Annotated in this window: 95 protein-coding genes, 2 pseudogenes and 1 CRISPR repeat array; of the genes and pseudogenes, 38 read left to right on the top strand and 59 right to left on the bottom strand. The window is 70.6% G+C overall.

Features of this window, described 5'->3' with window-relative positions; translation table 11 throughout:
- Positions 1–607: 607 nt before the first annotated feature.
- The 4 genes from ACZ6SD_RS21120 to ACZ6SD_RS21105 are packed head-to-tail and all read right to left on the bottom strand — an operon-like array spanning position 608 to position 3,482.
- Positions 608–985, bottom strand: coding sequence for a sterol carrier family protein (locus ACZ6SD_RS21120; RefSeq protein WP_465318661.1), 378 nt, complete (start codon positions 983–985; stop codon positions 608–610).
- A complete protein-coding gene (locus tag ACZ6SD_RS21115) occupies positions 982–1,779 on the bottom strand; it encodes an ESX secretion-associated protein EspG (RefSeq protein ID WP_465318660.1) in 798 nt (265 codons plus the stop codon). Before ACZ6SD_RS21115 ends, ACZ6SD_RS21120 begins: the two co-directional genes overlap by 4 nt.
- On the bottom strand, positions 1,779–3,107 hold the full coding sequence (locus tag ACZ6SD_RS21110) for a PPE domain-containing protein (RefSeq protein WP_465318659.1): 1,329 nt from the start codon (positions 3,105–3,107) through the stop codon (positions 1,779–1,781). The genes ACZ6SD_RS21115 and ACZ6SD_RS21110 overlap by 1 nt, the downstream gene beginning before the upstream one ends.
- A 30-nt stretch (positions 3,108–3,137) precedes the next feature.
- The gene (locus tag ACZ6SD_RS21105) at positions 3,138–3,482 is read right to left on the bottom strand and encodes a hypothetical protein (protein ID WP_465318658.1); all 345 of its coding nucleotides are present in this window, start codon (positions 3,480–3,482) and stop codon (positions 3,138–3,140) included.
- Between the two features lie 245 nt (positions 3,483–3,727).
- Between ACZ6SD_RS21105 and ACZ6SD_RS21100 the strand changes: the two genes are divergently transcribed.
- A complete protein-coding gene (locus tag ACZ6SD_RS21100) occupies positions 3,728–4,285 on the top strand; it encodes a type VII secretion system-associated protein (protein WP_465318657.1) in 558 nt (185 codons plus the stop codon).
- A gap of 80 nt (positions 4,286–4,365) precedes the next feature.
- Here ACZ6SD_RS21100 and ACZ6SD_RS21095 read toward each other — a convergent pair whose 3' ends face one another.
- Positions 4,366–6,462 carry a putative bifunctional diguanylate cyclase/phosphodiesterase gene (locus ACZ6SD_RS21095; RefSeq protein ID WP_465318656.1) on the bottom strand — a complete coding sequence of 699 codons (2,097 nt, stop codon included), beginning with the start codon at positions 6,460–6,462 and terminating at the stop codon, positions 4,366–4,368.
- Between the two features lie 316 nt (positions 6,463–6,778).
- On the opposite strand from ACZ6SD_RS21095, the gene ACZ6SD_RS21090 reads away from it, so the two are divergent.
- From ACZ6SD_RS21090 to ACZ6SD_RS21065, 6 genes are read left to right on the top strand one after another with little or no spacing between them, the layout of a single operon-like run.
- A complete protein-coding gene (locus ACZ6SD_RS21090; protein ID WP_465318655.1) occupies positions 6,779–7,618 on the top strand; it encodes a lysozyme in 840 nt (279 codons plus the stop codon).
- A 50-nt stretch (positions 7,619–7,668) separates the two neighbouring features.
- Complete coding sequence (locus ACZ6SD_RS21085) at positions 7,669–8,616, top strand: pentapeptide repeat-containing protein (RefSeq protein WP_465318654.1); 948 nt, start codon at positions 7,669–7,671, stop codon at positions 8,614–8,616.
- 37 nt (positions 8,617–8,653) lie between these two features.
- The gene (locus tag ACZ6SD_RS21080) at positions 8,654–9,172 is read left to right on the top strand and encodes a WXG100 family type VII secretion target (RefSeq protein WP_465318653.1); all 519 of its coding nucleotides are present in this window, start codon (positions 8,654–8,656) and stop codon (positions 9,170–9,172) included.
- Positions 9,172–9,981, top strand: coding sequence for a hypothetical protein (locus ACZ6SD_RS21075; protein ID WP_465318652.1), 810 nt, complete (start codon positions 9,172–9,174; stop codon positions 9,979–9,981). Before ACZ6SD_RS21080 ends, ACZ6SD_RS21075 begins: the two co-directional genes overlap by 1 nt.
- Positions 9,978–11,303 (top strand): lipase family protein, encoded by a 1,326-nt coding sequence (locus ACZ6SD_RS21070; protein WP_465318651.1) that lies wholly within the window; start codon positions 9,978–9,980, stop codon positions 11,301–11,303. Before ACZ6SD_RS21075 ends, ACZ6SD_RS21070 begins: the two co-directional genes overlap by 4 nt.
- Positions 11,300–12,145, top strand: coding sequence for a hypothetical protein (locus ACZ6SD_RS21065; RefSeq protein ID WP_465318650.1), 846 nt, complete (start codon positions 11,300–11,302; stop codon positions 12,143–12,145). The genes ACZ6SD_RS21070 and ACZ6SD_RS21065 overlap by 4 nt, the downstream gene beginning before the upstream one ends.
- Positions 12,146–12,169: 24 nt before the next feature.
- Here ACZ6SD_RS21065 and purL read toward each other — a convergent pair whose 3' ends face one another.
- From purL to purS, 3 genes are read right to left on the bottom strand one after another with little or no spacing between them, the layout of a single operon-like run.
- On the bottom strand, positions 12,170–14,443 hold the full coding sequence (gene purL, locus ACZ6SD_RS21060; RefSeq protein ID WP_465318649.1) for a phosphoribosylformylglycinamidine synthase subunit PurL: 2,274 nt from the start codon (positions 14,441–14,443) through the stop codon (positions 12,170–12,172).
- The gene (purQ, locus tag ACZ6SD_RS21055) at positions 14,440–15,111 is read right to left on the bottom strand and encodes a phosphoribosylformylglycinamidine synthase subunit PurQ (RefSeq protein WP_465318648.1); all 672 of its coding nucleotides are present in this window, start codon (positions 15,109–15,111) and stop codon (positions 14,440–14,442) included. Before purQ ends, purL begins: the two co-directional genes overlap by 4 nt.
- Entirely contained in the window at positions 15,108–15,347 is a 240-nt protein-coding gene (gene purS, locus ACZ6SD_RS21050; protein ID WP_465318647.1) for a phosphoribosylformylglycinamidine synthase subunit PurS, read from the bottom strand. The genes purQ and purS overlap by 4 nt, the downstream gene beginning before the upstream one ends.
- Positions 15,348–15,912: 565 nt before the next feature.
- Here purS and ACZ6SD_RS21045 point away from each other — a divergent pair.
- Entirely contained in the window at positions 15,913–16,905 is a 993-nt protein-coding gene (locus tag ACZ6SD_RS21045) for an NAD-dependent epimerase/dehydratase family protein (protein WP_465318646.1), read from the top strand.
- Positions 16,906–16,955: 50 nt separating this feature from the next.
- Entirely contained in the window at positions 16,956–18,524 is a 1,569-nt protein-coding gene (locus ACZ6SD_RS21040) for a GMC family oxidoreductase (RefSeq protein WP_465318645.1), read from the top strand.
- A 1-nt stretch (position 18,525) separates the two neighbouring features.
- Here ACZ6SD_RS21040 and ACZ6SD_RS21035 read toward each other — a convergent pair whose 3' ends face one another.
- The 3 genes from ACZ6SD_RS21035 to ACZ6SD_RS21025 form a co-directional block, all read right to left on the bottom strand.
- Positions 18,526–19,884, bottom strand: coding sequence for a caspase family protein (locus tag ACZ6SD_RS21035; RefSeq protein WP_465318644.1), 1,359 nt, complete (start codon positions 19,882–19,884; stop codon positions 18,526–18,528).
- A complete protein-coding gene (locus ACZ6SD_RS21030; protein WP_465318643.1) occupies positions 19,885–20,244 on the bottom strand; it encodes an effector-associated constant component EACC1 in 360 nt (119 codons plus the stop codon).
- A 141-nt stretch (positions 20,245–20,385) separates the two neighbouring features.
- The gene (locus tag ACZ6SD_RS21025) at positions 20,386–21,873 is read right to left on the bottom strand and encodes an aldehyde dehydrogenase family protein (RefSeq protein WP_465318642.1); all 1,488 of its coding nucleotides are present in this window, start codon (positions 21,871–21,873) and stop codon (positions 20,386–20,388) included.
- 49 nt (positions 21,874–21,922) lie between these two features.
- Between ACZ6SD_RS21025 and ACZ6SD_RS21020 the strand changes: the two genes are divergently transcribed.
- Together ACZ6SD_RS21020 and ACZ6SD_RS21015 are read left to right on the top strand one after the other, a co-directional pair.
- Positions 21,923–22,567: an MBL fold metallo-hydrolase gene (locus ACZ6SD_RS21020; RefSeq protein WP_465318641.1), complete on the top strand. Its 645-nt coding sequence runs from the start codon at positions 21,923–21,925 to the stop codon at positions 22,565–22,567.
- 122 nt (positions 22,568–22,689) lie between these two features.
- Positions 22,690–24,054 carry a S8 family peptidase gene (locus ACZ6SD_RS21015; RefSeq protein ID WP_465318640.1) on the top strand — a complete coding sequence of 455 codons (1,365 nt, stop codon included), beginning with the start codon at positions 22,690–22,692 and terminating at the stop codon, positions 24,052–24,054.
- Here ACZ6SD_RS21015 and ACZ6SD_RS21010 read toward each other — a convergent pair.
- Together ACZ6SD_RS21010 and ACZ6SD_RS21005 are read right to left on the bottom strand one after the other, a co-directional pair.
- Entirely contained in the window at positions 24,042–24,740 is a 699-nt protein-coding gene (locus tag ACZ6SD_RS21010) for a DUF2334 domain-containing protein (RefSeq protein ID WP_465318639.1), read from the bottom strand. The genes ACZ6SD_RS21015 and ACZ6SD_RS21010 overlap by 13 nt on opposite strands.
- Before the next feature lie 51 nt (positions 24,741–24,791).
- Complete coding sequence (locus tag ACZ6SD_RS21005; RefSeq protein WP_465318638.1) at positions 24,792–25,673, bottom strand: phosphoribosylaminoimidazolesuccinocarboxamide synthase; 882 nt, start codon at positions 25,671–25,673, stop codon at positions 24,792–24,794.
- Positions 25,674–25,760: 87 nt separating this feature from the next.
- On the opposite strand from ACZ6SD_RS21005, the gene ACZ6SD_RS21000 reads away from it, so the two are divergent.
- On the top strand, positions 25,761–26,564 hold the full coding sequence (locus tag ACZ6SD_RS21000; protein WP_465318637.1) for an SAM hydrolase/SAM-dependent halogenase family protein: 804 nt from the start codon (positions 25,761–25,763) through the stop codon (positions 26,562–26,564).
- Here ACZ6SD_RS21000 and ACZ6SD_RS20995 read toward each other — a convergent pair.
- The 5 genes from ACZ6SD_RS20995 to ACZ6SD_RS20975 are packed head-to-tail and all read right to left on the bottom strand — an operon-like array spanning position 26,542 to position 30,817.
- Positions 26,542–27,363: an MOSC domain-containing protein gene (locus ACZ6SD_RS20995; protein WP_465318636.1), complete on the bottom strand. Its 822-nt coding sequence runs from the start codon at positions 27,361–27,363 to the stop codon at positions 26,542–26,544. The two genes, ACZ6SD_RS21000 and ACZ6SD_RS20995, sit on opposite strands and share 23 nt — an antisense overlap.
- 29 nt (positions 27,364–27,392) lie before the next feature.
- A complete protein-coding gene (purB, locus tag ACZ6SD_RS20990; protein WP_465318635.1) occupies positions 27,393–28,832 on the bottom strand; it encodes an adenylosuccinate lyase in 1,440 nt (479 codons plus the stop codon).
- Positions 28,833–28,843: 11 nt separating this feature from the next.
- Entirely contained in the window at positions 28,844–29,434 is a 591-nt protein-coding gene (locus ACZ6SD_RS20985) for a TetR/AcrR family transcriptional regulator (protein WP_465318634.1), read from the bottom strand.
- 55 nt (positions 29,435–29,489) lie between these two features.
- Entirely contained in the window at positions 29,490–30,254 is a 765-nt protein-coding gene (locus ACZ6SD_RS20980) for an energy transducer TonB (RefSeq protein ID WP_465318633.1), read from the bottom strand.
- Positions 30,255–30,298: 44 nt separating this feature from the next.
- On the bottom strand, positions 30,299–30,817 hold the full coding sequence (locus ACZ6SD_RS20975) for a SigE family RNA polymerase sigma factor (protein WP_465318632.1): 519 nt from the start codon (positions 30,815–30,817) through the stop codon (positions 30,299–30,301).
- Positions 30,818–30,962: 145 nt separating this feature from the next.
- On the opposite strand from ACZ6SD_RS20975, the gene ACZ6SD_RS20970 reads away from it, so the two are divergent.
- Positions 30,963–32,024 carry a threonine aldolase family protein gene (locus ACZ6SD_RS20970; RefSeq protein ID WP_465318631.1) on the top strand — a complete coding sequence of 354 codons (1,062 nt, stop codon included), beginning with the start codon at positions 30,963–30,965 and terminating at the stop codon, positions 32,022–32,024.
- On the opposite strand, the gene ACZ6SD_RS20965 is transcribed toward ACZ6SD_RS20970, so the two are convergent.
- The 12 genes from ACZ6SD_RS20965 to ACZ6SD_RS20910 form a co-directional block, all read right to left on the bottom strand.
- Positions 31,969–32,772 carry a potassium channel family protein gene (locus tag ACZ6SD_RS20965; RefSeq protein ID WP_465318630.1) on the bottom strand — a complete coding sequence of 268 codons (804 nt, stop codon included), beginning with the start codon at positions 32,770–32,772 and terminating at the stop codon, positions 31,969–31,971. The genes ACZ6SD_RS20970 and ACZ6SD_RS20965 overlap by 56 nt on opposite strands.
- A 42-nt stretch (positions 32,773–32,814) precedes the next feature.
- The gene (locus tag ACZ6SD_RS20960) at positions 32,815–32,988 is read right to left on the bottom strand and encodes a hypothetical protein (protein ID WP_465318629.1); all 174 of its coding nucleotides are present in this window, start codon (positions 32,986–32,988) and stop codon (positions 32,815–32,817) included.
- Between the two features lie 118 nt (positions 32,989–33,106).
- On the bottom strand, positions 33,107–34,273 hold the full coding sequence (locus ACZ6SD_RS20955; RefSeq protein WP_465318628.1) for an aminotransferase class I/II-fold pyridoxal phosphate-dependent enzyme: 1,167 nt from the start codon (positions 34,271–34,273) through the stop codon (positions 33,107–33,109).
- A gap of 43 nt (positions 34,274–34,316) precedes the next feature.
- A complete protein-coding gene (locus ACZ6SD_RS20950) occupies positions 34,317–35,465 on the bottom strand; it encodes a transglycosylase SLT domain-containing protein (protein WP_465318627.1) in 1,149 nt (382 codons plus the stop codon).
- 10 nt (positions 35,466–35,475) lie between these two features.
- Positions 35,476–35,778, bottom strand: coding sequence for a hypothetical protein (locus ACZ6SD_RS20945; protein WP_465318626.1), 303 nt, complete (start codon positions 35,776–35,778; stop codon positions 35,476–35,478).
- A gap of 61 nt (positions 35,779–35,839) precedes the next feature.
- A complete protein-coding gene (locus ACZ6SD_RS20940) occupies positions 35,840–36,616 on the bottom strand; it encodes an ESX secretion-associated protein EspG (protein ID WP_465318667.1) in 777 nt (258 codons plus the stop codon).
- Positions 36,613–37,908, bottom strand: a complete 1,296-nt coding sequence (locus ACZ6SD_RS20935; protein WP_465318625.1) for a PPE domain-containing protein — start codon at positions 37,906–37,908, stop codon at positions 36,613–36,615. The genes ACZ6SD_RS20940 and ACZ6SD_RS20935 overlap by 4 nt, the downstream gene beginning before the upstream one ends.
- Before the next feature lie 9 nt (positions 37,909–37,917).
- A complete protein-coding gene (locus tag ACZ6SD_RS20930; protein WP_465318624.1) occupies positions 37,918–38,577 on the bottom strand; it encodes a DUF3558 domain-containing protein in 660 nt (219 codons plus the stop codon).
- Positions 38,570–38,995, bottom strand: coding sequence for a PE domain-containing protein (locus ACZ6SD_RS20925; RefSeq protein WP_465318623.1), 426 nt, complete (start codon positions 38,993–38,995; stop codon positions 38,570–38,572). Before ACZ6SD_RS20925 ends, ACZ6SD_RS20930 begins: the two co-directional genes overlap by 8 nt.
- A gap of 111 nt (positions 38,996–39,106) precedes the next feature.
- Positions 39,107–40,375, bottom strand: a complete 1,269-nt coding sequence (gene purD / locus ACZ6SD_RS20920; RefSeq protein ID WP_465318622.1) for a phosphoribosylamine--glycine ligase — start codon at positions 40,373–40,375, stop codon at positions 39,107–39,109.
- Positions 40,376–40,414: 39 nt separating this feature from the next.
- Positions 40,415–41,392, bottom strand: coding sequence for a TAXI family TRAP transporter solute-binding subunit (locus ACZ6SD_RS20915; RefSeq protein ID WP_465318621.1), 978 nt, complete (start codon positions 41,390–41,392; stop codon positions 40,415–40,417).
- Entirely contained in the window at positions 41,385–43,430 is a 2,046-nt protein-coding gene (locus ACZ6SD_RS20910; RefSeq protein WP_465318620.1) for a TRAP transporter permease, read from the bottom strand. Before ACZ6SD_RS20910 ends, ACZ6SD_RS20915 begins: the two co-directional genes overlap by 8 nt.
- A gap of 310 nt (positions 43,431–43,740) precedes the next feature.
- Here ACZ6SD_RS20910 and ACZ6SD_RS20905 point away from each other — a divergent pair, with 310 nt between their 5' ends.
- Positions 43,741–44,805, top strand: a complete 1,065-nt coding sequence (locus ACZ6SD_RS20905) for a glycerophosphodiester phosphodiesterase (protein ID WP_465318666.1) — start codon at positions 43,741–43,743, stop codon at positions 44,803–44,805.
- 60 nt (positions 44,806–44,865) lie between these two features.
- Here ACZ6SD_RS20905 and ACZ6SD_RS20900 read toward each other — a convergent pair whose 3' ends face one another.
- Complete coding sequence (locus ACZ6SD_RS20900; RefSeq protein WP_465318619.1) at positions 44,866–45,126, bottom strand: UBP-type zinc finger domain-containing protein; 261 nt, start codon at positions 45,124–45,126, stop codon at positions 44,866–44,868.
- A gap of 69 nt (positions 45,127–45,195) precedes the next feature.
- On the opposite strand from ACZ6SD_RS20900, the gene ACZ6SD_RS20895 reads away from it, so the two are divergent.
- The gene (locus ACZ6SD_RS20895) at positions 45,196–46,734 is read left to right on the top strand and encodes a Na+/H+ antiporter (RefSeq protein WP_465318618.1); all 1,539 of its coding nucleotides are present in this window, start codon (positions 45,196–45,198) and stop codon (positions 46,732–46,734) included.
- Between the two features lie 25 nt (positions 46,735–46,759).
- Here the strand turns inward: ACZ6SD_RS20895 and ACZ6SD_RS20890 are convergent, their stop codons facing one another.
- Positions 46,760–48,046 (bottom strand): adenylosuccinate synthase, encoded by a 1,287-nt coding sequence (locus tag ACZ6SD_RS20890; protein ID WP_465318617.1) that lies wholly within the window; start codon positions 48,044–48,046, stop codon positions 46,760–46,762.
- 101 nt (positions 48,047–48,147) lie between these two features.
- Here ACZ6SD_RS20890 and ACZ6SD_RS20885 point away from each other — a divergent pair, with 101 nt between their 5' ends.
- From ACZ6SD_RS20885 to ACZ6SD_RS20875, 3 genes are all read left to right on the top strand, one after another.
- Positions 48,148–48,822, top strand: coding sequence for a hypothetical protein (locus tag ACZ6SD_RS20885; protein ID WP_465318616.1), 675 nt, complete (start codon positions 48,148–48,150; stop codon positions 48,820–48,822).
- A 107-nt stretch (positions 48,823–48,929) separates the two neighbouring features.
- Positions 48,930–49,260: direct repeats of the CRISPR family, unit length 28 nt; unit sequence GTCTTCCCCGCGCACGCGGGGCTGTTCC.
- A gap of 453 nt (positions 49,261–49,713) precedes the next feature.
- Positions 49,714–50,343: a GmrSD restriction endonuclease domain-containing protein gene (locus ACZ6SD_RS20880; RefSeq protein ID WP_465318615.1), complete on the top strand. Its 630-nt coding sequence runs from the start codon at positions 49,714–49,716 to the stop codon at positions 50,341–50,343.
- A 95-nt stretch (positions 50,344–50,438) separates the two neighbouring features.
- A complete protein-coding gene (locus ACZ6SD_RS20875) occupies positions 50,439–50,687 on the top strand; it encodes a hypothetical protein (protein ID WP_465318614.1) in 249 nt (82 codons plus the stop codon).
- On the opposite strand, the gene ACZ6SD_RS20870 is transcribed toward ACZ6SD_RS20875, so the two are convergent.
- On the bottom strand, positions 50,688–51,098 hold the full coding sequence (locus ACZ6SD_RS20870) for a DUF3151 domain-containing protein (protein ID WP_465318613.1): 411 nt from the start codon (positions 51,096–51,098) through the stop codon (positions 50,688–50,690).
- Between the two features lie 157 nt (positions 51,099–51,255).
- Between ACZ6SD_RS20870 and ACZ6SD_RS20865 the strand changes: the two genes are divergently transcribed.
- Complete coding sequence (locus ACZ6SD_RS20865) at positions 51,256–52,431, top strand: hypothetical protein (RefSeq protein ID WP_465318612.1); 1,176 nt, start codon at positions 51,256–51,258, stop codon at positions 52,429–52,431.
- A gap of 320 nt (positions 52,432–52,751) precedes the next feature.
- On the opposite strand, the gene fbaA is transcribed toward ACZ6SD_RS20865, so the two are convergent.
- Positions 52,752–53,786: a class II fructose-bisphosphate aldolase gene (gene fbaA, locus ACZ6SD_RS20860; protein WP_465318611.1), complete on the bottom strand. Its 1,035-nt coding sequence runs from the start codon at positions 53,784–53,786 to the stop codon at positions 52,752–52,754.
- Positions 53,787–53,871: 85 nt separating this feature from the next.
- Between fbaA and ACZ6SD_RS20855 the strand changes: the two genes are divergently transcribed.
- Positions 53,872–54,156, top strand: coding sequence for a DUF427 domain-containing protein (locus tag ACZ6SD_RS20855; protein WP_465318610.1), 285 nt, complete (start codon positions 53,872–53,874; stop codon positions 54,154–54,156).
- A gap of 3 nt (positions 54,157–54,159) precedes the next feature.
- On the opposite strand, the gene ACZ6SD_RS20850 is transcribed toward ACZ6SD_RS20855, so the two are convergent.
- Positions 54,160–54,996 carry an LLM class F420-dependent oxidoreductase gene (locus ACZ6SD_RS20850; protein ID WP_465318609.1) on the bottom strand — a complete coding sequence of 279 codons (837 nt, stop codon included), beginning with the start codon at positions 54,994–54,996 and terminating at the stop codon, positions 54,160–54,162.
- Between the two features lie 172 nt (positions 54,997–55,168).
- Here ACZ6SD_RS20850 and ACZ6SD_RS20845 point away from each other — a divergent pair, with 172 nt between their 5' ends.
- Together ACZ6SD_RS20845 and ACZ6SD_RS20840 are read left to right on the top strand one after the other, a co-directional pair.
- Entirely contained in the window at positions 55,169–56,104 is a 936-nt protein-coding gene (locus ACZ6SD_RS20845; RefSeq protein ID WP_465318608.1) for an SDR family oxidoreductase, read from the top strand.
- Positions 56,105–56,121: 17 nt separating this feature from the next.
- Positions 56,122–56,586 carry a pyridoxamine 5'-phosphate oxidase family protein gene (locus ACZ6SD_RS20840; RefSeq protein ID WP_465318607.1) on the top strand — a complete coding sequence of 155 codons (465 nt, stop codon included), beginning with the start codon at positions 56,122–56,124 and terminating at the stop codon, positions 56,584–56,586.
- Here ACZ6SD_RS20840 and ACZ6SD_RS20835 read toward each other — a convergent pair.
- Both ACZ6SD_RS20835 and ACZ6SD_RS20830 read right to left on the bottom strand, forming a co-directional pair.
- Positions 56,583–57,179, bottom strand: a complete 597-nt coding sequence (locus ACZ6SD_RS20835) for a hypothetical protein (RefSeq protein WP_465318606.1) — start codon at positions 57,177–57,179, stop codon at positions 56,583–56,585. The genes ACZ6SD_RS20840 and ACZ6SD_RS20835 overlap by 4 nt on opposite strands.
- Positions 57,176–57,568: a hypothetical protein gene (locus tag ACZ6SD_RS20830; RefSeq protein ID WP_465318605.1), complete on the bottom strand. Its 393-nt coding sequence runs from the start codon at positions 57,566–57,568 to the stop codon at positions 57,176–57,178. Before ACZ6SD_RS20830 ends, ACZ6SD_RS20835 begins: the two co-directional genes overlap by 4 nt.
- A 188-nt stretch (positions 57,569–57,756) precedes the next feature.
- Between ACZ6SD_RS20830 and ACZ6SD_RS20825 the strand changes: the two genes are divergently transcribed.
- On the top strand, positions 57,757–59,058 hold the full coding sequence (locus tag ACZ6SD_RS20825; RefSeq protein WP_465318604.1) for a helix-turn-helix transcriptional regulator: 1,302 nt from the start codon (positions 57,757–57,759) through the stop codon (positions 59,056–59,058).
- 4 nt (positions 59,059–59,062) lie between these two features.
- Here ACZ6SD_RS20825 and ACZ6SD_RS20820 read toward each other — a convergent pair whose 3' ends face one another.
- A complete protein-coding gene (locus ACZ6SD_RS20820) occupies positions 59,063–59,344 on the bottom strand; it encodes a YciI family protein (RefSeq protein WP_465318603.1) in 282 nt (93 codons plus the stop codon).
- A gap of 90 nt (positions 59,345–59,434) precedes the next feature.
- Between ACZ6SD_RS20820 and ACZ6SD_RS20815 the strand changes: the two genes are divergently transcribed.
- From ACZ6SD_RS20815 to ACZ6SD_RS20800, 4 genes are all read left to right on the top strand, one after another.
- Complete coding sequence (locus ACZ6SD_RS20815; RefSeq protein ID WP_465318665.1) at positions 59,435–60,064, top strand: SigE family RNA polymerase sigma factor; 630 nt, start codon at positions 59,435–59,437, stop codon at positions 60,062–60,064.
- An 88-nt stretch (positions 60,065–60,152) separates the two neighbouring features.
- Positions 60,153–61,301, top strand: coding sequence for an N-acetylglucosamine-6-phosphate deacetylase (gene nagA, locus ACZ6SD_RS20810; protein ID WP_465318602.1), 1,149 nt, complete (start codon positions 60,153–60,155; stop codon positions 61,299–61,301).
- Positions 61,298–61,549 carry a hypothetical protein gene (locus ACZ6SD_RS20805; RefSeq protein WP_465318601.1) on the top strand — a complete coding sequence of 84 codons (252 nt, stop codon included), beginning with the start codon at positions 61,298–61,300 and terminating at the stop codon, positions 61,547–61,549. The genes nagA and ACZ6SD_RS20805 overlap by 4 nt, the downstream gene beginning before the upstream one ends.
- 411 nt (positions 61,550–61,960) lie before the next feature.
- Positions 61,961–62,632, top strand: a complete 672-nt coding sequence (locus ACZ6SD_RS20800) for a VTT domain-containing protein (protein WP_465318600.1) — start codon at positions 61,961–61,963, stop codon at positions 62,630–62,632.
- On the opposite strand, the gene ACZ6SD_RS20795 is transcribed toward ACZ6SD_RS20800, so the two are convergent.
- Entirely contained in the window at positions 62,629–63,216 is a 588-nt protein-coding gene (locus ACZ6SD_RS20795) for a hypothetical protein (RefSeq protein WP_465318599.1), read from the bottom strand. The two genes, ACZ6SD_RS20800 and ACZ6SD_RS20795, sit on opposite strands and share 4 nt — an antisense overlap.
- 69 nt (positions 63,217–63,285) lie before the next feature.
- Positions 63,286–64,677 (bottom strand): FAD-binding oxidoreductase, encoded by a 1,392-nt coding sequence (locus ACZ6SD_RS20790; RefSeq protein WP_465318598.1) that lies wholly within the window; start codon positions 64,675–64,677, stop codon positions 63,286–63,288.
- A gap of 122 nt (positions 64,678–64,799) precedes the next feature.
- Between ACZ6SD_RS20790 and ACZ6SD_RS20785 the strand changes: the two genes are divergently transcribed.
- The 3 genes from ACZ6SD_RS20785 to ACZ6SD_RS20775 all read left to right on the top strand — a co-directional run bounded on the left by ACZ6SD_RS20785 (position 64,800) and on the right by ACZ6SD_RS20775 (position 68,859).
- A complete protein-coding gene (locus ACZ6SD_RS20785) occupies positions 64,800–65,756 on the top strand; it encodes an alpha/beta hydrolase (RefSeq protein WP_465318597.1) in 957 nt (318 codons plus the stop codon).
- A 95-nt stretch (positions 65,757–65,851) separates the two neighbouring features.
- Positions 65,852–66,337, top strand: coding sequence for a MarR family winged helix-turn-helix transcriptional regulator (locus ACZ6SD_RS20780; protein ID WP_465318596.1), 486 nt, complete (start codon positions 65,852–65,854; stop codon positions 66,335–66,337).
- Positions 66,334–68,859 carry an MFS transporter gene (locus ACZ6SD_RS20775; protein WP_465318595.1) on the top strand — a complete coding sequence of 842 codons (2,526 nt, stop codon included), beginning with the start codon at positions 66,334–66,336 and terminating at the stop codon, positions 68,857–68,859. Before ACZ6SD_RS20780 ends, ACZ6SD_RS20775 begins: the two co-directional genes overlap by 4 nt.
- 12 nt (positions 68,860–68,871) lie before the next feature.
- Here ACZ6SD_RS20775 and ACZ6SD_RS20770 read toward each other — a convergent pair whose 3' ends face one another.
- A complete protein-coding gene (locus ACZ6SD_RS20770; RefSeq protein ID WP_465318594.1) occupies positions 68,872–70,455 on the bottom strand; it encodes a hypothetical protein in 1,584 nt (527 codons plus the stop codon).
- The gene (locus ACZ6SD_RS20765) at positions 70,452–71,627 is read right to left on the bottom strand and encodes a TRAFAC clade GTPase domain-containing protein (RefSeq protein WP_465318593.1); all 1,176 of its coding nucleotides are present in this window, start codon (positions 71,625–71,627) and stop codon (positions 70,452–70,454) included. Before ACZ6SD_RS20765 ends, ACZ6SD_RS20770 begins: the two co-directional genes overlap by 4 nt.
- Before the next feature lie 164 nt (positions 71,628–71,791).
- On the opposite strand from ACZ6SD_RS20765, the gene ACZ6SD_RS20760 reads away from it, so the two are divergent.
- Positions 71,792–72,874 (top strand): helix-turn-helix transcriptional regulator, encoded by a 1,083-nt coding sequence (locus ACZ6SD_RS20760; RefSeq protein ID WP_465318592.1) that lies wholly within the window; start codon positions 71,792–71,794, stop codon positions 72,872–72,874.
- On the opposite strand, the gene ACZ6SD_RS20755 is transcribed toward ACZ6SD_RS20760, so the two are convergent.
- Both ACZ6SD_RS20755 and ACZ6SD_RS20750 read right to left on the bottom strand, forming a co-directional pair.
- On the bottom strand, positions 72,871–74,028 hold the full coding sequence (locus ACZ6SD_RS20755; protein WP_465318591.1) for a hypothetical protein: 1,158 nt from the start codon (positions 74,026–74,028) through the stop codon (positions 72,871–72,873). The genes ACZ6SD_RS20760 and ACZ6SD_RS20755 overlap by 4 nt on opposite strands.
- Positions 74,025–74,588 (bottom strand): ABC transporter ATP-binding protein, encoded by a 564-nt coding sequence (locus ACZ6SD_RS20750; RefSeq protein WP_465318590.1) that lies wholly within the window; start codon positions 74,586–74,588, stop codon positions 74,025–74,027. Before ACZ6SD_RS20750 ends, ACZ6SD_RS20755 begins: the two co-directional genes overlap by 4 nt.
- Positions 74,589–74,994: 406 nt before the next feature.
- On the opposite strand from ACZ6SD_RS20750, the gene ACZ6SD_RS20745 reads away from it, so the two are divergent.
- Positions 74,995–75,636, top strand: coding sequence for a DedA family protein (locus ACZ6SD_RS20745; RefSeq protein WP_465318589.1), 642 nt, complete (start codon positions 74,995–74,997; stop codon positions 75,634–75,636).
- Positions 75,637–75,642: 6 nt separating this feature from the next.
- Here the strand turns inward: ACZ6SD_RS20745 and ACZ6SD_RS20740 are convergent, their stop codons facing one another.
- Entirely contained in the window at positions 75,643–76,053 is a 411-nt protein-coding gene (locus tag ACZ6SD_RS20740; protein ID WP_465318588.1) for a VOC family protein, read from the bottom strand.
- Between the two features lie 91 nt (positions 76,054–76,144).
- Complete coding sequence (locus ACZ6SD_RS20735; protein ID WP_465318587.1) at positions 76,145–76,762, bottom strand: nucleoside/nucleotide kinase family protein; 618 nt, start codon at positions 76,760–76,762, stop codon at positions 76,145–76,147.
- 69 nt (positions 76,763–76,831) lie between these two features.
- Here ACZ6SD_RS20735 and ACZ6SD_RS20730 point away from each other — a divergent pair, with 69 nt between their 5' ends.
- A complete protein-coding gene (locus tag ACZ6SD_RS20730; protein ID WP_465318664.1) occupies positions 76,832–77,821 on the top strand; it encodes a LacI family DNA-binding transcriptional regulator in 990 nt (329 codons plus the stop codon).
- A gap of 112 nt (positions 77,822–77,933) precedes the next feature.
- Here ACZ6SD_RS20730 and ACZ6SD_RS20725 read toward each other — a convergent pair whose 3' ends face one another.
- Together ACZ6SD_RS20725 and ACZ6SD_RS20720 are read right to left on the bottom strand one after the other, a co-directional pair.
- The gene (locus ACZ6SD_RS20725; RefSeq protein WP_465318586.1) at positions 77,934–78,440 is read right to left on the bottom strand and encodes an SRPBCC family protein; all 507 of its coding nucleotides are present in this window, start codon (positions 78,438–78,440) and stop codon (positions 77,934–77,936) included.
- A gap of 67 nt (positions 78,441–78,507) precedes the next feature.
- Entirely contained in the window at positions 78,508–78,672 is a 165-nt protein-coding gene (locus ACZ6SD_RS20720; RefSeq protein ID WP_465318585.1) for a hypothetical protein, read from the bottom strand.
- Between the two features lie 98 nt (positions 78,673–78,770).
- On the opposite strand from ACZ6SD_RS20720, the gene ACZ6SD_RS20715 reads away from it, so the two are divergent.
- The 3 genes and pseudogenes from ACZ6SD_RS20715 to ACZ6SD_RS20705 all read left to right on the top strand — a co-directional run bounded on the left by ACZ6SD_RS20715 (position 78,771) and on the right by ACZ6SD_RS20705 (position 79,700).
- On the top strand, positions 78,771–79,172 hold the full coding sequence (locus tag ACZ6SD_RS20715) for an ATP-binding protein (RefSeq protein WP_465318584.1): 402 nt from the start codon (positions 78,771–78,773) through the stop codon (positions 79,170–79,172).
- A 67-nt stretch (positions 79,173–79,239) separates the two neighbouring features.
- A pseudogene (locus ACZ6SD_RS20710) lies at positions 79,240–79,383 on the top strand (NADP-dependent oxidoreductase); the annotation flags it as partial.
- A gap of 17 nt (positions 79,384–79,400) precedes the next feature.
- A complete protein-coding gene (locus ACZ6SD_RS20705; protein ID WP_465318668.1) occupies positions 79,401–79,700 on the top strand; it encodes a hypothetical protein in 300 nt (99 codons plus the stop codon).
- On the opposite strand, the gene ACZ6SD_RS20700 is transcribed toward ACZ6SD_RS20705, so the two are convergent.
- Both ACZ6SD_RS20700 and ACZ6SD_RS20695 read right to left on the bottom strand, forming a co-directional pair.
- Positions 79,697–80,428, bottom strand: a complete 732-nt coding sequence (locus tag ACZ6SD_RS20700) for an SDR family oxidoreductase (RefSeq protein ID WP_465318583.1) — start codon at positions 80,426–80,428, stop codon at positions 79,697–79,699. The two genes, ACZ6SD_RS20705 and ACZ6SD_RS20700, sit on opposite strands and share 4 nt — an antisense overlap.
- Before the next feature lie 70 nt (positions 80,429–80,498).
- Entirely contained in the window at positions 80,499–81,608 is a 1,110-nt protein-coding gene (locus tag ACZ6SD_RS20695) for a glycoside hydrolase family 76 protein (RefSeq protein ID WP_465318582.1), read from the bottom strand.
- 109 nt (positions 81,609–81,717) lie between these two features.
- Between ACZ6SD_RS20695 and ACZ6SD_RS20690 the strand changes: the two are divergent.
- A pseudogene (locus ACZ6SD_RS20690) lies at positions 81,718–83,855 on the top strand (molybdopterin-dependent oxidoreductase).
- Between the two features lie 33 nt (positions 83,856–83,888).
- On the opposite strand, the gene ACZ6SD_RS20685 reads toward ACZ6SD_RS20690, so the two are convergent.
- The 9 genes from ACZ6SD_RS20685 to ACZ6SD_RS20645 all read right to left on the bottom strand — a co-directional run bounded on the left by ACZ6SD_RS20685 (position 83,889) and on the right by ACZ6SD_RS20645 (position 93,141).
- The gene (locus ACZ6SD_RS20685) at positions 83,889–84,542 is read right to left on the bottom strand and encodes a TrmH family RNA methyltransferase (RefSeq protein ID WP_465318581.1); all 654 of its coding nucleotides are present in this window, start codon (positions 84,540–84,542) and stop codon (positions 83,889–83,891) included.
- Positions 84,539–84,928 carry a DUF2784 domain-containing protein gene (locus tag ACZ6SD_RS20680; protein ID WP_465318580.1) on the bottom strand — a complete coding sequence of 130 codons (390 nt, stop codon included), beginning with the start codon at positions 84,926–84,928 and terminating at the stop codon, positions 84,539–84,541. Before ACZ6SD_RS20680 ends, ACZ6SD_RS20685 begins: the two co-directional genes overlap by 4 nt.
- Positions 84,929–85,013: 85 nt before the next feature.
- Entirely contained in the window at positions 85,014–85,607 is a 594-nt protein-coding gene (gene pyrE, locus ACZ6SD_RS20675; protein WP_465318579.1) for an orotate phosphoribosyltransferase, read from the bottom strand.
- A gap of 10 nt (positions 85,608–85,617) precedes the next feature.
- The gene (locus ACZ6SD_RS20670) at positions 85,618–86,436 is read right to left on the bottom strand and encodes an LURP-one-related family protein (RefSeq protein WP_465318578.1); all 819 of its coding nucleotides are present in this window, start codon (positions 86,434–86,436) and stop codon (positions 85,618–85,620) included.
- A gap of 10 nt (positions 86,437–86,446) precedes the next feature.
- The gene (locus ACZ6SD_RS20665) at positions 86,447–87,226 is read right to left on the bottom strand and encodes an SDR family NAD(P)-dependent oxidoreductase (RefSeq protein WP_465318577.1); all 780 of its coding nucleotides are present in this window, start codon (positions 87,224–87,226) and stop codon (positions 86,447–86,449) included.
- Between the two features lie 949 nt (positions 87,227–88,175).
- The gene (locus ACZ6SD_RS20660; RefSeq protein WP_465318576.1) at positions 88,176–88,865 is read right to left on the bottom strand and encodes a type III secretion system chaperone family protein; all 690 of its coding nucleotides are present in this window, start codon (positions 88,863–88,865) and stop codon (positions 88,176–88,178) included.
- Positions 88,866–88,966: 101 nt separating this feature from the next.
- Positions 88,967–91,561 (bottom strand): ATP-dependent chaperone ClpB, encoded by a 2,595-nt coding sequence (clpB, locus tag ACZ6SD_RS20655; protein ID WP_465318663.1) that lies wholly within the window; start codon positions 91,559–91,561, stop codon positions 88,967–88,969.
- A 322-nt stretch (positions 91,562–91,883) separates the two neighbouring features.
- On the bottom strand, positions 91,884–92,333 hold the full coding sequence (locus ACZ6SD_RS20650; protein WP_465318575.1) for a MarR family winged helix-turn-helix transcriptional regulator: 450 nt from the start codon (positions 92,331–92,333) through the stop codon (positions 91,884–91,886).
- A 73-nt stretch (positions 92,334–92,406) separates the two neighbouring features.
- The gene (locus ACZ6SD_RS20645; RefSeq protein ID WP_465318574.1) at positions 92,407–93,141 is read right to left on the bottom strand and encodes a pyridoxamine 5'-phosphate oxidase family protein; all 735 of its coding nucleotides are present in this window, start codon (positions 93,139–93,141) and stop codon (positions 92,407–92,409) included.
- 324 nt (positions 93,142–93,465) lie between these two features.
- On the opposite strand from ACZ6SD_RS20645, the gene ACZ6SD_RS20640 reads away from it, so the two are divergent.
- Positions 93,466–94,569: a globin domain-containing protein gene (locus tag ACZ6SD_RS20640; RefSeq protein ID WP_465318662.1), complete on the top strand. Its 1,104-nt coding sequence runs from the start codon at positions 93,466–93,468 to the stop codon at positions 94,567–94,569.
- The last annotated feature ends 298 nt before the right edge of the window (positions 94,570–94,867 follow it).

Here is a 94,867-nt window from a genome sequence, read left to right as displayed (position 1 = left end):
CCTTCGGCCCCACGACCACGGCAAGTTTAGGGATCTTCCTTCTCCCCCAAAGAAACCACTCCACCCCATCGAGCACCTGGCAGGGTTCGTGCGGCCTGGCAGGGAGGTGGTTAGGTCCGGGGGCGGCTTCGTTGAGGGTGGGTTCGCTGCTCGTTCCGCACCATTGAGCCCCTGGCGAGTCCGGGTTCAGCCTGGCGGGGGTGGGTTCGCTGCTCCACTCATCGAGCACCTGGCGAGCGTAGGTTCAACCTGGCAGAAACGCGGGTGGCAGGAACGCGGGGCCAGCAGAGGGCCGGTCCAACAGAAGGGCGGCCTGGCAGCAACAGGGCGACTGACAGGAAGGTCGGGCTGGCAGGCTGGCCCCCACAAAGGCCACTCAACCACCGCCCCAACCACATCCGCGACAGCTCTTGTTTTGCCTCTTGTTTTGCCGCCCCACAGCCCCACAACAAAGCCCCACCCACCCTGGGGGCTGACCCCGCTCCAGTCTATCGGACCAGGCCGACAAAACAGGCGAGAACGATCTTGCCTGTGGATAACTTGGCCACGGGGTGCCTGCTGCCAATTTGCGCAGGTCGGCGGACGAAAAGTGGCTTCGAGGGGTGGATCAGGGAAGCCGCAGCAGTGGGAGGAGGGGGGACAGGTCCGCCCGGGCTCCTGAAGCGTTGACCTGGCCGTTTTCCACCGCGTCGGTCCAGGTGAGTCTGCCTGTTGCCAGTTCCAGCCAGGTTCGTGGGTCGGTTTCCACGACGTTGGGTGGGGTGCCTCGGGTGTGGCGAGGGCCTGCCACGCACTGCACGGCCGCGAAGGGGGGCACGCGTACCTCGACCGTGTGGCCGGGGGCGTCTTGTTCCAGGGTGCGCAGGGTGAGGCGGACAGCTGCCGCCAGGTCGGTGCGGGGTGGTTGGTCGCCGCCGTTGAGCCAGGGGAGGACTGCGGTGACCGAGGCGCGCAGGGCGGTGGGGTCTATGGGTTTGCGGCTCACGGGGTGACGTCGGTCAGGACCTCGTCCACGTGGTGGGTGAGGCGGCGGTGGTCCGCGGGGGAGATGGTGGTCCACAGGGTGCCGTCGGGGGCTGCTCTGCGGATTTGGAGGTAGCGGCCCTGGTCGGTGTCGAAGTAGGAGACCACCCGGTCGGCGCGTTGTCTGCGGCCGAGGCGGTCGCGGGCGGCGGCGCCGAAGTTGCCGGTGCCGTGCACGTCGGTGATCATCTCGGTGAGGGCGGTGGCGTCGTCCGGACGGACGCCGCGGGACAGTAGGGCGGCTTCGAAGGCTTTTTGGGTGCCTTGGGCGGCGTTGGCGGCGGCCTCGAAATCCTCGGTGCGCAGGGTCACCGACTGGCCGGGTCCGGCTTGCAGCGCGGGCAGTTCGCCGACCGCGGCCGAGGCCAGGCTGGAAGGGGACGTGCGCCGCAGGGTGATCGTGTCGCCGGTCAGGACGGTCAAGGCACCGTCATTGTCGCCCAGGGAGCAGGCGAGCAGCCGCACCGCGTGGCCGGTCCACAGCCTGCCGTCGACCTCGCGGTCGGGGCGGGCGAGCAGGGTGAACAGGTGCTCGATCTCGGGGTGGATGTCGACCTTGCGGCCGAGGCCGCGCGCGTCCAGGCCCGCCCAGACGCGTTCTTCCAGCGCGGCCCGTTCCTCGTAGGTCTTTCCGGGCGAGGGCACCTTGACCACCAGCGGCATCGTCCCCGGCCCCAGGTGCTCCCACAGCACGTCGAATTCGAGGGCGGAGAGCGAGATCGGCTCGCTCTCCACCTCGACCGCTCCGAACGGCATCACGTGTCGCTACCGCCGAGGACGGCCTGCGAGACAGTGCGGTCGTCGCCGTAGAGGTCCTCGGTTTCGACCAGGTAGGTGGCGGACTCGTAGTTGTCGTCGTCCTCGTCGGCCGCGCCGCGCCCGCCAGCGCCCAAGGGGCCGCCGATCCCGCCTCGGCCCGGTTGCGCGCCAGCGGCGTTGCGGCCGCCGAGGGTGGTTTCGCCGCCAGCGCCGCCGAACGCGCCAGCGCCCGCCATGCCGCCGCGGCCGATCTGCGAGCCCTGCCGGGTGCTGTCCGCGCCCAGCCCGCCCGCGGCGCCCGCGCCGGACCCGACGCCGCCCTTGGCGCCGCTGCCTGCGCCGCCGCTGAGACCTTGCGCGCTGTTGACACCGCCGACCGGCACGCCGCCCGGGGTGAACTGGCCGCCGGACCCCGTCGGCAGCGCCGGGTTAAACGATGTGTTGAACATCGCGACCGTCGGCCGCGACGGTTGCGCGCCGCCGCTCGGCTGGGTGAACCCGGCGGGCATGGTCGCCGACGACGGCGGCACGTACCCGGACGGGGTCGTGGTCGAGCCCGAGATCGACGGCGGCGTGAACGAGCCGTGCTGTCCGTTCGCGACCAGCGGGGTGAACTGCGCGCCACCCGAGGGCGGCGCGGCCTGGGCGGGCGCGAACGCCGCGGCGGACGTGCCGGACCCGGTGCTCGGGTTCGTGAAGTCGGCGCCGAACGTGCCGACGGCGTAGCCGGTGCCGCCGGAGGGGGCCGGGGTGGCGATCACGACGTCCGGCGGCGGGACGAAGGTGCCGAGCGTGTTGGTGTTGAACTGGCTGCTCGACTGGTAGGACTCCATGGTGTCCACGGCCTTCTGAGAGGCCGCGTCCTGCTGGGCCTCCTGCGCCTCGTGGTCCTGGGCCTGCCCGGCGACCGCGGCGGCCGGGCCCGCGTCCCCGGTGAGCAGCGCGGCGCCCGCGGTGATCATCTGCCAGCCGGACGGCTTGGGCGTGGTCACCTCGACCGGCTCGGGCATCTCGGCGCGCGCCCGGGCGATCATGTCCGCCTGGTATTCGGTGGAGGCGCGCATGCCGGTGGCTCCGGACTGCGCGTCGCTGGCCCACGCCTGCAACGGGGTGAGACCGGCGTGGGCCTGGTCGGCCGCGCCGCCTTCCCAGGTGGCCTGCATGGTGCTGAGCTTGGTGTTGAGGTCGGCGTCGATCTCGGCCAGTTCGGCGGCGAGCGCCTCCCAGTACGCGGTCTGCGGGGTCGACGCGGCCGGGCCGGGACCACCGTTGATCATCGCGTGCAGTGTCGGGTGGTCATACCCGCGCCACCGGTGCATTGCCATTCGGATCACCCTCGGTTGTCGCTGGTCGGCCTAGGCCGGGTGGATCTTGCCCCACATGAGGTGGTTGGTGCCCTCGGTGCGCAGGTAGCCCTCCTGGGCGGTCTCCAGCGCCTCGATGGCCTTGCCCAACTGCTCCTGGTAGCCGCGCAGGCAGGCGATGGCCGAGTCCTCGGCGCCGCTGTTGGTGCGCTGCACGAACTCGGTCGCGGTCTCGCCGCTCACCGGGTCGTCGGCCCATCGGGGCACTTCCAGCCCGTCGAGCGCCCGGACCTTCTCCGACACGCGGTCATACGCCTCACGGAAAGCGGCAAGCGCCCCCGGAATCGCGGACGGCTCGATCCGCAGCGTCTGCGTCCCGGCGAAGGCTGGTTCCACAGGTGGGACCGAACCCCCGCCGCCATCGGCTAGAAACACCGTAGCTCTCCCCTGGTCCTGTGCGTTTGCGACGACTGTAGCTCTGATGTCCGGCGCGGCGGAATGGTTCCCGCCACGTCATGACCATCAACTCCACCCGATTCCCGAACATGATCACAACGCGCACGCCCGGGAACCGTGTGGTGACCTACCGTAGCGGGAACCTACGATAACGGGAACCCAACCTCGGTCAGGGAGCCGTATTCATGGAGCAGCCGGAGATCACCCTCGACATGCGGGCGAGCGCGCTGTCGAACCCCAACAGCTGGCTTTATGTCATCGACCCCGCCTTCGCCCCGGACGAGGACGTGCCCCCGTGGGGCCTGGTCGGCGCTTACCCGGTGGACGCCCAGGGACAGATCGGCGACCGCTTCCGCCCCAACCTCGACTACCGCCCTTCCCCGACGGCCCTGCGGATGCCACCGCCCGCGAACCGCCTGGAAAAGATCATCCAATTGATCCACACCCGACACCGCCCGCAAGCGGCTCTGCTCCCGGTTTTGCTGGACTCACCCCTGCTCGTCTACGCCGCGACCCCCGTTGACGAGACCATCACCGGATTCCCGAACAGCGAAGGCAAGATCCTCATTCCGGCCTGCACCTCCACCACCCACATCCCGCGGTCCTGGCCCGCTTGGCGCGAGATCCACGGCCGTGACCTGGCCGCCCGACTCGACGGCCACCCCCTGGTCCTCAACCCGGACGGCCCGATCACCGCCCTGATCCCCGCGGCGCGCCTCGGGTCGAGATCCTTCGCCAGGTGACCCGGCAGGGGGATATCCACGGCGCCGTCCACAAAGCCCGCCCGCGCGTGTCGATCAAAGCGCGGTCGACAATCCAGCCCTCACCGCTCCAGCCAGCGCTCGATCTCCTCCGGCGGACCGGGCTTGGCGAACAGCCACCCCTGGGCGCTGTCACACCCGAACTCCCGCAACCGCTCCGCCTGCTCCGGGTCCTCCACCCCTTCTGCGATGACCTCGTGCCCCAGCGCGTGCGAGAGCGCGATCAAGGTGGTGACGATCTGCGCGTCAGCCGGGTCGGCGGCGGGCGAGTTCCGCAATCCCTCCATGAACGATCCGGCGAGCTTGATCGCGTGGACCGGCAAATGCCGCAGATAGGCCAGATTGGAGTACCCGGTCCCGAAGTCGTCGATGGCGATCCGCACCCCCAGATCCGACAACTCGCGCAATGTGCGCAGCGGCCCCCCGGTAGTCCCCATGATCGCGCTCTCGGTCAGTTCCAACTGGATGGCCGACGAAGGCAGATTGGCCGCCCGCAAGATAGTCGTGACATCCGCGACCAGTGTCGGCTCCTCGGTCTGCCGAGCTGCGAGATTCACACTCACCATCGGCGCGTGGGCGCCATAAATATCGTGCCACCGGCGGGCCTGCCGGGCGGCCTCCCGAAGCACCCACAATCCCAACGGCACGATCAGCCCGGTTTCCTCGGCCAGCCCGATGAACTGGTCCGGCCCGAGCCTGCCGAACTCCGGATGCGCCCACCGCACCAAGGCCTCGACGCCGACCAGCTTTCCGTCGCCGAGCCGGACGATCGGCTGATAGTCCACATAGAACTCTTCGCTCTCCACCGCCGCGGGCATTCGAGCGGACAGGGTGAACCGGGCGACTTCGCGCGCGTTGCGCTCGGGGTCGTAGCCCGCCCACCGGTTCTTGCCGTCGGCCTTGGCCCAGTACAGCGTGACGTCGGCGTCCCGCATGGTCTCGGCCGGGGTCGCGGTCACGACCGCGCGCTCGACCAGGCCGATGCTCGCCGACACCGCGAGCCGGTGCCCGCCGATGGGAACCGGTTCGGCCAGCGCCGCGAGTATCCGCTCGGCCAACGCCACGAGGTCGGCCCGGCCGGTGCTGTTCTCGACCAGGACCACGAACTCGTCGCCGCCCAACCGCGCCACCATCCGGTCCGGCGCGGTGACCAGAGCGTCGAGCCGAGCGGCGACGGCGACCAGGAGATCGTCCCCGATGTCGTGTCCAAGGCTGTCGTTGATGACCTTGAAGCCGTCGAGGTCGAGATAGCAGACGCCGACCCGGTTGTCGCCGCCGCGGGCGAAGGCGGCGTTGAGCCGCTCGGTGAACAGCGCCCGGTTGCCCAGCCCGGTGAGCGGATCATGGTTGGCCTGGTGCCGCAGCCGCTCCTCCAGCAGGTGCCGCTCGGTGATGTCCTCCAGCATCCCCACCAGAAACTGCGGCGTGCCGGTCTCGTCGCGCACGAGGGACACCGACAGGTTCGTCCACAGCGGCGTGCCGTCCGCGCGGCGCAGCATCCGTTCCATTCGGTAGTGGTCGCGTTGGCCCGCGCTCATCTCGGCGAGGGGCCGCTGCATCACCGCGGGCTCGTCCGGGAAACGCAGCTCGGAGACGTGCATGCCGCGCATCCCCTCGACCGAGTAGCCGAGCATGGCCGCCATGGCCGCGTTGACTTCCAGCAGTTTGCCCTGCGCGTCGGAGATGCCGATTCCGACCGCGGCCTGGCTGAACATGGCGCGGAACCGGGCCTCGCTCGCCATCAGGGCGGCCTCGGCGCCTCGGCGGGCCTCCAGGGCGGCGCGACGAATGGACTCCTGGTCGCGGAAGATCGTGTCGCGCATGGCGGAAGCGAAGCCGTTGGCGAACGCGGCCTGGACCGCGGGCAGCCTGCGGCGGGCGGTCTCGGCGTCCTCGACGCCGACTTCGCGGAGCAGATCCTCGCCAATCACCCGCAGGGAGGAGGCGAGGGTGCGGGCTCCGGTCAGGCGCAGCCCGACGATGGCCGAGCCGACCCCCTCGACGGGCTCCGGGTCGAAGCGCTCCGCGCGCAGCGCGGCCAGCAGGACACCGGTGTATCCGCGCACTCGGTCGACCAGGCCGCGGTGGTCCATCGCCACGTAGCCGGTCTCGGCGAGCGCGGTCGCCCACATCCGCGCGAACGCGTCGGGTCCGCCCACCAGTCTCCTTCCCGAGGGGTTCAAGCAAAGTTTCGCCTGTTCACGGCCAGGTAGCCACCCCGGAGTCGAGTTTGTGGCCCGGTGCGGCCTCTGTTGACAGGGCGGAGCGGGCCTGGCATCCCAGGTGCACGGGCTAAATGATCTTTTGGGGAAAATTTTCCAGGCCGGGGAAGCTCATCCCCCCTGCTCACCCCAGTTATAGTGATAAATTCACGCAAAGACGTGACAAATGGATAGTTATCCCATCACACTTGATGGGCGGCCTGCTCCCCCTGTTCGGCGGGTCGACGTGAGGGCACTCGGGAAAGGGCGACCAATGAAGTCCTCTATCCACGGCGTGAGACGGCTTCTGACCACGACGATGACCGCCTCCGCCTTGCTCATCGGCCTCACCGCCCCGGCGACCGCCGCGCCGGGCCACGCGGCCGACCGCGCGACCCAGACCGACCACGCGATGGGATCGCAGATCCGCAAGCACGAAGGCGATCCCACCGCGGGCGACCAGGCCGCGTCCGCCGGATCCGACGTCGGCGTGCTGGCCACCGTGTCGGGCATCGATGTGTCCGGCCACCAGGGCAACGTCAACTGGGCTTACTACTGGGGCCAGGGTAAGCGGTTCGCGTACGTCAAGGCCACCGAAGGCACCGGTTTCAAGAACCCCTATTTCACGCAGCAGTACAACGGCTCTTACAACGTGGGCATGATCCGCGGCGCGTACCACTTCGCGTTGCCCGATCGATCCAGTGGCGCGGCGCAGGCGAATTACTTCGTCGACAACGGCGGCGGCTGGTCGCGGGACGGCAAGACGCTGCCCGGCGTGGCCGACTTAGAGTACAACCCGTACGGCTCGACCTGTTACGGAAAGTCGCAGGCGTCGATGGCGGCGTGGATTCGGGACTTCGCCAACACTTACAAAGCGCGCACGAGCCGCGACGCGGTGTTCTACACCAGCACGAGCTGGTGGTCGCAGTGCGTGGGCACGGCGCAGGCGTTCGCGAGCACCAACCCACTGTGGATCGCCCGCTACAGCTCCAGTGTGGGCACCCTGCCCTACAACTGGTCATATTGGACGTTCTGGCAGTACACCTCGTCCCCGATCGACCAGAACTACTTCAACGGCGCCTACGATCGGCTGCAAGTGCTGGCCAACGGGTGACTCCTACCGCACCGGGGATCCAGGGGTTCCCGGTGCAGTAGTTTCCGCCCGTGAGCACCGCTTTCCTGATCGTGGGTATGGTCGCCCTGACCGCGAGCCTGGCCGTCTTCTCCGTCTCGGCCCGACGGGCCAAGCGCGGCGTGGACGGGTGGTGGCTGCTCGGCACGGTGCTCGTCGCGGCCGGGCTACTGGCGTTGGTCAGCGGCTGGCTGCTCACCGAGCCCAACCCGAACCGCGGCGAAGCCCTCAAGACCGGCGGCCTCGCCGCTGGCTCGGTCGTCGCGCTCTACGCGCTGTGGCTCAACGACCGCAGACGGCGCGTGGACGAGGAGCGCCAGGACGTCGAGCGGCGCAGGCAGGACTTGGAGTCGGCGCGCGCCGAACACGACCGCGAACGCGTCGCCGACGAGCGGTTCGCCCGTGCCGTCGAGCTGCTGGGCAGCGACGCTGACCAAGTTCGGGTAGGCGCGCTGCACGCGCTTGCCGGTCTCGCACGCAACCGGCCTTACTACACGCAGACAGTCCTGGACGTGTTCTGCTCTTATCTGCGTAGGCCGTTTGACCGGTCCGCGTTGGACGAGCACGAACTCCAGGTGCGCAGGACCGCGCAACGGCTCATCGCCGACCTGCTGCCGCCGCCGGACTCCGACCTGCGCTACGACCTCGACCTGACCGGCGCCGATCTGGAGTACTTCGACCTCGGCCGACGCGCTGTCGGCACGCTGGTCATGCGGCACACCATGCTGCACAGCTCGAACGCGCTGTCGCGCATGCAGGTGTGGGGAGACGCCTGGTTCACCGGCTCGGTCAACCACGGCAACCTCTATCTCCACGACTCGACATTTCACCGCAAGGCGTGGTTTAGCGGCTTCATCTCCCGCGGCCCCGCGCTGTTCTCCGGAACCCGGTTCCACGGCCCGACGAAGTTCGCGGGCGCCCGATTCCTGGACCGGCTCGACCTCTCCGGGGAACCGAACGCCACGCGCGTCCGTCCATAGCTGCCGTAAGGTTCCGTGACGGCCTCTGGGGGTGGACATGGCGTTCTACGGTGATCCGGACGAGCTGGACCGACTCGCCGGTCAGATCGAGCAGCGCGCCGACGAGGTGCGCAAGCACGGCGCGGACATGGACACGCAGGCGGGCGCGATGCGCTGGAAGTCCATCGCCGCCGACCGCTGCCGCGAGTCCGTCGCCGGTGACCGCAAGTCCCTCGACGGCACGGCGGACAAGCTCGACGCGGCCGCCGCGATCCTGCGTCGGCACGCCCAGCAGGTGCGGGAGCTGATCGCGGCGATCAAGCGCATCGCCGAGACGGTCGTGAACTGGTTCAACGGCGCCATCGACCGGTTCAACAAGGCGGTGGAGAGCTTCAAGAACGCCGTGGCCGACATGGCCGACGCGGTCGGCGACGCCCTCGGCTTCGGCGGCGACGAGCCCCAGCCGCCCCGGCCGCCGTGGGAGGGCTGGAAGTACCAGCCGGACAACCTGCCCCCGCCCGGCGACAAGCAGTGGCTGGAAGTCGGCGAGTTCATGCGGGCGCAGGGGGTCGCGTGATGGCGCCGCCGACCCCGGCGCCCGCGGCGCACCGGCTGACTTTGACCGCCCCGGAATACGCTTTTCTCTTGGACAAGACCGGCGTGACCATGCCGCCGGACTGGCAGCCCGCCCCGGACATCGCGGATGAGAGCGGCCTAGTCGACAAGGGAGTCCTGCGCGGCTCCGGCGACCTGCTCACCGTCCACCCGTCAATCGAGGCGAATCTCCGGGTCCTCGCCGGACCGCAGATCATGATCGACACCACCGCGACCATCGGCGCGCGCGGCTCCCGCAGCGTGCACGCCGTCGCGGGCCGGGTCGGCGCGTCGCTGTTCGCGCTGCCGGACGCGGCCGTCGAGCTGTCCATGTTCGCCGCGGTCGACCTCGGCCGCGAACTGGTGCGGGCCGTGCCCGCCGAGGAGACCGGCATCGGCTCCGCGCTGGACGCCGCCGACGAGGCCGAGCCGCTGCGCGGGCGCATCCCGCTGGCCGCCCTGCACGAACTGGGCGTCGCCGACCTGCTGCGCCCCGCCGACCCCGGGGCCCCCGCGCACGTGCTGGCCGAGTTGAAGCTGCCCCCGGCGGAGGCCGAGTTCGCCGTCGCGGTCGTGCGCCGCACCGACGGCGTGCTCCGCGCCCTGGTCACCGCCCTGGCGGGCGGCGGGGTCCGCACCGCCCAGCTCACCTGGCTGCACAGCGACACCGGCTGGGTCGGCGTCGCGCCCGCCCCGACCGGCGCGGACCGCGAGCTGGTCGACCTCGAACCCGTCGACCGATCCGATCTCGGGGTCTGGCTGGCCCCCTTCGTGGCGGAGGCGCTGACGTGACCGGCCCAGGAGTGTCCAACATCAGCGTCACCGGCGGCGCGGGCGGCAGCGAGGCGTACTACGAGGACCTCGCCGCCCTCGGCGACCTCACCGACGACGTGGCGGGCTCCACCCTCACCATCGCCGTGACCAGCCACAAGTACCTGGCCGACCCGGACGTGCTGGCCTCCGCGCTGCTCAACCCCGGCGGCGTCGCCCAGTTCGAGGGCGCGATGCTCGGCGCCCTCGACGGCCCCAGCGGCCTCACCGCGACCTCGGCCGCGATCGGCGTGCGCGGCCTGACCCTGCAGGCGACCAACCAGGCGTACCAACTGGTCGACGACCTCAACGCCAAGGCCCTGGAGGCGTCCCGCTGGCTCGCGGGCGCGGGCGTCGTCGGCATGCCCGGCCTCGCCGTGGCAGGCGCGGGCGCCATCGCCACCGACGTCTACCTCAACTACGACGGCGACTGGCAGAAGTGGCTGGTCGACCACCCCGGCATGATCGACACCATCCTCGGCATGTCCCCCGGCGCCCTCAGCGCCCTCGGCCTGCCCACCGACCTCGCCACCCTCACCGAACTCATCGCCGCCGCCTACCCCGACGGCGACCCGAAGCTCACCGATCTCGGGCGGGACGACAGCGCCATCGCCAACGATCCGCCGGACGGTCTCGGCGAGCTGCTGAACGGTTTGGACCACCGCAACGGCACCGACGCCAACCTCGACATTCGCAAGGTCACCCAGCCCGACGGCACCGTCGCCTACATCGTGGACATCCCCGGCACCAAGGTGTGGAACCTGCCCGGCGACGACCAGGGCAGCGCCAACGACTTCGGCACCAACATCGACGGCATCGCGGGCAATCCCACCGTCCTGCAGGAAGGCATCCAGCAGGCGCTCGCCGACGCGGGCGTGCCCAAGGACGCGCCGATCATGCTCGTCGGGCACAGCCAGGGCGGCATCGTCGCGGCGCGCACGGCTGGACCGCTGGTGGACGACGGCTACAACGTGACCCATGTGGTGACGGCGGGTTCGCCGGTGGGCGGGGTCGACATCCCCGACAGCGTGCAGATGCTGTCGCTGGAGAACAGCGGCGACATCGTGCCGCACCTCGACGCGGCGGATAACCCGCCGAGCGACAACCGCACCACGGTCACCTTCGACAATCAGACCGGGACGATCGGCGGGAACCACCAGATCAACGGCAACTACACCGACGCGGCGACCGCGCTCGACTCCAGCACCGACCCGTCCGTCCAGCGGTTCCGGGAAAGCGCGGGAGTGTTCTTCGGCGGCAAGGAAGTCGACACGCATCAGTACAAAGTGGAGCGACAGCCGTGAGGACGGTCGTGGCGCTGGTCGCCGTGGGCATGCTCGCGGCGGGCTGCGCGGAATCCAAGCAGGTTCCCGTTTCCGCGGACTTCACCACCACGGTGACCAGCCTGCTCGGCGCGGTCGACGGGTCAGCGCGACCCACGTTCGACGCGTTGACCTGCGGAAGCGTGTTCGACGCTCAGGGAAACAATCTGGTCGCGATGTGGGCCGACGCCACGGTGCGCGACGTGTCCTCGGCGGAACTGCGGGCGGCGGGCGTCAAAGCCGGGTGGCAGCCGCAGGTCGCCGAGGGTTTCGACCTGGTGCTGATCGGGCCGCACGACGTGCGGTTCGCCCTCAAGGGCGACAAGGTGCGCGCGGAACTGGCGAAGTGCTCGATCTCCGGGCGACACCAGGAACTGGCGATCGACCTGCGTCCCGATCTCACCACCGAGCAGGCGCAGGCGATGTCGCCGGGGTTCGCCGCCGCGGCCCGCGCGGCCAAGGGGATCGCGGAGATCGCGGGCGAACCCGTTGACCCCAAGAAGTTTCCCGCCTCCGGCAAGCTCGCGGACGCGCCCGAGGTGTCGCTGACGACCTGCGGTGACGGCGCGGGCGCCCGGGGGGCGAGCTGGTATGCCTCAACGCGGCAAGCCATCACCGCCGCGCCCGATCTCAAGCAGCGCGCCCTCGACTACCTCGGTCCGGAGTGGACAGTGGACCCACGGGAGGGGCAGCCGGACTATCTGGCCGCGAGCAGGCCAGCGGACCAGGTCGAACTCACTGTCTCCCTGCGCACACCCAAGAACGCGGGCGCGGAAATGGAGTTGGTCGCCGAGGGGAAGTGCGTGCCGGTCGCGGGGCCGTGACGCACGGCCCCGCGACTGACAAGATCAGCCGAACAGGGCGGGCAGGGTGCCTTCCCACGCCTCGCGCAGTTCCGCGAGGGGCAGGTCGCCGATGTCCTGGATTTCCAACGACTTCGACTCCGGGTCCACCACGCCGGTGCGCCGCCAGGGGAGGCCGCGGGCGGTACACATCTCGGTGAAGCGCAGTTCCTCCGAGCGCGGAACCGCCACCAGGACCCGGCCAGCGGACTCGCTGAACAGCTGCACGAACGGGTCCTGATCGGGGTCTAGGAAGACGCGGGCGCCGACCTCGCCGATGAGACAGGTCTCCACCAGGGTCTGCGCGAGACCGCCGTCGGACAGGTCGTGCGCCGCGGACACCATGCCGTCGCGGGAACCGGCGAGCAGGATGTCCGCCAACAGCTTCTCGCGGGCCAAGTCCACCTTCGGCGGGGTGCCGCCGAGGTGGCCGTGCACGACGTGCGCCCACTCGGAACCGCCGAACTCGTCGCGGGTCTCGCCGAGCAGCAGCAGACTTTCCCCTGCCTCAGCGCCGATCCCGGTGGGGATGCGGCGGCGGACGTCATCGATGACGCCGAGCACGCCGACGACCGGGGTCGGCAGGATCGCCGTGCTGCCGGTCTGGTTGTAGAAGCTCACGTTGCCGCCGGTGACCGGGATGCCCAGCTCCTTGCAGCCCTCGGCGAGGCCGCGCACGGCCTGCTCGAACTGCCACATCACCGCCGGGTCCTCGGGCGAGCCGAAGTTGAGGCAGTTGGTGACCGCGAGCGGCGTCGCGCCGGACACGGCCACGTTGCGGTACGCCTCGGCCAGCGCGAGCTGCGTGCCGGTGTACGGGTCGAGCTTGACGAAACGGCCGTTGCAGTCGGTGGCCAGGGCCACGCCGCGGCCGGTCACCTCGTCCACGCGGATCATGCCCGCGTCGGCGGGCTGGGCCAAAACGGTGCCGCCCCGCACGTACCGGTCGTACTGCTCGGTGACCCAGCGGCGGGACGCCAGGTTCGGCGACGCGGCCATGCGCAGGATCTCCGCCCGCAGCTCGTCCGGAGTGGACGGTCGAGCCAGGCTTTCCGGGCCGTTGGCGACCAACGCGTCCTGATCGGCCGGGCGGGCGATCGGGCGCTCGTACATCGGGCCCTCGTGGGCGACGGTGCGCGGCGGCACGTCGACCACGGTCTCACCGTGCCAGGTGATCACCAGCCGGTCGCCGTCGGTGACCTCGCCGATCTCGGTGGCGATGACGTCCCACTTGGCGCACACCCGCATAAAAGCGTCCACATCGGACGGTTTCACGACCGCGCACATCCGCTCCTGCGACTCGCTGGAGAGGACTTCGGCTGGCGTCATTCCGGTGGCGCGCAACGGAACCCGGTCGAGTTCGACGCGCATTCCGCCGTCGCCAGCACTGGCCAGCTCACTGGTCGCGCACGACAGGCCCGCGCCGCCGAGGTCCTGGATGCCGACCACGATGCCCTCGCGGAACAGCTCCAAGCAGCACTCGATGAGCACCTTCTCGGTGAACGGGTCGCCGACCTGAACCGCGGGAAGCTTTTTACGCCCGGTGCCGCCCTCGTCGCCGGAGAAGGTCTCGCTGGCCAGCACGGACACGCCGCCGATGCCGTCGAGACCGGTGCGGGCGCCGAACAGGATCACCTTGTTGCCGGTGCCGGACGCGTGCGCCAGGTGCAGGTCCTCGACCCGCATCGCGCCGACGCACAGCGCGTTCACCAACGGGTTCCCCTGGTACGACGGGTCGAACACGACCTCGCCGCCGATGTTGGGCAGGCCAAGGCAGTTGCCGTATCCGCCGACGCCCGCGACGACCCCGGGCAGCACCCGGCGGGTGTCGGGGTGGTCGGGGGCGCCGAAGCGCAGCGGGTCCATCACGGCCAGCGGGCGCGCGCCCATCGCCATGATGTCGCGCACGATGCCGCCGACACCGGTCGCCGCGCCCTGGTAAGGCTCCACATAGGACGGATGGTTGTGCGACTCCAGCTTGAACGTCACCGCCCAGCCGTCGCCGATGTCGACCACACCGGCGTTCTCGCCGATGCCCGCGAGCATCTTCGCCTGCATCTCCGGCGTCGTGTTCGCCGACCAGTGCTTCCAGTGCACTTTGGACGACTTGTAGGAGCAGTGCTCGCTCCACATCACCGAGTACATCGCCAACTCGGCGTCGGTGGGGCGGCGGCCGAGGATCTCGCGGATGCGGGCGTACTCGTCGTCCTTGAGGCCAAGCTCGCGGTAAGGCTGCTCCTGGTCGGGCGTGGCCTTGGCGATGTCGACTGTGTCGGTCACGCGGTCACCACCGAGTCGAGAACGGACAGGAAAATGCCAAGACCGTCGTCGGACGGCCCGGTGAGCGCGTCGATCGCGTGCTCCGGGTGCGGCATCAGGCCGACGATGCGCCCGGTCGGGTCGCTGATGCCCGCGATGTGGTTGAGCGAGCCGTTCGGGTTGCCGCCGACATAGCGGAACACCACTCGACCCTCGCCCTCCAGTTCGTCCACAGTGGACTGAGAGGCGGCGAAACGGCCGTCCATGTTCTTGATCGGGATGATGATCTCCGCGCCCTCATCGTAGCGGGTGGTCCACGCGGTCGCGCTGTTCTCCACCCTCAGCCACTGGTCGCGGCACACGAAGTGCAGCTCGGCGTTGCGCAGCAGCGCGCCGGGCAGCAGACCGGCCTCGCACAGCACCTGGAACCCGTTGCAGATCCCCAGCACCGGCATCCCCTTGCGCGCCGCGTCGATCACCTCGCCCATCACCGGCGCGAACCGGGCGATCGCCCCCGCGCGCAGGTAGTCGCCGTAGGAGAACCCGCCGGGCAGGATCACCGCGTCGACCCCGCGCAGGTCGGCGTCACCGTGCCACAGCGCGACCGCCTCACCCCCCGCCGCGGTGATCGCGCGGACGGTGTCGCTGTCGTCCAGCGTCCCCGGAAAGGTGACGGCCCCGACCCTCACGAGTCCACCCGCCGCACCACGAAGTCCTCAACCACCGGGTTGGCGAGAAAACCCTCGGCGATCTTCGCCAACGTCTCGTCATCGACCGAGTCGTCGACCTCCAACTCGAAGTGCTTCCCCTGACGCACATCGGACACACCGTCGAATCCCAGCCGCGGCAGGGCACGCGCGACAGCTTGACCCTGCGGGTCGAGAATCTCCGGCTTGGGCATGACGTCGACGACAACTCGGGCCACGGCTGGCAACTCCTGAGTTCGATAGGCCGGTACCGCAGAAGCGTACCTGACCTGCGAGTTCACCCCGGAACACCGGTGACCTGGCCCACGCCCGGCCCAACCCCGCAGGTCCGGGCCACGCGCCCCCACGACCGACAGGCTGCCTACCTCAAACGTGGCGGCGGTGGCGAGTTATCCACAGGCCGCGAGCACCCCCTTCCCCGCCCTGACCTGCGGCGATAGGATGGAACAGGGCCCGGCCCCCAGGGCGGGTGGGGTTTGTTTTTTTGGGGGGCGTGGGGGCGGATTTTCGGGCGCCGCGGGGTTGTTGGGGGCTTCGGCGCTGTTGGGAGCTTGGCGCGGGCGGGGCGCCTGCTCGATGGGGCGGGGGCTTGTTCGGCAGGGCAGGGCGCCTGCTCGGTGGGGAGATGTGCCTGCTCGGTGGGGCGGGGGGCTTGTTCGGCTGGGGAGCGGGCGAAGTCACCGATTTGGGGATCGCGTGGGCTGGCTCGGTCGCGGCGCTGTGTGTGTTCGCTGGGGGTGAGATGGGTGGCGGCTCGGTGGGGGCGGGGACAGGGTGGGGGACATGCGACTTCTGGTGCTGGGCGGGACGCGGTTTGTGGGGCGGGCAGTGGCGGCGGAAGCCGTGCGGCGGGGGCACGACGTGGTGTGCGCGGCCCGGGGGAAGGCGGGGGCGGTGGCCGAGGGGGCGCGGCTGGTTCGGGTGGACCGCGACGCCGAGGACGGGTTGGCGCCGGTGCGGGGGGAGCGGTTCGACGCGGTGGTGGATGTGGCTCCGCTGTCGTACCCGTGGGTGGCGCGGGCGGTGGCGGAGTTCGGGGACCGGGTGCGGCACTGGACGTTCGTGTCCTCGATCAGCGCCTACGCCGAACCGGGTGTCCCGCCCACCGGGGTCGGGGACCCGCTGCTCCCTCCGAGGACCGAGCAGGGCGCCCGCGAGGACCTCGCCGCCGACCCCGACCTGTACGGGTCGGTCAAGGTGGCCAGTGAGAACGCGGTGCTCGACGCGGTCGGGGACCGGGCGTTCATCGTGCGCGCGGGGCTGATCGTGGGGCCGGACGACCCGTTCGACCGGTTCGGGTACTGGCCCGCGCGGATGTCGCGGGGCGGGCGGGTGGTCGTGCCGGACACCGCTATGTCCGCCCAGTACATCGACGTGCGCGACCTGGCCGCGTGGATCATCGACGCCGCCGAGAAGGGCGTCACGGGGATCTACGACGGCATCGGGCCCGCGCAGCCGCTGCTCGACCTGCTCGGCGGGATCGCCGACGCGGTCGGCGCGGACGTCGACCTGGTGCGGGTGCGCGAGGACAAGCTGACCGAACTCGGCATCCAGCCGTGGTCCGGGCCGCGGTCGCTGCCGCTGTGGCTGCCCGCGTCGCACAAATACATGACAGCGCGCGACGCCGCGCCCGCGCTGGCGACCGGGTTGACGCCGCGGGCGCTGGTCGACGTGGTCGCCGGGGCGCTGGAACACGAGCGGACACTCGGCCTGGACCGGAAACGGGCAGCGGGGCTGACGCCGGAAGAAGAAACCCAAGTGCTCGATGCGCTGTAGCCGTCGAACGGGCAAGATCGAGGGGTCCGGCACTGGTCCGAGGAGGCCCCATGACCGAGTCGTTCGACTACATCGTGGTCGGGGCGGGCAGCGCGGGCTGTGTGCTCGCGGCCCGGCTCAGCGAGGACCGGGACGTCACGGTCCTGCTGCTGGAGGCGGGCGGCGAGGACGACGCCGACGAGATCCGCATCCCGGCGGCGTTCTCGACGCTGTTCAAGACGAAGTGGGACTGGAACTACGAGACCGTCGAGCAGAAGCACCTGGACGGCCGGAAGTCCTACTGGCCGAGGATGCGCGCCCTCGGCGGCTGCTCATCGATGAACGCCATGATCTACATCCGCGGCAACCGCGCCGACTACGACACCTGGCGCGACGCCCACGGCGCCACCGGCTGGGGCTACGACGACGTGCTGCCCTACTTCGTCAAAGCCGAGGGCAACACCCGCGCCGACGGCCCCCTGCACGGCACCAACGGCCCGCTGCGCGTCGAGGACTGCCGCTACACCCACGAGCTGAGCCGGGCGTGGGTCGACGCCGCCGTCGCCGCGGGCTTCAAACCGACCGACGACTTCAACGGAGCCGACCAGGACGGCGTCGGCGTCTACCAGGTGACCTGCCGCCGGGGCCGCCGCTGGTCGACCGCCGACGCCTACCTGCGGCCCGCCCTGGCCCGGCCGAACCTGGTGGTGCGCACCGGCGCCCACACCACCCGCGTCCTGCTCGACGGCCCCCGCGCCATCGGCGTCGAATACCTGCGGCACGGCGAAACCCGCACCGCCCACGCCGAACGGGAAGTCCTCCTCTCCGGCGGCGCGATCAACTCGCCGCAGCTGCTCATGCTGTCCGGCATCGGCCCGGCCGAGCATCTGCGCGAGGTCGGCGTCGAGGTCGCCGTCGCCCTGCCCGGCGTGGGCGCCAACCTGCACGACCACCCCGCCGCCCCGGTCGTGTGGACCACCCGGGACACCAGCGACCTGGTCGACTTCACCACCCCCGGCAGGCTGCTCCAGTGGCAGGCCACCGGCCGCGGCCCGCTGGCGTCCAACATCGGCGAGGCGGGCGGCTTCCTGCGCACCGACGCCGCCCTCGACGCCCCCGACATCCAGTTCATCGTGGCCCCGACCATGTTCTACGACAACGGCATCCACGAGCCCATCGGCCGCGGCTTCACCTCGGCGGCGATCCACGTCGCCCCCCGCAGCCGCGGCACCCTCCGCCTGGCCTCCACCGACCCCCGCTGGCGCCCGGTGATCGACCCGGCCTACTACGCCGACCCCGCCGACCTGGACACGATGGTCGCGGGCTGCCGAACCCTCCAGGAGATCGCGGAGAACTCGCCGCTGCGCCGATTCCTCGCCCAGCCGTTCCTGCCCGCCACGTCCGACACCGACCTCGCCGACCACGTCCGCAAGTCCAGCCAGACCCTCTACCACCCAGTCGGCACCTGCGCGATGGGCGCCGACGACAACGCCGTGGTCGACCCCACCCTGCGCGTCCACGGCGTCGCCAACCTCCGCGTGGTCGACGCCTCGGTGATGCCGATGATCCCGCGCGGCAACACCAACGCCCCCACGATCATGGTCGCCGAGAAGGCGGCGGACCTGATCAAACAGGGCTGAGTCACTTCCGGCGACGATATAGCCCGTAGGCGGACACTCCGGCTACCTGCAGGAAAAACAGAACCATCGACACATCGAAGGCCAGTGGGCTCATGGAGGTCGAAGCAGTCGGAGAACTGGATCGGGAGAACACACCCATCACGGCGAACGCGCTGCTCAAGATCACCACAACCACCATGACAGGTTGGGGGACTCGCCGCATCGGGTCGAGCAGGGTGACCACCAGCGCTTCACGGATCGAAGCGCAGCTTCGTCCCGCACGAAGTCGCGCCAGCGGCCAACGAATCAGCACCGCGCAGACACCCCCGAACACGAAGAGAGCCACCCCGGTTTCCAGATCCGCCATCGGCGACGCGCCTTCGGGGGGATCGCTGAAGAAAAACCCGACCACACCGCCGACAGGCACGCCCACGCCGGAGAAGACACCGAACCACGCGATAGGCAATGCCGCCGCGCTGGCAAGTATGCGCGTGCCCCTGGTGACACCGCGCCCAGGCGCGGGAGGCGGAACCGGCTCTGGCCGCGGTGGGGCCGGAGCCGGTTCGGGTTCGCTCCGGCGCGGCGAGAGCGTCTGCTCTACTCGCGGTAGGGGAGCCACGACGGGCCGCGCCTGAGTTCGATGCGGCTCGGGCGCCTTCCGAAGGACCAGGTCACTGCTGGTGTCCGTGCTTTTGATCTTCGGTTGCGGCAGCCCTCGGTTGGCCATGGCGGCCACCAGCGACCTGTAGAGCGCCTGAACTGTCAGCGGGGTGTCCGTCCTGGGACCTTCGGTCAGCAGTGTGATCAGCTCACCGCTGAACGCGGTGTGCATCGCCCCCGGCGGAGAATGCGAGATCTGATTCTTCGGCGACGAGGCGATGACAGACGTGCCGACGATACCGATATCGCGGGTGTCGACGGCGGCGCTCGACATCGCGCCCAGGGCCATACCCGAGAAACAGCAATCTAAGATGAGCAGTTTCGTCCTGGCCGGACTGTCCTCGATCGCCTCACGAACCCACTCGAACGGCACCGCCGTGCCCGCCAAGAGTTCGGGATCGGTCTGCCTGACCGTGAGATAAAGCTCGTCTTTCGTCTGGTGCCGGATGCCGTGGCCCGCGTAGTAGACGATGAGCAGGTCTTCCGCCTGGTTCACCGCCTTGCGCAGCCGCTCCATGAAGCTGGACACCGAGTCCGGCGTGTCGACCACGGTGCACTGCTCCCAGTCCAGAACCCCGGTGACCGGATTGGTCAGTGCCCGCCCGAGGTCGGTCAGGTTGTTCCGGACCGCGGGCAGAGGGTGGAGACGGTCTCCGTACTGGAAATCGCTGGTGCCGATGAGCACGGCCCGCGAGTGCCGCGCGTCCGGAATAGAGGTCACCTAGGAACCTCCGTCAAGAAATCTCCGAACCGCGGTCAGCACCGCCTGGGTGTCGTCTCCTGAACCGCACGAGAGTTCGACTTCCGTGCCGTTCTCGTCGCGGAGGGCCAGTGAGACCTTCCCGGACTCCCGGCGGTGCTTGAGCCACTCGAACATCGAGTTGACCATGACCGTCGCCGTCCCACTGGTCAGGATGACGACAACCCCGTCCACGATCCCGCCCATCTGACCGGGTGCCACGGAGGCGTCGGCGAGTCTGACGCGGCCACGGAGTTCGTCCTCTTCACGCAGCCACTTGGCGAGCGATCGCGCGCCCTCGTCAGAACCGTGCCATCTGAGGCTCGCTGTTTTCGACGTCATCTGTCACCTCACCGCGGAGATCACATTGTCCCTCGCGTCCTGGTAATCACGAGGAGCGTCTAAAGAGAGAAATCGCGGTGCGCAGTCAGGTGTTACGCCTATCGAGACCGAGGCTCACTCAGTGGCGTTCACATCACTCGGTCAGCGGCGCTTTCCGTGTAGGAGGGTGATCAGTTTCGCGACTTGGGCGTCGACCTTTTTGGAGCGGGCGAAGGTGGTCAGGGTCAGGGGGGCGCGGAAGCGCTGGCGGGTGATGGCCTTGGGGCGGCCGAACTCGCGCAGGCCCTCAGGGCCGTGGATGCGGCCGAAGCCGGAGTCGCCGACGCCGCCGAAGGGGAGGGCGGGGACGCCCGCGAAGCTGATGACCGAGTTGACCGAGGTCATGCCCGAGCGCAGGCGGCGGGCGAGGGACATGCCGTTGGCGCGGGAGAAGACCGAGCCGCCGAGGCCGTATTTGGAGTCGTTGGCCTTGGCGATGGCCTCGTCCATGTCGTGGACCTTGGCGATGGTGAGGGTGGGGCCGAAGGTTTCCTCGCGCACGGCCTCGGCGTCCTCTGGGACATCGACCAGGACCGTCGGCTGGACGTAGCGGTCGCCGACGGAGTCCGCGCCGCCGACCACCGCGCGGGCGCCTCGGGCGAGGGCGTCGGCGATGTGCCTGCGGATGATGTCGAGCTGGGCGGGCATGGTGATCGGGCCGATGGACGCGTCGGCGTCGAAGCCGGGGCGGACGGTGGCGGACTTCGCCACGACCTTGGCGACGAAATCGTCGTAGACGCGCTCGTGGACGTAGGCGCGTTCGATGCCCGCGCAGGTCTGGCCCGCGTTGGACATCGCGCCCCAGACCGCGGCGTCGGCCGCCGCGTCCACATCGGCGTCCGCGTCGACGATGAGCGCGTCTTTGCCGCCCGCCTCGATGAGGACCGGGGTCAGGGTTTCCGCGCAGGCGGCCATGATCTTCTTACCGGTCGCCGGGGAGCCGGTGAAGGCGATCTTGTCGACGCCCGCGCGGCACAGCGCGGCCCCGGTCTCGCCGAAGCCGGTGACCTGCTGGAAGACCGGCTGCTCGGGGACGACCTCGGCGAAGGCGTTCATCAGCCACTGGCCGACCGCGGGGGTGTACTCGCTGGGTTTGAAGACCACCGCGTTGCCCGCCGCGAGCGCGTACGCGATCGAGCCCATCGGGGTGAAGACCGGGTAGTTCCACGGGCCAATGATCCCGATGACGCCCAGCGGCTGGTACTCCACCGTCGCGGCCTGGTTGGACATCAGCAGGCCCGCGGAGCGGCGGTGGGAGCCGAGCACCTTGCGCGCGTTCTTCGCCGCCCACGCGGTGTGGTCGATCGCCAGGATGATCTCCAGCATGGCGTCGGCGTGCGGCTTGCCGGTCTCGGCGTGCACGACCTCGGCAAGCTGGTTCGCGCGGCGAGTGACCACGCCCTTCCAGCGCTGGAGACGCTCGGCGCGGCCAGCGAAGCCCAGGTCGGCCCACCACTGGGCGGCGTCCCGGGCGCGCGCCACCGCGGCGTCGACATCCTCGGCCGTGTGGACCGGGAAGGTCCCGACCACCTCGTCGGTCGCCGGGTTGAGCGAATCGAACGTCGTCGTCCTCGCCTGCACGGTGGTCATGACGCCAAGCTACCCAGCGGTACACCCTCCTGGCGATACCCTGGCCGCCGTGAAGGCGACCCACTTCGCGCACTCGTGCGTCCTGCTGGAGACCGACGGCGCCCGCCTGCTGCTCGACCCGGGCGTCTGGTCGACCGGATTCGAGGACCTGCGCGACCTCGACGCCGTGCTGATCACCCACGCGCACCCCGACCACCTCGACCTCGACCGGCTCGCCGCGCTGCTGGCCGCGAACCAGCACGCCGAACTCGTGGTCGGCCCGGGGACCGGCGCCGAGGTGGCCAGGGCCGGGCTGCGGGCCAGGCCGGTCGCGCCGGGCGACGCGCTGGACCTCGCCGGGGTCGCGGTGACCGTGGTGGGCGGGGAGCACGCGAGCATCCACCCGGAGATCGAGGTCCCGCCGAATGTCGGCTTCGTCGTCGGCCACGGCGCCTTCTACCACCCGGGCGACTCACTGGTCGTGCCCGAGCAGGCGATCGACGTGCTGGCCCTGCCCACTGGCGCGCCGTGGCTCAAGCTGTCCGAGGCGGTCGAGTTCTTCCGGGCGGTGGCACCGCGGGTGGCCGTGCCGATCCACGAGCTCACCCTCAGCGCGGCGGGCATCGGCATCACCCACCAACGCTTCCACGACCTCGCGCCTCAGGGCGCCACGGTAAACGTGCTCACCAAGGGCGAGACAGTGGATCTCGGTTAACCCGCCGTCGCGGGCGGGGTGTTGGTCCCGTGGCAGCCGCCCGGCAACCGCGATATAACTCTACGCGTCGCGGCCGGTGCTCAGGGTAAGCGAGCAGCCTGCCCTGAGCACCGGAGGCCCTCTTGCCCTACCGTTCCCAAACCATCGCGGTCGCCCTGGCTCTCGGGCTGGTCGCGTCGCTGGCAGGTCCGAGCGCCGCGGCTCCCGCCCGGCCCTCGGCAGGCTTGCGCGCTTACCTTGTGCTCACCGCGCCCAACGACACGAGCGGCGCGCAATCCGCGGTGTCGGCTAACGGCGGCTCTGTCTTCGCCTCTTACGACGCGATCGGCGTGATCGTCGCGCACTCGGCCGCGCCTGATTTCGCGGCGAAGATGCGGCCGACGCCTGGGGTGCAGCAGGTCGGCGCGTCGCGGACCTCCGACGTGCCCGCGGAGGCGGCCAACCCGGCCATCCCGCCCGCCCCGCAGCAGAGCGCGTCAACCGAGGCGGAGGCCCCGGGCCAGGACATGGTCCAGATCGGCGCGGACAAGGCGTGGGCGATCACCACCGGCTCCGCCGACGTGCTCGTCGGCGTGCTCGACAACGGCGTGGACGACCAGCACCACGAACTCAAGGCCAACTTCGTCGCCGACAAGTCGGTGTCCTGCGCGTACGGCCGGGTGGACGCCCGGCCGGGGGCGTGGCGGCCGATCGGTGACCACGGCACGCACGTGGCGGGCACCATCGCCGCGGCGAAGAACGGCACGGGCATGATCGGCGTCGCGCCCGGGGTCAGGATCGCCTCGGTTCGGGTCGCGGAGCCGCGCACGCAGTTGCTGTTTCCCGAGAACACGGTTTGCGCGTTTATGCACGCCGCGGAAAGCGGCTTCGACATCACCAACAACAGCTACTGGACCGACCCGTGGTGGGCGAACTGCCCGAACGACCCCGACCAGGCGGCGATCCTGGCGGCGGTGACCCGCGCGGCCGACTACGCGACGGGCAAGGGCGTGCTCAACGTCGTCGCGGTGGGCAACGAGAACACCGACCTCGACGCCAAGCGCACCGACACCCTGAGCCCGGACGACTCGACGCCGGTCCAGCGACCGGTCACCCCGGACTGCCGGGTCGTGCCCGGCGAACTCGACTCGTCGGTCGCGGTCGGCTCGATCACCTCGGGCGACACCCGGGCGTCCTACTCGAACATCTCGGCGCGGATCGTCGTGGCCGCACCGGGCAACTCCGTCTACTCGACGGTCGCGGGCGGCGGCTACGCGCAGAACACCGGCACGTCGATGGCCAGCCCGCACGTGGCGGGCGTCGCGGCGCTGCTCAAGAGCGTCGACCCCGCCGCGACCCCGGCCGACCTGCGCGCCCGGCTCGGCGCCCAGGCCGACGACCTGCCGTGCGGTGGCGACAGCCGCTGCAAGGGCACCACGGCGAAGAACAACTTCTACGGCGACGGCAAGGTCGACGCCTTGGCCGCCGTCCAGGGTCAGACCGGCTGAACCGGCGCGGTAAGAGCCATGCGGTAAGTCAAAGCGATGGCGTCGTGCTGCTGCGCGGCGTCCACCGCGTCCAGGAAAGCGGCGCGGTGGCCCGCGCGGGTCAGGTCGGCGGCGTCGATGGCGAGCCGCAGGAGACCGCCGCGCCGGGCGGTGCGGGCGGCGGCGAGGACCAGGGCAAAACAGCGCACGGTCTCGGCGCGCTCGTGGCTGCTGAGGGTCTGCACGCGCGCGCGTACCTGGTTGCCGGTACGCAGATCGCGGATCGCGAAGAGGTCCGCGCAGAGCCGGAAGCCCTTGCGTTCGAGAGCGGTCACCGTGCCGCGGGAAGCCATCCAGCGCGGCGGCGCGAAGCTGTCGGTCGGCAGACCGGCGCGCTCCATCGCCGACATGGCCGCGGTGAGCCGCAGACCCGCCTCGTGCGCGGGGAGGGCCGCGAACTCCGCGCGCCGCACCAGGGCGACGCTGCGGACCCGGGGGTCGCGGGTGTGGTCGAAGCCGTGCATGAGGACGTCGTCACCGGCGGTCAGCCGGGTCCGCGCCCATTCGGTCGCCGCGCCCGCGAGTCGCGGGGCGACCAGGAGCGACAGCGGCACCGCGCGCCTGTCCAGTTCCTCGGCCAGGTCGGCGCAGTGGCCCAGGGTCCGGGTGTCGATCCCGGACAGCGAGACCAAGAGTCGTGGGGTCACACTGGTCAGCACAACGCAGCCGCGTGACTACCAGGTGTCCCAAGCGGTGCGTCAGCCGATCCAGTCGGCGAACTTCCTGCCGGTGACCTGCTCGTACGCCTGCACGTATCGGGCCCGGGTCGCGTCGATGATCTCCTCCGGCAGCGGCGGGGGCGGCGTGTCGCTCGCCCGGTCCCAGCCGGAGTCGGGCGAGGTCAGCCAGTCGCGGACGAACTGCTTGTCGAACGAGGGCTGCGCTTTCCCGGGGGCGTAGGTCTCGGCGGGCCAGTACCGCGACGAGTCCGGGGTCAGCACCTCGTCGCCGAGAACGACCTCGCCGTCGAGAAGGCCGAACTCGAACTTCGTGTCGGCCAGGATCAGGCCCCGAGACTCGACGTGCTCGGCGGCGCGGCGATAGATGTCGAGGGTGAGATCGCGGACGCGGGCGGCCAGGTCCGGGCCGATCTCGGTGACCACGGCGTCGTAGCTGACGTTCTCGTCGTGTTCGCCGATGGCGGCCTTGGTGGCCGGGGTGAAGATCGGCTCCGGCAGGCGCGAGCCCTCGACCAGGCCCTCGGGGAGCGCGATGCCGCAGACCGAGCCGGTGCGGCGGTAGTCGGCGGTGCCGGAGCCCGCGAGGTAGCCGCGCGCGACCGCCTCCACCGCCAGCATCGACAACCGGCGCACGACCAGCGCGCGGCCGCGGACCTCGGCGGGGATGCGCTCGTCGTCCCAGGCGACCAGGTGGTGCGGGTAGACGTCGCCGAGCAGGTCGAACCAGAACACGCTCATCGCGGTCAGGACCCGGCCCTTGTCCGGGATCGGCGTGTCCAGCACGAAGTCGTAGGCCGAGATGCGATCGGAGGCGACCAGCAGCAGGTGGTCGTCGTCGATGGCGTGGAGTTCGCGGACCTTGCCTGCGGCGATCTTGGGGTAATCAGCGAGCGTGGGCACGTATACGCACCTTACGGATGGCACGGTGGGAAGAGCAGGTCGGTCCCTGGACAGGCGGTCGGGGCTCCGGTCCGCGACACTGCCGCCATGGGGTACGACTGGATCTCGTTCACCACCGACTACGGCCTGGCCGACGGCTTCCCCGCCGTCTGCGAGGGCGTCATCGCCCGGATCGCGCCGCACGCCCGGGTCCTGCACGTCACGCACGCCGTGCCCGCGCAGGACATCCGGCGTGGCGCGGCCGTCCTCGCCCAAGCCGTGCCGTACCTGCCGACCGCGGTGCACCTGGCCGTGGTCGACCCCGGGGTGGGGACCGCCCGCAGACCGGTCGCGGTGGTCACCGGCGACGGGGTCCTGGTCGGTCCGGACAACGGCCTGCTCATCCCCGCAGCCGACGTCCTCGGCGGAGCCACCGCCGCCTACGAGCTGACCGAGTTCCACCTCGAACCGGTGTCGGCCACCTTTCACGGCCGCGACGTGTTCGCCCCCGCCGCCGCGCACCTCGCCGCTGGCACACCGGCCGACCGGCTCGGCCCGCCGGTCGACCCCGCCGACCTGGTCCGCCTGCCCCGGCCGGTCACCCGCGCCGAGCCGGGCAGCCTGATCACCGAGGTCCTCGGCGTCGACGGGTTCGGCAACGTGCAGCTGGCCGCGACCGGCCTGGACGCCGAGCCCGGTTCCCGGGTGCACGCCCAGGTCGGCGGCCGGTCGCTGGAGGCGGTGGTGGGCCGCACCTTCGCCGACGCGCCACGCGGGCAGGCCGTGGTGCTGGTGGACTCCGCCGGTCACGTCGCCGTCGCGATCAACGGCGGCTCGGCGGCCCGCGAGCTGGACGCCCGCTCCGGCGAGCGAGCCGTTCTGCTGGTGGCTAGAGCCACTCCGCGACGGTGATCTCGTCGCCAACCGACAGCGCGCCGGGGGTGAGGACGGCGAGTTTGGCCCCGAAGCTGACGCCGCCGCCGAAGTCAGGCTCGCGCCGGTAGTCGGCGAGGGTGCGGGTGGGCTCCGGGCCGCGCTTGGCCCCGGTTTCCTGGTCGACGGTGGGGACCGCGCAGCGGATCGCGCGGGTCGAGTGGCCCAGCACGGCCGTGCCCACGGACAGCCGCAGCACCCGGTCCTCGGTGTGCGGCTCTGGCCAACCCTCGACCACGATGTTGGGGCGGAAGCGGTTCATCGGGACCGGCTCGCCGCCGCGGGCGCGGATGCGCTCGTTGAGGCCGTCCAGCGACGCCGACGAGGTCAGCAGGATGGCGTGCGCGTCGCCGAAGCCGACCTTGCCGGGGTGCTGGCCCCAGCCGTCGCGGTCGTGCTCCGGGGTGACCCGGACCAGGCGGACGTCGCGGTCGAGGGCGGCGGAGCACCACTTGGCCGCCGCGTCGCCCTGGTCGACGGCCTCGCCGAACCACCGGTCGAACAGGCTCACCGGCCGCCGCTGGCCGTCGCGCACGATTTCCACCTCGGCGTCCTGCGTGCCGGGCGCGGACAGTCGCAGGCCGCCCCCGATGAGGGCGGGCCGGACCGCGGCCATGGCGGGCAGCGTGCGCTGGCTGACGAACCGGCCGTCTGCCGCGTCCACGACCATGAGCAGGCGGTCGTCGGCCAGGCCGGTGTCGATCACCTCGGCCCGGTCCACCGAGACGCCTGCGAAACCCTTGACCGGGTAATAGGTGAGCGCGGAGACAGTCGGCACGCGGTTCAAGCTACCGTCTCCCCGGCCGCTTAGAGGATCGCGGCAGGCGCGTACCGCGTGGCCTCCGGGAAACGCGACAGCACTGTCTCCACCCTCTTGACCACCTCGGCCACCTGCGCTCCCGCGACACCGGTGAACGGCAGCCGGTCGGCCAGCAGCGCGTCCAGCGCGGCGCGGTCCAGCGGGATGCGCGAGTCGGCGGCCAGGCGGTCGAGCAGGTCGTTGTCCGCCGCGCCCTCTTCGCGCATGGCGAGGGCGACCGCGACCGCGTTCTCCTTGATCGCCTCGTGCGCGGTCTCCCGGCCGACACCCGCCTGCACGGCGGCCATCAGCACCTTGGTGGTGGCCAGGAACGGCAGGTAGCGGTCCAGCTCGCGGGCGATCACGGCCGGGTACGCGCCGAACTCGTCCAGCACGGTCAGGAAGGTCTCCAGCAGGCCGTCGATGGCGAAGAACGCGTCCGGCAGGGCCACTCGGCGGACCACCGAGCAGGACACGTCGCCCTCGTTCCACTGGTCGCCCGCCAGCTCGCCGACCATGGACGAGTAGCCGCGCAAGATCACCGCGAGCCCGTTGACGCGCTCGCACGAGCGGGTGTTCATCTTGTGCGGCATCGCCGACGAGCCGACCTGGCCCGGCTTGAAGCCCTCGGTGACCAGCTCGTGGCCCGCCATCAGCCGGATCGTCTTCGCCAGGCTCGACGGCGCCGCCGCCACCTGCACCAGCGCGGACACCACGTCGAAGTCCAACGACCGGGGGTAGACCTGCCCGACGCTGTCGAACCGGTTCGCGAAGCCGAGGTGGTCGGCGACGATCCGCTCCAGCTTGGCCAGCTTGTCCTGGTCGCCGCCGAGCAGGTCCAGCATGTCCTGTGCGGTGCCGACCGGGCCCTTCACGCCGCGCAGCGGGTAGCGGGCGATCAGCTCATCGAGCCGGGTGAAGGCGACCAGCAGCTCGTCGGCGGCGGTCGCGAAGCGCTTGCCCAGGGTCGTGGCCTGCGCGGCGACGTTGTGCGAGCGGCCGGTCAGCACCAGGTCGGCGTGCTCAGCGGCCAGCCGGGCGAGCCGGGCGAGGACCGCGGCGACCCGGGTGCGGACCAGCTCCAGCGAGCGGCGGATCTGCAGCTGCTCGACGTTCTCGGTGAGGTCGCGCGAGGTCATGCCCTTGTGCACGTGCTCGTGGCCAGCGAGGGCGTTGAACTCCTCGATGCGGGCCTTCACGTCGTGCCGGGTGACCCGCTCCCGCTCGGCGATGCTCGCCAGGTCGACCACCGGCAGCACCCGCCGGTAGTCCTCGACGGCCTGCGCGGGAACCTCGACCCCGAGGTTCGCCTGCGCGGTGAGCACGGCCAGCCACAGCTCACGCTCCAGCCGCACCTTCTCCTCGGGCGACCACAACGCGGCCAGTTCCACCGAGGCGTACCGTCCGGCGAGGACATTCGGAATGCGGGGCTTCTGCGCTGCGGTCACGTTTGGCCAGCTTACCGGGGCTGTTCGAGCGCCTCGCGCAGCATCCGCCTGGCTGAGGCGCGGGGATCGGGGTTGACCTCGATGAGCGCGTTGACCACCGCCCCGTCGACCAGCGCGATCACCTGCTCCAGCCGCGCGTCGTCCAGCGGGGCGCCCGCGCGGGCCAGCGTCTCCCGCAGCAGCGTGCGCAGCTGCGCGCCGAGTTCCAGCATCAGCGGCCGCAGATAGGGCCTGCGGCCGGTGGCGACCAGGCGCTCGTAGCGCAGCAGGACGGCTTCCGCGTCGTTTTCGCGCGCCGGGCCGAGCAACTGGTCCAACACCAGCTCGACCAGCAGGTCCGCGCCCCGAGGGCACTCGACCATCTCGTCCAGCATCGCCCGGCCCCTGGCCAGCTCGGAGCGGCCGTGCAGGTCGACCGCCGCGGTGATCAGCTCGTCCAGCGAGTGGAAGTAGTACGTGGTCGACGCCAGCGGCAGCCCGGCCCGCTCGGCGACCGCACGGTGCCGGATCGCGTCGAACCCGCCCTCGACCAGCAGCTCGGCCGCCGCCTCCAGCAGGGCCTGCCTGCGCCGCTCGCCCTTGGGGGTGCTGGCGGCGGTCATCTGGCCGAACGGGTCGCGGGAGAAACCATGGTGGCGCAATAGTGCCAGGCAGGGCTCAGAAGCGCGGCACCAGCTTGTCGGCCACCGCCCGCAGTGCGGCGCCGTCCAGCGGCGGCGCGGCCGAACCCGGCACGGACTCGATCGACAGCACGATCGTGCGCCCGGACGCCGACACCGTCACCACACCCTGCGCGCCCGCCCGGTCCGCCCACGGCGGTTGCAGCATCTGCGGGACGCCACCGGGGGTCAGCATGATCGAGAGCAGCCCGCGCCGCGGCCCGTCCGCCACCGGCAGCGCGGCCGACACCGAGCCCGTGGGGCAGCTCAGCGGCGAGGTCTGGGCATCGCTTTCGGAAGTGGCGGCCGGGAGCTCGCCCGCGAGGGCAGCAGCGAGCTCCCGGTCCGCCGTTCCGCACCCACCTGGGGTGCCGCCGGCTCCAGGGCCGGCATCTCCGTCCGATGAGCCCCCCTGCTTGGGCGTCACCATGGGAGAGTCTGTGCCCGACCGGCCCGAGAGGACTCCCGGACCGTCAGTCGGTACCTCGTTCGGCGCCACGTCTTCGTTACGCTCCGGCGCGGCGGTGACGGGGGCCTGCGCCGCCGTGCCGCTCTCCGGGCCGCCGTCCGAACCGCTCAGCGCGATACCGGCGGCGACAGCACCGGCCAACAGCGCGAATCCTAGCGCCGATCCGGCGAGGACACCGTTCCTCTTTCGAGTCAACCTCGCCGAGGCCGCGGCGACGTCGCCCGCGTCGAACGAGGCGGGCGGCACGTCGCGGACCACGTCGTCGAACAGCTCGGCGAGCCTTCGCTCGTCCATCTACCGCCACCTCCCCGTCTCGCCCGTCATACCCGTCTCACCCGTCACGATGTCGACCGCAGGTCGTCCAGCGCGTCGCCCAGCACGTCGCGCAACGCGGCCAGCCCGCGCGCCGTCTGACTCTTCACGGTCCCCTCCGAGCACTTCATCGCCGCCGCCGTCCCGGCGACGTCGAGCCCGTCGAGGAACCGCAGCACGAGCACCGCCCGCTGCCTCGGCGGCACCCGCGCCAGACCGTCGAGCAGCGCCGACCGCGTCGCCACCGAGTCGCCCACCTCGGCGTCGGACGAGGCCACCTCGGGCAGCACCTCCACGTGCCGCTCCCGCCGCCACGGCCTGCGCGTCTCGTCGATCATCGCGCGCACCACCGACCGGCGGACGTAGGCGTCCAGGGCCCCGCGGTCGCGGATCTTGCGCCACCGGCGGTGCAGCGCGACGAACGCGGTCTGCGCGAGGTCGTCCGCCCGGTGCCAGTCGCCGCAGAGCAGGTACGCGGTTCTGCGCACGGCGTCGCGCCGCGCTGCGAAGTACTCCGCGAACTCTTGCTCCTCGCGTTGGTCCACGCGGACTCTCTCCGCTCGTCTCGTCTACGGACAGGGGACGGACGTGCCCCGCCAAACGGTTGCACGCGCCGTCCCGCCGTCCTACGCCGCCCCGCCCGGCCGACCTCGTCCGTAGCGGTATTGCCGACTGTGGTGTGATCGGATCGTGACTTCCCCACGGCTGATCGACCTCCGCTCGGACACCGTCACCCGACCGGACGAGACCATGCGGGTGGCGATGTCGGCCGCCGAGGTCGGCGACGACGTGCTCGACCACGACCCCACGATGCGCAGGCTCGAAGAGGAGATCGCGGTCAAGCTCGGCATGGCCGCAGCGCTGTGGGTGCCGAGCGGGACCATGGGCAACCTGATCGCCCTGATGATCCACCTGCGCCGCGGCGACCGGTTCCTCGCGCCGCGCGGCGCGCACGTGCTGGAAGCCGAGCTGGGCACGGCGGCGTGGCTCGCGGGCGGGATGCCGCAGCCCCTGGAGTGGGCCCTGGGCCCGGGCCGGATCAGCGCCGACGATGTGCGCGCGTTCGCGACCGCGGGCGCGACGCCCTACTACGCGCTGCGCACCCGGCTGCTGTGCCTGGAGAACACGCACAACTTCGCGGGCGGCACGGTGACCCCGCCCGACGAGCACGCCAAGCTGGTGGCCGCCGCCCGCGACGTCGGGATGCGGGTGCACCTCGACGGGGCGCGGCTGTGGAACGCCGCCGTCGCGCTCGGGGTGCCGCCCGCGGCGCTGACCGTGGGCGTGGACACCGTGCAGACCTGCCTGAGCAAGGGGCTGGGCGCGCCCGTGGGATCGGTGCTGGCCGGGCCGACCGCGTTCGTGGCCGAGGCGCGGCGGGTGCGCAAGATGCTCGGCGGGGGTGTGCGGCAGGGCGGTGTGCTGGCCGCGGCGGGGCTGCTGGCGCTGGAGCGGGTCGAGGACCTGGTCACCGACCACGCCAACGCCCTGCTGCTGGCCGACGGGCTCGCCGAGTTGGGCTGGGCGGTGCGGCGGCCGGAGACCAACATCGTCATCGCCACGGTGCCGGACACCGCGGTCACCCTGGCCGCGCTGGACCGGGTGGGGGTGCTCGCGGTCGAGGCGGCGGGCGCGATCCGGTTCGTCACCCACCGGGACGTGCCCGCGCTCGACATCGCCGAGGCGCTGCGCCGGATCAGCGCGTCGGGGAGTCCGGCGTCGGCGAGTCCAGCCCAGCCCGCTCGCGGGTGAGCAGCAGCTCGGCCCGCAGCTGGGCCAGCTCGTCGCGCAGCAGCCGCACCTCGGCGCGGGTGGTGTCCTCGATGGACTGCTCGGCGCCCGCGATCTTCTCCACGAACCAGGACGCGATGACACCGGTCACCACACCGAGCAGGGCGATCCCGCCGACCATCAGCGCCCCCGCCACCAGCCTGCCCTCGACCGTGACCGGGTAGTGGTCGCCGTAGCCGACGGTGGAGATCGTGGTGAGCGTCCACCACAGGGCGTCGCCGAAGGTGGTGATACTCGCCTCCGGCGCGTGCCGCTCGGCGTCGAGCACGGCCAGCGACGCGCACAGCGCCACCAGCAGCGTCGTGCCGCCGACATAGACGCCCGTCTTCCCGCGGAAGCTGGTCCCCATCCGCCGGTTGAGCACCCGGAACACCGTGATGAGCCGCAGCGCCCGCAGCTGCCGCACCATCGGCAAGGCCACCACGACCAGGTCGAACAGGTGCCGCCCGATGAACCGCCACTTGTGCCGGGCGAGCGCCAGCCGGATCACATAGTCCACGGCGAACACGCCCCAGACCACCCACAGCCAGATTTCCAGCCAGAACCCCAGCCCCGGCGACGCGCCCGCGTCGAGCACCTGCCAGGCGTAGGCCACCAGGAACGCCACCGCGAGCCCGGTCAGCGGCAGGTCGGTGCGGGCCTCCCACGCCGAGAGCCGGGGCTCAAGCGGGTCGACCCGACGTTCTCCGGGGGCTGGTTCGTCCGACACGCCGCCATCTTCACCCGGCGGCACCCGGTCTGACCAGCGATGTCAGCCCCGGATCTGCCGATTGCCGGACTTGCCCTTGATGGCGCCGTAGGCCACCACGCCCAGCGTCGCCACCGCGGCGACGACCAGCAGCGTGCCCACCGCCTTGAAGATGAAGCCGATCAGGCTGAACGCCAGCCAGATCACGATCACCGCGCCGATGATCTTCAAAACCATGACCGCCGCCTCCCCGCCGATTGCGTTCCCTGCCACAACGATCGCACCGGCCTGATCGTTCCCACCTCGGGTTTCACCCTGGTTTGTCCCTGAGACGCCCCTGGGGTCAACGCTGGGGTCAGCGCCCTGGCAGCCAGTCGCCGAGCCGTCGAAGCGCCTCTTGGACGTCCTCTGTGGACCCAGCGAAGGAGAACCGGACGAACCGGCCGCCGTCTTCCGGGTCGAAGTCGATGCCCGGCACTATCGCGAGCCCGGTCTCGGCCAACAGCCGCTGACAGAAGCTCATCGAGTCGTGCGTCAGGTGCGACACGTCGGCGTACGCGTAGAACGCGCCGTCAGCGGGGGCTATCCGGTCGATGCCCAGCGCGGCGAGGCCGTCGAGCAGCAGCCCGCGGTTCGTGGCGTAGCGGGCCACGTGGTTGTCCTGCTCGGCGTAGGTCTCCGCGTCGAACGCGGCCACCGCGGCGTGCTGGGCGATCGCGGATGCGCAGATGGTGAAGTTGCCGGTAAGGCAGTCCACCGCGCGGAGCAGGCGCTGCGGGACCAGCAGCCACCCCAGCCGCCACCCGGTCATGCCGAAGTACTTGGAAAACGAGTTCACCACCACCGCTTCCCGCGAGAACTGCCACGCGGACGCGGTCTCGGCGCCATAAGAGATGCCGTGGTAAATCTCGTCGCTGACCAGCTGCACGCCCCGCTCGGCGCACCACCCCGCGATCGCCGCGAGTTCCGCGACCGCCAACACCGTGCCGGTCGGATTGGCCGGACTCGCCACGATCAGCCCGTCGAGCGGCCCGGCCGCCTCCAACATGGCCACCGTCGGCTGAAACCGCGTGCTCTCGTCACACGGCAACTCGACAACCTCACACCCGAGAGCGCTAAGAATGTTCCGGTAAGCCGGATACCCCGGCCGCGCGAGAGCCACCCGGTCACCCACGTCGAACGCGGACAGGAAAGCCAACAGGAACCCACCCGACGACCCGGCGGTGACCACCACGTCCTGCGCCGAGACATCCAACGAGTACCGGCTCGCGTAATGCCCCGCGATCGCCGCCCGCAACTCCGGCACCCCCAACTGCTCGGTGTACCCCAACTCAAGCGACCCCAACGCAGCCGCCGCCGCGAACCGCACCCCCTCCGGCGCCCCGGTCGATGGCTGCCCCGCCGCCAGCGACACCACGTCCCCGTGCGCCCGCTGCCGCGCGTTGGCCGCCGAGAGCACATCCATCACATGAAACGGCGGCACAGCCGCGCGCTTGGCGACTTTGAGCAGGTGAGCGTGCATGACCTCAGCCTAGTGACGCCCCGGGCCGCCCGCCCCGGAACACTCAGTAGCCCACGTATCCGCCGCCACCGTGAGTGGCCTTGATACCGGGGACATTCGACAGGGAGCCGTAGCGGGAAATCGCGTAGTTCACGCCCGCGCAGATATTGTCGACCGGGTTCCAGATATTGTCGTGGCCGGGCAGCTTATACGCCTCAAAGGTCGGATCAATGCATTGCATGAGCCCTTTGGACGGGGTTCCCTTGGCGGCGTTCGAGTCCCAGTTGTTGATGGCGTTGGGGTTTCCGCCGGATTCGTGCTGGATGATTTCCCAGATGAGCTGGGCGTCGGCTTCGGTGACGTTGATGCCGCGGGCGCGCAGTTCCGCGATGGCCTGTTTGATCCATTCCTGCACGTTGCCGGGCGGGGGTCCGGCGGGCGGGCCGCCGCTCGGGCCGAGGCCGCCACCACCGCCTCCGCCACCACCGGCCCCAGTTCCTGTTCCGGAGCCCGACCCCGAGCCGTTGCCGTTGCCGCTTGGGGAGCCCTGCGCGGGGGGCGAGGTGTCGGCGTTCGCCGGGGAGGTGGCGCCCGGCGGGGTGGGCGTCCACTCGATCGGCTTGCCGGGGGCCGGGGAGAAGGACTGCGTGCCCGGGTCGGGGATGGCGGAGAACTTGGGGTTGATCGCGCCTGCCCGGCCGCTCAGCGCCGAGGCCGCGGCGGACACGGCCTGCTCCGCGCTGTCGACCTGCTCGGCGACGCGGCCCCGGTAGCTTCCGACGAGGCTGTCGACGTGCTGGCGTTTCTCGTCGTCCGTGGCGTCCGGGTGGGCGTTGAGCCAGGCTGTCGCGCTGTCATATAGCTCGCCGAACATGCCTTCCAGGGCGTCGCGGGCGCCTTGGACGCCGGTGGCCGCCGCGCTCAAGTCGCCCGCGGCGGCAGTCAGGGCGTCGGTGATCGAGGCGCCCGCCTTGGCGAAGGAGCCCATGTAGCCGACGAACGCGTCAGCGGAGGAACCCTGCCAGGCGACGTCGAGCTGCTTGACCGAACCGTCGACCTTGCCCGCCGAATCGGCGGTGGCCGTCGCGGCGGCGGTGAACTTGGCGCCCAGGTCGTTCATCGCGCCCGGCTGCGCCCGGTAGACCTTGTTCGCGGTCTCGGCCAGCTCGGCGGCGGCGCCCCCGAGCCCGGCCACGGCGTCCCTCGCGGTCACGCGTTCCCCCTCACACCGACGTCAGCGACGTCGCCGCGGTCTGTTCGGTGTTCGCCACCGACTGCCCGATCGCGTCGAGCGCCCGGTCCACCGAGCCCAGGAGCGTGCCCGCGCGGTCCAGCTCGTCGCTCGCGGACCGCGCCAGCGACCGGACGGCCTCGGCCAGCGCCGCCGAACTGGGCAGCTCGCCGAACACGCCCGCGTCGGCGTCGCGCGGGAGATCGTCGCCCGCGGCGGCCATCGGGCCCGCCTGGCCCGCGACGGCCGCTCTGCACTGCTCGATGGCCTGGAGGTTGTAGTTCGCGCCAGTCATGTCCGCCCCCTTCGGCAGTCAGGTGCGCTCGGTTCGACGGGCCTCGGCGCCGACTGGTTCCTCAGACCTCGTCGAGCAGTTCCCACACGCACGCGGCCAAGCGGGCGTTGTCGGCCGGGGTGACCGTGCTCCACAGGCGACCGTCGTTGCTCGGCCTGGCCAGGTACAGGTAGCGGCCCGCGTCGGTGTCGTGGAACGCGACGACCCGGCCCGCCCGCTGCCTGCGCTGGTCCCGGCCGACGCGCTCGACGCCGAGCTGGCCGCGCGCGCCCATGCCGGTGAACATCGAGGCGAGGGTCTGCGCGTCGTAGAGCGGCACGCCGTTCTGGCTGAGCTCAGTGATCATGTTCTGCGGCCTGCCGCCGGACCGCGCGTCGGCCGCGGCCAGCACCTCCGTCGGCAGGCTGACCGACCGGCCGGGGCCAGCGGGCGCCTCGCCCGCCACCGACACCGCCGCCTCGGCCAGCGCCGTCGCCCTGGCCGGGATCAGCCAGACCTCCGGCCCGTCGACCACCGCGAGCATCCCCTGCTCGCCGGAGGCGACAGCCAGGGCCTTGATCTCGTGGTCGGTCCACACCCAGCTGTCGACGCACACCTGCGGGTGGGCGAGCAGGCTGAGCCAGTCGGCCAACTCGGGCACCGCCCGGCGGCCCTCGACCAGCCCGCGCCGCGCCAGGCTGTCGAACGCGCCCGCGACCAGCTCTGCCCGTTCGGTGTGCGTCATGCCGGGACTGGGGACGGCGAGCGCGACGTGCTTGGCGGGCAGCCGCTCGGACTCCCAGAGCACGTCGAACTCAAGGGTGGAGAGGACGACGCTGGTGGACAAGGACACGCTCAGTCGTCTTCCCCGAGCACCGGGGAAACCACGAGCCGGTCGTCGCCGAAGACGTCGTCGGAGTCGATGCCGTACTTGCGCACGTGCTCCTCGTCGTCCTCACCGGGCGCCCCGGCCCCCGCCGCGGCGGCGGGCTGCATCAGCGACGCCGCGGGCCGCCCCGCCTTGCCACCGGCGAGCCGCTCCGCGTTGCGCGCCGCCCGCGCCTGCTCCTCCGGCACGTCCGCGGCCGCGTTCAGCCCGCGCGCCGCGCGACCCTCCGCGCCCTCGGCGCTCTTGCCACCCCTGACCAGCCGGTCCTTCTCCGCGGACGCGCCCGCCGCGGCACCGGCGCCACCGGCCCCGGCGATACCGGCCGCCGCGGCGATGTCACCCATGAGCGCGCCGGAGAACCCCGGCCGCAGACCCGCGAAGTTGTTGCCGCCACCGGGCATCCCGGGCAGCCCCGGCGTGATCGGCCCGACCCCGGAGGACCGCCCCGGCAGGTTTGGCGTCGGGTTGCCACCGGGATTGCTGGGATTGCCGGGACCGCCAGGGCCACCGGCATTGCCGCCGGACCCACCCGGGTTGCCCGGGTCGATCCCAGCGAAGCCGCCGCCGGGTCCGCCGCCACCGGGCGGGACCTGGTAGCCCCCGCCACCCCCCGGCCCGGTCGCCCCACTGGGCGTGAACGACCCGCTCCCGGAGGAGAAGCCCTGAACCGAGGTCGCCCCGGTCGTCGGCTTCGGCTTCGCCACCAGGTTCAGCCCCGGCGGCACCGGCAGCGACTGGTAGCTGCCCAGCGCGGCCTGGCTGCCCTGGCTGTACCCGTTCATCGCGGCCACCGCCTGCTGGTGCGCCGCTTGCGTCTGCTGCACCTGCTGCGCGTTGTCCGTCGTGTGCCCCAGCGCCCCGGCGAACCGGTCGAACCCGTTGAGCTCGGTCGGCCCCCGCAGCTGCTTGCCGTCCGGGGCGCCGTTGCGGGTGCTGGAGAACGTGTCCCCCTGCTCGTTCACCCCGTCCGCCGACTGCTCCACGGTGGGCACAGCGTCGGCGGCGTAGATGCTGGAGTTCTGGGTGGCCTCATGCCCGCCCTCGGCGGCGGCCCCCTCCCAGGCGACCCCGATCGCGGCCAACTGCTCCCGCAACACCTTGTCCGTCTCGGCCAACCCGTCGGCGATCTGCGTGAGCGCCTGCACCGCCTGGAAAAGGCTCTCCGAGCCCGGCCCCTGCCGCAGCTTGTCCAACTGGTCGGCGAGAGCGCCCAAGCTGTAGCCCTCGAACCGGAGGTCGGCCAGCCCGCTGTCCCCTGCCATGTCAGCCCCTCACCTCGACGCCCGCAACGTCGCCACGGCCAGTCCCGCGGCCTGCTCGCTCAACTGGCACATCTGATCCAGCGTGTAAGTGCCCCGCACGTTCGGGGTCATGGTGACTTCTAGGCCTTGGCCCTGCGCGACGTCGACAAACGACGTGCAGTCCGCGTTGTTCGTCTGCGTGGCACCCCGAAGGTAGAAGCGGGCGGCGGCGTACCCGGCCACGGAGGTCAACTGCGCGTCCACGTTGCGCTTGCCGGTGAGCCAGGCCTCGATTCCCTCGTTCGTCACCGCGGTGACCCGAAAGTTGTAGGCGGTCTCCAAGGAGCCAGCATCCGGCCTCGCGTAAAGCACGCACTGCTTGAGGCCCCGGTCGATCTCGGCGGTCCCGGTCAAGGCCCGCGTCCGCGTGATGTGCAACTCGGTCAACTGCGGTTCAGTGATCAAGGCGCACGGATCAACGCCATCGAGCTTCAACTCGGCTGGCCGTGGCGGGATCGCCACAGTAGGCGTCGGCTTGGCGGGGGCGGACGAACTCGGTGCTGGGGACTCGACCTGGGTCGCGCTGGTTTCCCCGGTCGAAGCGACCGCCTGCCCGGGGTCGGTGCTCGTGCACGCGGTCGCGCCTACGAGTAGGAGCGCGGCGGCGGACAACAGAACCTGGCTACGCACGCCGGCTTCCTCCGAGAGTGGCGACAATCTCGTCCTCGTTGTAGCCGTAGTTCTTGGCGCTCTCGACCAACTGGTCGACCAGGTTGTACAGGCTCTGGATGTACTCCAAGACCCGGGCCCGATACGAATCCGCGTTGTAGACGAGCCGGTCGTTCCACTCCTTCGCGACCTTGTCGCTCACAATGTCTTCACCCGGCGGAACCACGTTCAAGAACGCCATTGAGACGGCTACCCGGTCGTCAAGGGCGTCGGCCTGGTCTTGGATGATCTTGGCCGCGGCGAGGACGTTCTCGTGGTTGACGACGAACTGGCCGCCGGAGGTGGAGCCGGGGAGGTTGCTGAGGAGTTGGTCCGCGGCGTGCATGGCCGCTCCCGCGACCGCGCCTACCGCGCCGCCGACTGCGGCGCCGATGTTCATCTAACGCACCCCCGGTACGCGTCGTGATGTTGTCGTCTCGGTTCGCAGGCTACCAACGTGGTCGTGTGGCCTACCTGAACTTTGACGGAGAAACCAGGGGTTCGGTTCCGCTTATCGGGCGACAGGGACGCCGATCTCGCCGTCGAGGGCTCGTTTGGCGATGTCGGTGCGGTGGTGGGAGCCGGGGAGGTGGATGGCGTCGACCTTGCGGTAGGCCTCGGCGCGGGCGGCGGCGAGGTCGTCGCCGGTGCCGACGACGGCGAGGACGCGGCCGCCCGCGGAGACCAGGGCGCCGTCGTCGCGGCGGCGGGTGCCCGCGTGCAGGACGCCTTCGGCTTCTGCTCCGGTGATGACGTCGCCGGTGCGGGGGCGGCCGGGGTAGCCGTCGGCGGCGATGACGACGGTGACCGCGGCGCCGTCCGCCCATTCCAGCGGCGGGTGGGCGGCGAGGGCGCCGGTGGCGGCGGCGTGCAGCAGGCCGGACAGAGGGCTGCGCAGCAGGGCGAGGACAGACTGGGTTTCCGGGTCGCCGAAGCGGCAGTTGAACTCGATGACCTCCGGGCCGTTCTCGGTGAGCGCCAGGCCCGCGTAGAGGAGGCCGGAGAACGGGGTGCCGCGGCGGGCCATCTCGTTGACGACCGGCTGGATGATGCGGGCGACGACGTCGTCGACGAGGCCGGGCGGGGTCCACGGGAGGGGTGCGTAGGCGCCCATGCCGCCGGTGTTGGGGCCCGCGTCGTTGTCGCCGACGCGTTTGAAGTCCTGGGCGGGCAGCAGCGGGACGACCGCGCCCTCGGCGTCCACGACGCAGAACAGGGACACCTCGGGGCCGTCGAGGAACGACTCCAGCAGCACCGGGTGGCCGCCGTCGAGCAGGGTCATGGCGTGCGCGCGGGCGTTGATGAGGTCGCGGGTGACCACGACGCCCTTGCCCGCGGCGAGGCCGTCGTCCTTGACGACCCAGGTGGGGCCGAAGCGGGCGAGGGCGGCGTCGAGGCGGGCGGGGTTGTCCACGACCTCGCTGTGCGCGGTGGGCACACCGGCGGTGGTCATGACGTCCTTGGCGAACGCCTTGGAGCCCTCGATGCGGGCGGCCGCGGCGCTGGGGCCGAAGCAGGCGATGCCCGCGGCGCGCACGGCGTCGGCGACGCCCGCGACCAGCGGACCCTCGGGTCCGACGACGACGAGGTCCGCTTTCCACAGCTTCGACAGCTCGACTACCGCGGCCGCGTCTGTCGCGTCGACGCCGTAGGTCTCCGACAGGGAGGCGGTGCCCGCGTTGCCGGGGGCGCACGCCAGCGCGACCACCTCGGGGTCCTTCGACAGCGCGAGGACCAGGGCATGTTCGCGGGCACCAGACCCGATGACGAGGACACGCACGGTGGGTGAGCCTAGATGCACCGGGGCGGAGCGCGGTAATCAGCCCGTGAGGGCCTGCTGGGAGCCGGGGTGCAGCGGCACCGGGTCGGTCTTGCCCGCGGTCGCTTTGTCGATGCCGTTCGCGGCGGGGTGGATCTTCGCGAGGTCGGCTTTCCGGTCCACGATGAGCTTGGTGACCGCGCACGCGTTGCCCGCGGCGAAGTCGTCGCGAACCAGTAGCAGGTTGGGCACTTCGATGGTCTTGACGTCGGCGGACAGGCCGTAGGTGGCGCTGGGGATGACGCCTTCGGTGTAGACCGGGCTGATCTTTTGCACGGCGGCGAGCTGCGGGGTGACGTCGATCAGCTCGACCTGTCCCTTCATCGAGGTGAACAGGTCGGTCAGCTCGGGCGCGGGCAGGCCGCCGGAGAAGAACAGCCCGTCGATCTGGCCGGACTTCATGCCGTCGACGGTGGGGCGCAGCGCGAGCCGCTGGGCGGCCACGTCGGTGGCCGGGTTCAGGCCCGCGGCCTCCAGAAGCCGGTTCGCGATGACCTCGGTGCCCGATTTCGGCGAGCCGGTGGAGATCTTCTTGCCGCGCATGTCGGCGATCGAGGCGATGCCGCTGCCGGTGCGCACGGCGACCTGGGTGGAGTTGGGGTAGATCCGGGCGAGGGCGCGGATGTTCGCCTTCTTGCCCTCGAACGCGCCGGTGCCGTTGACCGCGTCGGCGGCGGTGTCGGCGAGGGAGAAAGCCACGTCGTAGTCGCCCGCGACGAGTTGCTGGATGTTCTGCACGGACGCGCCGGTCTCGGCGGCGGTGGCCTTGAGTTTGGTGTTGTCGCTGATGAGCTGGGCGAGGCCGCCGCCGAGGGTGTAGTAGACGCCGCCGGTGTTGCCGGTGGCGATGGTGACGCGGCCGTCGGAGGTCTCGCAGGCGCCGTTCGCGGCGGTCGCGCCGGTGTCGGCGCGTTTGCCGCCGCAGCCTGCCGCGACCAGGGCTACCGCGACGGCGGTAAGCACGACTCGGTTACGCATGGGCGTTCTCCTCTTGGGCTGTCTTGGGGCGGGTAATGAGGTTCACGGCGACCGCCAGCGCGAGCAGTCCGAGGCCGAGGCCGACCGACAACGGCTGGAGGTAGAGCAACAGCAGCGCGGCGGGCACGCACAGGGCGCGTTCGGGCCACCGCGCCGGGCCGAACAGCCAGCCGCCGGTCACCACGGCCAGCGCGGCCACGCCCGCCGCGGACGCGGCCGTCACCCACAGCACGTCGCCGACCGGGCGCTGGAGCAGCAGGGCCGAGCCGTTGTCGGTGAGCACGAACGCGATCGGCACGAGGAACGCGGGCAGCGTGTATTTCCAGGTCTGCCACATAGTCCGGATTACCGAGCCGCCGGTAATCGCGGCGGCGGCCACCGCGGCGAGCGCTGTCGGCGGCGTGACCTCGGACAGGACCGCGTAGTAGAAGATGAACATCGCCGTCTCGGCGGGCGCGACGCCCAGGTCGACCAGGGCTGGGCCCAGCACGACCCACGAGATGATGAACGACGCGGTCACCGGCACGGCGAGCCCTAGGACGCTTACCGCGACGGCGGAAAACACCACGGTCAGCGCGAGGACGACGGTCGGGTTGGTCGCCAGCGCGTTGGCGGCGTCCACCAGGGCGGCGGCGAGTTCGAGGCCGAGGCCGGTCTTGGTGATCGTGGAGGTGATCACGCCCGCCGCCGCGCAGACCGCGATCACCGGCAGCGCGCCGCGCACGCCCTCGGCCAGCGCGTTCGCCAGGTCGCGAACCCAGTCCCGCACGAGTGGCCAAGAGAAGCCCGTTTGCAGAGACCGGGCCACGATGGCGAACAGGGCTGCGACGCCGGTCGCGTAGACGACGGCGGTGAACGGCGGGATGTCCAGCGCGAGGAACACGACGATGATCGCCAGCGACGCGAAGTGGTATCCGCCGCGCTTGAGCAGCGGCCACACGCCGGGGGACTCCACGTGGACCGGTTTCGCGCCGAACCGGCGGGCGTCGGCCTCGACGGCGAAGACGATCCCCAGGTAGTAGAGCAGCGTCGGGACGATCGCCCAGACGAGCACGGTGAGATAAGAGGTTTGCAGGTACTCGGCGATGATGAACGCCGCGGCGCCCAGGGTGGGCGGCGACAGGATCGCGCCGATGCCGGAAGCGGCGAGCAGTCCGCCCGCGTTCTCGCGCGGATAGCCCGCCTTGCGTAAGACGGGCCAGGTGATGGCTCCCAGGCTTACCGTGGTCGCGGTTCCCGAGCCCGAGACAGTGCCCAAGAGGAACCCGGAAAGCGCGGCCGTGCGGCCCGCGGCGGTCCGGGAGCGGCGGAACAGGGCGAAGCTGAAGTCCACGAAGAACGGGCCCGCGCCCGCCGCGGTGAGGACCGCGCCGTAGATGGTGAACAGCACGATGTAGGTCGCGGCGACGTCGAGCGGGACGCCGTAGAAGCCGCTCTGCTCGTTGAACAGCGCGTTGACGATCTGCGGGAAGTCGATGCCCGCGTGCGCGAAGCCCCAGTCCTGCGGGAGGTAGCCGCCGTAGTAGGCGAACGCGAGGAAGACGAGGCAGACGATCGGCAGGACGGGGCCGGTGGTCCTGCGGGTGGCCTCCAGCACGAGGACCAGCAGCAGCGCGCCCGCGACGACGTCGGCGGTGGACAGCACCGGCCGGTCGAGGAAGGCGTCGTAGCCGCCCGCGAACCCGCCGCCGCCGAAGGGCAGGACCGGATAGAGCCCAACGAGCAAGGCGGTTACGGATAAGAGCCAGTCGATAAGGCGCGGGTTGTCGTCGTCGGGCCGTTTAGCCGTGGGCCGGTAGCAGAGGAAGACCAGCGGCAAGGTAAGCCCGAGGAAGATCACCAGGTAGTACTGGTTGCCCTTGGCGAAGGGCCAGAAGACCTGTTTGAGCACCAGCAGCGCGATGGCGACGGCGGCGGCCCAGACGAGGGTCTCCCAGCGGCCGGTGAGCCGCCGCGACGGGCGTTCCTCGTCGTGGGCGCCCACCACGTCGGTCAGGAGCGCGGCGCGGTCGGCGGGCGGGTCGACGGTGTGGGCCAACCGTCCTCCTCGTCGGTGCGTGGATCTCCGACGAACGTTACCGGTGGTCGGCGTCACACAGAAGCGACTTCGCGCGCCCCGGCGGCGACACTCGGTCAGCGGCGACACTCGGTCAGCGGCGTTGAACCCGCGGTCAGTTTCCCGCCGTTCATCCGCCGGTGGGCAGGCTTTCGCCCGGCGGTGGCTTGCCCGTCGCGGCGCGCGGCGACTGTTGCCCCGTACCCCGACGAGGAGGACACCCATGCCGCGATCGGCTTTCCGGACCCTTGGAGTCGCCGTGTCCGCACTGGCCCTGCTGGGCTCCGCCACGATGAGCGCCGCGACCGCCGCCCCGGAGCAGGCCGCCGACGCCGAGCGCCACGGCAGGGCGACGCCGCTCGTCCTCGGCCACCGCGGCGCGTCGGGCTACCGGCCCGAGCACACGCTGGCCAGCTACGAGCTCGCCGCCCGGATGGGCGCGGACTACATCGAGCCCGACCTGGTGTCCACCAAGGACGGCGTGCTGGTGGCCCGGCACGAGCCGGAGATCGGCGGCACCACCGACGTCGCCAAGCGCCCGGAGTTCGCAGCGCGCAAGGCCACCAAGGTCCTCGACGGCGTGTCGGTGACCGGCTGGTGGACCGAGGACTTCACCCTCGCCGAGCTGCGCACGCTGCGCGCGGTCGAGCGCATCCCGGACGTGCGGCAGGAGAACACGATCCACAACGGCCGCCACCAGGTGCCCACGTTCCAGGAGGTCGTGGACCTGAGCAAGCGCCTCTCGCGCGAGCTGGGCCGCGAGATCGGGGTCTACCCGGAGACCAAGCACCCGACCTACTTCCGCGAGCTCGGCCTTGAGCTGGAGCCCAAGCTGGTCGAGGTGCTGGAGCGCAGCGGCCTGAACCGGCCGAACGCGAAGGTGTTCGTGCAGTCCTTCGAGGTGTCGAACCTCAAGGCGCTGAGCAAGCGCTTGCGGGTGCCGCTGATCCAGCTCACCTCCGCGTCGGGCGCCCCGTACGACTTCGTCGCCGCAGGCGACCCGCGCAAGTACGCCGACCTGCTCACTCCGGCTGGCCTGCGCGAGATCGCCGAGTACGCGCACGGCATCGGCCCGGCCAAGGACCAGGTCGTCCCGCGGGACGCGACCGGCGGCCTGGCCGCGCCGACCGCGCTCGTGGGCGACGCGCACGCCGCAGGCCTGAAGGTGCACCCATACACGTTCCGGGCGGAGAACTCGTTCCTGCCGCCGCGCCTGCGGACCTCCGCGGTGGGCTCGGACTACGGCGACCTCTTCGCCGAGCTTTCCGCCTTCTGGGCAGCGGGGGTGGACGGCGTGTTCACCGACAACCCGGACATCGCGGTCGCCTCCCGCGCGGAGACCTTCCCCCGCCGCTGACCGCGGGCCGCACCACGAGCGGGTCGTCACCCGGTGCGGTGACGACCCGCTCTGTCCATGTCAGACAACGCGGTTGTCCACAAAGCACCAGCGCCACGACTCCCCGGGCTCATAAGACCGAACGATCGGGTGGTCTGTGCGCTCGTGGTGGGCCGTGGCGTGTCTTCGCGGACTGGAGTCGCAGCAGGCGACGTGTCCGCAGGTCAGGCACTCCCGCAGGTGCACCCAGTCCCGCTCGCCCGCGGCAAGGCAGTCCTGGCACCCGTCCACCGCGTCCGGGGTGACCGCCGCGGGCAGTGTCTCGACGTGTTCGCAGGTCATGGCCGGTTCCTCTCGTGCCGCTCGCCCCCGCATGGGTAATCCTTGCGCAAGACGACGAAGGAGGCGCGCGTGGAACTTCTCCTGCTGCTCGCGGGAGCGCTGGCCGTCACCGCCGTGGCCCGGCGGTTCGACGCGCCCGCGCCGCTGGTGCTGGTCGCGGTGGGGCTCGTGGTGTCCTTCGTGCCCGGCGTGCCGGAGTTCCGCGTGGACCCGGAGCTGGTCCTGCTCCTCGTCCTGGCGCCGCTGCTGTACTCGGCCGCGCTCGACAGCTCCTATCTCGACATCAAGGCGAACCTGCGCCCGATCGGGCTGCTCGCGGTAGGGCTGGTCCTGTTCACCACCGCCGTGGTCGGCCTGGTGGCGCACCTGCTGGTCCCGGGGCTGCCGCTGGGCTCGGCGCTGGTGCTCGGCGCGGTGGTGGCGCCGCCGGACGCGGTGGCCGCGGTCGCGATCGGCCGGAAACTGGGGCTGCCGAGGCGGGCGATGACGCTGCTCACCGGCGAAAGCCTGGGCAACGACGCGACCGCGCTTACCGCGTTCAAGGTAGCCGTGGCGGGCGTGGCGGCGTTCAGTTGGACCGACGGGGTCGTCACGCTGCTGGTGACCTCGATCGGCGGCGTGCTCGTCGGCCTGGTCCTGGGCGTCGTCGTGCACGCGATCCGCCTCCGGCTCGGCGACGGCATCCTGGAGAGCGCGCTGGGGCTGCTCGTGCCGTTCGGCGCTTACCTGCTGGCCGAGGAAGCACACACCTCGGGCGTGCTGGCGGTCGTGGCGGCCGGGCTGTACCTCGGGCACAACGCCACCCAGGCCGGTTTCGCGACCCGGCTGCAGGAGACGGCGGTCTGGCAGTCGCTGGACGTGCTGCTGGAGTCGCTGGTGTTCGCGCTGATCGGGTTGCAACTGCGGGCGGTGGTGTCCGACGCGCGACCGGACTGGGACCTGGTCGCCGCGTCGGTGGGCGTGCTGCTGGCGGTGATCGTGAGCCGGTTCGTGTGGATGTTCCCCAGCGCCTACGTCCCCCGGTGGCTCTTCCCGCACATCCGGCGGCGGGAGAAGAACCCGCCGGGCTGGCGGCAGATCACCGTGATCTCGTGGGCGGGGATGCGCGGCGTGGTGTCGCTGGCCGCGGCGGCGGCGATCCCGCTGGACATGCCGGGGCGCGAGGTGGTGGTGCTGCTCGCGTTCGTGGTCACCGTGGGCACCCTGCTGTTGCAGGGCATGACCCTGCCCGCGCTGATCCGCGGCCTCGGCGTGCGCGCGGAGGACGGCCAAGACCGCGCCCTCGCCGAAGCCCAGGTGCAGAACGAGGCCGCCCGCGCCGCCCTCGCCCGCCTGGACGAGATCACCGCCGAGGGGGGAACGCCCCGGCACCTCACGGACCGCCTGCGGGGACTCGCCGAACACCGGGGAAACGCCGCGTGGGAACGCCTCGGACGCCAGGACACCGAGAACCCGGCCGCCGCGTTCCGCCGCGTCCGCCGCGAAATGCTCAGCGCGGAACGCGCCGTGTTCGTCGCCGCCCGCGACCGCGGCGAGATCGACGACGAGATCCTGCGGCGGGTCCAGCGGGAACTGGACCTGGAGGAAGCCGCCCTGGCCCGCAAGTGACGCGGGTCCGGGGCGGCGGCGAGAGTCAGGCCATCTGGTGGCGGACGATGGTCTGCTCACGGCCGGGGCCGACCCCGACCGCGGACACCCGGGCCCCCGCCAGTTCCTCGATCCGCTCCACGTAGGCGCGCGCGTTGGCGGGCAACTCGTCATACGAGCGGCACTCGCTGATGTCCTCCCACCAGCCCGGCATTTCCTCGTACACCGGCACCGCGTGGTGCACGTCGGTCTGGGTCATCGGCATGTCGTCCACCCGGCGACCGTCCACTTCGTACGCCACGCACACCGGAACGGTGTCCAGGCCGGAAAGCACGTCGAGCTTGGTGAGGAAGTAGTCGGTGATGCCGTTGACCCGGCTGGCGTAGCGGGCGATCACCGCGTCGAACCAGCCGGTGCGGCGCAGCCGCTTGGTGGTCACGCCGACCTCGCCGCCCACCTTGCGCAGCCGCTCGCCCATCTCGTCGTCCAGCTCGGTGGGGAACGGGCCGGAGCCGACGCGGGTCGTGTACGCCTTGAGGATGCCGATCACCGTGGTGATCCGGGTCGGGCCGATGCCGGAGCCCGCGCTCGCGCCGCCGGAGGTCGGGTTGGACGAGGTGACGAACGGGTAGGTGCCGTGGTCGACGTCGAGCAGGGTGCCCTGCGAGCCCTCCAGCAGCACCGTCTCGCCGCGCTCCAGCGCCTGGTTGAGCAGCAGCCGGGTGTCGGCGATGCGGTGGGCGAACTTCTCCCCGGACGCCAGCACCTCGTCCACGACCTGGTCCGGGTCGAGCGCCTTGCGGTTGTAGATCTTCACCAGCATCTGGTTCTTGACGTCGAGGGCCGCCTCGACCTTCTGCCGGAGGATCTTCTCGTCCAGCAGGTCCTGCACCCGCACCCCGACCCGGGCCACCTTGTCCTGGTACGCCGGGCCGATGCCTCGGCCGGTGGTGCCGATCTTGGCCTTGCCCAGGTAGCGCTCCGTGACCTTATCGATGGCCACGTGGTACGGCATGATCAGGTGCGCGTCGGCGGAGATGAGCAGCCCCGAGGTGTCGACGGCGCGGTCTTCCAGCCCAGCCAGCTCCTTGAGCAGCACGCTCGGGTCGACCACGACGCCGTTGCCGATGACGTTGGTCACGCCCGGGGTGAGGATGCCCGAGGGAATCAGGTGCAGCGCGAAGTCCTGCCCGTCCGGCAGCACCACCGTGTGCCCGGCGTTGTTCCCGCCCTGGTACCGCACGACCCACTGGACGCGCTCGCCAAGCAGGTCGGTCGCCTTTCCCTTGCCCTCGTCGCCCCATTGGGCGCCGATCAGCACGATTGCCGGCATGTGAAACTCCAGGTGTTGGCAGTGTGGAGAAACCAGTGGACACCCGTACCCGTGCCTCCTCGGGCGAATGCCGGTGACTGAGACTAGACCAGGAGACAGCAGTGAGCGCACTCGTGCTGGCCTGCGGAAACGCGGCCGCCACTGGCCGCCCGCGGACCCTCACCCAGCGTGACGACCTGCGGTGGCGGGAACTGCCCGCCACCCCCGGCCGATCCGACGTCGACCCACTGCTCGCCACCACCGACGGCGACCGCCTGATCGTGCTCGGCACCGACGCCGACCTCGCCGCGATAGTCCTGCGGCTCATGCGAACCGACCGCCTAGCCGACACCCCCATCGGCTACCTCCCCACCGCCCCGTCCGCCATCCCCGACCTCTGGAACCTGCCCAGCGACCTGGAACTCCGCGCCCAAGTGGCCCTGACCGGCGACATCGACTCCATCCCCCTGATCCGCGACGACGCGGGCGGCGTCCTCGTCGGCCGAGGCACCCTCGACCACCCCCAAGGCGTGGCCTACTGCGACGACGCCACCGCCCTACGCGGCCGCGCCAAACGCATCGAGGTCACCCCCGACCTGATGGGCGGCGCGGGTTTGGTCGCGCGGGTGGTACGCGGCGGGTTGCTGGGCAAGCGAACGGAGACGTTCACGGGTCGCGCCTTCCAGATCGGCTGCGTACCCACCAGGCTCGTCCGCGACGGCATGGCGAAGGAAGTGGGAAAGTGGACTTGGTACCGACACACAGAAGACCTACGAGTGGCCCGCGGAGTTCTGTGACCCGAAACCGCCGACACGCCCACCGAGCGGGTGGACACAAGCTCCGCGCTCGACCAAAAGTGAATCCAAAACACCGTTCCAGTTCGTGAACCCGCTGGTCAACAAGTGCCTTCCCCGCGCACGCGGGGCTGTTCCGGTGACGTGCAGTTTCGTCCCGCACTGACCTCCGTCTTCCCCGCGCACGCGGGGCTGTTCCGCCACCCCCTGGTACGGCGGCGTCGCGCACGGGCGTCTTCCCCGCGCACGCGGGGCTGTTCCGCTCAGGGCGTCGGCGCTCGTCGGGGGGTGTCGGTCTTCCCCGCGCACGCGGGGCTGTTCCCTTCCGAATCGAACTGCAAGACCTGGAGGACTGGTCTTCCCGGCGCACGCGGGGCTGTTCCCAGGACCGGCCCGACTCGGCGAGACTCGCCGTCTTCCCCGCGCACTCGGGGGTGTTCCGAACATCGGCCTGTCCGGCGGCCCCAACAGGAAGTCTTCCCCGCGCACGCGCGGGGTGAGTTCCTCCGCCAAATCGCCCTTGCCTGCGCATGGCCGGGGCGAAGACCCGCTATTTCCGCCTCCCGCCGCCCCCGCCCACAACAAACCCCACCCTCCCCGGGGGGCCGCCCCGCTCCAGTCTATCGGCTCTGGGGGTGGGCGGAAGGGGGCGGCGAAATCTGTGGACAGCTTTCGGGTATGTGGATAACTGGCGCGGGCAGGCAAGAAAGTTGGTGTACAAGCGGGGCGCCTGCAATGCCCCTATTCAGTGAGAGCAACCCCTGTTAAGCGACCCCTGGCACACCGAGAGCTTTTACAGTAAGTCGTCGGGGTGTCACCCAAAGGTATAACGATCTCCACCTGGCCTCGACACGGTTGGACGGCACCGCGTGATCCCCTGCCACCGGAGGAACCATGTCGAAAACCAGGGCACTACTGGGCTCCTTACTCCTGTCGCTCGCGCTCCTCGTCGGAGTGACCGCCGAGGCGAGTGCGACTCCGCCGAACATTCCGAGCGCGAGCACCGCGCAGGCGGAGTTGGCCGCGCTCACCGTGCGGGCGGACGGTTCGATGACCGGCTACTCGCGGGACCTGTTCCCGCACTGGATCACCATCTCCGGGGCGTGCAACACGCGGGAGACCGTGCTCAAGCGGGATGGCTCGAACGTGGTGACCGACTCGTCCTGCGCGGCGACCTCGGGCCGCTGGTACAGCCCGTATGACGGCGCCACTTGGTCGCTGGCTTCGGATGTCGACATCGACCACGTGGTGCCGCTGGCGGCGGCGTGGCGGTCGGGCGCGTCGTCGTGGACGACCGCGCGGCGGCAGCAGTTCGCCAACGACCTGAGCCTGCCGCAGCTCATCGCGGTCACCGACAACGTCAACCAGGCCAAGGGCGACCAGACCCCGGCGACCTGGAAGCCGCCGCTGAGCTCGTACTGGTGCACCTACGCGAAGATGTGGACGCACGTGAAGTACAACTACGGCCTCAGCGTGAACTCCTCGGAGAAGTCGGCGCTGGCGAGCATGCTCAACACCTGCTGACCCAGCGGTGACCGCGACGCCCCCGCCGGACTCGTCCGTCGGGGGCGTCGCTGTTGGGGGAGGATCGGGCGGCAGGCACTACGGAGGGAAACGCGATGTCGGAGTACTCGTCCCCGTTCAGCGCGGGCCCTGGGGTGATGACCGAGGAGGTCGGCGTCATCACCGGTGAGCTGGAGTTGCGGTCGGTTAGCGACGGCGACGGCGTGGTCACCGTCAAGGTCCGCTACGCGGGCGCCGACGAGTGGTACCGCCTGCGTGGCGGCCAGTGCAAGCTCGCCGACGACGCCGACCACGCCGCCGTGCACTCGCTGCTCGTCGGGGTCCTCAACCGCCCGGGCGGTTGATCAGAGCAGGCCGAGGGCCTTGGGCGCGGCCGGGTCGGAGTCGGCGAGGAACGTCGAGCACCGCTCGTACTCCTCGGTCTCGCCGATCGCCTTGGCCGCACGGGCGAGAGCGGCCAGCGCGCGCAGGAAGCCCTGGTTGGGGCGGTGCGACCACGGCACCGGGCCAAAGCCCTTCCACCCGGAGCGGCGTAGCTGGTCGAGGCCGCGGTGGTAGCCGGTGCGCGCGTAGGCGTAGGCGGCGATCGGCTCGCCCGCGTCGAGCGCCCGTTCGGCCAGGGCGGCCCAGGCCTCGGAGAAGTCGGGCCAGGAGGTGGCGACCTCGGTGGGGTCCATGCCGCCCTCCAGCGCGGCTTGCGGCTCGGCGCGGTCGGGAAGCAGTGTGGGGTCAGGTCCGAGCAGATTCCCTTGCATGGTCTTATCCTGCCGCGACTCATGCGGTCGGGTGAACCGGCCCGCCTCTCGCCCAGCGTGACCAGGTCGGCGCGACCCGTAAGGGAATATCCCTAATTCACCCCAATGATGAGGGCCGCCCTTCCTGCGCGTCGGGGGCCGCAGTCATGATGGCCCGGTGAACCAGGGGACAGCTACCGACGACGACCCGGCCACCAAGGGTCCGGTCGGCCAGTTCAAGGACTTCTTCCGGCTGCACTGGACGCGCGGCGTCGCGGGCCGGGAAACACCCGAATGGGTGTGGCATTTCGCGTACCGGATGTGGTTGCTGGCGCTGCTGTTCAAAATGCTCGGCTCGTCCTGGGACGAGTCGTGGCACTTCAAGTTCCAGCGCGACGACCTGGCTCCGCCGCATTTGATCAACAGTGTCGGCACCGGCATCGCCGTCGTCCTGGTCGCGATCCACAGCTTCACCGGCATGGCCGCGACCCGGCGGTCGCAGCGGCTGCTGCAGAGCGGGTTGGCGGTGTTCCTCATCGCCGCGCCGCTCGACGTGATCAACCACCGGGTCAACGGCCTCGACCTGACCGCGTGGAGCCCGTCGCACGCGCTGCTCTACTTGGGCACCGCGGTGATGATCGTGGGCCTGATCGACGGCTGGCTCGCCGCGGGGCCGGGTGGCCGGGCGCGGCCGTGGGTGCTGGGCGCGTTGTGGGTGTTCTTCCTGGAGAACACGCTGTTCCCCAATGGGCAGCAGGAGTATGGGGTGCTGGAGCTGGCGTCCTGCCTCCCGAATGGCGTTCTCGATCCGAGCACCTGTTACGCCGAGCGCAGTCTGCTGGAGTTCGCGGCCGAGCAGCTCGGCCGGTCGGTCGACTACGAGGCCATCAAGCATTTCGCCCTGCCGATCCCCGACTGGGTGTATCCGATGTGGGGCATCGGGGTGGCCGCGCTGGTTCTGGCGGTCGCGGGCAAGACGATCGGCCGGACCTGGGCGGCGACGGCTGTCGCGGGCGCGTACGTCGCCTACCGCACGGTGATCTGGCCGCTGCTGGTCCTGGGCGACTTCCCGCCGTCGACGGTGCCGTTCTACCTGCTGTTCGTCGGTGTCGCCGTGGACGTCGTGCGCAGGCTGAGCCTGCCGCACGCCGCCGAGGCGCTGGCGGGCGCGGCGGCGGTGACGGTGCTCGGGCATGCCGCGCTGTACGCGCAGGACGTCCTGGTCGCCGCCCCACCGGTCGCCTGGTGGTCGGCGCCGATCACGTTCGCCCTGGTCGCCGCCCTCTGGTGGGCCGGGCGCCCGCTGGCGAACCTGATCAACCGCCGCCCCGCCCTGGCCCCTGCCACGACCTGACCAGAACGGCACGCGGACAACCCCCTCGGAGCCGGACAAACCTGGGCTTTCCAAACCCAAAGGCGTTCGGCCAGAAAATCGAATCAGACACAATGACAAACGGCCCTCCCAATCCCGGGAGGGCCGTCGTCACAAAATCGCTTTCGGAGCCATTCGAGCCAATTTCGCGCGGCCCCGCACCCACCCGACAACCCCCACCCGTCCCTGGGGGGCTGGCCCCGCTCCAGCGTATCGGCGCAGGTCGGCGGGGCCAAGGGGGCGGGGTGGGGCCTGTGGATAACTCGGAGGCGGCGGGGTGGGCGAAATAGCGAAAGCCGAGGTCAGCCCGCGATCATGCGGCCCGCGCTCTTGAGATGTTCACACGCCTGGGTGATGCGGGCGGCCATGGCCTGCTCGGCGGCCTTGAGGTAGCTGCGCGGGTCGTAGGTCTTCTTGTTGCCGACCTCGCCGTCGATTTTGAGGACGCCGTCGTAATTGGTGAACATGTGCGCGGCGATGGGGCGGGTGAAGGCGTACTGGGTGTCGGTGTCGATGTTCATCTTGATGACGCCGTAGGACACCGCCTCGTGGATTTCCTCAAGCAGGGAGCCGGAGCCGCCGTGGAAGACCAGGTCGAACGGCTTGGCGTCGGCGCCGAGGCCGAGCTTCTCGGCGACGACTTCCTGGCCCTGCTTGAGGATCTCCGGGCGCAGCTTCACGTTGCCCGGCTTGTAGACGCCGTGCACGTTGCCGAAGGTCGCGGCCAGCAGGTAGCGGCCCTTCTCGCCGGTGCCGAGGGCGTCGACGGTCTTGAGGTAGTCCTCGGCGGAGGTGTAGAGCTTGTCGTTGATCTCGTTGGCGACGCCGTCCTCTTCGCCGCCGACGACGCCGACCTCGATCTCCAGCACGATCCGCGCCTTCGCGGCCTTTTCCAGCAGGTCGGCGGCGATCTGCAGGTTCTCTTCCAGCGGCACCGCCGAGCCGTCCCACATGTGCGACTGGAACAGCGGGTTCTTGCCCGCGTCGACGCGTTCCTGGCTGAGCGCGATCAGCGGGCGGACGAAGCCGTCGAGCTTGTCCTTGGGGCAGTGGTCGGTGTGCAGGGCGACATTCACCGGGTACTTCTCGGCGACCACGTGCGCGAACTCCGCCAGCGCGACCGCGCCGGTGACCATGTCCTTGACCTTGGTGCCGGAGGCGAACTCCGAGCCGCCGGTCGACACCTGGATGATGCCGTCGCTCTCGGCTTCGGCGAACCCGCGCAGCGCGGCGTTCAGTGTCTCCGACGAGGTCACGTTGATGGCGGGGTAAGCGAACTCGTTCGCCTTGGCCCGGTCCAGCATCTCCGCGTAGACCTCGGGTGTGGCGATGGGCATCTGTGGTCCTCCTCGGGGTGGGCCTGCGCCGTTCTGGCGCATCCTACGAGCAGCGACCGCCGCCCGTCTTGGGCAGACTGGCCCTATGGCCACCGCTACCTGGAACGGCGCGATCATCGCTGAGAGCGACGACACAAAGATCGTCGAAGGCAACCACTATTTCCCCATCGATTCAGTGCACCAGCAGTACCTGCGCCCGTCGGAGTCCACGTCGGTGTGCCCGTGGAAGGGCACAGCGAGTTACTACACGCTCCATGTCGACGGGCAGGACAACGTCGACGCCGTCTGGTACTACCCGGATCCCAAGCCCGCCGCGGCCGAGATCAAGGGCTATGTGGCGTTCTGGAACGGCGTCGACGTCACCGACTGAAAATCACCCGATCGCGGCGGCAAACCTCCGGTAAGCCGCCCGGTCGAGCCCGCCGCCGGGGGTGATCACTTGCAGCGCCACGTGGTCGGCCCCGGCGGCGAAGTGCTCGTTGACGCGGGCGAGGACGGCGTCCTCGTCGCCCCAGGCGACTAGGGCGTCGATCAGGCGGTCGCTGCCTTTGACGTCGTCTTCGCTGAACCCGAGCCTGCGCCAGTTGCGCACGTAGTTGGGCAGTTTGAGGTACATGTCGAGGGCTTCGCGGGCGATTTCGCGTGCCCGCCGGGGGTCGCTTTCCAGCAGGACGTGCTGCTCGGGGGCGAGCAGCGGCCCGTCGCCGAGGATGTCGCGGGCCTGCGCGGTGTGTTCGGGGGTCACCAGGTAGGGCAGGGCGCCGCGGCTGCGTTCGCCCGCGAGCTGGACGGCTTTGGGGCCGAGGGCGGCGACGGCGACGTCCCGCGCGGGCACGGCGAGCTGGTCGAGGTAGTCGGCGAGCTTGCTGAGCGGGCGCTCGTAGACCTGGTCTGTCGCGGCCTCCACGAGGGGTTTGTGGCTGTTGCCGACGCCGAGGATGAACCGGCCGGGGTGGCGGGTGGTGATGCGGTCGTACTCGGTGGCGACCGCGGCGGGAGCGGCGGTCCAGATGTTGACGATGCTGGGGCCGATGGCCATGGTCTTGGTGCCGTCGAGCAGCCGTTCCACGAGGCCGAGGTCGGCGTCGGGCAGCGCGCCGAGCCACAGCGCGCCGAAGCCGAGTTCTTCCAGCTCAGCGGCGACTTCCTCCTGGTCGGGCCAGAGGAAGGCCAGGCTCCAGATCCCGATTCGGCCCAGTTCGACTGTCATCCCGCCTCCAGGTTGTTCGCCTTTTTACGAACTGTAGCGCCTGTGGGCCGAAACGGGGCGCGAACCACTCGGCCGGGTGTCGGGCCGCCGCCGAATTACCTGTTACTCGCGGTAGCTTACTCACGGTAAGTTGGGGTACGGTGCCGGAACATTCCGTTTCCTGGAGGCACCGATGGGCGTGACGAACCTGCTGGCCCGTGAGCAGAGCGTCAAAGGCAAGGTCATCCTGATCACCGGCGCGGCCCGCGGCCTCGGCGCCGGTCTGGCCAAGCGGCTCGCCGCCCGAGGGGCCAAGGTCGCCCTGGTCGGACTCGAACCGGCGGAGATGGCCGCGGTCGCCGCCGAATGCGGGCCGGACGCCGCCGTGTTCACCGCCGACGTCACCGACTGGGCCGCGCTCGAAACGGCGGTCGCCGGCGTGGTCGAGCGCTTCGGCGGCATCGACATCGTGGTCGCCAACGCGGGCATCGCCGCGGCGGGCTTCATCCGCTCCATCGACCCGGCCGCCTTCGAGCGCACCATCGAGGTCGACCTGCTCGGCGTCTGGCGCACCGTGCGGACCACGCTGCCGCACGTCATCGACCGCAAGGGCTACGTGCTGGTGGTGTCCTCGCTCGCCGCGATCACCCACGCCCCCGCGATGGCCGCCTACGCCGCGTCGAAGGCTGGCGTGGAGGCGTTCGCCAACAGCCTGCGCGCCGAGGTCCGCCACCTGGGCGTCAAGGTCGGCGTCGCGCACCCGTCCTGGATCGCGACCGACCTGGTCCACGGCGCCGACGAGCACCCGGTCTTCGGCCCGCTGCGCTCGGCGATGCCCGGCCCGATCGGCAAGACCCACCCGGTGCCGCTGGCGCTGGACGCGCTGGAGCGGGGCGTGCTGCGCCGCGACCGGTCGATCCACGTCCCCGGCTGGGTGGGGCTGCTCAAGCTGGTCCGCGCGTTCCTCCCGCCGGTGATCGAGATCGGTGGCAAACTGCGCGGCAACCTCGTCGCCAAGGCCGACAAGGCGGCGCTGGCCGACATCGCCCAGCGCGGCGCCGAGGTCTCCTCCCGCCCGGTCGGCGCGGGCGGAGCCGCCGCGGTGCGCAAGCCCGCGGCCACGCGGTAGGACCAAGGGAGACAGCGGTGTCGAAGCGGGACCAGATCACGATGACTCCCGACGAGGTCCGGGAGTTCCTGGGCGCGGAGCGGGTCGTCGCCGTGGCCACCATCGGCCCCGGCGGCAGGCCCCACCTCGCCCCGCTCTGGTACATCCCCGACGGCGACACCCTGTCCACCTGGACGTACGGCTCGTCCCAGAAGGCGGCCAACCTGCGGCGCCTGCCGCAGGCCACCCTCCTGGTCGAGGCAGGTGACTCCTACGACCAGTTGCGCGGTGTCTCCCTGGAATGCGACGTCGAGATCGTTGAGGACACCGAGCGGATCACCGCCATCGGCGCCGCCCTGACCCTGCGCTACACCGGCAGCGAGGAAGCGGCCACGGCCGCGTCCCAGTTCGTCCGGGCGCAGGCGGCCAAGCGGGTCGGCCTGGTGTTCACCCCGACCAAGGTCGTCTCCTGGGACCACCGCAAACTCGGCGGAACGTACTAGAGGTCCAAGACCGTGCGGTCCCCGAGTTCGCGGACCAGCTTCCCCGCGAGCGTCCAGGCGATGGCGGGGTCGGTGAAGGGCACGACGCGCCGCTCGACGGGCACCGGGCCAGGCTGTCCCGCCTGGTAACGGACCCCGTCGACCCCGACAAGGGCGAACGATTCCACCCCCAGCAGGATGTGCCCCTTCCGCAGCGCAGGGCAGACGGTCACCGACTGGCGCGCGCAGGGCAGGCAGATCGGCGGCTCGTCTACTAGGACCTCCGGCGGCCACGGTTCGCCGGTGTCGGGGAGCAGCCACAGGACGCCGTGGTCGGTGAGGTCCGCCGGGGCGCCGCAGACCTGGCAGAGCAGCCCGCGCATCGCCTTGCGCTGGCGCACCGGGTGCATCGTGGCGAACCGCGGCGTGCCGTGCCCCCGCCCGTCCGTGGGCCGGTCCCAGAGGACGCCCATGCTGTCGCGGTCGCCGGACGTCTCGTCGGCATAACCGATCCCGCCGCCGGGCCGCTCCACAAGGTGCGGCAGGTCGTCCCAGTGCTCCTCGCTCCAACTGGAGACATAGGGAACGACGAGTCCCGTCCCGCCCGCGCTCACAGCGCACCCCCCGACACGGTCTCCAGAACACGATCCTGGGGCGAGTCCGGCAACAACACGCTCACCGGAATGCCCTCGCGCGGCGCTCCCGGCTCACCCGGCGCGGGAATCTCAGCGAGCTCCCGGGCGACCTCGGCCACCGCGGTGCCGTGCGTCATCCACACGATGAGGTCGTCGTCGGGCACCACGCGCAACCCCACCACCTCCCGCCCGAAGACGAACACCGCGTCGGTGTGCCGCCCCCGCCCGCGACTCGCCGCGACACCAACCGCGAGGTCGTCTTTGGTAAGCAGGTGAAATCTCCATCCGTGGTCCCGCGCGGCGGACAACGCGCGCAACTCCGGCACGCGGGCGATGGCATCGGCTTCAGTGATCACAGAGTTCGGCATCCGATCGACTCTCGCTCGGCGACAACAGGGGGTGTCCACGACCGACTTTCCCGGTTCCGGCATCGCGGCCCCAGAGGGCAGGTTCCGGCATCTCGGCGGCCGAGGGTTGGCCAGATGTGGGGATGCCCGCTCTGACCAGCGGTAACGAGTCATACGCCGTGCGTGACAGGTATGCGAGACTGGACGGCATGGCGGCACGACGCGACCGACTTGCCCGGGCCCGCAAAGCGGCGGGCTACACCCAGGAACGCCTCGCCGAGGAACTGCACATCGACCGCACCGCCATCCACACCTGGGAATCCGGCAAACACGAACCCCTGCCCTACCTGCGGCCAAAGCTGGCCCGCCTACTCGGCCTCACCCTCCGCGAACTCGAAACCCTGCTAGCGAACGAGGACCCAGCCGAGCCGCAAAGCAACAGCACGAACGAGCAACTGACGGCCTTGATCCACCATTGGATGGACAGCATGAAACGTCGCGAACTTCTGCAACTACTCGGCTGGACAGTCGCCACCGCAGGCTCACCGTTGGCCGCAAACCTGAACACCGACGAACAAGAACGCGTGGCCAAAACCATCGCCACCCCTCGTCGGGTGGACGAGCAAGTGATTGAGCACATCGAAACCATCTACTGGTCCTGCCGACGACAAGACGACACACCACTCGGGGGACAAGCCGCGCTCCCCACCGTGCTCGCGCAAATCGCGCTCACGCAGACGATGCTTCCCCACTGCCGCGACCACCTTCGGCCGAAGTTGCTGTCGACTCAGAGCAAGCTCTCAGACCTGGCCGGATGGCTGCACACGGACAGCCGAAGTTATCAGGATTCTCACCGGCATATGGAGCAGGCCCGCCTGTCCGCGCACGAAACGCGAGACCCGGCGTTGGCCAGTTTCGTGCTCAGCCGGATGAGCTACACGGCTCGGGCGGAAGGGAACGCATACCGCGCCATAGATTACGCGGAAGCGGCCCGCAAAGGCGCGGAACGAAGCGGCGACGCGCTGCTACAGGCTCTCACCGCAGACGAAATCGCCCGGGCCTACGCTGAGGACGGACAAGTTTCCCCGTGTCTGGAAGCGCTCGACGAGGCCGAAAAAGCCCTCAACGCGGCCACGCCGGAAACCAATCCCCAATCATTGGCCTACTTCTACAACGATGGCCTGCTTTCAAGCACCAAGGCAAAATGCTTCCTGGCGCTCGGCCGTCCCCGCGACGCGGCGGCGGAAGCACACAGCTCGCTCGCGCGACAAGGCGGGGAGCGGGTGCGCGACAATGCCTACACAATGCTCTACCTCGCCGACGCGCACATCCAGCTCCAGGAACCCGACGCCGCCGCCCTGGTCATGGGCGACGTCATCGAAGCGACCACCCGAAATCAATCCATGCGCCTGCGCCAACGGCTGCGCCACACCCGTGCCGCCCTGAAGCCGTGGGACGGTTCCGACGCTGTGCGGAAGCTTGACGAGCAGTTGGCCGGGAGCCAAAGCTGATCGGTCAGCCAGCCCAGGGGCCCAGCAGGATCTTCCATTCGCGGATCGCGCGGTCGGCGGCGACGCCTTCGGTGGTGTATGGGTCTTCGGCGAGGAGGTTGTCCAGTTCGGCGCGGTCGGTGGTCTTGACGACGAAGAAGCCGCCCAGGTCGTCGGCCCAGGGGCCCGCGGCGATCACTTGGCCGGTCTCGACCAGGCCCGCGATGTAGTCGCGGTGCGCGGGGCGGACGGCCGCCAGGAGGTCGCGGTCTTCGACGTAGCGGGTGTCCACGGTGAACCAGGTCATGCGGCCATGATCGCAAGGTGGGTTTCTGCCCCGTCGGGCGGTGTGTTCGCTCGGTGCGAACGGTAGGGTTTATCCGTGGCAGGGGATGGCGTGCAACCAGGTGACTACCCTCCGGCGCGGGGGTTCCTCGGCGCGCAGGGGCAGCCAGCGGAAGGCAACGCGGAGCGCAGCGTCGAGCACACGCTGACCCGGTTGCGGGCCATCGACCTCAAGAGCGCGCCCCCGCCGCAGCCTGAGGCGCCGCTGACCCTGGAAGACCTCTACCGCACGCACCGGATGCGGCTTGTCCGGTTGGCGTTGTTGCTGGTGGACGAGCCCGCGACAGCTGAGGACGTGGTGCAGGAGGCGTTCACCGGGCTGCACCGCAACTGGGGTGGTCTGCGGGATTCGGCCGCGGCGGTCGGGTATCTGCGCACGGCGGTGGTCAACGGTTCGCGCAGTGTGCTGCGTAGGCGTAAGACGGCACGTGAGTACACGCCGCCGCACGCGGTGAACGCGCGGTCGGCGGAGAGTCTGGCGATGCTGACCGCGGAGCACCAGAGCGTGGTGAAGGCGCTATCGCAGTTGCCGCCGCGGCAGCGGGAGGTGCTGGTGCTGCGGTACTACGGCAACCTCACCGAAGCCGAGATCGCCGAGGCCGCGGGCATCTCCAAGGGCACCGTGAAGTCGACGGCCAGCCGTGCGCTCGAAGCCCTGCAGAAGATCATGAACACCCCGTAGGTCCCCCCATCGGGGCCGTTTTGGTTCAGACCACTCGCGGTTTAGACCAATACACTGCACTCCACGCGCGCACGCCTGGAGGTCCACCATGGCAGGACGGCTCATCGCGGGCGGCAGGCTCGTCACCCCGGACGGCGTGCTGGACGACGGCTGGCTGCTGGCCGAGAACGGCCGCATCGCCGCCATCGGCACGGGTGAGCCGCCACGCGCGGACGAATGGGTCGACGCGGGCGGCGGCTGGGTGGTGCCGGGTTTCATCGACATCCACTGCCACGGCGGCGGCGGCCAAACGTTCATGTGCGCCGACCCGGCCCGCGCCCGCGTCGCCGTCGACACCCACGCCCGGCACGGCACCACGACCCTGCTCGCCAGCCTGGTGTCCCGCCCGGTGCCCGAGTTGGCGGACCAGGTCGCGGCCCTGCGCGAACTGGTCGAGGACGGCGTGCTCGCCGGGGTCCACCTGGAGGGCCCGTTCCTCTCCACCGCCCGCTGCGGCGCCCACGACCCAGCCATCCTGCGCCCACCGGACCCGGATGCGGTCGACGCACTACTCAGCGCGGGCCGGGGCACCGTGCGGATGGTGACCCTGGCCCCGGAACTCCCCGGCTCGGTCGACGCGGTCCACCGCATCGTCGACACCGGCGCACTAGCCGCGATCGGCCACACGGACGCGACCGAGGCCCAAGTCCGCCCCGCTGTCGAAGCCGGGGCGACGGTGGCCACCCACCTGTTCAACGGGATGCGCCCCCTGCACCACCGCGACCCCGGCCCAGTGGGCGCACTCCTGGACGACGAACGGGTCACCGTGGAACTGATCTGCGATCTGGCGCACCTGACCCCAACTGTCGTCCGCCTCGCCGCCCGCCACGCGGGCCCCACCCGCACAGTCCTGGTAACCGACGCGATCGCGGCAGCGGGCGCGGGCGACGGCACCTATGAGGTCGGCGGCCTAGCGGTGGTGGTGACAAACGGCGTGCCCACCCTCGCGGGTGGCACCGCACTGGCAGGCAGCTCCCTCACCATGGACACAGCTTTCCGCAACCTGGTCACCACCTGCGGCCTATCAATCCCGGAAGCCGTCACCGCGACCGCCACCCACCCCGCAGCCCTGCTGGGCCTATCCACCACAACCGGCAGCCTCACAACGGGCCTGGCAGCGGACGTAGTCCTGCTGGACCAAACCCTGCACACCACAGCAGTCCTCCGCCAAGGAACCTGGGTTACCGTCACCCCATGACCGAGGCCGACCCAGAACGCCTCCTCACCGAGGCATTACGCGCACAAGCGGCCCGCACCCCTCTCCCCGAAGCCACCGTCTCCGGCTACGGCCTGCTCTCCAACAACGACCTCCCCCTCACCCAGCCCGACCCACCACCCCACCAGGAGCCCACGCCCCCACCCCCGCGCGCGTGGTGGGTACTGATGCTCGCCCTGCTACTCGGCCTGGCAGCAGGCGCGGTAGTCGGCTTCCTGACCCTGCTCTGAGCCTCCAGCCCGCCAGGCGGAAACCCCCGCCAGGTGCTCGGCGGGGGCGAGCAGCAAACCCGCCTCCTGCCAGGCCGAACCCGCGCCCACCAGGTGCTCGATGGGCCGGACCGACCAGCGAACCCGCCCCCCACGAAGCCGAACCCGCGCTCGCCCAGTGCTCGATGGGGTGGAGTGGTTTCTTTGGGGGTGAAGGAAGATCCCTAAACTCGCCGTGGTCGTGGGGCCGAAGGCTCCCCACCCGTCTTTCCCACGACGGGATCTTCCTTCGTAGGGGCCCCAAAGAAACCACTCCACCCCATCGAGCAGACAGCAAGCAACCAGCCCCCGGAAACCAATTCACCCCATCGAGCAAGCCCCCAAGCCCACACGGCACAGAAAGCGCACAGCCGCCCCCTGTACCTTGTGGGCGTGCGCGCTGCCGACCTCCCCCTGAACCTGGCCCTGCTGCCCTCCTGGCTGGACCCAGAGGTAATCCTCCGCGGCCTGGGCCCCTTCCTGCTGCCCGGCCTCTGCCTCATCATCTTCGCCGAGTGCGGCCTGCTCCTGGGCTTCTTCCTGCCCGGTGACTCGCTGCTGTTCACCGCGGGCCTGTTCGTCGCGAAGGACTTCATCTCGACGCCGTTGTGGGTCGTGTGCGTGCTGCTGACCGTCTGCGCGTTCGTGGGCAACGTCGTCGGCTACTACATCGGCGCGAAGGCGGGTCCGGCGTTGTTCAACAAGCCGGACTCGAAGCTGTTCAAGCGGGAGCATGTCGACAAGACGCACGCGTTCTTCGAGAAGTACGGGCCGAGGGCGATCGTGTTGGCGCGGTTTGTGCCGATCGTGCGGACGTTCATCACCGCGATCGCGGGTGTCGGGCGGATGGACCAGCGGAAGTTCTTCGTGTACTCGGCGGTCGGCGCGGTGCTGTGGGCGACTGGGGTGACTGTGCTGGGGTATTTCCTTGGGCAGATCCCGTTCGTGCACGACAACCTTGAGGCGATGATCCTGCTGATCGTGTTCATCTCGATCGTGCCGATCATCATCGAGGTCGTGAAGGCGCGCCGGGAGCGCAAGCGGGAGAGCGGGCCGGTCGCCTAGGCGGCCCAGATTTGCTGGGCGGCGGTGACGGCCGCCGCCTGGTATGGGGGTAGCAGCGTGCCCTCGACCAGCACTTCCACTGGCCATTTCTCCTGGTTGCGCACCCATAGTCGGGACGTGATGGCGTTGTGCGCGCGCAGTTCGCTCACGCCCGCGCCGACTTGGACCAGGTAGACCCAGGTGGGTGGGTTGGCGGCTTCCGGGAGGGGGTCGCGCCAGGCTCTGCGGACGCGGCGGGCGCCGAGAAGCGCGGCTTCGGTGGCGACGACTTCGTCGGCCGCGATCGGGTTGGGGGCGTCCTCTGGGGCGGTGGGGCTGAACCGGTACGCCAGCGGGGGCGGGGTGTCGGCCACCGGGATGGCGGCGAGGTCGTCGCCGTCGGGGAACAGGGCCCGGATGAGGGCGGCCTCGTCCGCGGTGATGGCGACGCCTTCGTAGTGCAGGTTCAGCAGCAGCGCCGAGAGGGCGATCTCGGTTTCGCCCGCGAAGAACTGGGCTTGGACGACACCCACGACGTCATCGGAGAGCCTGCCCGACAGGCGTCGGCAGACCTCGGTGGCCGTGGCGAAATGCTGTTGGTCCATCGTCTCGCCGTTCTGTCAGCCCGCGATCAACTTCTTACTGACGTCGACGTTAGCGCGCTGACAACCCCCCTATGCAAGATCGAACATGGAGCCGGGGTTGAACAGGTTCTCCGGGTCGAGCGCCCGCTTGATCGCGCGGTGCGCGCGCAGGCCGATGGGGCCGATCTCGCGGGCGAGCCAGTCGCGTTTGATCTTGCCGATGCCGTGTTCGCCGGTGACCGTGCCGCCCAGGCTTAGCCCCAGGGCCAGGATGGCGTCGAAGGCGCGGCGGGCGCGGGCGAACTCGTCGGCCGAGGCAGGGTCGTAGACGATGGTGGGGTGCATGTTGCCGTCGCCAGCGTGGCCGACGACGGCGACGCGCAGGCCGACGTCGGCGCTGATCCGGGCGCAGCCCGCGATCAGGTCCGCGATGCGGGTCCGGGGGACGCACACGTCGTCGGTCAGCCACGCGCCGTAGACCTCCAGCGCGGTGAGGACGGCGCGGCGGGCGGTGAGCAGCAGGGCGCCTTCGGCCAGGTCGTAGGTGGTGTGCGCCAGTTCGGCCCCGGCGTCGCGGCAGACCTGCTCGATGGCGGCCAGGTCCCGGTGCGCGGCCTCGCCGCCGGAGTCGGACTGGCAGATCAGCAGGGCGGCGCAGCCCTTGCCCGCGCCGAGTTCGGTCTTCAGGTGCGTCTCGACGGCCTCGATGGACACCGCGTCCATGATCTCCATCAGGGACGGCACGACGCCCTCCCGCACGACCCGGGTGACCGCGGCGCCCGCGGCCGCCGTCGAGCCGAACGCGGCGACCAGGGTGCCGGGGGCCTGCGGGAGCGGGCGCAGCGCGACGGTGGCTTGGGTGATGACGCCGAGGGTGCCTTCGCTGCCGACGAACAGCCTGGTCAGGTCGTAGCCCGCGACGCCTTTGACGGTGCGGCGGCCGGTGGTGAGCAGTTCGCCGTCGGCGAGGACGACGCGCAGGCCGAGCACGGAGTCCGTGGTCACCCCGTACTTCACACAGCACAGCCCGCCCGCGTTGGTGGCGAGGTTGCCGCCGATGGTGCACCAGTCGTAGCTGGATGGGTCGGGCGGGTAGAACAGGCCGTGTTTCTCGACGGCGCCGCGCAGGTCGAGGTTGACCACGCCGGGTTCGACCACGGCGAGCCGGTTGTCCGGGTCGACCTCCAGGATCCGGTTCATCCGGGTGGTCGCGAGCACCACGCAGCCCGCGATGGCGTTGGCCGCGCCGGACAGGCCGCTGCCCGCGCCGCGCGGCACGATCGGCACGCCGTGCTCCGCGCATGCCCGCACGACCTCTTGCACCTGTTCTGTGGTCGCGGGCAGGGCGACGGCCAGCGGCGCGCCGTGCGGCGCGAGCGGCATCATGTCGCGTTCGTAGCCCGCGGTGACGTCGGGATCGGTCAGCACGCCGTCGTCGCCGAGCGCGGCCCGCAGCCGCGCCAGCAGGGCATGTGTGTGCACATGGGTAACCGTAGTCCTTCGCCCGTCACCGAATTGGGACGTTCAAACCGTCGGCGGTCCCTCGATCAGTGACTTACAGTTGATGTGTTGGGTGTCACTGGCGACACCTTCGGGGAGGGAACATGGCTGACACCATGCCGGGGCCGAGCGTGCAGGCGAAGGCGCTGGCCAGGTTCCTGATCAGGAGCATCCGCCCCATCGGCGACCGGATCACGCTCCAGGGCGCGCACCTGCGGTTCGTGCGGGAGGCGTTCGACGCGACCGGGTTCACGCCGCTGCCCAGGGGCACCAAGGTCCGCGCGGTGTCCGAGCCGCACGGCTACGGGGACGTGGCTGGGCTGTGGATCTGCGCCCGGGACGCCGACGAGAGCGCGGGCGCGGTCCTGTACCTGCACGGCGGCGGTTTCGTGTTCGGCTCGCTGCGCACGCACCGGCACCTCGCCGCGTGCCTGTCGCAGACTTCGGGCCTGCCGGTGCTGTTGCTCGACTACCGGCGCGCGCCCGAGCACCCGTTCCCGGCCGCGGCCGACGACGCGCTCGCCGCGTACCGCTGGCTGCTCGACCAGGGCTATCCGGCGAACCGCGTGGTCGTGGCGGGCGACTCGGCGGGCGGGCATCTGACCGCGGGCCTGCTGGCCGATCTGACCCGGCAGCGGATGGCCATGCCGGGCGCGGCGGTGCTGTTCTCCCCGTTCCTCGACCTGACCTGCGCGGACCTGGACGAGCGGGACGCCGCGTGCCGCGACCCGTACATCCCGCCGGACCGCGCGCGGGAGGCGGCGGCCCATTACGCGGGCGAGTTCGGCGTCACTCATCCGAGACTGGCCGTGCTCAAGGGCAGCAAGCGGCGGTGGCCGCCGATGCTCATCCAGGCGGGTGACACCGAGTGCCTGTTGGGTGATTCCGAGCGGATGGCGGCCGCGATGCGCCGGGCGGGGGCGCACTGCGAGTTGCAGGTGTGGCCCGGTCAGGTGCACGCCTTCCCGGCGTTTTCCCCGCTGGTGCCGGAAGGTCGTTTGGCCATCCGGTATGCCGGGGAATTCCTCCGTGGCGCTCTTGAGGAGGTCCTCGCCGCCTGACGGGGTTGAGTGCTCACTAGTGGCTTGCGATCACGCCGAGAAAAGAACATGCTTGGCCAACGCAACCAGTTGTAGAGTGCAACCAAGGACACGGCATGGCGGAGACGATCCCCGAGGACCTGGCGACGGCCGATGAGCTCGGCCACCAACTCGTGCGCTTCCTGCGGCTGAGCAACCACGCGAAGCAGCACTTCACCACCGGCTCGCGCGACGCCGTCGAGCGCTCCAACTACGCCCTGCTCGCCACGCTCGTGCAGGTCGGGCCGCTGCGCGCGAACGCGCTCGCCGAGGCCATGCACTCCGACCCGTCGACGGTGAGCAGGCAGATCAGCGCGCTCGTCGCGCACGGCCTGGTCGAGCGGCGCGCCGACCCGGAGGACGGCCGGGCCTGCGTGCTCATGCCGACCGCCGAGGGCAACCGGGTGTTCGCCGAGACCCGGGCGCGCCGCACCCGGCAGATCGCCCGGCTGCTCGCGCCCTGGCCCGCCGACGACCGGCGCGCGCTGGTGCGCCTGCTCGGCCGCCTCAACACCGATATCGAGAATTACAGCACTGAGAACCATCTGGGGGAGCCAGCATGACCGCCGCCACCGCCCCGGCGAAGCACGCAGCACAGGAGGATTCCGGCCTGAGCCACCGGCAGATCCTGGTGATCCTGTCCGGCCTGATGCTCGGCATGTTCCTGGCCGCGCTCGACCAGACCATCGTCGGCACCTCGATCAGGACCATCGCTGACGACCTCAACGGCCTGAGTCTGCAGGCGTGGGCCACGACCGCGTACCTGATCACGTCCACGATCACGACCCCGCTCTATGGCAAGCTTTCCGACATCTACGGCCGCAAGCCGTTCTTCATCACCGCGATCACGATCTTCATCGTCGGGTCGCTCGCCTGCACGCTGGCCACGTCGATGTACGAGCTGGCGGCCTATCGCGCGCTCCAGGGGCTCGGCGCGGGCGGGCTGATGTCGCTGGCGCTGACGATCATCGCCGACATCGTGCCGCCCCGGCGGCGGGCCAAGTACCAGGGCTACTTCCTGGCCGTGTTCGGCACGTCCAGCGTGCTCGGGCCGGTCATCGGCGGGTTCTTCGCCGGGCAGGGCGAGATCCTGGGCATCACCGGCTGGCGCTGGGTGTTCCTGGTGAACGTGCCGATCGGCGTGGTCGCGCTGTTCGTGGTCACCAAGGTCCTCAACATCCCGCACCAGCGCCACGACCACCGCATCGACTACTTCGGCGCGGTCTTCCTGTCGGTCACCGTGGTGCCGCTGCTGATCGTGGCCGAGCAGGGGCGCGAATGGGGCTGGGGCTCGACCAGGGCGCTGGCCTGCTACGGCATCGGGTTCGTCGGCCTGATCGCGTTCCTGCTGGTGGAGCGCGCGATGAAGGACGAGGCGCTGATCCCGCTGCGGCTGTTCCGCACCTCGACGTTCGCCATGACGATCATCGCCGGGACGATCCTGGGTGTCGGCATGTTCGGCGGGATCTCCATGGTGCCGCAGTATTTGCAGATCGTGCGCGGCATGACGCCCACCGACGCCGGGCTGATGATGGTGCCGATGATGCTCGGCATCATGATCGCCTCGGTGACCTCGGGGCAGATCACCTCGCGCACCGGGCACTACAAGGTGTTCCCGATCATCGGCTCGGCGCTGCTGGTCACCGGCCTGCTGCTGTTCCACACCGTGCGGGTCGAGTCGCCGCTGTGGCAGCCGATCGTCTACATGACGGTGTTCGGCCTCGGCCTGGGCAACTGCATGCAGACGCTGACCGTGGCCGCGCAGAACGCGGTGCCGTTCCGGGACATGGGAGTGGCCACCGCGTCGGCGACGTTCTTCCGGCAGCTCGGCGGAACCCTGGGTGTGGCGGTGTTCCTGTCGCTGCTGTTCAGCACGGTCGCGGACAACATCGGCTCCGCTTTCCGCGCCGCGGCGGCGAATCCGGAGTTCCAGGCCGCGATCGCCGACCCGGCGGTGCGCGCGAACCCGGTCAACCAGCCCGTTTTCGCCGCGCTGGAAGGCGGCGGGGGTGGCGCGGTCTTGCAGGACTCGTCGTTCCTGCTCAAGGTCGACCCGCGGCTGGCGCTGCCGTTCCAGCAGGGTTTTGTCGAGTCGATCCACCTGGTGTTCCTGGTCGGCGCCTGCGTGATGAGCCTGGCGTTCGTGGTGTCGCTGTTCATCAAGGAGATCCCGCTGCGGATGACCAGCGGCATCCAGAGCGCCGCGCTGGAGGGCGCGGCGGCGCCTGCCGAGCCGCCGAAGGACGACAAGACCCCGGATGGGGAGCACAGCAACGGTTTCCTGGCGTTCCAGCCTTCGGCGCTGCGAGTCAGCGCGGCTGGCTCACCCCCTGGCCTGCGCGGCCAGGTGCGTCGGCCGGACGGCTCGGCGCTGCCCGGCGCCGCCCTGACCCTGATCGACGCCGACGGCCACCAGGTCGGCCGCACCGGCGCGGGCGACGACGGCGGCTATCTGCTGGACGCCCCGCTGCCCGGCTCCTACGTGCTGATCGCCTCGGCGCCGGACCACCAGCCGAGGGCGACCACCGTGAAAGTCCGAACTGGACAGTCCACTGTAGACGTGACGTTGGCTGGCGCGACCGTCCTGCACGGCTTCGTCATGGCCGCGGACGGCCACACTCCGGTCACCACGGCCAGAGTGACCCTCACCGACGCCCGCGGCGAGGTGGTCGAAACCCAGCCCAGCGCCTCGGACGGAAGCTACCGTTTCAGCGGCGTCCGCGCGGGCGCGTACACCTTGGTGGTGAGCGCGGAGACATTCCGCCCCGCCGCCCTGCCGCTCACGGTGCCCGCCACCGGCGAAATCCGCCACGACATCGAACTGGTCGGCGGCACGGAACTCTCCGGCACCGCCCGAACCACCACCGGCGACCCCGTGCCCGACGCGAGAATCACCGTCCTGGACTCGACGGGCAACGTCGTCACCGTGACCACGACCAACCCGGACGGCCACTACCTGGTCGACGATCTCGCCGAAGGCGACTACACCGTGATCGCCAGCGGCTACTCGCCCACCACCAGCCAGATCCGCCTCACCGCTGGCCGACCGGGCGAGCACGACATCACCCTCGGCCACGACGAGTAGGAACCCACGGCCCTACCGCAGGGTGAGATCACCGAGACAGAGCGCGCCGAGCACGGGAGCGTCGCTCACCCGCAGTTCGATGGTGTCGACCGCCCGCTGGTCGACACCATCGAACTGGGCCAACGGGATCTCCACGACATGCCACCACCCCGGGTGCGAGTCGGCGACCCGGGTGGCGACCTCCTTCGGCTTCCGATCCCGGCCCAGGAGCCGGACCCGGAGGGTCGCCGGTCCCACGTCGACCCGGGTGCGCACCGCGAGCACACGGTAGGGGCTGAGGTCTTTTCCTTTCCAGGTGACGGAAAGATCGTGCGGTCCCGCCCCCGACCACCCGACCGACAGACCCGCGCAGTTCGGGTCGCGACTGAGGACGACGGCCTTGGACGCGGCCTCCCGCGCGTCCGCCCGCGCGGCGACCGGCCACAGCACACACGCCAGACCGGGTGTCGCGCACGGCGCGGGTTGGGGGGCGGGCGTGGGCGGGGCGGTCGTGGGGACAGCGACGGTCGGCGTCGGCGCGGACGGCTCGGGCACGGCCACCACCAGCAGCACCGCCACGACCAGCGCCACCACCCCCGAGACGACCAACACCGGCGTCCGCGCCCCGGCCCACCACGGCGCGTCCCGCCACCTGCCCTCGCTGCCGGACGCCGTCCCGACAACCACCGGCGCAGCCGCCCGCTCCGCACTCGGCGTGTCCGCACCCGTCCCGGCCTCGGGCGAAGAGTCCTCCTTCCGCCCCTGCGACGAGCGGGCCGCGCTTTCGCCCTCGGCAGACGGCCCGGCTGCCGCGTGCTCCGACCCCCGAGGCAAGTCCGCATCGACCCCAGTCCCAGACGGCCCTCCGGCGCCCGACTCAGCAGCCGTCCCGGCCCCGATCGCCCGGCCATCCTCGATCCCGGCCCCAATCGCCCGGGCACCCTCAATGCCCGCCCCGATCGCCCGGTCACGGTCGATCCTGGCCCCGATCACCTGGTCACCCTCGATGCCCGGCGCGGCGCCCGGACCGCCCGGCGCCCCGGCGTCCACCGGCCGCCCGGCCGCGGGCGGCAAGCCCAGCGGCCGTCCGCCCCCGGTCGCCGCGGGCAGGCCGAGTGCGGGCCGCGGCCCGCCCGCCGGAGGCAGCCCGGCCACGACGTCGGTCGAGGAGCGGCGCCGGGGGGAGCCGAGCGACAGCGGGGCCGACGAGCGCAGGGTGAACGTCTCTTCCCGTTCCCAGAACTCCCGGTACGCGGCCACGACCTGGTCGTGCGCGGAGGCCATGTCCTCGGCGCTGACCGCGGCCCGCGCCGTGCGCACGACCAGTCCTTCGGTGATCCGGATCGGTCGCCCGCTGCCGTCGCGCAGTGGCTCGTCCGCGCCGAGGCCGAAGTCCGCGGCCATCGCGGTGAACACCCGAAACAGCGCGGTGGCCCCGGTTTCCGGCACCGGGTGCACCACCACCCGCCCCGGCGGGGTGTCCTCGCCGACTGCGATCCGGGCGAGCTGGCCCGCCTGCCCGCGTTCGACCAGGAAGTCGGGCGCGACGACGACCCGGTGTCCCTCCTCGCGCGCCCGCCCGACCAGGAACGGCCATGCCCGGGTTCGCGCGCTCATACCCGGCCTTCCTTGCCCGAGCCGTCGGCAACCGAGTAGGCCTCGGCGGCCAGGGTGTTCAGGTAGCGCAGGACGTAGCGCATCGCGTCGGGTTCGGTGATCGTCGCCGGGACGTGGCCGGGGCGGCCCGCGACGAGCCGGGCGTAGGCCGCCGGGGCGGCCGACTTGAGGGTGAACGAGACCGTGCCGAGTCCGAACAGCGGGATGTCGATGCTGATCAGGCCGAACACCTTCATGGCGTGCACGAACAGCGTCGAGAAGGCGCGGACCGGGTGCGGGGTGTCGGTGTTCGAGCGGACGATCTCGGTGTCGAACACGTCGGGCAGCGCGCACGCCAGCGGGGCGACGACGTTGACTGGCTGCCAGTGCACACGCGGGTCGGGGTTCTTGCCCAGCACGCCTTTCTCGTTGGGGCGCAGGAAACCGTTAGTGCCCGCGGCGCTCACCGGGATGACCCGCACCACCGCCGCGCCGCGGTTGGCCCGGAACTTCCCGAACGGCGGGTACTCGTCGAGCCGGGCCAGGACTTCGTGGAACTGGTAGTGCGGTTGGAGAAGGTCCCATTTGGTGAGGATGAGGTGGACCGTCGTCTGCGGCGCGTACGACAGCAGCACCAGCAGCCGTTCCAGGCGGGTGAAGAACTTCCGGCTCGGCCGGGACTCCATCAGCTTGCGCACCTCGGCTCCGTCGAGGATGCCCATCAGGATGTCGCTTTCCTTGACCGCGGCAAGGATCTTCGGGTCGGTCTCGTTGGCCGCGGCGAGGTCGAGGACGTGCTCGCCCGCGTAGTCGAGGTAGCTGATGCCGAACGGCACGTGCCGCTGCCCGCCCGCGGTGCGCATGGTGAAGGCGAAGTCGTAGCTGGTGATGTCGCCGAGGGTGGTGCCTGCGGGCATGTCGGTGTCGCGGGACTCGATGGCCTCGGTCAGCGCGAGCAGCCGTCTGCGGGTGTTGTCGTCGGTCTCGATCGACACCCGGTCGCCGGTGATGGCCAGTTCGCGGAACATGCTGGCGAGCAGCACGGTTTTCCCCGCTTCCGGGCCGCCGAGGACCATGACCTTGACGGTCGGGCGGGTGGTGATGGCACGCTGCGCCATCTTGCGGTTGGTCAGTCCGGCGACCATGACCAGAACGACGAGGACGATCAGGGCGGCGGTGATACCGGAGTCCATCAAACGGCGCTCCTCAGCCGGGAAACGCGGGCGCGCGCATCCGCGATGCGGAAATAGTGATCTTTGCCACTGCCGTTGCGGGGCACTGGTTCGACGTCGATGACCGTATCCAGCGCGAACAGCGGCGGATATCCCACAACTGTGGTGGTACGACTGGAGGCACCGTGGCCGACGACTCGACCGACGCGGCGGCGCGGGTGTTCGCCCGCTCCGCCGACACGCGCGCGACGGCGCTGGAGGTGCTGGACGGCGCGGTGACGGCGATCCTGACCGTCGTGCCGGTCGACCTATGGTGCGCGGTCCTGCTGGACCCCTCGACGCTGCTGGACACCGGCGGCCAGCACCGGTCGGGTTTCCCAGAATCGGTGATGGGGCGGCTGTTCGAGATCGAGCACGCCGAGCAGGTCGGCGTGGACAACCTGCGGGCGCTGGCCCGCCGGGGCGCGCGGGCGAGCGCGTTGTCGCTGGCGTCCGAGGGCGAGCTTGATTCCGCGGTGTACTACCAGGACATCCTGCGCCCCCTGGGCTTGGCCGACGAACTGCGCGTGGTGCTGCGCGGCGGCGGGCACGTGTGGGGGCTGCTGGTGCTGTGCCGGGAGGGGAAACCGTTCACCGAACGGGAAGTCTCGGTCGCGGCCGGGGTCAGCGGACCCGCGGCGCGGTCGTTGCGCTCGGCCCTGGTGCTCGGCGGTGTGGCCGACGACCGCGCCCCCGACGCGCCCGGCCTGGTCGTGCTGGACCGCGACAGCGGTCTGGTTTCCGCCCCTGGCACGGGAAAGCGGTGGCTCGACGCGATCGCCGAGCCCGGTGTCACCGCTGAGGTGCCCTACGCGGTGCGCGCCATCGCGACCCACGCCGCGGTGGGCGAGGAGCCCGTGCAGGCCCGCCTCCGCACCGTCACCGGCGCTTGGGCCACCCTCAACGCGTGGCAGCTCGGCGGCGGCCAGGTCGCGGTGGCGATCGGACAGTCCGGGCCGAGGGAACTGGCCCCGCTGGTGCTCGACAGCTACGGCCTGACCGCCCGGGAAAGGGTTGTCACGGAACAGGTTCTGCGCGGCAGGCGGACAGCCGAGATCGCCGCGGCCCTCCAGGTGTCCCGGTACACGGTGCAGGACCATCTGCGGGCGGTGTTCGACAAGGCCCGGGTCCGGTCCCGCCAGGAGCTGATGACGGCGATCTTCTACAACCACTACCTGCCCCACCTGGGCGGCGGCCCCCTCACCACCGACGGCAGGCGGCCGGACTAAACCACCGACACCACAAGGAGTCCGAACAGCAGGAGATCCGGTCCGCGCACAAGTTGGTAGACCAGCCCGATGGGCGCGTACACGCCACCGACGTCGACGGCGCCCGCGACGTCGTAGTCGATGTCGGGTCGGGTCGCTGTGCGGGCGGCGGCGAGGACGGCCACCGGCAATGCGGCGGGCGCCCAGGGGAGTCCGAAAAGGACGGTCAGGCCCGACCAGGCCAGGCCGACGACGGTCAAGACAACCACGCTGGTCGCCTTGATCGTCCGGTTTGTCGCGGGCAGCCACCGCCTGCGCCCGGCGACCCGCAGTTCGGCCAGGGCTCCGCCGAGCGGGAGGGTCACGAAGTAGGCGGCGAGGCCCGTCCACCACAGTGGGTCGACCACAGGGAAAACGCGGTGCAGCACCGGCATGGCCAGCGCCAGGAGCAGGGCCAGCGGCAACGCCTGGCGGCGCGCGAGGACGCCCGCGACGACATAGTGGACGGTGGTGGTCAGGCGCAGCCGCACCGGTCGGGCGGTAGGCAGGAGGGCGAGGAAGTCGCCGAACGCGGCCGACACCGACCGCAGCACGCGGGCGTTCCAACCACGGACCAGCGCGTCGCGACGGGCGCGGTCGGGTGGCCCGGTGACGGCGAGCGCGGCGACGGCCAGGACGGCGGCGGCGGCCCACAGCACCGGCGCCCCGGCGAAGAGAGCGGCGAGCACGGCCAAGAGAAACGGGACAACGAGTTCAACGGCGGGCCTCTTAGCCTGTCTTCCCGCACAGCGGTAAGCGAAGACAGCTGTGACAGCGAACAACACCGCGGACAACCCCAACGGCGGCCACCCAAGCACCAGAGCCGCCGCGACAAACAGATAGCCAACCACCCCGAACCGAACCGCCCAGGCAACGCGCAGGCGCCGACGGACCGGACGGTCGCGTTCCCCGGTGTCGTCCCAGGTCAGCCGAGCCGGATTGATCCACACATGGTCACGACGCAACAGCGATAACGTCGCCACAGCCAGGGCGAGCAAGAGAACCGCGAGGGCAGCACCGGACGGAACGGCGTGCGAGCCAACGAACTTCTCCCGCAGATCACCCGCCTTGTAAAACGGCAGGGCGAGCAACCCGACGACAACAAACCCGGGAACATACTTGTCAGAGTGCTTCACGTCAGGTCGATGACCTGATCAGCCACCGCGTCCACCAGCGGCGGAAAATGACTGGCGACCACCACCCCCACCCCACCCGCCTTGACGTCCCGCACCAACCCGGCCAACCACTCCCGCCCAGCCGCGTCCAACGCCCGCTCCGGTTCATCAAGCAACAACAACCGATGCGGCCTAGCCAGCGCCCCCAGGAGCAGCAACCGCCGCCGCTGACCAGCGGAAAGCTGAAACGCAGGCACCTCAGGCAAGCTGTGCTCCGGCGCGACCCCCAACAGATCAAAATGCTGACCGGGCGTGAACTCGTCAAACAACGCCGAGTCATCCATCAACACCGACACAACCCGACGAAACCCCACCTCCCGCTCATCGGGCACCCGCCCAACAACCGCGACGTCCCCCTCAGTCAACTCCTGCGTCCCATACAAACACCGCAACAACGTCGACTTCCCCACCCCATTGGCCCCAGTCAACGCAACGCACTCACCAGCGGAAACCTCTAAATCAAGCCCCCGAAACAACCACCGCTCCCCAACCGCGACCCCCAACCCACGCCCCTCAATCACCACACCCCTCCGAACGCCCCACCCCCAACAGCGGTTCCCCACCACAACCACCCCCGGCCAAGCACTTGATCAGCACCCCACCAAACGCGCACCCGCCCGATGGCACACAACCGGCACCCCCACCAAGCCCACCAACGCCCGCCAAGTGCTCGATGGGGTGGAGTGGTTTCTTCGGGGGAGAAGGAAGATCGCTAAGCTGGCTGCGCGTGTGAGGCCGGAGGCTTCCCACCCTCTTTCACACGGGCGATCTTCCTTCGTAGGGGCCCCGAAGAAACCACTCCACCCCATCGAGCAGACCCCGCCGAGCCAAGAGCCCCTGCCCCCACAGGTTGCACACCAGCCAAAGCCCGATGAATAGGCTGTAGTTCACCTGCACAGCCACCCCACCGGCACGTAACCTACGCCCGTGACCTCCGCTCTCGGCGTGCTGGAATCCGCTGGTCCGCTGCTCGTCTGGGCCATCGTGCTCGGCTTCGTCTTCGCCGAGTGCGCCTTCATCGTGGGCTTGTTCCTCCCTGGCGACTCCCTGCTGTTCGCCGCTGGCCTCGTGCTCGCCCAGAACAACCACGAGCACCAGGCCTGGTGGCTGTCCCTGGCAGCAACAGTCACCGCAGTGGTCGGCAACCAGCTCGGCTACTACATCGGCAGCAAGACCGGTCACGCGATCATCACCCGGCGTGGCGGCAAGGTGCTCAACCAGCAGAATCTCGACCGCGCCCGTGACTTCCTCGACCGGCGCGGGTTCTTCGCGATCGTCATCGCCCGGTGGATTCCGTGGATCCGGACGTTGGCTCCGCTGATCGCGGGCGCGGCGAAGATGGACCCGCGGCGGTTCATGCTGGCCACGTTCATCGGTGGTGTGGCGTGGGTGCCGACGCTGGTGCTGCTCGGCTACTACGGCGCGGGGCTGCTCCACCAGCTGCCGTGGCTGGAGACGGCCGCCCTGGTGATCAGCATCGCTTTCTTCGTCTTCGGCACCGGCTGGGGCATCTGGCGCTACCGCCAGGAGATGCACAAGCCCGTCGACACCGTGACGATCACCGAGTAGCGACGATCACGGAGTAGCGGGCGGGGCCCACAGGACGAGTTGGATGCCGTCCGGATCGCGCAGTGACACCACCGCCGCTCCTGGGGCGCTGATCTCTTCGGTGATGGGGGAGAACGTGACGCCGTGCTCGGTGAGCCGGTCGGTCCACACCCGCAGGGTGGCCTCGTCGGGCACGGAGAAGGTGAGGTGGTCGAGCCCGGGTCTGCACTCGTCGAAGGCGGCGTGGCCGCCGCCGGGGTGTTGCACCAGGGTCAGGGTGATGCCGAACCCGCGCAGGAACACCTTGCGCAGGCCGTGCTCGCCTTCGTCCGTGCGTCCGGCCGTGGTGAAGCCGAGGACGCGCTCGTACCAGGGGACACTGCGGTCCACGTCCGTGACTGTCAGCGCGACGTGGTGCACACCGGTCAGCGCGGGCATCGACTACCGTCCTTCCGTGCTCGTGCGTGTGGGCCCGTTTCGCCATGCCGTTCGCCATAGTGCCCCAGCCCGGGGGCCGCGGCGCGGGCCGTTATTCGATCTTTCGCAGGACGAGATCCGCCATTCGCCCGGTCGCCGCGACCAGTGTGGCGTTGCGCTCGTCCGATCCGTGGGTGCGTTCGTACGCCTGTTCGGGTGACTTCCCGTAGGCCAGATGGCGGTCGAGCAGGCGTTTCCTGCGGAGTTCCTCGCCGGGGTCGAGGTACCAGACCTCGTCCAGCAGGGCGCGGACGGCGGGCCACAGCAGCAGGTAGTTGCCTTCGGTGACCACGAGGGCAACGTCACAGCTCACCGGGACGGCGTTGGCGATGGGTTCTTCGATTTCGCGGCGGAACTCTGGGGCGTAGACAGTCCTGTCGCGGGTGGTGCGCAACGTGCGTAAGAGGTCGGCGTAGCCGTCGGCGTCGAAGGTGTCGGGGGCGCCTTTGCGGTCGGCGCGGCCGAGGCGGTCGAGTTCGCGCTGGGCGAGGTGGAAGCCGTCCATGCCGACCAGGGCGGCGCGGTCGCCCAGATCCGCGACAAGACGGGCCGCCAGAGTCGACTTACCGGAGCCCGGAGAGCCGCAGATCCCGAGCAGACGGCGCTCGCCCGGCGCGGCCAGGGCAGCGGCGCGCTTTACCAGTTCGCCGTAGGTCGTATCCCGCCGCATGGGCTACTCCTGTCGGTCGATAGGGTCACGCAAGCGTTTGCTGAGAGGAGCGTGATCGTCATGGCCACCATGGAAGACGTCGCCAGACTCGCGGGGGTCTCGATCAGCACGGTCTCACATGTGGTGAACGAGACCCGGTCCGTGGCCCCCGGAACCCGCGAGCGAGTCCTCGCCGCGATCGACAAGACCGGCTACACCGGCAACGTCATCGCCCGTTCCCTGGTCACCGGGGGCACCAAGTCCATCGGCGTGGCCATGTCGCTGCTGGCGAACCCGCACCTGGCCCAGCTCATCCACGCCATCGAGGCCGAGGCGACCGCGGCGGGCTACACCGTGCTCCTCGGCGACACCCTCGACCACGCCGACGGCGAACGCGCCGCCGTGCGCAAACTCCAGGCCAGGCGGGTCGACGGGATGCTGCTCACGCCCGCCCCCGGCGACACCTCGACCTTGGAGCAACTCGCCCGCACCAACGTGCCCGCCGTGCTGGTCGACCGGGTCTCGCACAAGGTCAAACTCGACCAGGTTGGCCCGGAGAACATCCAGTCCACCTCGACGCTCGTCTCGCACCTCGCCGCGGCGGGACACCGGCGCATCGGGTTCATCAGCGGCGTCGAGTGGATGGGCGCCAGCGAGGAGCGCACCCTGGGCTACCGGCTCGGCCTCGGCCGCGCGGGCCTGCGGTGGGACTCGAACCTGGTCGCGGGCGGCGGCGCGACCCATGAGGACGGCGTGCTGGCCCTGCGGCGGCTGCTCACGGTGCCGGAGCGGCCCACCGCCGTCATCACCGGCAACGGGGCGATGACCGCGGGCGCGTACCGGGAGGCCCGCGCGCACGGCCTGGAGATCGGCAAGGAGTTCGCCATCGTCGGCCACGACGAGGTCGACTGGGCCGACCTGGTCGACCCGGGCATCACCACCATGGCGCATCCGGTGGACGAGATCGGGCGCACCGCCGTGCGGCTCCTGCTCGCCCGGCTGGCCAACCCCGACAACCCGCCGGAGACCGTGCTGCTGGCCCCCGAACTGGTCCACCGCGGCTCCTGCGGCTGCTGCTGAACAACCCAGAAAGCCCCGAAACCCCGGCGACGCGCCGTCGCCGGGGTTTCGGGGTGGGGGCATTCAGATGGTCTGCCGGTGATTTCCGCGAATTGGGTCAGTGCGAATCGGATCAGTACATCGACGGCGGCGGCTGCGGCTGCGGCGTGGGCGGCACCTGCGGCGAGGCGTCCACCTCACCGCGCCAGGCACCAGTCTCGCGACCGCCGCGCTCCTCGATGAACTCCTTGAAGCGCTTCATATCGCCCTTGACGCGATGATTCAGAATGCCGACCTTGTCGGCGACATTCTCGACGAACCCCTCCGGGTCGATGTCCATCTGCGCGGTGACGCGGGTCGTCTTCTCGTCCAACCGGTGGAAGGTCACGACGCCGCCGTGGTCCGGCTTTCCCTCCGAATGCCACGCGATGCGCTGGTCCGGGATCTGCTCGGTGATCTTCGCGTCGAATTCGCGGGTCACTCCCCCGATTTTGGTCACCCAGTGGGTGTGCGTCGAGTCGAGTTGGCGAATCTCCTCCACGCCTTCCATGAACCGGGGAAACGTCTCGAACTGAGTCCACTGGTTGTAAGCCGTGGACACCGGGACGGCCACGTCGACGGACTCGGTGATCGTGCTCAACGCGATCAGCTCCTCCTCATTCGATCTTTGTCTGTCGTGGAATACCCATGCGCTCCCGGCTTACACCTCAGGCGGCGTGCCGCTGTTCCGCCACGGCGTCGGTCAGGCCGAGCATCGCCAGCAGTTCCGCACATTCCCGCGCGTCGGCGGAAGCGGCGGCCACGGCGCGCGCCGCCCGCCTGCGCTGCTCATCGGTCACGGTCGGATTCAGGTCGACAAATTGGTCCGGCATGCTGCTCACTCCTTCCTCCGCACGGCTCGTACCCGGCTACCGGACAGTTCACACGCGTGTCGCTGGACCCGGGGCGCGAATCAGCCGAAAATACAGCGATGACAGCAATGCCGGGGTGCGCGGACTGCTCCCTGAACTTCACCGTCACCACCACGCCGGACGCCCGCCCCGGCGCGCGCGGGAAACTCACCGGCTGGCTGCTGGACAAGCAGGTGCCCCGGTCGCTGGCCGACGCCGTGGCGCACGCGGCGGACACGGCGCTGAGCGACGCCGTCCGGCACGCCCGCGCGGACTCGCCGGGGGTGGCCGCGGTGAACGCGACCGTCACCGCGACCGAGGTCGTCGTCAGCGTCACCGACGACGGCCGCTGGCTGGACCCCGGCCGCGCCCTGGGCACCGTGCGCGGGCACGGCCTGCCGCTGATCCAGGACGTCAGCAGGCGCGTCGACCTGGCCCACTCCGACGGCCGCACCACGGTCACGGCCTACTTCGACCGGTGATCCGGGCTTGCGGTTGACGCGCGCGTCAAGTTGTAGCGTCGCCCGGCCGTCCGAGCCGAGGAGCGCCATGTCTCACCGTGAGATTCACCTGATCGCCCGCCCGGAAGACACCCCGAAGGTGGAGCATTTCGCCGTCGCCGAGGTCCCCGTCCCCGAGCCGGGCCCCGGCCAGGTGCTCGTCCGCAACCGCCTGATGAGCGTCACCGCCGTGATGGGCACCTTGGTCCGATGGTCGCGCAGTTCGCCCGGCTCAGCGGCGCCGCCCGGGAGATCGGCAGCACCGGGCCCCCGGCCAAGGGGCGGCGGCTGGTCGCCGAGCACGGGTACGACACCGTCGTCCTGCGCGGCGGGGACCCGATCGAGGACCCGCGAAACCACCTGGGCGGCTGCCCGGTGGCCGAGGTGACCGAGCAGCGGCTCGCCGACCTCGACCGCCGCATCGAGCGGCTCACCGCCCTGCGCGCCCGCTTGGCCGACGCGCTGCGGCACCGCTTCGCCGAACTGCTCAGCGGTGACCAGGTGGCCTAGAAACCGCCGGAGATGGGCAGGACGGCCCCGGTCACGAAGGACGCCTCCTGGCCGAGCAGCCAGACGACCCCGTTGGCGATCTCCTCCGGCTCACCCGCGCGGCCCAGCGGAATCCGGGGCGCGAGGCGTTCCGGGCGGTCGGGCATCCCGGCCGCGGCGTGCAGGTCGGAGTTGACCAGGCCCGGGGCGACGGTGTTGACCCGGATACCGTCACCGGCGACCTCTTGGGCCAGGCCGAACGTCATGGTTTCGACCGCTGATTTGCTGGCCGCGTAGTGCGCCCACTCGCCAGGGGAACCGCGCTGGGCCGCGGTGCTGGAGATGGTGACGATCGCGCCGCCTGCGCCGGACATGCGGCGGACGGCTTCGCGGAGGCAGAGGAAGACGCCGGTGACGTTGACGTCCAAGACGCGGCGGACGGTGGCGGCGGACTGCTGGTCCAGCCTGCCGGGGGTGTCGCCGGTGATGCCCGCGTTGGCCACGAGAGCGGTAAGCGGGCCTAGCGCGTCGGCGCGGGTGAAGAGGTCCGCTACCTGCGCTTCGTCGGACACGTCTGCCTGGACGGCGATAGCGCGCCGTCCCTCGGCTTCCACGTCGCGGACAACGCTGTCCGCCGCTGAGGAGTCGCGGGCGTAGTTGACCACGACGTCGAAGCCCGCGCGGGCCGCTCGACGGCACACCGCCGCGCCGATTCCCCTGCCGCCCCCGGTGACCACCAGAACACTCACCGGACCACCTCACAAGATCGGTGGCCCCACGCGCCTACATGCTGGGTCGGTTGTTCGCTCGCCAGCTCGCTCATCCGGCGATGGTGGCACGCTCCAGCAGCGCCGCCGCCTCCAGGACCATCCACCCGGACAGCTGCACCGACAGGTCCCGTTCCGGCCGCCGGTCACGCGCGCCGCGCGGGGTCACCGCCTGCCGGGACCACTCGGGGCCGAACACCGGGCCGCTGCGGGCGACGCCCCGGTTGTGCCAGGCCGCGTCGGCGGAGGTGAGGACGAGCCGCCGGGCCAGGTCGCCTTCGGCGTGCGGCAGACGCAGGGCCGACTGCGCCAGGTAGCGCGCCAGGATGCCCGCGAAGAGACCGCCGTCGCCGCCCCCTTGGCCAGGGAGCACGCCGTCGACCGCCAGGTAGTTGGCCACGGCGCGGATGGTGCGGGCCGCGCGGTGCGCCCAGACGCCGCCCGGGTCGTCTTCGGCGAGTTCGACGCACGCGCCGAGGTAAACACCCTGACAGTAGGTGTAGACGATCGTCACCACGTCGCGGATAGCGCCGTCCGGGCGCACATAGAGGCCGTCCCAGAGCAGACCGGTGTTCCGGTCCACCAGGTACCTCTCCATCCACTCGGTCATCGAGCGGGCGCGCTGCCGGTCGGCCCGGTCGAGGTGCGCGCGGGCCAACAGGATCGCGGCGGGACCGTTGGCCGGGACGTTCTTGAACGTGTCGCCGCGCCGCCACCAGATGCCGCCGCCGCCGTGGTCGGTCCAGCCCGCGCGCAGTTGGGCGGTGATCTCGGCCAGCGGGCGGGCCACGTCCAACGGCACCGCGCGAGCCGCCCGCAGCAGGGCGAGGCCGAGCCAGGCGATGTCGTCGTAGTAGTCGTTGGTCCACGTCCCGAAGTTGCGGACCCGGATGCCGCGCGCCAACGCCAGGATCTGCGCCATCCGGACCCCGGTCGGCGCCCGGTCCTGCGCGTCGACCAGGCAGTCCAGCAGGTGCGCCTGCCACCAGTAGTTCCAGCGCAGGTGCAGGTGGTCACCGGGGGACGCGGGCCAGTGGGCCATGCCGAGCCGGGTCGCGGGCAGCGCCCACACCCGGCGCAGGTGCCGGGCGTGGGTGGCCAGCTCCGCGACACCCGCCCGGGCGCCCCACAGTGGCAGAGCCTGCTCCGCGCCCCGGGTCATAAGTCCATCGTGGGCACTGAATCGGTTCCGATGTCGGCGGACCGGGGGTGCAATCACCAGGACGTGCCACGCTGAGCCACGTACCGGTGAATCTCGGGAGGGCGGGCCGATGCGGACCGAGCAGATCACGTGCCCACTGTGCGAGGCCACCTGCGGGCTTACCGTCACGCTGGAAGGCGATCAGGTGCGGTCCGTGCGCGGGGACGACGCCGACGTGTTCTCCCGCGGCTACCTCTGTCCCAAGGGCGCGTCCATCGGCGCGCTGCACCACGACCCGGACCGGTTGCGCGCGCCGATGGTCAAGCGTGACGGCGAGTGGCGCTCGGTCGGCTGGGACGAGGCGTTCGCGGTCATCGAGGCGCGGCTGCCGCCGATCATCGCCGAGCACGGCAGGGACGCCGTCGCGGTCTACGCGGGCAACCCGGCGGTGCACAACCTCTCGACCGCGCTCTACGGCCGCGCCCTCTACAAGGCGATCGGCACGAAGAACTTCTACTCGGCGAGCAGCGTCGACCAGATGCCCAAGCAGTTCGCCGCCGGGTACCTGTTCGGCGACCCGATGAGCGTCCCCGTCCCGGACATCGACCGCACCGACCACCTGCTGCTGCTCGGCGCGAACCCGATGGTGTCCAACGGGAGCCTGATGACGGCCCCGGACGCGCGCGGGCGGCTGCGCGCGATCCGGGCGCGCGGCGGCAAGGTCGTCGTGGTGGCCCCCAAGCGCTCCCGCACAGCCGAGCAGGCCGACGAGCACCACGCCATCCGACCGGGGACCGACGCGCTGCTGCTGTTCGCCCTCGTGCGCACCCTGTTCGCCGAAGACCTGGTCACCCTGGGCCGCCTCGCCGCACATGTGTCCGGAGTGGACGATGTGCGCGCGCTCGCCGAGCCGTTCACCCCCGACGCGGTCGCGCCGATCACCGGCCTGGCCGCCGACGAGATCCGCCGCATGGCCCGGGAACTCGCCGCGGCGCCCACCGCGGCGGTCTACGGCCGGATGGGCACGACCACCCAGGCGTTCGGCACGCTCGCGTCGTGGCTGGTCGAGGTCCTGAACACCCTTACCGGCAACCTGGACAGCCCTGGCGGCGCGATGTTCCCCCTCGCCGCCGCCGGACAGGCGAACGTCCACAGTGGACGGCGGCGCGGCTTCGCCCACGACCGCTGGCGCAGCCGGGTGCGCGGCCTGCCCGAGGTCATGGGCGAACTCCCGGTCGCCACCCTCGCCGACGAGATCACCACCCCCGGCGACGGCCAGGTGCGGGCGCTGATCACCGTCAGCGGCAACCCGTGCCTGTCCACACCGAACGCGGGCAGGCTCACCGAAGCCCTGCCGCGCCTGGACTTCATGGTCTCCCTCGACATCTACCTCAACGAGACCAGCAGGCACGCGGACGTCATCCTGCCCGGCCCGAGCCTCCTGCAACGCGCCCACTACGACGTGGCGCTCTACCAGTTCGGCGTCCGCAATGTCGCCAACTGGACACCGCCCGCGCTGACCTCGACCCTGCCGCAGGAATGGGAGACCCTGCTGCGGCTGACCGGGATCATCGCGGGCGCCACCGACATCGCCGCGCTGGACGCCTTCGTCGCCGCCGAGTACGCCCGCCGCGCCGGGGTCGAGGTCCCCGACGGCCGCACCGGACCCGCCCGCCTGATGGACATTCTCCTGCGCGGCGGCCCCTATGACCTCACCCTGGCCGACCTGGAAGCCGCCCCACACGGCATCGATCTTGGCCCGCTGCGCCCCCGCGTCCCCGACGTGCTGGCCACCCCCAGCGGCCTGGTCGAACTCGCGCCGCTGGCCATCACCGCCGACGTCCCCCGCCTCGCCGCCGAACTCGCGTACCCGCCCACCGGGCGAATGGTGCTCATCGGCCGCAGGCAACTCGGGTCGAACAACTCCTGGATGCACAACGTCGCGCCCCTGGTCCGCGGCAGAACCGCTGCACCGCGCAACTGCACCCGACCGACGCCGCCCGCATCGGCCTCGCCGACGGCGCCCTGGCCGTGGTCGCCTCCCGCTCCGGCAAGGTCGAGGTGCCCGTCGAGATCACCGACACCATCCGCCCCGGCGTCGTCAGCATCCCGCACGGCTGGGGCCACGACCAGGACGGCACCCGCGCCGCCGTCGCCGCCGCCCACCCGGGCGTCAACGCGAACGTGCTGACCGACGAGCTTCTGGTGGACGCCCTGTCCGGCACCGCCGTCCTGAACGGAATCCCCGTGGAGATCACCCCCGCCTGACCGGTGGCCAGACCACTTCGGGTCTCCCGACCCTCACCAGGCCGTGGTGAGGTCGGCGTGGTCGCGGACCCAGGCGTGCATGACGATGCCCGCGGCGACGCCCGCGTTGATCGAGCGGGTGGAGCCGAACTGGGCGATGGAGACCAGCAGGTCGGCGCCCTTGCGGGCGTCCTCGGTGAGGCCGGGGCCTTCCTGCCCGAACAGCAGCACGCAGCGGCGGGGGAGGCGGGTCGTCTCGATGGGGGTGGCGCCGGGGGTGTTGTCGACGCCGACGACGGTCAGGTTTTCCGTGGTGGCGTAGGTCAGGAGCGCGTCGACGGTGGGGTGGTGCTCGACGTGCTGGTAGCGGTCGGTGACCATGGCGCCCCGGCGGTTCCAGCGCTTGCGGCCGACGATGTGGACCGCGCGGGCGGCGAAGGCGTTGGCGGTGCGCACGACGGTGCCGATGTTGTGGTCGTGCTGGAAGTTCTCGATCGCCACGTGGAAGTCGTGGCGGCGCGTGTCCAGGTCGGCGATGACGGCGTCGCGGCGCCAGTAGCGGTAGGCGTCGACCACGTTGCGCCGGTCGCCCTCGGCGAGCAGTTCCGGGTCGTAGCGGGGGTCGGTGGGCCAGTCGCCGGTCCACGGGCCGACGCCGACCGGCTCGCCGAAGACCCATTCGGTGGGGCCAGGGTCGTCATCGGTCACTGGGCGGGAACCGTCACATCCAGGAGTCTTTTGCGCCACAACAGGTACGCGCCCACATAGGACACGATCAGCAGCGCCAGCGCGAACACAGCCACCACGTGAATGTAGCCCTCCGGGAACAGGACCCCGATGATGTAGTGCTCGTTGAACCCGCCGGGCAGGTCGCCGAGGCCCTGCTGGCGGCGGAAGTGGTTTTCCAGCGTCGTCAGCGGGCACGGCACCGGCGTCACGTTGACCAACACGCCCCACGCGGCAAAGAACACGTGCACGAACACGGTCCTCGGCCACTTCCACGCCAGGAACCCGCCCAAGCCGATGTATAACAGCGCCACGAAGTGCACGATCGTGGTCGCCATGGCCAGAACTGGTGCGAGAACTGCTGCCATGCGGCACCTCCCCCAACCACCGACGAACGGCGAGCAACACCCACGTTACTCGTCAGTGGGGGGAAGGGAGCGGGATTAACGCAGGTCAGTCCCCGTCGACCAGTCCCAGGTCAGCCAGACCCAGAAGCGACCGATAGGGCAAACCGCGCGCCTCTATGGCCTCACGGGCCCCGGTGTCGCGGTCCACGACGGTGGCCACACCGATCACCGTGGCGCCCGCCTCGCCCAGCGCGTCAACGGCGGTGAGCACGCTGCCACCGGTCGTGGACGTGTCCTCGACGGCCAGCACGCGCTGCCCGGCGACCTCGATGCCCTCGATGCGCCGCTGCAGGCCATGCGCCTTCGCGTCCTTGCGGACGACGAACGCGTCCAGAACCTCGCCCGCGGCCGACGCCGCGTGCATCATCGCCAGCGCCACCGGGTCTGCGCCCAGGGTGAGGCCACCGGCGGCCACGTAATCCCAGTCGGCGGTGAGCTGGCGCAGCAGCCGCCCGATGAGCGGCGCCGCCGCGTGGTGCAGGGTGGCCCGGCGGAGGTCGACGTAGTAGTCGGCCTCCTTGCCGGAGGCCAGGGTGACCCGGCCATGCACCACGGCCAGCTCGGTCACCAGGCGGGCCAGTTCGCCTTTGGCCGAGACATCGACGTTCGGAGCTGTTCGCACAGGTGGGAAGCCTCTCATGCGCCGCGGATCAGCCGAAGCCCCGGCTGTCCTGCTTGAGCGCGGTGTCCACGGTAAGAGCGGACGCCACGACCATGCTGAGCAGCGGGTTCTGCAGCGGGCGGTGGATCTGCAGCACGTAGTTGTCCGCCGTCGTGAACATCGTCTTCGCGAAGCCCTCCCACGTCTTGGTGATCCGCGCGACCTCGCCGCCGGTGTGGTCGAGCACCGCGAAGTTCCACGCACGCCAGTTCTCCGCCTGGATTCCGCCAACCTGCTGGCCGTTGACCAGGAACGAGAACCGGATCTTGCCGAACACGTTCTCCTGCACGATCTCGCCCAGCGGCTGCCCATTCGGCCACTCGACGATCATGCGCGACTTCATGATCTTCGCCGGGCGCGTCAGCCGCAGCACCGTCTGGTGGTGGGCGTCATACACCTCGAACCGGTGCGTGAAGAACTGGTCGTAGCTGCCGAGGAACCGGACAGCCTTCTTCAGCGCGCTCTGCCCGACCTGCGCCACCGACCCGACCTGGCGGCCATGCTGGTCGAACACCGAGTACTCGCTGGCCATCTCGATCAGCTTCACCTTCTGGTTCACCACCAGCACCGGCTCGGTGAACAGCGTCCCGCCACCCTGCCCGACCTGGCCGACCCCAGCCTGGCGCTGCTGTTCCCTGATCCGCGTCGGATCGGGAGCGCTGTCCAGCGACACCTCCCACGCGCTCGCGTCACCGCGCGGCTGAGCCTGCTGGGTCTGGGTCTGACTGGTCCACTGGCGGCCGTCCCACCAGCGCAGAGTGGGGGAGCCGGGATTCTCTGGGTACCACCCGGGCTGGGGGTTCGTCATGCCCGGGAGCTTATCCCCGGTTCCGACCGGCGGACGCCCGCTTCTCCAGTATCCGCAGGAGACCGCGCGGCAGGATCTTCGTCACGCCCACCAGCGCCTTGTACGGCGCGCCAGGAACCGACCGCGACCGCCCGTGCACCAGGTCGTCCAGCGCGTCGGCGACCACCCGGTCGGCGTCCAGCCACAGGAAGTCCGGCAACGCGGACATGTCGTCGCCCGCGCGGTCATGGAACTCGGTGTGCGTGAACCCCGGGCACAGCGCGACGATCCGCACGCCCGTGCCCTTGAGGTTGGCGGCCAGTCCTTCCGAGAGCGCGGTGACATAAGCCTTCGTGGCCGAATAGGACGGGCCACTGGCCGGGAAGAACCCGGCGACACTGGACACGTTGATCACACCGCCGTGCTTGCGGGCGAGCATCCCCGGCAGGACCGCCCTGGTCAGCCGCAGGACAGTGGTGACGTTGACGTCCAACTGAGACTGAAGCCAGTCGAGATCGGCCTCGGCGAAAGCACCCCGGGTGCCGAAACCCGCGTTGTTGACCAGCAGATCGATCGGCCGGTCCAGGTCGGACAGGCGCGCTTCCACCCGCTTGCGGGCTCGCGTCGTGGACAGGTCGGCGGTCATGGTCTGCACTTGGACACCGTGCGCGGCGGTCAACTCACCTGCGACCTCTTTGAGCCGCTCAGTGGTGCGGGCCACCAGCACAAGGTCGTAACCATCTGCGGCGAGCCTGCGGGCGAAAGCGGCGCCGATGCCTGCGGTGGCACCGGTGATGAGGGCAGTGGGCATGCGGCCAAACTACTAATTGGTAGCTTCTTCTGGAAGATCACGGGCTGGGTGGGGTGGTTCCCGGGTGGCTCGTGCTGTCTTGCTCGATGGGGTGGAGCGGTTCCCGGGCTGGGTCGGGTGCTGTCCGCTCGATGGGGTGGAGCGGTTTCTTCGGGGCCCCTACGAAGGAAGATCGCCGTGTGAAAGACGGGTGGGAAGCCTACGGCCTCACACGCGCGTAGCCAGCTTAGCGATCTTCCTTCTCCCCCGAAGAAACCACTCCACCCCATCGAGCACCTGGCAGCTTTGGGTTTCTGCTGGTAGGGGGGCGGGTTCGCTGCCGCCGCTCCCACCAGGTGCCTGGCAGGGGCGGTGCTGCCTGACAGGAAGGCGGGATCGCTGGTTGGTCCCATCGGACACCTGACAGGGCCGGGTCCGGCTAGCAGGAACGCGGGTTCTCTGTTTGACCCATCAAGCACCTGACAGGAGCGGGCCCGGCTGGCAGGAACGCGGGTTCTTGTTTGGCCCATCGGGCACCTAACAGGGGCGGGTCCGGCTGACGACAGGAGGGGTGGGATCGCTGTTTCGCCCCACTGGGTGCCTGGCGGGGCGGGATGCGGTTGGGCAGGCGGGCGGGATCACTGCCCTATGAGCACCTGGCAGGGGCCGGGTTCAGCCTGGCAGGAACGTGGGTTTGTCGCCCCGGCCAGGGGCACCTAAAGCTTTGGGTGCGGCTGGCAAGTGGGCGAGCTTGCCGCTCCACCCATCGAGCGCTTGGCGGGCGCAGGTGCCGGTTGCCGGGGTGCCGCTCCGCCCGGTCCGCTTCTTTCCGCCGCCCCACACCCCCACACAACAAACCCCACCCGCCCTGGGGGCCGGGCCCTGCTCCATCCTATCGCCGCAGGTCAGCGCGGTAAAGAGGGTGCGGTTTGCCTGTGGATAACTCGCGATCATGGAAGCTCGCGGGGGGTCAGGCGTCTTTGGGGCTCGGGCGGAGGTCGTGTTCGCCTGCTGGGTCTAGGTCGGCGTCGAAGGGGTCTACGACGTCGGCTATTTCGCCTATGCCGCGTAGGAGGCGCTCCAGGCGGGAGGGGCTGGAGTTGGGGGCCGCCGCCGCGAGGACCCAGCCGTTTTCGACCCAAGCCACGGCGATGTCCTGGCCGATTTCCTCGGTGGCGTCGACCAGGTCGGGGGTGATCAGGGTGCGGGCGGCGGAGATGTCCGAGACGAACGCGTAGCGCTGGCCGACTGGGCCCAGAAGTTCTGGCATGTGTTCGCGTTGGAAGGGGGTGCTGGGGACCCAGAGCTCGACCACCACGGGGTGTGACCTGCGGCACTGGACCGCTGCGATGACCGTGTTGACCCGGCCGCCCGCTTCCAGGTCGAAGACGTACACCTTGCGCCTGCCGTCCGCGGTGAAGGTGGAGCCAGTGACCACGTCCTTGGCGACGCCGTCGCCGTAGTAGGCGATGGCGCCGCCGGACCACTCGCGGGGCAGGACGTGGTCCACCTCGGCGAACTGCCAGCCGCGCAGCGCCGCCCAGCGGCGGCGCTCGCGGTTGCGCGAGGTGAGCCGCGCTCGATCGCGCAGCAGAAAGGCGCCGCCCGCGACGAACGCGACGACCGCGATGACGAACCAGACCCACGCGGGAATGCCCACGCCGAGAAGCGTAGTCGTCCGCGCGTCTGGTTCAAGATCACGGGCTAGCCGGTTGTCGTCTTACCCGTCCTGGGCTGGGCGGAACCGGCGACACGCGGGGGTCACGCCGCGCGGGTCACCGCCAATCCGGAGCTGTCGACGGAGACGTCCACCTCGACCGTGTCGCCGTCGCGGATGTCGCCGGAGAGCAGGGCCCTGGCCAGTTGGTCGCCGATCGCGGAGGACACCAGCCTGCGCAGCGGGCGGGCGCCGTAGACCGGGTCGAAGCCGTTGAGGGCCAGCCAGTCGCGGGCGGCTGGGGTCACCGACAGGGTGAGCCTGCGCTGGGCGAGCCTGCGGCCCAGCCGGGCGACCTGGATGTCCACGATCGCGGTCAGCTCCTCGGTGGCCAGCGCGTGGAACACCACCACGTCGTCCAGCCGGTTGAGGAACTCCGGCTTGAAGTGCCGCTGCACGACCGCCATGACCGCGTCGTGGCGGCCCCGGTCGTCCAGGGTGGGATCGGTGATGAGCTGGGAGCCCAGGTTCGAGGTGAGCACCAGGATCGTGTTGCGGAAGTCGACCGTGCGGCCCTGGCCATCGGTGAGCCTGCCGTCGTCAAGGACTTGGAGCAGCACGTCGAACACGTCCGGGTGGGCCTTCTCCACCTCGTCCAGCAGGACCACGCTGTAGGGGCGCCTGCGCACCGACTCGGTGAGCTGGCCGCCCTGGTCGTAGCCGACATAGCCGGGCGGGGCGCCGACCAGGCGGGCCACCGAGTGCTTCTCGGAGTACTCGCTCATGTCGATGCGGATCATCGCCCGCTCGTCGTCGAACAAGAACTCCGCGAGAGCCTTGGCCAGCTCGGTCTTACCGACACCGGTCGGCCCGAGGAACAGGAACGACCCCGTGGGCCGGTCCGGGTCGGCCACGCCCGCGCGGGCCCGGCGGACCGCGTCCGACACGACCCGCACGGCCTCGCCCTGGCCGACGACGCGAGAAGCCAGCGCCTCCTCCATGCGCAACAGCTTGTGCGTCTCGCCTTCGAGCATCCGGCCCGCAGGGATACCCGTCCACGCCGAGACGACCTCGGCGACGTCGTCCGGGCCGACTTCCTCCTTGAGCATCACGGCCTCGCCCGCGGGCACGGTCGTGGCCGCCGTCGCGGCCTCCAGCTCCTTCTCCAGCGCCGGGATGCGGCCGTAGCGCAGCTCGGCGGCGCGGCCGAGGTCGCCGTCGCGCTCGGCGCGCTCGGACTCGCCGCGCAACGACTCCAGCTGCTCCTTGAGCTCGCGGACCCGGTCGATGGAGCCCTTCTCGTTCTGCCAGCGCGCGGTGAGCCCGGACAGGGTCTCGCGCTTCTCGGCCAGCTCGGCGCGCAGCGCGGCCAGCCGCTCCTTGGAGGCGGCGTCGTCCTCCTTGGCCAGCGCCATCTCCTCGATCTCCAGCCGCCGCACGGCGCGCTCGACCTCATCGATCTCCACCGGCCGCGAGTCGATCTCCATGCGCAGCCGGGACGCGGCCTCGTCCACCAGGTCGATGGCCTTGTCCGGCAGGAACCGGGCGGTGATGTAGCGGTCGGACAGGGTGGCCGCGGCGACCAGGGCGCTGTCGGTGATGCGGACACCGTGGTGCACCTCGTAGCGCTCCTTGAGGCCGCGCAGGATGCCGATGGTGTCCTCGACCGACGGCTCGCCGACGAGGACCTGCTGGAACCGCCGCTCCAGCGCCGGGTCCTTCTCGATGTGCTCGCGGTACTCGTCCAGCGTGGTCGCGCCGACCATCCGCAGCTCGCCCCTGGCGAGCATCGGCTTGATCATGTTGCCCGCGTCCATGGCCCCTTCGCCGGTGGCGCCCGCCCCGACGATGGTGTGCAGCTCATCGATGAAGGTGATCACCTGGCCCGCGGACTCGGTGATCTCCTTGAGCACGGCCTTGAGCCGCTCCTCGAACTCGCCGCGGAACTTCGCGCCCGCGACCATCGAGCCCAGGTCGAGGCCGACGACGCGCTTGCCGCGCAGCGACTCGGGCACGTCGCCCGCGACGATCCGCTGCGCCAAGCCCTCCACGATCGCGGTCTTGCCGACCCCGGGCTCGCCGATCAGGACCGGGTTGTTCTTGGTGCGCCGAGACAGCACCTGCACGACCCGGCGGATCTCGGCGTCGCGGCCGATGACCGGGTCCAGCTCGCCCTTGCGGGCGCGCTCGGTGAGGTCGACGCCGTACTTCTCCAGCGCCTGGTACGTGCCCTCCGGGTCGGGGGTGGACACCCGGGCGGACCCGCGCACCTTGGTGAACGCCTCGCGCAGCGCGTCCGGCGTCGCGCCCAGCCGGGTGAGCACGTCGGCGACGTCGCCGCCCTCGGCGGCCAGGCCGACGAGCAGGTGCTCGGTGGAGACGTACTCGTCGCCCATCTCGGTGGCGAGCTTCTGCGCGTGCGTGATCGACCGCAGCGCCGCCTGCGACAGTTGCGGCGAGGACACCGTGGCCCCGGTCGCCGACGGCAGGGCGCGGGCGAGCGGTTCGAGTTCCTTGCGGGCGAGGGTGGGGTCGACGCCGACGGCGGTCAGCAGTGGCGCGGTGAGCCCGTCGGTCTGGGCCAGCAGCGCGCCGAGCAGGTGAACCGGGCGGATATCGGGGTTCCCCGCGGTGGACGCGGCCTGCGCCGCCGCGGAAATCGCCTGCTGGGTCTTGGTCGTCGGGTTGAAGGCGTCCATCTCCACCTCGGTCTCGCGTTCGTCGGTCTCACGGCACTCAACCCAGTCAACGTCCAAAAAGTTGAGTCTGTTCCGCTCAACTCCAGTGTCCCGCACCCGGCCCGGCCGCACAGGTGAACACCAGGGGTCGACCGGTCCCCGATCGGCGCGCCTTGGTCGTTCCCCAGGTCACCCACATGTCGCAATGGGGTTATCCACAGTGGTTATCCACTTATCCACAATCCCCAGGAATTCATCCACAGGGCAGTGGACAGAGTTGTCCACAGGGCCCGCGCGGCCCGTCCACACGCGGCTGTGTGGGTGGCCGCGGACCCCGCGCCGGTCACAGATCGCTGTTGAGCTTGCCGAGCAGCCGGGAGAACTCCTGGATATCGGCGGTTGACCAGTCGGTGACGCGGGCCCGCAACTGCCGCCGCCGGTCCGCGCGCACCTCGGCGAGCCGGGCCGAGCCGGTCGCGGTGAGCTGCACCAGCCGCGCCCGCCCATCCGAGGGGTCGGCGACCCGCTCCACCAGGTCCAGCTCCTCCAGCCGGGCGATCTGCCTGCTGACCGTGGACTTGTCCAGGCCGGTCCGCTCAACGACGTCCGCCGCGCGGACCGGGCCGATGTCGCTGAGGTGCAGCAAGAGCGCGTAAGAGGCGCTGTCCAACCCGGGGTGCACCTTCGCCGCGAGTGAGAGCGAGACGCTGCGCGCCCGGCCGAACAGCTTCGACAGCTCCCGCTCCAGGTTCTGCGCCGCCGTCTCGCGGTCGTCCGCCGGTCCCTCGGCCACGTGCTTCCCTTCGTCCAGCCCCCCTTGATCGCGGAACGCTAAACCGGACAAGCCCGACACCGGGAGCCGGGGCTCACCCCGCCGGGACCGACTTCGCGCCGAAGTAGTCGCCGCCCTTGCCCCGGGCGTCGTCGGTGCCCCACGGCCGCGACCGGTCGACCGGCTGCATCCGGGGGATGTGCTTGCGGCAGTGGATGTAGGCCTCCCGCACCTCGACCAGCACCCAGCGCTCCGGCCTGCGGCCCTTCTCCGTCTCGACGGGCAGGCCGGGGTGGTCGGCGCGCAGGTCGGCGTCTTCCACGACGGTGGCGCGGCCGTTGACGTGCAGGCCGATCACGTCCCGGGTGAAGTCGACCATGAGGATGCCCACGTTCGGGTTCTCGCTGATGTTGCCGAGGCTGGCCAGCACCCCGTTGCCCCGGTACTCAGGGTAGGCGACGCGGCGCTCGTCGAGGACGTGGATGAACCCGGGCGGGCCAGCGCGCAGCGACGAGTCGCACTCGCCGGTGGCGTCGGCGGTGGCGATGAAGGCCAACTCCATCCGGCCGATGAACTCGACCATCCGCTGAGTCAGGTGGTCGAGCACCTGGTCCTGGTAGAACCGGCGGGCGCGTTCGGCGGTGCCGTAGGCGGCCTGCAGCCGGTGCTCACCGGCCGAGCCGGGCAGAGCGGGCCCGACGGGCTGCGGCGCGGCGGACGGCTCGCGCGGCCCGGCGGTGGGCGCGACGGCGGGCGGGGACTCGGCGAACTCCAGCGTCAGCAGGTCGGCCTGGGCGGTTCCGGTCGGGGGAAGCAGGTCGGGGGACACGCCGGACACCGTTGCACGACCGTTGCGTTACCGCGAAGTCACCTGGGTGTTCTGCCCCGCCCGGGGGACCTAGTAACACATGGGGTCACCAACTCCAACACGAAGGTGTGGTTAGGGCGGCCGACGGATCGGATTCCGTCTACTGTCCACTCCGTCGGGGGATGGATGCACAGGTACCGTGGTGTCAGCCTGGTGCGGCACCCGCAGGTACTGGGAAGGCCCTGGAAAGGCGGAGTCAAGCCCCGAACCATGACAGCGAACGCAGTTGTGAGCCCGATCCCGACCTCGAAGCCCCGAGCCGAGTCGCCTACCGCCGTGAACACGATGGTGCGCCTGGTCCGGGAGAGCTTCGCGGTCGTGGAGCCGCACGCCGAGCAGGTGGCGCAGTTCTTCTACGCCATGCTGTTCAGCATCGCGCCCACCGCGCGCGAGATGTTCCCGGCGAACATGCAGGTCCAGCGGTCCCGGCTGCTGCGCGCCCTGGTGCATGTGGTGCAGATGGTCGACCGCCCGGACGATCTGGTCCCGTTCCTGCGCCAACTCGGCCGCGACCACCGCAAGTTCGGCGTGGTCAGCGCCCACTACGAGGCGGTCGGCATGGCCCTCATCGCCGCGGTCAAGCGCCACGCCGCCCACACGTGGAACGACGAGACCGAACGCGCCTGGGCCGAGGCGTACACCATCATGGCCCGCGCCATGCTCGACGCCGCCGCTGCCGACGACGGCCCAGCCTGGTGGCCAGCGCAGGTGATCGACCACGAGCGCATCGGCTGGGACTTGGCCGTGGTCCGCGTCCGCCCCGACTTCCCGGTGCCCTACGAGCCCGGCCAGTACCTCAGCGTCGAAGTCCCCCAGCGCCCCCGCCTGTGGCGCTACCTCACCCCCGCCAACGCCCCCCGCGACGACGGCGTGATGGAGTTCCACATCCGAGGCGTGGACCAGGGCTGGGTGAGCCGCTCCATAGTCGCCCACACCAAACTGGGCGACGTCTGGCGCCTAGGCCCCCCCATGGGCCGCATCACCGTAGACCGCGAGGCGGACCGCGACGTCCTGATGATCGCGGGCGGCACCGGCATCGCCCCCATGCGCGCCATCATCGACCACCTGGCCCAATGGGGCGAAAACCCCCACGTGCACCTCTTCACCGGCGGCCGAGTCCGCGAAGACCTCTACGACCTGACCCACCTACAAAACGTTGCGGTCACCAACCCCTGGCTCACGGTCGTGCCTGTCCTGGAAAACGACCCAGACGCCCCCGGCTTCGAACACGGCACCCTCGCCGACGTGGTCACCCGCTACGGCGCCTGGGAAGACAGACACGTCCTGGTATCCGGCTCCCCAGCCATGATCCGCTCCACAGTGTCGAGAATGCTGGTCGCAGGCACCCCCCTGGACCACATCACCTACGACCCCTTCACCCTCGACTGACCCACCGGGCACCTAGCCGACGCGCGGCCCCACCACCCGGTGCTGATGGCAGTCCGCCGATGGAAAAAAGTGGCCCACCCTGCACGTCCTCCCGTGACCTGAGCAGCGAACCACCCCCGGCCAAGCCGAACCGAGGCTCGCCAGCTGCCCAATGGTGCGGAACGAGCAACAGCGAACCAGCCACACACACAAAGCCGAACCAGCGCCCGCCCAGTGCTCGATGGGGTGGAGTGGTTTCTTTGGGGGAGAAGGAAGATCCCTAAACTCGCCGTGGTCGTGGGGCCGAAGGCTCCCCACC

It is taken from the genome of Actinokineospora sp. NPDC051303 (genome assembly GCF_055586285.1).
The sequence above is the reverse complement of the archived record's forward strand: the minus strand, read 5'-3'. Positions and strand labels throughout refer to the sequence as shown.

Excerpts from the sequence above, each read along its gene's own strand:
- ACZ6SD_RS21000 (WP_465318637.1), top strand. The coding sequence starts at position 25,761 with ATGGGGTACGACTGGATCTCGTTCACCACCGACTACGGCCTGGCCGAC.
- ACZ6SD_RS21115 (WP_465318660.1), bottom strand. The coding sequence starts at position 1,779 with ATGCCGTTCGGAGCGGTCGAGGTGGAGAGCGAGCCGATCTCGCTCTCC.
- ACZ6SD_RS20695 (WP_465318582.1), bottom strand. The coding sequence starts at position 81,608 with ATGACCCGGGGCGCGGAGCAGGCTCTGCCACTGTGGGGCGCCCGGGCG.
- ACZ6SD_RS21090 (WP_465318655.1), top strand. The coding sequence starts at position 6,779 with ATGAAGTCCTCTATCCACGGCGTGAGACGGCTTCTGACCACGACGATG.
- ACZ6SD_RS20845 (WP_465318608.1), top strand. The coding sequence starts at position 55,169 with ATGGGCGTGACGAACCTGCTGGCCCGTGAGCAGAGCGTCAAAGGCAAG.
- ACZ6SD_RS20640 (WP_465318662.1), top strand. The coding sequence starts at position 93,466 with ATGGTGCGCCTGGTCCGGGAGAGCTTCGCGGTCGTGGAGCCGCACGCC.
- ACZ6SD_RS20740 (WP_465318588.1), bottom strand. The coding sequence starts at position 76,053 with ATGCCCGCGCTGACCGGTGTGCACCACGTCGCGCTGACAGTCACGGAC.
- ACZ6SD_RS20875 (WP_465318614.1), top strand. The coding sequence starts at position 50,439 with ATGTCGGAGTACTCGTCCCCGTTCAGCGCGGGCCCTGGGGTGATGACC.
- ACZ6SD_RS20795 (WP_465318599.1), bottom strand. The coding sequence starts at position 63,216 with ATGGACCAACAGCATTTCGCCACGGCCACCGAGGTCTGCCGACGCCTG.
- ACZ6SD_RS20730 (WP_465318664.1), top strand. The coding sequence starts at position 76,832 with ATGGAAGACGTCGCCAGACTCGCGGGGGTCTCGATCAGCACGGTCTCA.
- ACZ6SD_RS21110 (WP_465318659.1), bottom strand. The coding sequence starts at position 3,107 with ATGGCAATGCACCGGTGGCGCGGGTATGACCACCCGACACTGCACGCG.
- ACZ6SD_RS20735 (WP_465318587.1), bottom strand. The coding sequence starts at position 76,762 with ATGCGGCGGGATACGACCTACGGCGAACTGGTAAAGCGCGCCGCTGCC.
- ACZ6SD_RS20900 (WP_465318619.1), bottom strand. The coding sequence starts at position 45,126 with ATGACCTGCGAACACGTCGAGACACTGCCCGCGGCGGTCACCCCGGAC.
- ACZ6SD_RS20985 (WP_465318634.1), bottom strand. The coding sequence starts at position 29,434 with ATGACCGCCGCCAGCACCCCCAAGGGCGAGCGGCGCAGGCAGGCCCTG.
- ACZ6SD_RS20805 (WP_465318601.1), top strand. The coding sequence starts at position 61,298 with ATGACCGAGGCCGACCCAGAACGCCTCCTCACCGAGGCATTACGCGCA.
- ACZ6SD_RS20925 (WP_465318623.1), bottom strand. The coding sequence starts at position 38,995 with ATGAACATCGGCGCCGCAGTCGGCGGCGCGGTAGGCGCGGTCGCGGGA.
- fbaA (WP_465318611.1), bottom strand. The coding sequence starts at position 53,786 with ATGCCCATCGCCACACCCGAGGTCTACGCGGAGATGCTGGACCGGGCC.
- ACZ6SD_RS20715 (WP_465318584.1), top strand. The coding sequence starts at position 78,771 with ATGACAGCAATGCCGGGGTGCGCGGACTGCTCCCTGAACTTCACCGTC.
- ACZ6SD_RS20680 (WP_465318580.1), bottom strand. The coding sequence starts at position 84,928 with ATGGCAGCAGTTCTCGCACCAGTTCTGGCCATGGCGACCACGATCGTG.
- ACZ6SD_RS20720 (WP_465318585.1), bottom strand. The coding sequence starts at position 78,672 with ATGCCGGACCAATTTGTCGACCTGAATCCGACCGTGACCGATGAGCAG.
- ACZ6SD_RS21080 (WP_465318653.1), top strand. The coding sequence starts at position 8,654 with ATGGCGTTCTACGGTGATCCGGACGAGCTGGACCGACTCGCCGGTCAG.
- ACZ6SD_RS21075 (WP_465318652.1), top strand. The coding sequence starts at position 9,172 with ATGGCGCCGCCGACCCCGGCGCCCGCGGCGCACCGGCTGACTTTGACC.
- nagA (WP_465318602.1), top strand. The coding sequence starts at position 60,153 with ATGGCAGGACGGCTCATCGCGGGCGGCAGGCTCGTCACCCCGGACGGC.
- pyrE (WP_465318579.1), bottom strand. The coding sequence starts at position 85,607 with ATGAGAGGCTTCCCACCTGTGCGAACAGCTCCGAACGTCGATGTCTCG.
- ACZ6SD_RS20830 (WP_465318605.1), bottom strand. The coding sequence starts at position 57,568 with ATGCCGAACTCTGTGATCACTGAAGCCGATGCCATCGCCCGCGTGCCG.
- ACZ6SD_RS20825 (WP_465318604.1), top strand. The coding sequence starts at position 57,757 with ATGGCGGCACGACGCGACCGACTTGCCCGGGCCCGCAAAGCGGCGGGC.
- ACZ6SD_RS20955 (WP_465318628.1), bottom strand. The coding sequence starts at position 34,273 with ATGCACGCTCACCTGCTCAAAGTCGCCAAGCGCGCGGCTGTGCCGCCG.
- ACZ6SD_RS20705 (WP_465318668.1), top strand. The coding sequence starts at position 79,401 with ATGGTCGCGCAGTTCGCCCGGCTCAGCGGCGCCGCCCGGGAGATCGGC.
- ACZ6SD_RS20785 (WP_465318597.1), top strand. The coding sequence starts at position 64,800 with ATGGCTGACACCATGCCGGGGCCGAGCGTGCAGGCGAAGGCGCTGGCC.
- ACZ6SD_RS20870 (WP_465318613.1), bottom strand. The coding sequence starts at position 51,098 with ATGCAAGGGAATCTGCTCGGACCTGACCCCACACTGCTTCCCGACCGC.
- ACZ6SD_RS20855 (WP_465318610.1), top strand. The coding sequence starts at position 53,872 with ATGGCCACCGCTACCTGGAACGGCGCGATCATCGCTGAGAGCGACGAC.
- ACZ6SD_RS20890 (WP_465318617.1), bottom strand. The coding sequence starts at position 48,046 with ATGCCGGCAATCGTGCTGATCGGCGCCCAATGGGGCGACGAGGGCAAG.
- ACZ6SD_RS21030 (WP_465318643.1), bottom strand. The coding sequence starts at position 20,244 with ATGACGTCGAAAACAGCGAGCCTCAGATGGCACGGTTCTGACGAGGGC.
- ACZ6SD_RS20770 (WP_465318594.1), bottom strand. The coding sequence starts at position 70,455 with ATGAGCGCGCGAACCCGGGCATGGCCGTTCCTGGTCGGGCGGGCGCGC.
- ACZ6SD_RS20880 (WP_465318615.1), top strand. The coding sequence starts at position 49,714 with ATGTCGAAAACCAGGGCACTACTGGGCTCCTTACTCCTGTCGCTCGCG.
- ACZ6SD_RS20820 (WP_465318603.1), bottom strand. The coding sequence starts at position 59,344 with ATGACCTGGTTCACCGTGGACACCCGCTACGTCGAAGACCGCGACCTC.
- ACZ6SD_RS20915 (WP_465318621.1), bottom strand. The coding sequence starts at position 41,392 with ATGCGTAACCGAGTCGTGCTTACCGCCGTCGCGGTAGCCCTGGTCGCG.
- ACZ6SD_RS20905 (WP_465318666.1), top strand. The coding sequence starts at position 43,741 with ATGAGCGCCGCGACCGCCGCCCCGGAGCAGGCCGCCGACGCCGAGCGC.
- ACZ6SD_RS21040 (WP_465318645.1), top strand. The coding sequence starts at position 16,956 with ATGACCGAGTCGTTCGACTACATCGTGGTCGGGGCGGGCAGCGCGGGC.
- ACZ6SD_RS20945 (WP_465318626.1), bottom strand. The coding sequence starts at position 35,778 with ATGACTGGCGCGAACTACAACCTCCAGGCCATCGAGCAGTGCAGAGCG.
- ACZ6SD_RS21025 (WP_465318642.1), bottom strand. The coding sequence starts at position 21,873 with ATGACCACCGTGCAGGCGAGGACGACGACGTTCGATTCGCTCAACCCG.
- ACZ6SD_RS20960 (WP_465318629.1), bottom strand. The coding sequence starts at position 32,988 with ATGGTTTTGAAGATCATCGGCGCGGTGATCGTGATCTGGCTGGCGTTC.
- ACZ6SD_RS20775 (WP_465318595.1), top strand. The coding sequence starts at position 66,334 with ATGACCGCCGCCACCGCCCCGGCGAAGCACGCAGCACAGGAGGATTCC.
- ACZ6SD_RS20665 (WP_465318577.1), bottom strand. The coding sequence starts at position 87,226 with ATGCCCACTGCCCTCATCACCGGTGCCACCGCAGGCATCGGCGCCGCT.
- ACZ6SD_RS20670 (WP_465318578.1), bottom strand. The coding sequence starts at position 86,436 with ATGACGAACCCCCAGCCCGGGTGGTACCCAGAGAATCCCGGCTCCCCC.
- ACZ6SD_RS21045 (WP_465318646.1), top strand. The coding sequence starts at position 15,913 with ATGCGACTTCTGGTGCTGGGCGGGACGCGGTTTGTGGGGCGGGCAGTG.
- ACZ6SD_RS20935 (WP_465318625.1), bottom strand. The coding sequence starts at position 37,908 with ATGGCAGGGGACAGCGGGCTGGCCGACCTCCGGTTCGAGGGCTACAGC.
- clpB (WP_465318663.1), bottom strand. The coding sequence starts at position 91,561 with ATGGACGCCTTCAACCCGACGACCAAGACCCAGCAGGCGATTTCCGCG.
- ACZ6SD_RS20850 (WP_465318609.1), bottom strand. The coding sequence starts at position 54,996 with ATGACAGTCGAACTGGGCCGAATCGGGATCTGGAGCCTGGCCTTCCTC.
- ACZ6SD_RS20980 (WP_465318633.1), bottom strand. The coding sequence starts at position 30,254 with ATGGACGAGCGAAGGCTCGCCGAGCTGTTCGACGACGTGGTCCGCGAC.
- ACZ6SD_RS21100 (WP_465318657.1), top strand. The coding sequence starts at position 3,728 with ATGGAGCAGCCGGAGATCACCCTCGACATGCGGGCGAGCGCGCTGTCG.
- ACZ6SD_RS20780 (WP_465318596.1), top strand. The coding sequence starts at position 65,852 with ATGGCGGAGACGATCCCCGAGGACCTGGCGACGGCCGATGAGCTCGGC.
- ACZ6SD_RS20765 (WP_465318593.1), bottom strand. The coding sequence starts at position 71,627 with ATGGACTCCGGTATCACCGCCGCCCTGATCGTCCTCGTCGTTCTGGTC.